Origin of the sequence: Myxococcus virescens (assembly GCF_900101905.1) — a bacterium.
GTDB lineage: Bacteria > Myxococcota > Myxococcia > Myxococcales > Myxococcaceae > Myxococcus > Myxococcus virescens.
Window position 1 is genome coordinate 1 of the sequence record NZ_FNAJ01000019.1, and the last position, 115343, is coordinate 115343.

At 67.7% G+C, this 115343-nt stretch carries 81 protein-coding genes and 1 pseudogene; 31 read left to right on the forward strand and 51 right to left on the reverse strand.

Annotated elements, in window-relative coordinates:
* Positions 1-383 precede the first annotated feature (383 nt).
* Positions 384-1229, reverse strand: a complete 846-nt coding sequence (locus tag BLU09_RS32735; protein WP_090494735.1) for a dienelactone hydrolase family protein — start codon at positions 1227-1229, stop codon at positions 384-386.
* Positions 1230-1303: 74 nt separating this feature from the next.
* Between BLU09_RS32735 and BLU09_RS32740 the strand changes: the two genes are divergently transcribed.
* A complete protein-coding gene (locus tag BLU09_RS32740) occupies positions 1304-2335 on the forward strand; it encodes a GlxA family transcriptional regulator (protein ID WP_244172217.1) in 1032 nt (343 codons plus the stop codon).
* 274 nt (positions 2336-2609) lie between these two features.
* On the forward strand, positions 2610-5963 hold the full coding sequence (locus BLU09_RS32745) for an Ig-like domain-containing protein (protein ID WP_244172218.1): 3354 nt from the start codon (positions 2610-2612) through the stop codon (positions 5961-5963).
* A gap of 148 nt (positions 5964-6111) precedes the next feature.
* On the opposite strand, the gene BLU09_RS32750 is transcribed toward BLU09_RS32745, so the two are convergent.
* Both BLU09_RS32750 and BLU09_RS32755 read right to left on the reverse strand, forming a co-directional pair.
* Positions 6112-6318 (reverse strand): hypothetical protein, encoded by a 207-nt coding sequence (locus BLU09_RS32750; RefSeq protein ID WP_090494560.1) that lies wholly within the window; start codon positions 6316-6318, stop codon positions 6112-6114.
* Positions 6319-6713: 395 nt separating this feature from the next.
* Positions 6714-8792, reverse strand: coding sequence for a sodium-translocating pyrophosphatase (locus tag BLU09_RS32755; RefSeq protein WP_090494562.1), 2079 nt, complete (start codon positions 8790-8792; stop codon positions 6714-6716).
* 414 nt (positions 8793-9206) lie between these two features.
* Here BLU09_RS32755 and BLU09_RS32760 point away from each other — a divergent pair, with 414 nt between their 5' ends.
* On the forward strand, positions 9207-9692 hold the full coding sequence (locus BLU09_RS32760; protein ID WP_167371209.1) for an outer membrane protein assembly factor BamB family protein: 486 nt from the start codon (positions 9207-9209) through the stop codon (positions 9690-9692).
* A 151-nt stretch (positions 9693-9843) separates the two neighbouring features.
* Here the strand turns inward: BLU09_RS32760 and BLU09_RS32765 are convergent, their stop codons facing one another.
* Positions 9844-10497, reverse strand: coding sequence for a TetR/AcrR family transcriptional regulator (locus tag BLU09_RS32765; RefSeq protein WP_090494565.1), 654 nt, complete (start codon positions 10495-10497; stop codon positions 9844-9846).
* A gap of 99 nt (positions 10498-10596) precedes the next feature.
* On the opposite strand from BLU09_RS32765, the gene BLU09_RS32770 reads away from it, so the two are divergent.
* Positions 10597-11970 carry a carotenoid oxygenase family protein gene (locus tag BLU09_RS32770; protein WP_090494567.1) on the forward strand — a complete coding sequence of 458 codons (1374 nt, stop codon included), beginning with the start codon at positions 10597-10599 and terminating at the stop codon, positions 11968-11970.
* A 188-nt stretch (positions 11971-12158) separates the two neighbouring features.
* On the opposite strand, the gene BLU09_RS32775 is transcribed toward BLU09_RS32770, so the two are convergent.
* The 5 genes from BLU09_RS32775 to BLU09_RS32795 form a co-directional block, all read right to left on the reverse strand.
* Positions 12159-12920 carry a hypothetical protein gene (locus BLU09_RS32775; protein ID WP_244172219.1) on the reverse strand — a complete coding sequence of 254 codons (762 nt, stop codon included), beginning with the start codon at positions 12918-12920 and terminating at the stop codon, positions 12159-12161.
* Between the two features lie 220 nt (positions 12921-13140).
* A complete protein-coding gene (locus tag BLU09_RS32780) occupies positions 13141-14682 on the reverse strand; it encodes a gliding motility protein (protein WP_090494571.1) in 1542 nt (513 codons plus the stop codon).
* Between the two features lie 111 nt (positions 14683-14793).
* Positions 14794-15759, reverse strand: a complete 966-nt coding sequence (locus tag BLU09_RS32785) for an NAD-dependent epimerase/dehydratase family protein (protein ID WP_244172220.1) — start codon at positions 15757-15759, stop codon at positions 14794-14796.
* The gene (locus BLU09_RS32790) at positions 15756-18362 is read right to left on the reverse strand and encodes an SDR family oxidoreductase (protein ID WP_090494575.1); all 2607 of its coding nucleotides are present in this window, start codon (positions 18360-18362) and stop codon (positions 15756-15758) included. Before BLU09_RS32790 ends, BLU09_RS32785 begins: the two co-directional genes overlap by 4 nt.
* Positions 18362-20257 (reverse strand): FAD-binding oxidoreductase, encoded by a 1896-nt coding sequence (locus tag BLU09_RS32795; protein WP_090494577.1) that lies wholly within the window; start codon positions 20255-20257, stop codon positions 18362-18364. The genes BLU09_RS32790 and BLU09_RS32795 overlap by 1 nt, the downstream gene beginning before the upstream one ends.
* Positions 20258-20429: 172 nt before the next feature.
* Between BLU09_RS32795 and BLU09_RS32800 the strand changes: the two genes are divergently transcribed.
* Both BLU09_RS32800 and BLU09_RS32805 read left to right on the forward strand, forming a co-directional pair.
* Positions 20430-20924, forward strand: coding sequence for a TetR/AcrR family transcriptional regulator (locus tag BLU09_RS32800; RefSeq protein WP_228557646.1), 495 nt, complete (start codon positions 20430-20432; stop codon positions 20922-20924).
* 200 nt (positions 20925-21124) lie between these two features.
* On the forward strand, positions 21125-22147 hold the full coding sequence (locus tag BLU09_RS32805; RefSeq protein ID WP_090494581.1) for a deoxyhypusine synthase family protein: 1023 nt from the start codon (positions 21125-21127) through the stop codon (positions 22145-22147).
* Between the two features lie 97 nt (positions 22148-22244).
* On the opposite strand, the gene BLU09_RS32810 is transcribed toward BLU09_RS32805, so the two are convergent.
* Together BLU09_RS32810 and BLU09_RS32815 are read right to left on the reverse strand one after the other, a co-directional pair.
* The gene (locus BLU09_RS32810; RefSeq protein ID WP_244172221.1) at positions 22245-23456 is read right to left on the reverse strand and encodes a sensor histidine kinase; all 1212 of its coding nucleotides are present in this window, start codon (positions 23454-23456) and stop codon (positions 22245-22247) included.
* Positions 23440-24114, reverse strand: a complete 675-nt coding sequence (locus tag BLU09_RS32815; protein ID WP_090494585.1) for a response regulator transcription factor — start codon at positions 24112-24114, stop codon at positions 23440-23442. Before BLU09_RS32815 ends, BLU09_RS32810 begins: the two co-directional genes overlap by 17 nt.
* Before the next feature lie 112 nt (positions 24115-24226).
* Here BLU09_RS32815 and BLU09_RS32820 point away from each other — a divergent pair, with 112 nt between their 5' ends.
* Complete coding sequence (locus tag BLU09_RS32820; RefSeq protein ID WP_090494586.1) at positions 24227-25024, forward strand: alpha/beta hydrolase; 798 nt, start codon at positions 24227-24229, stop codon at positions 25022-25024.
* 7 nt (positions 25025-25031) lie between these two features.
* Here the strand turns inward: BLU09_RS32820 and BLU09_RS32825 are convergent, their stop codons facing one another.
* Positions 25032-27275: a S9 family peptidase gene (locus tag BLU09_RS32825; protein ID WP_090494741.1), complete on the reverse strand. Its 2244-nt coding sequence runs from the start codon at positions 27273-27275 to the stop codon at positions 25032-25034.
* 76 nt (positions 27276-27351) lie between these two features.
* Between BLU09_RS32825 and BLU09_RS32830 the strand changes: the two genes are divergently transcribed.
* Complete coding sequence (locus tag BLU09_RS32830) at positions 27352-28257, forward strand: LysR family transcriptional regulator (RefSeq protein WP_090494588.1); 906 nt, start codon at positions 27352-27354, stop codon at positions 28255-28257.
* 59 nt (positions 28258-28316) lie between these two features.
* Here BLU09_RS32830 and BLU09_RS32835 read toward each other — a convergent pair whose 3' ends face one another.
* The 3 genes from BLU09_RS32835 to BLU09_RS32845 form a co-directional block, all read right to left on the reverse strand.
* The gene (locus BLU09_RS32835; RefSeq protein WP_090494590.1) at positions 28317-28904 is read right to left on the reverse strand and encodes a DUF1801 domain-containing protein; all 588 of its coding nucleotides are present in this window, start codon (positions 28902-28904) and stop codon (positions 28317-28319) included.
* 102 nt (positions 28905-29006) lie between these two features.
* Positions 29007-29423: a DUF1801 domain-containing protein gene (locus BLU09_RS32840; protein ID WP_090494592.1), complete on the reverse strand. Its 417-nt coding sequence runs from the start codon at positions 29421-29423 to the stop codon at positions 29007-29009.
* A 483-nt stretch (positions 29424-29906) separates the two neighbouring features.
* Positions 29907-30803, reverse strand: coding sequence for a GNAT family N-acetyltransferase (locus tag BLU09_RS32845; protein WP_090494594.1), 897 nt, complete (start codon positions 30801-30803; stop codon positions 29907-29909).
* 343 nt (positions 30804-31146) lie between these two features.
* On the opposite strand from BLU09_RS32845, the gene BLU09_RS32855 reads away from it, so the two are divergent.
* The 5 genes from BLU09_RS32855 (at position 31147) to BLU09_RS32875 (ending at position 37710) form a co-directional block, all read left to right on the forward strand.
* Entirely contained in the window at positions 31147-31770 is a 624-nt protein-coding gene (locus tag BLU09_RS32855; protein ID WP_090494598.1) for an outer membrane protein assembly factor BamB family protein, read from the forward strand.
* Positions 31771-32118: 348 nt separating this feature from the next.
* Entirely contained in the window at positions 32119-32499 is a 381-nt protein-coding gene (locus BLU09_RS39615) for a hypothetical protein (protein WP_244172222.1), read from the forward strand.
* A 170-nt stretch (positions 32500-32669) separates the two neighbouring features.
* The gene (gene mxcH / locus BLU09_RS32865; protein WP_090494743.1) at positions 32670-35279 is read left to right on the forward strand and encodes a TonB-dependent siderophore myxochelin receptor MxcH; all 2610 of its coding nucleotides are present in this window, start codon (positions 32670-32672) and stop codon (positions 35277-35279) included.
* A gap of 58 nt (positions 35280-35337) precedes the next feature.
* A complete protein-coding gene (locus BLU09_RS32870; protein ID WP_090494599.1) occupies positions 35338-36606 on the forward strand; it encodes a hypothetical protein in 1269 nt (422 codons plus the stop codon).
* A 78-nt stretch (positions 36607-36684) separates the two neighbouring features.
* Positions 36685-37710, forward strand: a complete 1026-nt coding sequence (locus tag BLU09_RS32875; protein ID WP_244172223.1) for an alpha/beta hydrolase — start codon at positions 36685-36687, stop codon at positions 37708-37710.
* A 122-nt stretch (positions 37711-37832) separates the two neighbouring features.
* Here the strand turns inward: BLU09_RS32875 and BLU09_RS32880 are convergent, their stop codons facing one another.
* The 7 genes from BLU09_RS32880 to BLU09_RS32915 form a co-directional block, all read right to left on the reverse strand.
* Complete coding sequence (locus tag BLU09_RS32880; protein WP_090494602.1) at positions 37833-38267, reverse strand: RidA family protein; 435 nt, start codon at positions 38265-38267, stop codon at positions 37833-37835.
* Between the two features lie 92 nt (positions 38268-38359).
* Positions 38360-39430: a hypothetical protein gene (locus BLU09_RS32885; RefSeq protein ID WP_090494604.1), complete on the reverse strand. Its 1071-nt coding sequence runs from the start codon at positions 39428-39430 to the stop codon at positions 38360-38362.
* A gap of 447 nt (positions 39431-39877) precedes the next feature.
* A complete protein-coding gene (locus BLU09_RS32895) occupies positions 39878-42337 on the reverse strand; it encodes an ABC transporter permease (protein ID WP_090494605.1) in 2460 nt (819 codons plus the stop codon).
* A 189-nt stretch (positions 42338-42526) separates the two neighbouring features.
* Positions 42527-44974 carry an Ig-like domain-containing protein gene (locus BLU09_RS32900; protein WP_244172224.1) on the reverse strand — a complete coding sequence of 816 codons (2448 nt, stop codon included), beginning with the start codon at positions 44972-44974 and terminating at the stop codon, positions 42527-42529.
* Between the two features lie 185 nt (positions 44975-45159).
* Entirely contained in the window at positions 45160-46167 is a 1008-nt protein-coding gene (locus BLU09_RS32905) for a ferritin-like domain-containing protein (RefSeq protein ID WP_090494607.1), read from the reverse strand.
* A gap of 281 nt (positions 46168-46448) precedes the next feature.
* Positions 46449-47267 carry an AadA family aminoglycoside 3''-O-nucleotidyltransferase gene (locus tag BLU09_RS32910; RefSeq protein ID WP_143043241.1) on the reverse strand — a complete coding sequence of 273 codons (819 nt, stop codon included), beginning with the start codon at positions 47265-47267 and terminating at the stop codon, positions 46449-46451.
* Positions 47268-47410: 143 nt separating this feature from the next.
* Positions 47411-48541, reverse strand: coding sequence for an alpha/beta fold hydrolase (locus BLU09_RS32915; protein WP_186817870.1), 1131 nt, complete (start codon positions 48539-48541; stop codon positions 47411-47413).
* 612 nt (positions 48542-49153) lie between these two features.
* Here BLU09_RS32915 and BLU09_RS32920 point away from each other — a divergent pair.
* From BLU09_RS32920 to BLU09_RS32930, 3 genes are all read left to right on the forward strand, one after another.
* On the forward strand, positions 49154-50578 hold the full coding sequence (locus BLU09_RS32920; protein ID WP_244172225.1) for a hypothetical protein: 1425 nt from the start codon (positions 49154-49156) through the stop codon (positions 50576-50578).
* A 506-nt stretch (positions 50579-51084) separates the two neighbouring features.
* Positions 51085-53307: an Ig-like domain-containing protein gene (locus tag BLU09_RS32925; protein ID WP_167371210.1), complete on the forward strand. Its 2223-nt coding sequence runs from the start codon at positions 51085-51087 to the stop codon at positions 53305-53307.
* A 59-nt stretch (positions 53308-53366) separates the two neighbouring features.
* On the forward strand, positions 53367-54023 hold the full coding sequence (locus BLU09_RS32930; protein WP_090494615.1) for a metallophosphatase domain-containing protein: 657 nt from the start codon (positions 53367-53369) through the stop codon (positions 54021-54023).
* 128 nt (positions 54024-54151) lie between these two features.
* Here BLU09_RS32930 and BLU09_RS32935 read toward each other — a convergent pair whose 3' ends face one another.
* The 3 genes from BLU09_RS32935 to BLU09_RS32945 form a co-directional block, all read right to left on the reverse strand.
* Positions 54152-55822 (reverse strand): transposase, encoded by a 1671-nt coding sequence (locus BLU09_RS32935; RefSeq protein WP_244172226.1) that lies wholly within the window; start codon positions 55820-55822, stop codon positions 54152-54154.
* Positions 55823-55893: 71 nt separating this feature from the next.
* Entirely contained in the window at positions 55894-57210 is a 1317-nt protein-coding gene (locus BLU09_RS32940; protein WP_244172227.1) for a Kelch repeat-containing protein, read from the reverse strand.
* Positions 57207-57854, reverse strand: a complete 648-nt coding sequence (locus BLU09_RS32945; RefSeq protein WP_244172228.1) for a hypothetical protein — start codon at positions 57852-57854, stop codon at positions 57207-57209. Before BLU09_RS32945 ends, BLU09_RS32940 begins: the two co-directional genes overlap by 4 nt.
* A 39-nt stretch (positions 57855-57893) precedes the next feature.
* Between BLU09_RS32945 and BLU09_RS39620 the strand changes: the two genes are divergently transcribed.
* On the forward strand, positions 57894-58184 hold the full coding sequence (locus BLU09_RS39620) for a hypothetical protein (RefSeq protein ID WP_244172229.1): 291 nt from the start codon (positions 57894-57896) through the stop codon (positions 58182-58184).
* A gap of 206 nt (positions 58185-58390) precedes the next feature.
* Here BLU09_RS39620 and BLU09_RS32950 read toward each other — a convergent pair whose 3' ends face one another.
* From BLU09_RS32950 to BLU09_RS32980, 6 genes are all read right to left on the reverse strand, one after another.
* Positions 58391-59284, reverse strand: coding sequence for an RNA polymerase subunit sigma-70 (locus BLU09_RS32950; RefSeq protein WP_090494620.1), 894 nt, complete (start codon positions 59282-59284; stop codon positions 58391-58393).
* Positions 59281-62427, reverse strand: coding sequence for a tetratricopeptide repeat protein (locus BLU09_RS32955; RefSeq protein WP_090494621.1), 3147 nt, complete (start codon positions 62425-62427; stop codon positions 59281-59283). Before BLU09_RS32955 ends, BLU09_RS32950 begins: the two co-directional genes overlap by 4 nt.
* 345 nt (positions 62428-62772) lie before the next feature.
* Entirely contained in the window at positions 62773-63867 is a 1095-nt protein-coding gene (locus BLU09_RS32960) for a trigger factor (RefSeq protein WP_090494623.1), read from the reverse strand.
* A 9-nt stretch (positions 63868-63876) separates the two neighbouring features.
* Complete coding sequence (locus BLU09_RS32965; protein WP_244172230.1) at positions 63877-64725, reverse strand: cell wall anchor protein; 849 nt, start codon at positions 64723-64725, stop codon at positions 63877-63879.
* A 623-nt stretch (positions 64726-65348) separates the two neighbouring features.
* On the reverse strand, positions 65349-65702 hold the full coding sequence (locus BLU09_RS32975; RefSeq protein ID WP_090494625.1) for a VOC family protein: 354 nt from the start codon (positions 65700-65702) through the stop codon (positions 65349-65351).
* Positions 65703-65760: 58 nt separating this feature from the next.
* Positions 65761-66585, reverse strand: a complete 825-nt coding sequence (locus BLU09_RS32980; RefSeq protein WP_244172231.1) for a helix-turn-helix domain-containing protein — start codon at positions 66583-66585, stop codon at positions 65761-65763.
* Positions 66586-66812: 227 nt separating this feature from the next.
* Between BLU09_RS32980 and BLU09_RS32985 the strand changes: the two genes are divergently transcribed.
* On the forward strand, positions 66813-67421 hold the full coding sequence (locus BLU09_RS32985; protein ID WP_090494628.1) for a hypothetical protein: 609 nt from the start codon (positions 66813-66815) through the stop codon (positions 67419-67421).
* Between the two features lie 629 nt (positions 67422-68050).
* Complete coding sequence (locus BLU09_RS32995; RefSeq protein ID WP_244172232.1) at positions 68051-68407, forward strand: hypothetical protein; 357 nt, start codon at positions 68051-68053, stop codon at positions 68405-68407.
* A 171-nt stretch (positions 68408-68578) separates the two neighbouring features.
* Here the strand turns inward: BLU09_RS32995 and BLU09_RS33000 are convergent, their stop codons facing one another.
* Positions 68579-69460, reverse strand: a complete 882-nt coding sequence (locus BLU09_RS33000) for a LysR family transcriptional regulator (RefSeq protein WP_090494632.1) — start codon at positions 69458-69460, stop codon at positions 68579-68581.
* A 531-nt stretch (positions 69461-69991) separates the two neighbouring features.
* Here BLU09_RS33000 and BLU09_RS33005 point away from each other — a divergent pair.
* Entirely contained in the window at positions 69992-71383 is a 1392-nt protein-coding gene (locus BLU09_RS33005; RefSeq protein ID WP_143043242.1) for a hypothetical protein, read from the forward strand.
* A gap of 104 nt (positions 71384-71487) precedes the next feature.
* Here the strand turns inward: BLU09_RS33005 and BLU09_RS33010 are convergent.
* Positions 71488-71652, reverse strand: a pseudogene (locus BLU09_RS33010) (M57 family metalloprotease); the annotation flags it as partial.
* A 309-nt stretch (positions 71653-71961) separates the two neighbouring features.
* On the opposite strand from BLU09_RS33010, the gene BLU09_RS33015 reads away from it, so the two are divergent.
* From BLU09_RS33015 to BLU09_RS33035, 4 genes are all read left to right on the forward strand, one after another.
* Positions 71962-72219 carry a YjhX family toxin gene (locus tag BLU09_RS33015; protein WP_090494638.1) on the forward strand — a complete coding sequence of 86 codons (258 nt, stop codon included), beginning with the start codon at positions 71962-71964 and terminating at the stop codon, positions 72217-72219.
* A 283-nt stretch (positions 72220-72502) separates the two neighbouring features.
* On the forward strand, positions 72503-74413 hold the full coding sequence (locus BLU09_RS33020; RefSeq protein WP_090494752.1) for a sensor histidine kinase: 1911 nt from the start codon (positions 72503-72505) through the stop codon (positions 74411-74413).
* On the forward strand, positions 74410-75024 hold the full coding sequence (locus BLU09_RS33025; protein ID WP_090494640.1) for a response regulator transcription factor: 615 nt from the start codon (positions 74410-74412) through the stop codon (positions 75022-75024). Before BLU09_RS33020 ends, BLU09_RS33025 begins: the two co-directional genes overlap by 4 nt.
* 406 nt (positions 75025-75430) lie before the next feature.
* Positions 75431-77788, forward strand: coding sequence for a hypothetical protein (locus tag BLU09_RS33035; protein ID WP_090494642.1), 2358 nt, complete (start codon positions 75431-75433; stop codon positions 77786-77788).
* Between the two features lie 104 nt (positions 77789-77892).
* On the opposite strand, the gene BLU09_RS33040 is transcribed toward BLU09_RS33035, so the two are convergent.
* Complete coding sequence (locus BLU09_RS33040; RefSeq protein ID WP_090494644.1) at positions 77893-80313, reverse strand: Ig-like domain-containing protein; 2421 nt, start codon at positions 80311-80313, stop codon at positions 77893-77895.
* Between the two features lie 579 nt (positions 80314-80892).
* Here BLU09_RS33040 and BLU09_RS33045 point away from each other — a divergent pair.
* Together BLU09_RS33045 and BLU09_RS33050 are read left to right on the forward strand one after the other, a co-directional pair.
* The gene (locus BLU09_RS33045; protein WP_090494645.1) at positions 80893-82341 is read left to right on the forward strand and encodes an Ig-like domain-containing protein; all 1449 of its coding nucleotides are present in this window, start codon (positions 80893-80895) and stop codon (positions 82339-82341) included.
* Positions 82342-83120: 779 nt separating this feature from the next.
* Positions 83121-84266, forward strand: a complete 1146-nt coding sequence (locus tag BLU09_RS33050) for an acyltransferase family protein (protein ID WP_244172234.1) — start codon at positions 83121-83123, stop codon at positions 84264-84266.
* A gap of 221 nt (positions 84267-84487) precedes the next feature.
* Here the strand turns inward: BLU09_RS33050 and BLU09_RS33055 are convergent, their stop codons facing one another.
* From BLU09_RS33055 to BLU09_RS33090, 8 genes are all read right to left on the reverse strand, one after another.
* On the reverse strand, positions 84488-85915 hold the full coding sequence (locus tag BLU09_RS33055; RefSeq protein ID WP_090494754.1) for a tetratricopeptide repeat protein: 1428 nt from the start codon (positions 85913-85915) through the stop codon (positions 84488-84490).
* A 162-nt stretch (positions 85916-86077) separates the two neighbouring features.
* Positions 86078-86293 (reverse strand): hypothetical protein, encoded by a 216-nt coding sequence (locus BLU09_RS33060; protein ID WP_244172235.1) that lies wholly within the window; start codon positions 86291-86293, stop codon positions 86078-86080.
* Positions 86293-86490, reverse strand: a complete 198-nt coding sequence (locus BLU09_RS33065) for a hypothetical protein (protein ID WP_244172236.1) — start codon at positions 86488-86490, stop codon at positions 86293-86295. The genes BLU09_RS33060 and BLU09_RS33065 overlap by 1 nt, the downstream gene beginning before the upstream one ends.
* 235 nt (positions 86491-86725) lie before the next feature.
* Positions 86726-88084 (reverse strand): M23 family metallopeptidase, encoded by a 1359-nt coding sequence (locus BLU09_RS33070; RefSeq protein WP_090494647.1) that lies wholly within the window; start codon positions 88082-88084, stop codon positions 86726-86728.
* Positions 88085-88883: 799 nt separating this feature from the next.
* Positions 88884-89414: a hypothetical protein gene (locus BLU09_RS33075; protein ID WP_090494649.1), complete on the reverse strand. Its 531-nt coding sequence runs from the start codon at positions 89412-89414 to the stop codon at positions 88884-88886.
* A gap of 150 nt (positions 89415-89564) precedes the next feature.
* Entirely contained in the window at positions 89565-90410 is an 846-nt protein-coding gene (locus tag BLU09_RS33080; RefSeq protein ID WP_090494651.1) for a fatty acid desaturase family protein, read from the reverse strand.
* A complete protein-coding gene (locus BLU09_RS33085; RefSeq protein WP_090494653.1) occupies positions 90407-91843 on the reverse strand; it encodes a cytochrome P450 in 1437 nt (478 codons plus the stop codon). Before BLU09_RS33085 ends, BLU09_RS33080 begins: the two co-directional genes overlap by 4 nt.
* Before the next feature lie 20 nt (positions 91844-91863).
* Positions 91864-93891 (reverse strand): lipoxygenase family protein, encoded by a 2028-nt coding sequence (locus tag BLU09_RS33090; RefSeq protein WP_090494657.1) that lies wholly within the window; start codon positions 93889-93891, stop codon positions 91864-91866.
* Positions 93892-94094: 203 nt separating this feature from the next.
* Between BLU09_RS33090 and BLU09_RS33095 the strand changes: the two genes are divergently transcribed.
* On the forward strand, positions 94095-96164 hold the full coding sequence (locus BLU09_RS33095) for a lipoxygenase family protein (protein WP_244172237.1): 2070 nt from the start codon (positions 94095-94097) through the stop codon (positions 96162-96164).
* A 157-nt stretch (positions 96165-96321) separates the two neighbouring features.
* Here the strand turns inward: BLU09_RS33095 and BLU09_RS38960 are convergent, their stop codons facing one another.
* The 7 genes from BLU09_RS38960 to BLU09_RS33135 form a co-directional block, all read right to left on the reverse strand.
* Positions 96322-101199, reverse strand: a complete 4878-nt coding sequence (locus BLU09_RS38960) for a cadherin-like domain-containing protein (RefSeq protein ID WP_167371211.1) — start codon at positions 101197-101199, stop codon at positions 96322-96324.
* Positions 101200-101766: 567 nt separating this feature from the next.
* Positions 101767-102831, reverse strand: coding sequence for a hypothetical protein (locus BLU09_RS33105; RefSeq protein ID WP_244172238.1), 1065 nt, complete (start codon positions 102829-102831; stop codon positions 101767-101769).
* Positions 102832-103167: 336 nt separating this feature from the next.
* Entirely contained in the window at positions 103168-103548 is a 381-nt protein-coding gene (locus tag BLU09_RS33110; protein WP_090494663.1) for an integrase core domain-containing protein, read from the reverse strand.
* A 251-nt stretch (positions 103549-103799) separates the two neighbouring features.
* Positions 103800-104429 carry a carboxypeptidase-like regulatory domain-containing protein gene (locus tag BLU09_RS33120; RefSeq protein WP_090494665.1) on the reverse strand — a complete coding sequence of 210 codons (630 nt, stop codon included), beginning with the start codon at positions 104427-104429 and terminating at the stop codon, positions 103800-103802.
* Positions 104429-106093: a caspase family protein gene (locus BLU09_RS33125; protein WP_306440801.1), complete on the reverse strand. Its 1665-nt coding sequence runs from the start codon at positions 106091-106093 to the stop codon at positions 104429-104431. Before BLU09_RS33125 ends, BLU09_RS33120 begins: the two co-directional genes overlap by 1 nt.
* 10 nt (positions 106094-106103) lie before the next feature.
* A complete protein-coding gene (locus tag BLU09_RS33130) occupies positions 106104-106883 on the reverse strand; it encodes a hypothetical protein (RefSeq protein ID WP_090494669.1) in 780 nt (259 codons plus the stop codon).
* A 3-nt stretch (positions 106884-106886) separates the two neighbouring features.
* On the reverse strand, positions 106887-107459 hold the full coding sequence (locus BLU09_RS33135; protein ID WP_090494671.1) for an RNA polymerase sigma factor: 573 nt from the start codon (positions 107457-107459) through the stop codon (positions 106887-106889).
* A gap of 369 nt (positions 107460-107828) precedes the next feature.
* Here BLU09_RS33135 and BLU09_RS33140 point away from each other — a divergent pair, with 369 nt between their 5' ends.
* Positions 107829-108587: a hypothetical protein gene (locus BLU09_RS33140; RefSeq protein WP_090494673.1), complete on the forward strand. Its 759-nt coding sequence runs from the start codon at positions 107829-107831 to the stop codon at positions 108585-108587.
* A gap of 495 nt (positions 108588-109082) precedes the next feature.
* On the opposite strand, the gene BLU09_RS33150 is transcribed toward BLU09_RS33140, so the two are convergent.
* On the reverse strand, positions 109083-109745 hold the full coding sequence (locus tag BLU09_RS33150; RefSeq protein ID WP_186817867.1) for a hypothetical protein: 663 nt from the start codon (positions 109743-109745) through the stop codon (positions 109083-109085).
* Positions 109746-110479: 734 nt separating this feature from the next.
* Complete coding sequence (locus BLU09_RS33155) at positions 110480-111865, reverse strand: DUF2079 domain-containing protein (RefSeq protein WP_090494679.1); 1386 nt, start codon at positions 111863-111865, stop codon at positions 110480-110482.
* A gap of 485 nt (positions 111866-112350) precedes the next feature.
* Between BLU09_RS33155 and BLU09_RS33160 the strand changes: the two genes are divergently transcribed.
* From BLU09_RS33160 to BLU09_RS33170, 3 genes are read left to right on the forward strand one after another with little or no spacing between them, the layout of a single operon-like run.
* Positions 112351-112902, forward strand: coding sequence for an RNA polymerase sigma factor (locus BLU09_RS33160; RefSeq protein ID WP_090494681.1), 552 nt, complete (start codon positions 112351-112353; stop codon positions 112900-112902).
* Entirely contained in the window at positions 112899-113669 is a 771-nt protein-coding gene (locus BLU09_RS33165; protein WP_090494683.1) for a hypothetical protein, read from the forward strand. Before BLU09_RS33160 ends, BLU09_RS33165 begins: the two co-directional genes overlap by 4 nt.
* Positions 113666-115261 carry a caspase family protein gene (locus BLU09_RS33170; RefSeq protein ID WP_090494684.1) on the forward strand — a complete coding sequence of 532 codons (1596 nt, stop codon included), beginning with the start codon at positions 113666-113668 and terminating at the stop codon, positions 115259-115261. The genes BLU09_RS33165 and BLU09_RS33170 overlap by 4 nt, the downstream gene beginning before the upstream one ends.
* Positions 115262-115343 lie beyond the last annotated feature (82 nt).

The window sequence follows — 115343 nt, forward strand, 5'->3', positions numbered from 1 at the left end:
CCCTCCGCCTCCCCCCGATGACAAGGTTGAGAGCGGAGGACACGAGAAGCCCGGTCTCATGCCCACAAACCGGACTTCTTCAACAGCCTGCTAGCGGCGCGGCGGCCTTCACGTACCTGGGGCCTTCCCCCTGGGCAGCGCGGCGGCGGGCGCCTTCGGTCTGGCCTGGGCGATTGGAGCCTTGGACGCGCCGGTGGTGGGCTGCGTCGCAGACCGCTTCGGGCCTGAGGCCGTCACTCGCCTGGGGCCGGGCTGACGGCGCGCTTCTTCGCCACTGGGTGGCGGTGACGGTGCTTGCGACGGCCGCGGCGCTGGCGGCCCTGCTGGTCCGCCTGGCGCCGCGAGCCCGCGTGGCTCATTGACGCGAGTGGCGCATGGGCGCATCACGCCGTGCTTTGTGCTCCCTCGCGTCCCAGCCGCTGAGCGAAGAAGGCGAGGATTTCGTCTCGCGCCGCGCGAGTGGGCTCGCCCTCCGCGTCGATGAGATGGGCAGTCACGACGCTGTGGGCGCACCCGACGACTTCCGCGAAGAAGGGGGGCGGCGTCGGGTTCGCGGCGGACGTGGGCAGCACTCGGGGAACGAAGCGCTTTCCGAGCGCGGCCGTATATGCCTGGAATCGCTGCGCCGTGCAGAATCGGTCTCCCTCGAACCGATAGGCGAGCACCGTCAGGTCGTCACGTTCGAGGCGCTCCTTCACGGCGGCAAGCTCGTCAGGCGCCAGTTGAATCGCGCCGGCGTCGCTCAGGGGCAGCGACGGCTGACACATGACGGGAGCGAGCATCGCGGATTCGAGCATCATCGAGAGCGCGAAGTTCCCCGTGAAGCACATCCCAATCGCGCCGACCCCCGGTCCGCCACACTCCTCATGGGCGAGGCGTGCCAGGGCACGCAGCCACTGCGTCACGGGGCTCGACTCATTCGCCGCGAACGCTCGGAACTCCGCGCTCACGCAGGCGCGTTGCATGATGGCACGCCCCTCCTCCGTGCGAGGGTAGGCACCGTCCCTGCCGAAGAGCGAAGGCATGTAGACAGTGAAGCCCGCGTCGCGGACCCAACGCGCGAAGCGGGCGACGTGCGGGCTGATGCCTGGCATCTCGGCCATGACGATGACGGCGGGGCCGTGGCCGGCGACGTAGACCGTTCGCATGGCGTCGTTGAGGGTGAGGGGCCGCCGGGCGAAGTCATCGAGAGGGTCGTCGGCCGTGGAGTCAGGTGTGGATGGACGCATGCCCGGACGATGCGGGAAGTCCATCCTCCGCGACCAGTGGCGAGATTGACAATGAACGGGCTATTCTTGCCACCGTGATTACGCATGTGGTGTTCGATGGCGTGGCAGAGGGCTCGCTGGGCGTGGGGCTCGATGTGGTCGACACGGCCGCACGACTCGTCGAGGCAGGGCTCGCCACGGTTCCCCGGGGTGCCCAGGTCTTGCGTCAGCGGGTGGTGTCGCTCGACGGTCAGCCGGTCCGCTCGAGCACGGGACGCACCGTCTCCGTGGACGGCGCGCTGAGCCTCCGAGGTGTGAAGGCGGGAGACGTGTTGCTGGTACCTGGGCTCTCCGCGGCGAGCGAGCGCGCCATCGAGCGGTTGCTCTCGCGTGCCGATGCGGCGCGTGGCATCACGTTGCTCGCGCGCGCGGCGGCGAAGGGCGCCAGGGTCGCGGCCTCGTGCTCCGCGACCTTCGTCCTCGCGGCGTCCGGCCTCCTCGCGGGGCGGAGCGCGACGACGACCTGGTGGCTCGTCCCCTCATTCGTGCGTCGCTTCCCCGAGGTCGCCCTCCAACCAGACCGGATGGTTGTCGAGAGCGACGGCGTCCTCACCGCGGGCTCGGCCTTCGCGCATGCGGACCTGGTGCTGGCCATCGTCGCGCGGGTCGCGAGCCCATCACTCGCGCACCTGGTGGCCCGCTACCTCGTGCTCGACGAGCGTGTCTCACAGGCCAGGTACATGGTGATGGAGCACCTCCGCGTCTCGGACCCGGCGCTTCGTGCCGTGGAGCAATTCGTCGCCGCGAATCTGGGCCGGCAGCTGACGCTCGATGAGCTCGCCCGTGCCGCTGCCACCTCCTCGCGCACGCTCGCGCGGCGGGTGCAGGCCGGGCTGGGCATGACGCCGCTCGAGTTCGTGCAGCGGGTGCGCGTGGCTCACGCCTCCCACCTGCTCGAGACGACCCATGCGTCGGTCGAAGATGTCGCTGCCCGGGTGGGGTATGCCGACACCGCTGCGTTCCGTCGCGTGTTCCGGCGGTACGTCGGAGAGACGCCACGAGGAAGGCACGGCAACTCACGCGCCCGGCGCTCACCGTTGAAAGGGCGCGATTCACCGGCGCCATGAGGGCTTTCACAGAGATGCCCTGCCTCCGTGCAGCGGGCTGGCAGCGCAAACGCAGACGCCCCTTTGGACTTCCCGTCATTGGTGCGGTAATAGCTGTTAGTCAATGAACTCAAGAATAAGCGGTATGACTGGGGTATGGGCAGCAGTGCTTGGCGCGCTCTTGCTCACGGGATGCACGAAGGATGGTGCGCCGGAAGCCGGCACGGGGACCGCGCTGCGGGCTGTGACCTCGCCGGTGACTGTGTCAGAGGCGGTGGCCATCACCAGCCAAGGCATGACGCAGAACGGTGCGGCGCATCGCAATCAGGCGCTGCTCGGGGTGTTCCAGACCGAGGACTATGAGGTCGAGGCCTTGTTGCGCTTCCCGCAGACGGGCGTGCCGGCTGGGGCGGTGGTTCAGAGTGCGACGCTGCGTTTCGCGGTGGAGACCTACACCAGCGACTTCTCGATTCGAGGCGCATACGTGCAGGCGCCCTGGAACCTGGGGGCCAACGGACTGGGATGGCAGTTCCGCGACGATGGGCTGGAGTGGGACCGGCTGGGGGCGGTCGGGCAGGGGACGGACCTGGTCGCCGGTTCGTCGTTCGAGGTCTCCACGTTTCCGGGCACGGTGAGCGTGCACGACGTGCCACTCGACGTGGCGGTGGTGCAGTCGTGGGTCGACGACCCGTCGACCAACCAGGGCGTGATGTTGGCGAACTCGAAGGTTGGGAAGGTGGCCAAGGTCTTCACCAGCCTGGCCACCCAGCCGGAGCGTCGGCCGCTCCTCACCATTGAGTACACCGCGCCTGCGCCGCGCAGCGATACCACGCCTCCGTCCGTTGCAATCACGGCGCCCGCGGCAGGCGCGACGGTGCAGGGCGTGGTCGGCATCACCGTGGACGCGAGCGACGACGTCGGCGTGGTCGGCGTGCAGCTGCGCATCGACGGCCGCAACCTCGACTCGACGCAGCTCGACACCCACCTGTTCCGCAATGGAAACCATGTGTTGACCGCGCACGCGCGCGACGCCGCTGGCAACCTCACCACCTCGGCGCCGATCCTCGTCACCATCGCCAACGTGGTTGTCGACACCACGCCTCCCGAGGTGCAGGTCACCGCGCCCGTCGCGGGAGAGGCCGTCAGTGGTCCCTTCACGGTGCGGATGAGCGCGAGCGACAACGTGGGCGTCACCCGGGTCCACGTCGAGCTCGACGGCGTTCAGGTCGGCGCGCCGGACGTGGCCGCCCCCTGGTCGGTGACGCTCGACACCGAGGCGCTCCAGCCCTATGGGCTCCGGCAGCTGACCGCGGTGGCTCGCGATGCCGCTGGCAATGTCACCGTCTCCGCGCCGGTATCCGTCAACGTGAGCGCGCCACCTCCCGACGTCACGCCGCCCCAGGTCCAGATCGTCGCGCCCGAGAGCGGCGTGACGGTGGGCGGTACCCTCCAAGTCAGGGTCGACGCCCATGACAATGTGAGGGTTGCGGGCGTGCAGTTGCAGGTGAACGGACAGGACTTCGGGCCCGAAGACCTCAGCTATCCCTATTGGATCAACGTCTCCACCACGCTGCTAGGGGACGGCACCTTCCCGATGACGGCGGTGGCGCGGGACCGCGCCGGCAACCAGACCACCTCGGCGCCCGTCATGTTGACCATCGCCAACGGGCCGCCCGTGGTGCTCGATATCCCGGTGGCGCATCCGCGGGTGTGGTTCACGGCGGACCGGCTGGCCCGGGCCCAGGCGTACTTCGCGCAGCACCCGTATACGCCCGTCGCGAACGTGCAAGCGCCCGAACAGGCCATCGATGCGGCAATGCACTCGCTGCTCACCGGCACCCCGGCCTCGTGCCGCGCCGCGATTGACTGGGCGGTGCGCACCGAGATTCCCATCTCCGAGAACACGGTGTCGAGCGATCCGGCCCGCTGGTACGGCGAGGCGGCCATCCTCACCTACGATTGGTGTTTCGCCCACCTGCTTCCGGCGGAGCGCACGCTCCTGATCAACCGCTGGAACTTCGCCATCGAGGCGCTCAACGCCAATCCGTGGGGCGGCATCGGCATGGAGGGCAACAACTACTACACGGGGTATTTCCGCAACGCGCTCCTGTGGGCCATTGCCAGCTGGCATGAAAACCAGCCGTTCGCCAACGAGCTCCTGCAGTACGCGATGAAGTCACGCTGGGCCTTCTCGCTGCGGCCCTATCTGGATGGGCCGGCGGCAGGCGGCGCGCCGCACGAGGGCTCGACCTACGGCCGCCGGACGTTCGGCTACATGACGGTGCCGTTCACCACGCTGGGCCTGTATGGCCACGACATGTGGAACCAGACCGACTACTTCATGGCGTCGGTCTTCTGGTCCATCTACTCGACCACGCCGGGGCCCACCCGGAGGGGCCAGTTCCAGCTGTTCGAGACCTTCCCATTCAATGACGACGAGCGCTGGCTGAACCGGTGGAATCCCAGCAACACCGCGCAGACGTCGCTGGGCAGCTACTTCGCCCCGCTCATCGAGGAGTGGTCGGACCAGCCCATCGCGGGTTATGCCAAGCGCTTCCTGGAACTCACCGGCCATCCGATTGACGACCGACTCATCCGGTACGTCTATAGCGACACGCTGGCGGCGGTGCCGTCTCGTGACCTCGCGGAGCTGCCGCTCGACTACCACGCACCCGGACTGGGCATGGTGTACGCCAAGACGGCGTGGGCGCCCGACGCGACCCTGGTCAACCTGCAGTTCGGTGTGACGGCCAACGCGGGTCATGAGCACCGCGACTCCGGCAACTTCCAGGTGTGGCGCGCGGGCGAGTTCCTGACCCGCGAGACGGTGGGCTACGCCAACTCCATCGTCGGATACGCCGGTGGCGCGGCGGTCGACTGCGCGTCGCCCGTGGGGCACAACACGCTCTTGTTCGAGGGGCGGGGCACGGTCGGCTACTACCACCACGCGCCGCAAATGCTGCGCCTGGAGTCGTCGTCCGTGGCGAGCTACGCCGCGGTCGACCTCACCGGCGTGTATGACTTGAACGCCGAGTGGGCCCACCGAGAGGCCGAGGTCGGCAACCCCCACGCGGGCCGGGTGGTGCGTGAGACCTTGCTCGTGCGTCCGCTCGACACCCTGATTGTGTTCGACCGGCTCGAAAGCGCACGGGATGACGCCACGGTTGCCAAGACCTTCTTGGTTCATTTCCCGGAGTCACCGGTGCTCATGGGCAACACCTGGTCCGCGAACAGCGGCGGGCAGCAGCTGCGGGTCAGCACCCTGGTTCCAGCCAATCCCGTTCGGCGAATCATCGACGAGCGCGGCCCGGTGCGCGGCGATGGCACCTACCCGTACCCGGTGGGCCAGTTCCGTGGAGAGATTGAGACCCGCGGGGAGGTGGTGAGTCACTTCCTTCACGTCGTGCAGGCCAAGGATGTGGCCGACAGCGCGGCGCTGCAGCTCACGCTCGACGAAACGGCGACCGCGTACAGCGTGACGTTGAGTCACCCAACCCGCGGAAGCGCGGTGGTCCGCTTCGAGAAGGGGATTGAGAGCACGGGCGGCAGCTTCGGCTACGCCGCCAGCGGCGCGGTCACTCCGGCGCCACTGCGCGCGGGGGTGCAAGCGATGACGGTCACCCCAAGCGGGCCGGTGTGGGGACCGTGACCGGCTGAACCCGGCCCGCGAGCGACGTCCGCGTTCGCGGTGCTCGAGGTCAGCCGGGGGACTGCCGCGCCGCCCGCGACCTCGGCCTGGAGCACCGCAGCCTCACGCTCCAGGCCGGCTGCATCATCGAGCAGCGTGGAAGCTGTATTCAGCCAGGAGACGCCCCTTCCTGGGCTCCTTGCATCAAGGCTTCCACCTGCTGCTGGATGCCCTGCAACTGGTCGAGCCTGCGCTTCAGTGCTTCGCGCAGGTCGCGCTCGTCGGTGTGAAGGACCTCGTCGTGTAACTCCGCGATGCTTTCAGACAGGCACACGTGGAGGAGGTGGATCTGCTGCTGGGAGAGCTCCAGGACCATGGGTCACCTCTCTGACACCGGAACAACGGAGACACGCCTCCCTCTCCCCGGAGGACACGGGTGCGAACGCGCGCACGTCAGGCCCCTGAGGCCGGTGCCGCCGCACCTGAGGCCTGTCGCGCAGGTGGTCGCGGTACACCATGAGTGTAGTGCGCGCCCGCCCGCTGCCCAGGGCACTCCCGGGCAGGCAAGGGTGGGGGTGTTCGGTTCGCTCCCCTCGAGGTCCGGGCCGCTGCCTGGAGGCGCGGTGCTGGCGGGGTGGGGACAGCAGGTGGCCAGGCTTGCCCTGGCTTCCCTCCGGCGCTCCGGAGCACCGCGCGGCTGATGGGGCCGCGCGGTGCGAGCTGCCGGGTGTGGCGCGGCGCCTCGGTATCCGAGGCGCTGCACCGGTGCGACTACCGCAGCGCGATGAGCGAGGCCACGAGCAGGGACACGACGCTCATGACCTTGATGAGGATGGCCACGCCAGGACCGGACGTGTCCTTGAACGGGTCACCGACCATGTCACCGACGACGGCGGCCTTGTGGACCGCCGAGCCCTTCGCGTGGCCCGGCAGCTTGCCCTTCTCGATGAACTTCTTGGCGTTGTCCCACGCGCCGCCCGCGTTGGCCATGTAGAGGGCCATCGTGGCGCCGACGACGAGCGAGCCGGCCAGCAGACCCGCCAGCGCACCAGGGCCCAACAGGTAGCCCACCAGGGGCGGGGCGACGACGGCGACGATGCCCGGGAAGATCATCTCGCGCAGGGCGCTCTTGGTGGCGATGTCGACGATCTTCTTGGGGTCCGGGTCCGCCTTGAGCTCCATCAGCCCCGGAATCTCGCGGAACTGACGGCCAATCTCCTCGACGATGGCACCGGCCGCGCGGCCCACGGCGAGCATCGTGGAGGCGCCCACCAGGAACGGGAGGATGGAGCCCAGCAGCAGACCGACGATGACGTTCGGGTTGGTCAGTTGCAGGCTCATCTCCGGCAGACCCGCGGCGATGCGCGTGTGGTTGACCTCGAGGTTGAAGGCGGAGAAGAGCGCGATGACGGTGAGCGTCGCCGAGCCGATGGCGAAGCCCTTGCCGATGGCCGCCGTGGTGTTGCCCACCGCGTCCAGCTCATCGGTGATGGCGCGGACCTCGGGGCCCAGGCCGGACATCTCGGAGATGCCACCGGCGTTGTCGGAGATGGGGCCGTAGGCATCCACGGTCATCACCACGGCGGTGCCGCCCAGCATGCCCACGGCCGCCAGCGCGATGCCGTACAGGCCCAGCGCCTGGTCGGCGATGTAGGCCACCAGGGCGATGGTGGCCATCGGGATGCCCACGCTCTCCATGCCGACGGCGAGGCCGCGGATGAGGTTGGTGCCCGCGCCCGTGACGGAGGCTTCCGCGATGCGCTGCACCGGCGTGGACGACGTGTAGTAGTCCGTGACGAGGCCGATGACGGCGCCGCCGAAGGCGCCCGCGGCCAACGCCACCGTGATGGCCTGGGACAGGCCGAACACCTGCATCATCACGAAGGACAGACCCACCAGGATGACCGGGGGCAGGATGAGGGCGCTGCGCAGCACCTGCGCGGGGTTCATGTGCTTGAGCGCGCGCGCGATGAAGATGCTCAGCAGGCTGACCACCAGGCCCACGGCGGACAGCACCAGGGGAATCACCACGCCCGCCACCTTCGCGCTCCCGGTCGCGGAGGGGTCCACCACGAGGCGGGAGAGGTCCGCCGCGCTGGCGGTCAGCGCGATGGCCATGGCGGCGACAATCGCGGCCACCATGGACTCGTAGATGTCGGCGCCCATGCCGGCCACGTCACCCACGTTGTCGCCCACGTTGTCGGCGATGACGCCCGGGTTGCGCGGGTCGTCCTCGGGGATGTTCTCAATGACCTTGCCGGCGATGTCGGAGCCGACGTCAGCGGCCTTGGTGTAGATGCCGCCGCCCACGCGGGCGAAGAGCGCGATGGAGCTGGCGCCCACGGCGAAGGAGTGGAGGACGGGGGACAGCTGCGGATGCCCCTGGAAGGCGTAGTAGACGCCGCCCATGCCGATGAGGCCCAGGCCGGCGACGGCGAGGCCCATGACCGCGCCACCGTCGAGCGCGACCAGCAGCGCGTTCGGCTTGGAGCCGGTGCGCGCGGCCTGCGCGGTGCGCACGTTCGCGAACGTCGCGGCCTTCATGCCGATGTAGCCGGCGAACAGTGAGAGGAACGCGCCGAGCACGAAGCTCCCGCTGGCGATCGGCCCCAGCGCCAGGCCGATGAGCACCGCGATGACCGCGCAGTACGCGGCGAGCACCTTGTACTCGCGGACGAGGAACGCCATCGCGCCTTCGCGGATGTAGCCCGCGATGCGGTTCATCGTCGCGTCACCCTCCGGGAGCGCCTTGACGCGGAAGTAGAAGACCGCAGCGAAGAGCAGCCCCACGGCGCCGACCACGCCCGGTGCGATTGCCCAGAAACTCGACTCGAGACTCGACAACTCCATCCAATCCTCCAGAGACGTCCCGGGAGCCTGACCTCGCCGACCGGGTCGCTCGTGTGCCGCGAAATTTGTACGGAGCGCGTATAGTTGATTTCAGCGCAATCTGGGAGTTTCCTAGGCGCGCCCCAGCAGGTTGGGAGTCCTACCAACGTTCTGGGCGGGTGCGTTACGGCCTCCAGCGCCGGGCCGGCGCTCATGCGGGGCCCGAGTCCGGATGACAGGCGGGGTGGGGGGCTGCATCACCAGGGCCCCAAGTGCCCGGACTCACTCGCGATTCTACGAAAGATAAGGGCCAGTACGTATCCAAGGCCCCGTGTCCAAGGGGGCGACGTCCATGGCGCGGCCTTCTCCCGGGGGCACCGTGGGCCTCGTGCGCTCAGGCCGGGGGCGGAGGCGGGTGTGGTAACGGAGCGCTGCATGAACGCACCGCACCCGCCCAGTCCGCTCCTCGTCACGGCTTTCAATGGCCTGGTCGCGGCCTATGACCGCATGAACGGCAGTACCGCATGGACGTTCCTCGTTCCTGGCAAATCGGTCCCAGGGATGCGCCCGCGTCCCACGCACGTGGAGGTGCGGGATGGGCGAGTGTTCGTGTTCGCGGGCGGCTCCGATGGCGTCTTGAAGAAGCGCGTCTTCCTCGATGTCCACGTGCTCGACTACGAGAGTGGGCGCCCGCTCTGGACGCAGCGCGTGGCGCCGGCTCATGCGCCGAACTTCACGTCCGCGTCGGTGCTGGTGGAAGACGGGCAGGTCATCGTCGCGTACCAAGACGTCCTCGTCGCGTTCGCGGCGGATTCCGGCCGGCCCCAATGGACGCGAAGCAGCGAACATGGGGATGGGGGCAGCTACTCGCTCCAACTGCAGATGGGGATCCATGGCGCGCGGGCACGCGTGGTGACCTGAGCCGGCGGGCCTGGCGGGAGCTGATGAAGAAGCAAGCGGCCTGATGACGACCCACCTGGTGTCTCGACAATCCGGTGCGGTACAGGGCGTCGTTCATGGCGCCGTGGTCTTCGCGGAGGAGAACGTCCTCATCAATCTTGGTGCCTGCGGCTCAACGCGTCCGCGAAGTCTTGCCCTTGCGTGTCGTGGCCGGGACGTCCTCACCGGTGATGGCGCGGGCAAGCCGCTCCGCGTCGGCTGTGGCGATTCCGAGCGAGTCGAACACGCCGCTGACGAACATGTTCGCCAACCCCTGCGCGAGCGCGCGACCTCGTAGTTGCTCCATCAATGGATGTGAGGTGGGGAGCGCGCTCCCGGACCGGACGAGTTTCGACAGCTCCGGCCAGAACGTGTCCATCGAGCCCTTGAGCGGCTCGGGGACTTCCTCGTCCGGATGCGGGCCCGCGTAGTCGATGTACGCCGGGTCGGTCGCGATGCGGTACAGGGCCGGGTTCTCCGCGGCCCACCGGACGTAGGCGACCCCTGAGCGCCGGAAGGCCTCGTGCGGGTCCGTTGTCCCTTCCGTCGCGGTGATGAGGGTCGCATTGAGCCGTCGGTTCCCCTCCGTCGCGAGCGCACGCAGCAGGGCCAGTCGGTCCGCGAAGTGCTTGTAGGGCGCGGCGGAGGACACCCCCACGCGGCGTCCGACCTCCGCGACGGTGAGCGCGTCGACGCCTTCCTCGCGGATGAGCTCGATGCTGGCTTCCAGCAGGGCGTGCTTGAGGTCCCCGTGGTGGTACGGGCGTGCTCGCGTCTTCGTGGCCATGCGTGGAGCCAGGGTAGATGGACGGGCCTTTGTTGCAAAGTAAGTAAGAGTCACTTACTTTGTGCCTCGGCACAGATTTCATCGCTCCAGGAGCAGCGGATGCGCAGCGCGAATTCCGTGAGTCCATTGTTGCGGTCCCTCTCCCGTCCCCATGGCTTCGAGCCGCTGCGGGTCGAAGGCCGGCTTCCCGAGTCCCTCCGGGGGACGTTGTTCCGCGCCGGACCGGGCCTCTTCGAGCGATTTGGCACGCGAATCGCGCATGCGTTCGAGGCGGATGGCGCCGTGACGGCGGTGCGCTTCGACGGCGGTGGTGCGCAGGGCGCGAGCCGCATCGTGGAGAGCGCCGGCTACCGTGCGGAGGAGCGCGCGGGGCGGTTTCTCTACACGTCATCCGCGTCGTGGCTCGATCGGATGCGGTCGGCGAGCAAGGACATGGCGAAGACCACGGGCAATACCTCGACCTTCCTGTGGAAGGACCGGCTCTTCGCGCTGATGGAGAACGGCCTGCTCCAGGAGATGGACCCCGCGACGTTGGAGACGCTCGACGCCACAGGATTGGGCGTGGTGACGGGGGCCTTCTCCGCACACCCTCATCGTGTCGCTTCGCTGCGGACGACGTTCAACTTCGGGGTCCGGTATGGCCGGAAGATGAACATCGACCTGTACGCGCTGCCGGACGACGGCGAGCCGTCGAAGCTCGGCACCGTGGAGGCGCCCTGGCAGAGCATGGTGCATGACTTCATGGCGACGGAGCGGCACCTCATCCTGTTCGTGGGGCCCGTGCAGTTGAATCTCCTGCGCGCCATGGTCGGCCTGGGAGATGTCACCCAGCTCTTTCGGTGGAGGCCTGAGCTGGGGGCGCGGCTCATCGTCGTCCCGCTCGATGCCATCCATTCACCCCGAACGTTCGAGCTCGCCCCCTTCTGGCTCTGGCATTTCTCGAACGCCTTCGAGGACGCGGACGGTCCATGTGTCGACTTCTGCCGCTACCCCGAGTTCTCGCTCGGGGAGATTGGAGAAATGGAATCGACCGGGCCCCTCCCGTTGCTGACGCGAGTGAAGCTCGACCTGAAGTCTGGCACGGCGCGTGAGACGAAGCTCTTCGACGTTCCCTGCGACTTTCCTCAGGTGCATCCGCGATTGCATGGCGCGCGGCACGGTACGGTGTTCGCGCAAACCGAGCGGAACGTCATGGACCGGAACATCCTGGGGGTGACGCGCATCGACCTCGACCGGGGCAGGAGCGCCGAGTGGGAACTCCCGGCCGGACATGTGCCGAGTGAGCCCGTGCTCGTGCCGCGCGAGGCGTCGCAGGACGCCACCTTCGTGCTCGACCTCGTGTTCGACTCGACGACCGACCACTCCTACGTCGCGGTGCTCGACGGCGAGCATCTCGAAGACGGTCCGCTGGCGACCGTTCACTTCGACCAGGCCATCCCCGTGACGTTTCACGGCAGTTTCGCCGCGATGTGATGTCCTTCGCTGCCTGGTGGCGCGAGGTCAGAACCTGCTTCAGCCCGAGGGAGCGCTGTGCCCGGCCGCTCTTCTGGACGAAGCGCTCATGGATGGCCTCCCGCTGGACAACTTCGCGCGAGAGGCCAATCCATGGCCATCAATGAGCAACGGCGACTGCCTGCCGCATCAAGCCGCGGCGTGGCGGACTACTCGGAGTACTCGTAGCTGTCGACGAGCTGCCAGTTGCGGTTGTAGACGTAGCGCCGGGTGAACCAGCCGCTGTGGCAGCTGCCCGTGTTGCTGGCCGTGTAGCCATAGACGAAGCCGTTGTGGATGCGGGCCTCGAGGGTCGGGTAGCCGGGGTTCTCACAGGGCTGGGTGACCCGGACGGCCTGGTAGGCGGCCTCGGCGTAGACCTGCTCCTGGCCCTCGAAGTCGTAGCGGGAGTGGACGCGCTCCGCGGTGAACGTGGCGAGCTGGCTGGCCTGCTGGGCGTAGGTCTGCGTGAGGAAGGACTGCAGGTGGGCCAGGGTGGTGGCCTCGGAGGTGAGCGTGCCGGTGAGGCGGTGCACGGCGCCATCCGTGTCGGAGAGCGCCGCGCGGATGGAGGCGATACCGGCCGGGCCCTGGTAGACGGTGGTGTCGCCCCAGGTGAAGCTGAGGGCGCCGCCAGCGCTGTAGGCATTGAGCGCGCAAGTGCCGTTGGCACCGGCCGTCTCGACGACGATGATCTTGCGGAGGCGGTGCTCGGGGTTCACGAGCGCGATGCACTCGTCGCCAGCGACACCGTCGTAGTTGGCGGCCGGGAGCACCGCCTCGACGATGTTGTGGACGCGGAACAAGGGGTCCGTGGCCTGCTGCTCGATGGACTGAACCGCATCCGTATCAGTGTCCGTCTCGGGACCGAGACAGCCAGCGGTGAGGGAAGAAGCGACGAGGAGGGACGCGAAGCTGAGGGAAGTGCGCATGGCGGCGGAAGATAGCACGCCAGATTTGCCCGTTTTAAAAGGTAATAAGTGTTCCGATACGGAATGGACAGATGTCCTGTTGGAGCACGCGAACGGACGCTACATGCCTCTGGGCATGTGAAAAAATTCAATGACTGCGTCCGGCTGTCTCCTGTGGATTGATACAAATTTGTTACGCAAAACAGCCGGATTGCGCGATGCGGGCATTCGGTGAATCACCCTAGAAGTCTCGAATCGAGTCCATCACCGACACCAGGGCCTCTCGATTGAGCGGCTCGGCGGGAGTCCCTTCCGTGGACCGGAGCCTTTCATCCACCGCGTCGAAGATGCCCAACAGCGCGAGATAAATCTGCTCACGCTCCTCGGTGAAGATGAAGGTGTTGCGGGCATCCAGCTTGTTGAAGCCATCGGTGTATGCCGTGACGATGGGGGTGAGCGCGGACACGAGGGCAGCGGGGGAGCGGTCCCCTTCGGAGACGGCCTTGAGCGCGGCCGACCGTGCCTGGCGGTACAGCGCCGCGGCCTTCTTCGCCTGGGCCGGGGTGATGTTGTCGGCCCCGTCCCAGACGCGAAAGGGGTTGTCCAGGTTCTCCGCCAGCCAGTCGGCCTTGCGCGGCTGTCGCACCGACAGGTCCAGGCCCTCGCGCGCGGCGGCCTTGTAGGCTTTCTTCACCTGGGCGGCGACGTCCGCGGGAATGCTCGTCAGCCAGAGCATTCCCAGGTGGGGGAGCTGCTCCGGGCCGGGGAACTCGTCGGGTGACATCCCGAACAGGTCGCTCAATGTCAGCATGGCCAGGGCCGGGAGCTTCGCCAGCTCCGCGGTGTTTCTCAGGTAGCCCGGGGCTCCCCAGATGCGCAGCTCCGTCAGGTTTGGAAAGCGCCGCACGATGCGCGACGCATCCACGTCGCGCGCGGCCCTCAGATGAAGGCTGTCCAGTGTGTCCAGACCGGACCAGGGCATGTCCGGAGCGCCCAGGGACAAGGTCAGCCAGCGCCCATCCGCCTCGCCGTGAATCTTCAGCGCCGGGTCGGGCTGGCCGACCAGGGACAGGTCCTCCAGGCCGTCGTTCAGATAGAGCTCGTGGACGCCCGTCACGTCGAGCGTGAGCCGGGACAGTTGGGCGCCCCGCAGGTCGACCCGGCGCTCACCATGCTTGAGCACCGCTGATTCATAGACAAAGGGGCGTCGCCGGATGAAGTCGAACAGGCCAGGGATGGGGGCGTCCGCATTGACAGACGTCAGAATCGGCAGCGCCTCGAACACCGACAGGTCAGACGCGGCGGCGAGGCGAGCCGTATCCAGCCGCTGCATCGAGCGGCGTACCTCCATGTCGCCGACCGTGAACAGCACCTGCTCGTCGCGTGCTGCGACCATCTGCTTGAAGGCGTCGCGCTGCGCCTGGGGGATGGCCTCCCAGCGGCGCTGACTGTAGAGGGCGCTGCCGGATGGCCAACCGCTGTAGCTGTTGACGTCCTCGACGACGAGGGGCGGCCGGTGGCCCACCCGGGTGAAGCCGCGAGGAACCTCGGCGGACGCCCAGACGTGGACGCAGTGGTCCTTCCAGAAGAAGAAGTTGAAGTGGGCGGGAGCCATGGCCGCCACTTCGGCGGCGTCGGGCAGGGAGGGGCCTACCCAATCCAACGCCAGCACACAGGCCAGCTCGTCCTTCCCCTCGACCTTCAGGGCGGTCACCTGGACCGCCGTGTAGGCATCAAGCCGAGGGGTGTGGACGACGAAGATGTCTCCTGGCGTGGGCTTCATGGTCGACCGGGTCCGTAAGAGGGTTGGTTCGGACCCAGTCTAGGCCATGTGCCGCATCGCTCCCGCGTTGTTTGAGGGGAGGGCCCGCGACGGAGCGCTGCCCCCCAGACTTCAGCCCGCCAGGGGCGTCTGCCGCGCCTGCGCCTCGCGCAGCCACGCCACCGTGTCGCTGAGTGTCTGCCGGTGGCTCCGCGGCCGGTAGTCGAGCTCCTCGTGGCTCCACAGCGTCTTGAACCCCCAGTGGCACGTCGACATCTCGAGCACCACGGGGTCCGGCAGCTTCTTGAGCGGCACGTGGGAGCCGAGCTTCGCGAGCCCGTCGACGACGAGCGTCGGCACGCCGGGACGGTTCACCCGGATGCCGGCGACCTCGCCCACGCGCTCGAAGAAGGTGCGCAGCGGCAGGGCGGTGCCGGGCAGGTGGTACGTGTCCCGCCAATCGGCCTTCTTCGCCAGCACCGCGAGCGCATGTGCCACGTCCCGCACGTCGGTGAAGGCGATGCCGCCCGTGGGGATGAAGGGGAGGCGCCCGTTCAGCACGCGGGCCACGTTGGTCGTCGAGCGGCCCAGGGTGTCCCCGGGGCCGAGGAGCACCGGAGGCCGCACCACCGTCATCTCCACGCCGAGCTGCTTCGCCAGCTTCCGCGACTGTTGCTCGGCGTGAATCTTCGACAGGTAGTAGGGCCACCGGCCCACGAGCGCCTCGGCGTAGAGGGAGTGCTCGTCCGCCTCGATGGTCGGATGGGAGAAGCAGCCCACCGTGCCTGACGTCGATACCAGCACCAGCCGGGCGTCGAGCGCCTTCGCGGCGCGCACCATGGCCAGCGAGCTGTCGATGTTGAAGCGCACCATCTCGTCGGCGTGCTGCCGGCTGTGGTGGACCATTCCCGCGGAGTGAATCAGCACCTTCACGCCCTGGGCCTGGGACAGCCACGCGTCAGGGTCGAGCGGCGTGCCCGACACCTGGGCCACCGGGCCCGGCAGCGGCGAGCGAACCAGCGCCACGGCGTCGTCGCCCAGCGTCTCCAGCAGGTTGCGTCCGAGGAACCCGCTGGCTCCCGTCACGAGTGTCTTCACGGCTGCACCCCGCGCCAGGCGCATGCCTCATGGAACTGCGAGAGCTCCGCCGCGTTCGGCCCCCACTCGAAGTTGTCACCCGCGGGCTTCACGATGTCGCGCGAGACCAGCGCCTGCACCACGCCATCGAGGTGCGGCCGGTGTGTCACCGCCACGGCCTTCAGCTCGTCGGGCGCGCGCACCTTCGTCGCCTCCTGGTAGTCACGCACGACAGGCTCGAAGAGCGCCTTCACCACGGCGTCGACGCGCGCGTCGCTCAGCTCGGCCAGCGGCGTGGCGCACCAACGGTAGCGCGACAGGTGGTCCTCCAGCGCGGGGTTGCCGGGCTGCCGGGCCAGCACATCACCGGCGAACCAGTGCTGCCACTGGTTCCGGAGCGAGTGTGCCAGCGCGGGGGACAGGGGGCTGGGGACGGGCAGGTCGCTGTCCAGCACGCGGCCTCCGCGGCGCTCGATGGCCTCGCGCAGCCACGCTTCATCCACGCCCGGAATCGGGTTCTCGGCGAGGAACGTGCGCAGATGGAAGCTGCTCACCGTGGTGTGGCGTTGCAGCTCCGCCATGAGCGCATGGCTCAGTGCGCGGACGTCGGTGTCCGGGTTGAGCGCCAGCGGCGCGCCACACGACAGATGCACACGGCCCAGCTGCACCTGGCCGCGCGTCAGCTTCGTGAGCCACGACAGCACGCCGGTGAGCGTCATCTTCGGGCGCGGCTTGCCGGACAGCTCCTCCGACAGGGACGCCTCCTCCGGAAGCCGGTCGTAGGAGATGGCGACGGGCAACACGACGAACTGGCGCTTCGTGTTCTGCAGCGCGCGCAACATCCCGCGCTTGGGCGGCAGCATCAGCCGCGCGCGGCTGCGCTGACCCTCGACGAAGAACATGAGCGAAGCGTTCTTCTCGGTGAGCCGGCGCAGCTCCTCGCCCAGCTCCGGCACCTCGCGGCCCACGCCGCGCTTGATGAAGAAGGCCTGCGAGTCCTTGAGAATCGGGCCCACCACGGGGATGCGGCCGAACTCCTCCGCGGCGGCGATGTGTGGCATCGAGATGCCCAGCTCCGGGTGCTGGAAGCACAGGTAGCTGGTCAGCAGGAAGTCGAAGTAGCTGCGGTGGGTGGGCGCCAGCACCACCAGCGTGCCGGGAGGCACCTGCGCCATCGCGCGCTCGAACGACGGCCGGTCGAACGTCACGTCGCTGGTGCAGTGGCGGAACGTCTTGCGCAGCGCATAGCCAAGCACCTTGTGCGTGGTGTTGCCCACGCCGCGCTCCTGGACCCACGCCCGGTCGCCGCGCGCGTCGTCGTGCTTCGGCCCGGCGAAGGACACCTGGCTCTCATCGCGCGACAGCAGGTGGCGGTACATGCCCTCGTTCACCACGCGCACGTACTCGAAGGGGTCGAAGCCGGGGACCTCCAGCGGCTCGCTGCGCACGAAGTCGAAGGTGTGGTGCGTGAAGTACGCGAAGCCCTCGTTGAGGTACTGCACCTTCTCGTCGGCGCGCACCAGCCGGCGGTGGGCCTTGGCCTGGCCGAAGAGCGCGAGCGCCGCCTTCTGCAATTGCACCGGCAGCTCCCGGCGCATCAAGTCGACCGCGTCGAAGCCGTGGTCCTTGCGGCCGACGAACATGTCGGGCGCCTTCACCACGCCGGGGCGGTGCTTGAACCACTCGATGGTCGACGCCGCGGCCATGTCGATGCGCAGCGCGCGCTGCACACCCATGGTGGCGTGAACGATGGGCACGGCCTGGCCGGGCTTCGGCATGGGGCCGAACACCGAACGGACGACTTCACTGGCGACCACGTCCACCGGCACCACGTCCAGGCGCACCGACGGGTCGGCGTTGAAGGCGCGCACCACGCCCAGGCCGCTGTACAGCAGGCAGCCCGCGAGCGCCGCCGGGCTGTCGAGCCAGGCCGGGAAGGGCGTGCGGTGGGCCGCCGAGACGATGCTGGGGCGCACGATGACGACGGGCACGTGGCCGCGGCGCTCGCAGATGAGGTGCTCGGCGACGCTCTTGGTGAGGGTGTACGTGTTGGGGTGGCCGGTGAGCTCCAGCCACTCGCGGCCGTCGCCCTGCGCCACCTGGAAGGCCTCGTAGAGCTCCGCGGCTGGCTTCGGCAGGTGCGCCAGCTTCTCTTCGATGGGGCCGGGCCGCCACACGCTGACGTAGGCCGTCGACACGTCGACCATGCCCACCACCTTGGGGCACGTGCGCGCGAGCTCCAGCACCGACAGCGCGCTCCGGATGTTGGCCGAGGTCGCCTGCGCCAGCGGCAGGTCGAACTCCACGCTGGCGGCGCAGTGCACGACGTGCGTGACGTGCTGGCGCACGGCGTCGGCGTCGGCAGGAGACAGGCCGCAAGCGGGCTGCTCGAGGTCGCCGCTCACCACCGCGACGCGCTCCGTCCAGCCGGGCTGGAGGCGCGAGAAGCACTCGGCCTGCGCCACCTTCGCGAAGCGCTCCGCCGCCGAATGCACGCGGCCCTGGCGGTCCTTCGACTCGCGCACCAGCACCGTGACGCGCTCGACGCCCTGCGCGAGCAGCGCCTCCAGCACCACCTTGCCAACGAAACCCGTGACGCCGGTGAGAAATACGTGGCGGGACATCAGTGCGCCTCCTCATCCGGGGTCAGGGCCACCGGGCCGTTGATTCCGCAGTTCGACGCGCCGAAGACGTTGTCGGGGTCGATGGCGGCCTTGACCTTGCGGTTGAGGGCCAGCGCGGCCTCCGAGTACACCTCGGGCAGGAAGTCGCGGCGAATCTTCCCGACGCCGTGGTGATGCGACAGCGAGCCGCCAGCGGCCAGGATCTCCTCACGCGCCGCATGCTCGAGCGCCGCGTAGGCGCCCACCGGGTCGCTGACGCCGCGCGCGTAGAAGCCCAGGTAGAAATAGATGACCACGCCCGTCTGGTAGACTTGCGTGAAGCGGCCGGTGAAGAAGACCTTGCCCGGAAGGCCCAGCGCGGCGTGCTCCTTCTCCACGCGGCGCTGCACGCGCTCGTAGAGGTCCATGGCACGGCTCCACGGCACGCTCGTCTCGAAGCTCTCGGCGATGGCCCAGTGCTCGAAGGTGAGGTCCCGGATGTACGCGATGCCGAAGGTCAGCTGGTAGCCGCGCTCACCGTTGGCGCCGCCGCCCTTCATGCCGCCGTGCTCGGAGGCGATGCGGTACACCGCCTTCTCCTGGAAGGCGACCTCCTCGCGCGAGCCCTCGAAGACGAGGGTGGCCACGGCGAGCTTGTACGGGTCGAAGCCCTTGAGCTTCGTCACCACGGCCTTCTCGACCTCGCTCTTCACCTTCGCGGCCAGCCCGTGCTTGGCAGGCTTGAGCGCCTGGCCGAAGTGGAACTGGGTGTTGTCCATCACCCGCACGCTGGCCGGCACCGCGCCCGACTGCTGGAGCGCGTAGAGGAACGAGAGGCCCGTTTCGAGGTCGGGGAAGATGACCGAGCCGTAGCGCTGCACTTCGGGAAGGGGGAACAGCTTCACCACCGCCGTAGTGACGATGCCGAAGTTGCCCTCGCTGCCGAACATGTACTGGCGCGGGTTGACGCCCACGCTCTCCCGGGGAGCCTGGCGCGGGCGCTCCACGATGCCCTGGGGCGTGACGACCTGCATGTCGAGCACCAGGTCCTCGATGTTGCCGTAGCGGTTCTTCTTCATGCCGCTGGCGTTCGTGGCAATCCACCCGCCGAGCGTGGAGAACTCGAGGCTGTCCGGCTCATGGCCCATGGTGAAGCCGAACTTCGCGAGCTCCTCCATCAGGTGGCGGCCCGTGGCGCCCGCCTCGATGCAGGCCATGCGGTTGACGGGGTCCACCCACAGAATCCGGTTCATCTGCCGCATGTCGACGGCGATGACCAGGCGCTCCTCGGAGAGCGGGATGCGCAGCGCCTCCGTCACATTGGTGCCGCCGCCAAAGGGGATGACACAGGCGCCGTGCTGGGTGGCGACCTCCACCAGTCGCACCACCTCATCGTGGCCGCGCGGAAAGACGACGAGGTCGGGCACCCGGTCCAGCTTCCCGTAGCGGATGGCCCAGATTTCACCGCCGGTGTGGCCATGGCCACGGCGCAGGCGCTGCTTGGGGTCGTCGGTGAGCTGCTCTTCCTTCAGGAACTCGCGCAGCGCCGCTATGAGCTTGTCGTTCTTCTTCGCCGCGGGAATCTCGGGCGGGTAGTGCGGCTCGTTGCGATTGTCGTACCCCAGCGGCGAGGCCAGCTTGCCGGCGAACCACGGCATCAAGTCTGGCAGCGCGACATTGCTGATGTTGTAGCGGGTGCCCGTGAGGACGGTGCTCCCGTCGGGCTTCACCACGAAACGCGTGTCGGCGAAGCCCCAGCCTTCGAGTGATTCTTCGTCCTTCGACGCGGCAGGCGTCGGCGGCGTGAAGCGCGTGTCTCCGGAGGAAGGCGTGGGTGACGGGCTGCCGAAGCGCTCGCTCACCTCATTCAGCGCCACATTCCCAAGACGGCGCAGCAAACCTGATTGTTTAGCCATGGTCACTCGCAGTCGTACACAGGGCCCTCTTCCCCGTCAACGCGCGCGGGTTACGCAGGTGCGCACTGCGTTACGCGATTTCGGAACCGCTGGTCTCGTAAGTGGGTTGTTTCCGAGACCCGAAGTCTCGTAAAGGCGAGTCATGCGGACGGGACGACCCAGGGACGAAAGAGTGCGCCTGGCCATTCTCACGGCGGCGCAGGAGCTGGTGCTGGAGAAGGGCTATGCGGCGGTGACGACCGCTGACGTGGCGGAGCGCGCGGGGGCCGGGAAGCAGACCATCTACCGTTGGTGGCCGGGCAAGGGCGCGCTGGTGCTCGACGCGTTCTCCGAGTGGGTGAGTCAGGCGCCCCGCATGAGCCGGCGCAAGCCTTCCCTGTCCTCGACGCTGGTGGAGTTCTGCCGGGGGGCCGCGGAGGCGGCGCCCGTGCTGCGAGCGCTGATGGCGGAAGCGCAATTCGACGAGGACCTCCACCGGCGGCTCATCGCCCAACTGGTGCGCCCGCGGGGGGACGAGCTCCGGGCGTGCCTCGCCGACCGCCGGCCCGCCGACCGGGAGCTCGTGGTCAACGTGCTCTCCGGCCTGGTGTGGCAGCGCCTCATGCTCAATGAGCCACTGGACGCACGTTTCGTGCGCTTCGCGCTGCGGGTGGTTCAGCGCATCTGAGGTGGGCGGCTCTGTTGGGGGGCAGCCGGGGAGGCGTGGAACGCGGTGGCGGGTCGCGGTCCTCCTGTGCTAGCTAGCCCGGAGCCACTTGACGCTCCGATGGCGGCCGCGACATCTCGTTGCGACCGTAGGGTGTCCTCGAGTGGCTCCGTCAGGCGTGTGCCTCTCGAGCATTCACCACGTTGTTGCTGGAGGCTCACATGTCCTCGTCCGAACTTCCCGTTCTCAAGTTCGTCCTCACGAACTACAAGAATTTCAACGCGCGCGCGACGCGTGATGCGCTCCTGTCCTACTGGGAGCATGTGTCGAACGGTGGCCGGATGTTCTGGAGCGTCGCGGGCGCGATGTCGTCGGCGCAGCTCGGCATCACGCTCGCACCGGCCATCCGGGCGGGGCTGATTCACGGTCTGTCGGTGACGGGCGCCAACATCGAGGAGTCGCTCTTCCGGCTCGTCGCGCACACGGGGTACAAGGACTTCCCCGAGTACCGCTACTTCACCAAGCAGGACGACACGCGAATCCTCGAGCAGCGGATGCGCCGGGTCACCGATACGAGCATTCCCGAGGACGAGGCGTTCCGCGCGGTGGAGAAGATTGCCGTTCCGATGTGGAAGGGCGCGACCGAGAAGGGTGAGCGCCGCTTCTGGCACGAGTACTTCTACGCGTTCATCCAGGCGATCGATCCCTCCGCATATGAGGGTGACCCGGAGGCCTGCTGGCTGCTCGAGGCGGCGCGGCACCGTCTGCCCATCGTCGTCCCTGGCTATGAGGACTCGACGTTCGGCAACATCTTCGCGTCCTACGTGAAGGCGGGCGAGTGCAACGCGAGCATCGTCAAGTCTGGCATTGAGTACATGGCCGACTTCTACGACCGCTACGAGGAAATGTCCGAGGGCCGGGGTGTCGGCTTCTTCCAGATTGGCGGCGGCATCGCCGGTGACTTCCCCATCTGCGTCGTTCCGTCGATCAAGTACGACCTGCAGAAGCCGGTGAAGCCGTGGGCCTACTTCTGCCAGATCAGCGACTCGACGACGTCCTACGGTTCGTACTCGGGCGCGACGCCCAATGAGAAGATCACCTGGGACAAGCTGACCGAGACGACGCCGATGTTCGTCATCGAGTCGGATGCCACCATTGTCGCGCCGCTGATTCTCAGCGCCCTGCTCGAGTGCAAGAGCAATCCGGAAGCGGCGAACGCGCTCATCGCCAAGCATCAGAAGTAGCGGTCGCGGTAGGCGGGACCGGCGGCAAACGTCACCGGTCCCCCGCGAGTTCCGTGCAGCGCATTCCCAAACCCGAGCTGTGAACGGAGCCGGATGGTCAGCCGGGCTCCACGGACGGCCAGGTGAGCCGCACCCTCGTCCCGTGTGGCTCCACGGCGCTGATGGCCACGTCGCAGTGGAACCGGCGTGCCAGCCGCTCCACGAGCGACAGGCCGATACCGAAGCCCGTGTGTCCGGGGCCGACCTGACCGAAGCCCACGCCTGTGTCGGAGATGCTCCAGCCCTCGGGCGCGATGTGGATGACGATGCGCCCCTGCTGCGTATAGGCGAGCGCGTTCTTGATGAGGTTGCCCAACATCACTCGCGCCACGGACCCCGGAAGCGGCGCGAGGACCTCCTCTTTCGCCTCGATGACGAGCGCCACGTCGCCGTGAGGGCGGTGTTTGCCGTACAGCGCGACCATTTCGCGGGTGATGCTCACCAGTCCGCACGATTCGTCGGAGCGGCCTGAGCGGGCCAGCCAGAGGATGCCCTCCGTCAGCAGGCCCATGTGGTGAACGGCCTGCCGCAGACGGCCGAAGGTCTCTGTGTCCGCGGGTGGGTCCAACTCCAGTATCTCCACCGCGCCCTGCGCCACGGCGAGGGGCGTACGCAGTTCATGGCTCGCGTCCCGGTTGAAGGCGCGCTCCCGCTCCAGCAGTTCCTGGATTCGGGCATCCCGGACACGCAGGGCTTGGGCCAGGGCCCGCACCTCGGTGACCCCGACGTCCTCTTCCCGCGCCGGAGTATCCGACTGGACGCGTGCCACGAGCTGTTCCAGCGGACGGCTGAGCCTCCGTGCGACGACAAGGGAGAGCCCGGCGGCGCCCAGCAGGGCCAGCAGCGCACTTGCCAGCAGCAGTCCGGACGTCTGGCGCAGGTGGCGGGTGGTGCTCGTCAGCGCCGTCGTGTCCAAGACCACGTAGCGCGTCGTGCCGGCCGATGCGTCCGGTCGCACCGCGACATGGAAGTGCCCACGGCCCTGGGCAAAGACTTCGTATTCGCCGCGAGGTGTGTCCAGGGGGAGCGCATCTCCGAGCCAGGACGGAAGGCCTTCGTGGCCGACATAGGCCGTCATTCCCAGTGGGATGGCCCCCGTGTCCTCCCTGCGTCCGTCCGCCGCGGTGGCGACGAACCGAGCGAAGATGGCGTCTTCGAGGTCGTAGCTGAAGAGCGTGAAGAACGTCCCCATCAGGACGAGCGCGAGCGCCGCGGACATGCCCATGGCGCCCAGGAGGAGACCTCGGACCGACCTAGTCCTCGCGCGCATCCAGGCGGTATCCCTTGTTGCGGAGGGTGGTGATGCAGTCGCTCATCCCCAGCTCGGCGAGTGCTCCGCGCAGGGCATAGACGTGGGTGCGCAAGGCACTGGATTCCGGCGCATCGTCCCCCCAGAGGTGGTGGGCCAGCGTGGCTGTCGAGACGGGCTCGGGCGCGGCCTCCATCAGCAGCCTCAGGAGGAGTGTCTCGGTCTTGTTGAGGTGGACGGTGCGCACGCCTCGCCGGGCCTGGCCCGTGTCTGGCTCCAGCGTCAGTGGCCCCACCGTCAGCCGTCGTCCGCTCGGAGGCACGGGGCGCCGCGCCAGGGCTTCGAGCCGCAGCCGCAGCTCCCTCAAGGAGAACGGCTTGACGAGGTAGTCATCCGCGCCCGCGCGGAAGCCTTCTTCCTTGTCATCGAGTGTGTCCCGAGCGGTCAGCATGAGGATGGGCACCAGCCGGGGCGCGAGCTGCCGGTAGCGTTGACACAGCTCGATGCCACTCATTCCCGGCAGCATCAGGTCCAGGACGATGACGTCGTATTCCTGGCCCAGCGAGAGCGTGAGCCCCTGGGGCCCGGTGGCGGCGAAGTCGAGCTGGAAGTCCTTCCCCAGAAACCTCTCGATGTTGGCCTGGAGGTCCAGGTTGTCCTCGACGACGAGCACTCGCATGGGTGGGCAGGTTATCAGCCGCCACGTCAACCGGAGGTCAACCGGGTGTTGACGCGTGGCTGACGCGGAGGGCGGCAAGGTGACCGGGCTTCTGACCTCTGGGAGAACCGCGATGACCCGCTTGCTGTCGCTGTGCCTGCTGCTTCTATCCGCTTCTGTGGCCCGTGCCGCCGCTCTGGAAACGTCGTTGGACGTTCGCGGCGCGGATGGAGAACGCATCCCCACGCGGGTGCTGGAGCCGGAAGGAGCTGCCGCGAATCCTCCCATCGCCGTCCTCCTGCACGGCCTGACGCGCCGCAAGGAGGACTGGTTGTCGAACGAGGGGCCAACCCACGGCGGTGTGCTGAAGGACGAACTGCTGCGGTCCGGCTACCGTGTCTATCTCCTCGATGCACGCCGGCACGGAGAGCGGGCGACGCCCGAGGCCAGGCCGGGAGCGCTCGCCAAGCGGGCCCATCAAGGGGACCCCTCAGGGTACGTGGCGATGATTGCCGACACCGTCCGCGATGCCCACGCGCTGCTGACCACCGTGCTCGCGAAAGGCCAGCCGCCTCGGGTGCTCGTCGCCGGGTACAGCATGGGCGCCCAGGTGGGAATCCTGCTGGCGGCGCGTGAGCCCCGCATCACCCACCTGGTCACGATGGTTCCACCCCACATCGACCCGTCGATGGAGGAGGTTGCCCCCTCGCGCCACATGGCGAGCGTCCACCAGGAATGGCTCCTGCTGACGGCGAACAAGGATGACTTCGCGCCTGTCGCGGACAGCCGCGCCCTGTTCGATGCCGCTCCGTCTCGTCGCAAGACACACAAGACCTTCGACAGCGGGCATGTCCTCCCACGGGAGTATCTGGAGGAGGTGCGCCGCTGGCTCCATGCGGACCGCCGAGCGCCTGCCCGCAAGGGCCCATGAGGCGCCCTTACCGTGGACCGCCCAGGGTCCGGAGGAAGAACAGGCCCACATCGTCCCGGTAGTAGCGGCTGGCGGCACCCCGAGGGGAGTGCGGCTGGCCGGGCATGATGAGCAATTCGAAGCGCTTGCCCGCGCGGATGAGCGCGTCCGCCATCCGCATCGTCACGGAGAGCGTGGCATTCACGTCGCTCGTGCCGTGCATCAGCTTCAGGTGGCCCTTCAGCCTGTCTGCAAGCGCGAGGTTGTCGCCCGCCGCGTACCCCTGGGGATTGACGCTTGGGAGGTTGAGATAGGGCTCGTTGATGATGGCCTCTTCCTCCAGCGCTCCGGGGGCTCCGGCGTAGCCCGCCTTGAAGAAGTCCGGCGCCGTCAGCATGCCGCGCAGCGTGAAATAGCCGCCCCACGAACCGCCGTGGATGCCGACCCGCTCCAGGTCCATCCAGGGGCGCGTGGACGCGGCCTGCTTCAGCCCCGCGACGTAGTCGGGAATCTCCGTCTGGCCCACGCGGCCGTAGTTCGCGTCCTGGAAGGACTTGCTCCGTCCGGGGCCACCCCGGGGGTCCAGCAACACCACGATGAAGCCCAACTGCGCCAGGCCGCTGGCGGTCAGCGAATCCGAAGTTCCCAGGAAGGTCCAGGGGACAACGGTGGTGAACGGACCCGCGTAGATGGCGGCGAGCACGGGGTAGCGCTTCGAGGCGTCGAAGTCGCGTGGCTTGTAGAGCACGCCGTGCAGGGGCGTGACGCCGTCGGCCGCCTTGACGAGCAGCGCCTCCGGCCGCGTGTCGCCGAGCGACTCGAACTCACTCGCGTCCGACGTGGTGAGCCGCACGCGCTTGCCGCCCTCCACAGATACCAGCTCCCTCAGCCGGGGCTGTGTCCGCGAGGACCATGTGTCCACGTAGTACTGGCCCGAGGGGGACGGCGTGATGCGGTGCATCCCCGAGCCCTGGGACAGCCGCTTCAACGCGCCTCCCTTCAGGCTTCCCCGGTAGAAGAGGTGCTCGTATGGCGCGCCGCTGCCGGCGGAGGCCAGCACGTAGAGGGCATCTCCCGTGGGGGCGACTCCCACCACTTCGTGCACGGGAAAGGCGCCTCGCGTGAGCTGCCGCACGCGCTTCCCCGAGCGGTCATACGCATACACGTGACGCCAGCCATCACGCTCGGACATCCAGAGGTAGCCGCGTCCTCCTGGCAGCGCCGTCACCTGTTTCGCCCAGCCACCCACCGCGAAGTCCAGGCCGGTGACGAAGGTCTCCGGGCGCTCCTCGCGCAGCACGTGCCGACGCTGGCCCGACGCGGGTTCCACGACGGTCAGGTCCAGTCGCTTGGCGTCACGCGAGAGGTGCAGACACAGCGCCTCAGTGCCCTCGGGATTCCAGCCGGCGAACCAGTCATACGTCTCGCCCTCGACGGGCGGAATGCGCGTCACGCGGCCCGTCGCCACTTCCACGACATGGAGCTCCGCGCGCGGCAGTGGCGTCCCTGACTTCGTGTAGGGCACCGTCGTCACCTTCTCCAGCGCGGAGGAGTAGTCCACGACGGGCACCTGGTGAACGGCGCGGAGGTCATCCCGCCACACCACCAGGAAGCGGCCATCCGGTGACCAGGGACGCTCCGGAATTCGCCAGTCGAGGTTCGCTTCTCCCGTGCGCTCGACCACGGTGGCTCCTTCCGCGTTCAGCACCGCGAAGCCGCCCTGGCGTTGCACGGCGAGCGCGCCGCCTTTCGGCGCGAGGAAGTGCTGGGGCGACAGCGTCAGCGCCGCCCGGTCCTCCGGCGACAGCAAGGTGACGTGGCCACCTGACAGGCCCAGGCCAAAGGTCTTCCCCTCCAGGCGGAACACGATGCCCTGCTCATCCGGCGCGAGCGCGACGTCGAAGAAGCGGGGCGCGGTGATGGGCTTGCCCAGCAGCGTCGAGAGCTGCTGCCTCAGTTGCTCACCGGACAGGAGGGGCTTCAGCTCCCCCGTCTTCGCGTGCGCCAGCACCCACGTCCCGCCGTCCTTGCCCTCACGAGACCAGAAGACCAACCGGTCGCCCTCACGCAGCCACCTGGGGGGAACCAGGCTGTCCCGCAGGAGTTCCGCCCGGCGGACGAACCGGTCCGCCAGGTCCAGCTTCGCCTGGGTCTGCGCATCCGGCGTGGCTCCGGAGGGGGCGAGGGGGAGGGGAGCGTCATCCAGTGCCAGGACGGGGGCTCCCGTCAGCGCTGTGAGCATCAGGCCGAGGGGAACGAAGGGGAATCGCATGCGCCGATGGTAGGAAGCCGCATTCTTCACGACCAATATATCTTTTGATGCGCATTGAGATGGATATCGTCTCGATATGGAATTCCGTCAGCTCCAGCTCTTCGTCGCCGTAGCGGAGGAGCTGCACTTCGGACGCGCCGCCGCGCGCATCGGCATGGCCCAGCCGCCGTTCAGCCAGCAGATTCGCCGGCTGGAGTCCGAGCTGGGAGTCGAACTGCTCACGCGCACGAGCCGCCGGGTGGCCCTCACCGCCGCCGGGAGCCGCTTGCTGGAGGATGCGCGCGCGTTGCTGGCCCGGCGCGCGGATGTCATCCATTCGGTGCAGCAGGCAGCGAGTGGAGAGACGGGCACGTTGCGTGTCGGCTTCGCCGCGTCGTCTGCCTTCGGCGTGCTGCCGGACATCGTGCTGCGCTTCCGCACGCGGTTTCCGAAGGTGAAGCTGGAGTTGGACGACAGCGAGACGCTGGATGTCGGCGCCGCGCTCGCCTCGGGTGAGCTGGACATCGCCATCATCCGGGCGCCCTTCCGTCACGAAGGACTCACCGTCGAGCGGCTGCTCCGGGAGCGCTTCGTGCTCGCCCTGCCAGCTCGACACCCGCGAGCCCGTCAACAGGTCGTCGCGCTGTCCTCATTGGCGAACGAGCCTTTCGTGCTCTTTCCGCGTCACTCCGCGCCGGGCCTGCACGACCTGGTGACGAGCATGTGCCTGGGCGCGGGTTTCTCTCCGAACATCCTCCAGGAAGCGAGTTCGTGGCCGTCCGTCGTTGGCATGGTGGAAGCGGGCCTGGGGCTGACCATCGCTCCCGCGTCCTCCCAGGCGCTGTGTCCCAAAGGGGTGGTGTTCCGCCCCCTGAGCGGCGCTCCCGGTTACGCGGAGCTGGTGGTGGCCTTTCCTGGCACGCGGCCCGCGCCCGCGGCGCAGCACTTCCGCGTCCTCGCGCATGAAGCCGTCTCCCGCTCTGGCAGGAGTGCTTCTGACTGAGCGGCACTCGCGCCACGAGGCCGTGGCACGATGTGCACGTCATGCGCGGAGGGCACGACTTACATCCGTTCGCCAGGCAATTGGCTGGCCTGCTTCACCCAGGCGGCGAACTGGGCCTCGTCGAGCGGCTCGTCCTCGCGGATATCGAGGTAGCGCGTGTCCTGGCTCTTGGAAGCACCGGGTGGGATGGGGCGCAGCGAGGTGCCGCGGAAGAAGGCCACCTTGATGTACTTCGTGAAGCAGTGGATGCTGAGGAACCATCCCTGGCCCTCGACGCCGTACATCGGCGAGTTCCATTTGACCGCCTTGCTCACGCCCGGGATGGTGCGCTCGATGAGCGCGTCGAGGCGGTGCCCGACGTCGCGTTTCCAGCCCGGCATGGCCTCGATGTAGGCCCGGATGGGGGCGTCGCCGTAGCCCTTCGCAATCTGCGGATTGCCGCCAGAGAGGAGGACCGGCTTGGTGGCCGCAGCGGGGCGCTTGCGTCTGGCCGCGGTGGCCTTGGGCGTTGCCGCCGATTTCTTCGCCGTGGCCTTCTTGGGCTTGGGGGCCGCTGACTTGGCGGCTGCCTTGCTCGGTGTGGCCGCCTTCGCCGTGCTCGGCTTGGCGGTGGTCTTCTTCGCGACCTTGGGCGACTTGACGGCCATGGTGTTCACTCCAGAAGGGCGGTGATTGGGACCGCCGGGGGCGGGGCGTCTCAACGTCTTATCGAGGACGAGTTGAGCGACCCGCGCCGCGGAGGTCAACCTTCACTTCGAGCGCTTCGTGGGCTTCTTTCCGCTCGACGTATTGAGCGCGACGGCCGCGCGGATGAGCGCCTTGAATGCCTTCGCGTCCAGCACCTCACCTTCGTGAATGTCGATGGCACGCCTGACGTTCCCGTCGAGGCTCGAGTTGAAGAGTCCGGCGGGATCTTCCAACGAAGCGCCCTTGAAGAAGGTCAGCTTCACGGCCTTCTTGTACGCCTCACCCGTACAGATGCCCCCGCCGTGGGACCAGACCGGCGTTCCCCGCCACTTCCACTCCTCCACGACCTCCGGGACGGCCTCCTTGATGAGGGCACGCACCCGCGCGAGCGTATCGCCTCGCCAGTCACCCAGTTCGGCAATCCTTTCGTTGATGAGTTCCGATGCCGACTCGCCATCTGTCTTGGCTTGACTCTTCATCTGCCTGCCTTCCCGTGGAGAGGCCGTGTCGCCCACGTTTCCTGCGTCCGATAGCACCCTGGTGGGGTGTAGGAAACAAGGGGGCATCCGGTGTCGGCCTCCGCACTCCTGGTGCAGTCGCGGCTGACCGCCAGTTTCAGTTGGCGCGTCGCGCCCCTTGGCGGTGGACGGCAGCACGAACGGGTACAGCCCGCTGAACAGGAGCCGCCCGCCGATGCCAAGAAGCGGCGAAGGTGGGTCCACGAGGTTCTCGAGGCGCAGGACGGACTCCCACTGCGGCTCCCGGTTCCCCGACACGTCCTCTCGCCGCCAGAGGGAATAAGTGCTCTGGACGCCGACGAACAAGGCTCCGTCTCACGCGCGGTCGCTCAGGCTGGGGTTCGTGAAGGCCGCATGTTCCCGAAGGCTCGCCGGTCGTGAACGGGCGTCATTCGTCCTCATTGCTGGCCCGGCCCCCGCCGCAAGTGCGGGTGAGACGGGCGTTCATGGGGACGCCAGGGTGTGGCCAATGTTGCGGTCCACCACGGTGAAGCCGACGGACTGATAGAGGGCGGGGGAGGCCGGGTTGTCCGCGAAGGCGTACACGATGGCCCGCCTGGCGCCCAGCATGTGCATGCGCCGGAGCCCTTCGTGTAGGAGCGCGCGCACCAGCCCGCGTCGCCTGTGCTCTGGGGCGCACGCCACCGGTTCGAATTCGCCCACCGCGTTCGCCTCGTCGAGCCAGCCCAGCGCGCAGGCCGCGAGGCTTCCGTCGGGCGCCTCGGCGACGAGGTCCAACGCAGGCTGGTAGCCCGGTGCCTCCATGAGCCGCGCGTACACCTCCGTTGTCACCCGCTCGGAGCCGAAGCCGCGCCGGTGTACGAGGGCTCGCGCGGCTGCCTCCTCGGGGCCCCGCACCGCGCGCACCCGGTAGCCCGCGGGCAGCGAAGGCGGCGGAGACGGCACCGCGTGTAGCGGCAGTGCGAGGTGCAGGTAGCACCCGCCCGTGGTGCGCCGCCAACCGCGCCGCTGCAGCGCCGCGAGCAGCGGACCGTTGCTCTCCAGTGCCCACACGGTGGCCGGCTGCGGGGTGCGCTCGTGGCGTGCGCGAACCCAGGGAAGCACATCCTCCGCGAAGGCGTCAGCGTGCACGAGCGGGTGGACGAGCAGGTCCACATCGCCGTTGCCGTAGGCCCACGCAAAGCCAGCGAGTTGGCCCGGCGCGTGTTCCCACAGGGTGATGTCCTCCCGCGGCCGTACCTGTGCATTGCGCAGCAGGCGCCAGGTCAGGTCTCCCACCGCGCATTCCACGTGGGGACCTCGCTCCGCCCAGGCCTGTGCCACGAGGCGAGCCATGGTGTTGAGGTCGGCCACATCGCGATAGGGGCGGAGGCAGAACATCTCTACTCAATACACCAGACAGGGCGTGATTCGCACTCGTGGATGGGTTGAGCCAATGGTGCGCATTGCCCTTGGCGCACCTGTGACGGCGACCGCACGTCGCGCCACCGTACGTCGAGCCCGTGCGTCCGTTCGGAGAAGGGCGGTAGGGAGAGGTTCCGCTCCTGGGGATGGAGACGCAGGTCGTAGTGCCCGGCATTCCCCCCACCGCCGCGGAGCACGGGGATGGCGTGCTGGTCCGAATCGATTGAGCCCCCCGAGCACCGGATCGCTTTCCGTGTGTCTTGAGCCTGCGCGCCGATGACATTCCTGGCGGGTCTGGTAGCCCACCTCGCGAGCGCACATGACGCCGAATCCATTCCTTCACTTCGTGGCGGACGCATGGACGCCGAATCGCGTGCCGCGTTACAACACCGCGATGAACGACCCCTTGCTGATCACGACCGTGCAGGGCTATGTCGCCGCAATCGACCGCGCCAGCGGCCGAGTTATGTGGCGGCACGATCTTCACGATGCGAGAGCGGACTCCAAGCTGCGCGGCGTGCGAACGACCGTGACGCTTGCCGTTGAGCCGCCCTTCGTCGCGATGCTTTCGGTGACCTGGGAGGAAATGAGCACGCACACGGGTGCGGTTGCCTCGTGGTGCGTGCGCGTCGTGTGCTGTGACTACGCCAGCGGCCGTGTGCTTTGGACGGTCTCCGAAGACGTGAAGGGATGGGGGCGGAAGCCAAGCATCGGCGCCATGGACCCTTGCTTGCGAATCCAACAAGGCCAGGTGTTGATGGGCCTTTCGACGGTGACCGCGTTCGACGCGGCGAGCGGACGGCAATTGTGGAGGACCTCGGTGGCGCCCGAGCCCGAGTCCACTCAGCCTACGGACGGCGGCTTCTTCAGCTCGCTCATGGGCTCCGCCGGCGCCGTGCGCGCAGAGTATTGGAACTGCAAAATCGCCCGCCAGCGAGACTGATGAGCGCGGGTCCGCGAAACACGCGACGGCCCCTCCGTAGTGACTGCAGTCACCGCCGGCTTCTCCCATCAACTCGAGGCAACTGCTGAACCTGGCTCCGGCGCCGCAGTCCTCCGGTTCCGGCGTCCCAAGCGCCAATGACAAGCTGCCGGCAGGGGACAACCGGTCGGCGGCGTAGCTCGTCGACGACACCCCCGGCTGAAGAAGCTGGGACGCCAGAAGGACATCAGGTCCGAGCAGGCGTGCAAGCAGACGGGCATCGACCCCAAGCTCGACCTGAAGGACGCGAAGCAGGTCCCCGACGCCGTCTTCCGGCTGGCCAAGGCGCTGGAGTTCATCGACAGCGCCTTGGCCGCCAATGGCGGGGACCGGTCGAACAAAGTCCTGAACGGCCAGGGAGACGGCAACATCGAGGGCATCACCCAGGGGGAGATGTGCGGCCCGGCACGGAGGCCGTTCGCCGAGAAGGGGGAATTCTTCCTGGGCGCTCACCCACTGCCGACCACGAATGACACCCACGTCAAGGCGGACGGGAGCAACAAGGACAACTTCCAGTGGTTCGCGGGCGAGGCGGGCAAGCACCTGTGGTTCCTTCCAGGCGTCAGCAACGTCCTGACAGGGATTGGCAACTCGGAGGGCGGCTTCAAAAGCGTCCTCGAGGGCGCCGCGGAGGGCGTCATCGGGGGCCCTCACGACGGGCCGGGCCAATCCGGCCTCCCTCCTCTTTGACGGCGCCATGGGCGCGCTGGGCAGCACCGAGGCTGCTCCGCAGCCGATGAATGACATCGCCAACCAATTGACCCCCACCGCCGCCACTGATAGGAGGTCGTTTTGTTGAGAATGAGTATCAATATCGACATCATCCTCGCGCCATTGAGCCCTGCCTGTACACCGTGAACATGCCCACACTTCGTCGCTGGCGGGGCGCCCCCGCGCCATCCTCTCTGGTCTCCACGCTCGCGCTCCTGTCCCTGCTGTCGAGTGGGGTCGCGCGAGCCCAGGATGCGAGCGAGACCCCGGCGTCGGCGACATCCGCTTCCCCCGCTGGCGCGACGCCGCACCTGCAGGCGCCGGAGGGTGAGGGCGGGCCTGCGCCATCCGGCGGGGTCGTCCCTCCGGTGCTGCTGGCCCAGCCAGAGGCTGTCTATCCGCCCGAGGCGCTCGCCGCGGGGCTTGAAGGCGCGGTGAAGCTCCTCCTGACGCTTGATGCGGAGGGCCGGGTCTCGCGCGCGGAGGTGGTCGAGGGACTTGGGCACGGACTCGACGAGGCGGCCGTGAGCGCGCTCGAGAACGCGCGCTTCTCCCCGGCGATGCAGGACGGCAACCCCGTCCCCTGTCAGTTCGAGTTCATCCACCACTTCGTCCTCGCCCGTCCTCCCGAGGCCGCGCCGCCAGGCGCCGAGGAGGTCGCCCAAGTCGCGCCCGACGCGCCCGCGGAAGAGGCGACCGCGCAGCCCTCCGAGGAGCCAGCGCCTCCCGCTGCCCCTGGCTTCACCTCGGTCGTCCGCGCCAGGTCGACCGAAGCCCGCGCCCTGGTGCGCGGCTCGGAGGCGGTGGACGTCGTCGAATTGGAGAAGGCCCATGAGCGCGCCGAGGACCTCGCGGAGGTGCTGACGCGCGCATCTGCCGTGCAGGTCCAGCGGACGGGCGGAATGGGGAGCCGGACCCAGCTCTCGCTCGGGGGGCTCTCCGGTGACCAGGTGCGAGTCCTCCTCGACGGCGTCCCCATCGAGTACTCGCCCTATGTCTATGGACTGGGAAGTGTTCCGGTCTCGCTCATCCGGCAGCTCGAGGTCTTCAACGGCGTCGTCCCGGTTCGCCTCGCGACGGACGCGCTGGGCGGTGCCATCCACCTGCGGTCCGATCTCGCGAAGCCCGAAACCGGTGCCTCCCTGTCGCTCCAGGGCGGGTCCTTCGGCAGCTACCGAGGGACTGGCAGGCTCACGTGGCGGGCCCACGAGCACGTCTTCGTGCGGGCCGCGGGGTTCCACGACCGCGCGCAGAACGACTACGTCATCACCGTCCCCGTGGATGACCTGGCGACGGGGCGCGTCTCACCGCGTGCCCTGCGCCGCAACCACGACGCCTACCGGGGCACCGGAGGCGATATCGAGGTGGGGTTCGAGTCACTGCCGGGCATCGACCGGCTCGTGCTCAATGGATACCTCGGCCGCTACGACAAGGAGGTCCCGCACGATCAGTTCATGATCCAGCCCTATGGCGCGGTCACCTCCGCGCAGGAGAGTTGGGGCCTCGGGCTTCGCTACGAGGTGTCGCCCCATGAGCGGCTGAAGGTGCTCGCCATCGCCGGGTACAACCAGCGTGTGGGCGAACTCCTCGACGCCTCCGACTGTCTTTACGACTGGTACGGCGCCTGCCGTGCGACGCGGGCGAGGGCCGGGGAGACTGGCTCGACGCCCCTGGAGAACACCCAGACGCGCCAGACGTTGTTCGGGCGCGTGCGGCTCCTCGGGACGCTGCTCGACCCCGAGGACCTCGAGGTCTCGCTCGGCGTCGACGACAGCGACCGAAGCGGCGAGAACGCCTATCTCACTCGTCTGCAGCAGGAAGACCCCCTCCGGGTGCCGCTCGCGCTCACGTCCGCCTTCGGCGGTCTCTCCCATCGTCAGCTTCTCTGGGACGGCCGGTTGGAGAACACCGTGTTCGTGAAGGGCTACTTGCAGCGCTTCGCCTCGGGAACGAGGCAGGAGGCCGCGGAGCGCCGGTGGGCCGGAGGCTTCGGTGACACCTTGCGCTTCAGTCTGAGGCGGGGGCTGCTCCTGAAGGCGTCCTATGAGCGGACCACGCGGATGCCGAGGGTGGACGAGATCTTCGGTGATGGGGGACTGCTCGTGGAGAACTCGGCGCTCGTCCCCGAGTCGAGTCACAACGCCAACCTGGGCGTGGAGCTCCTCCCCATCGTCACGTCCGTTGGCCGCTTCGGTGCCAACGCGGTCGCGGGCGTCCGGGACGTCGAGAACCTCATCCAGCTCTTCCCCGGCGACGCCACGCAGGCCTACGAGAACGTGGACCACGCTCGCTCCTTCTCTGCGCACGCGGGCGTGGACTGGGACTCACCCGGCGACTGGGTGGGGCTCACCGGCACCGTCACCTGGCTCGACTTCCGCAACCTCGCGCGGGAAGGCCAGTTCGCCCGCTTCCACGGGGACCGCATGCCCAACATTCCCTGGCTCCAGGCCTCGGCGACCGCGCGGTTCCAGAAGCGTCAGCTCTTGAGCGCCCAGGACGCGCTTGGCCTGGAGTGGACGACCCGTTTCGTCGAGTCGTTCTTCCGCTCCTGGGAGAGCGCCGGGCGGGGCGGCGACAAGGCGCGGGTGCCCACCCAGGTGCTGCACTTCGCCGCGCTCACCTACCGCTCCCGGTTCGAGAGACGCGCCTTCTCCTTCTCCTTCAACCTCCAGAATCTCACCGACGCTCCCGCCTTCGACATCGTCGGTGTCCAGAAGCCGGGCCGCGCGTTCTCCGTGCGCGCCACGGTTGATCTCTGAGCGCCCGATGAGGCGCTTCGAGTCTCCTCGCAGGAACCCTTCGCAAAAAGGAAGCCCGATGAAGCTGAAAGCCTCACTCCTCGCCCTCGCCGTGTCCGCCACCGCCTGCTCGGATTCGGACGGCCCCCAGGTGGTCCCCGACGCTGGAACCGACGAGCCCCTCTACGCCGCCATCACCCAGGTCGCCATCGCTGGTGGAAACACCCAGAGCTACTTGGTGACGTTGGACGACATCGAGAAGGCGCAGACTGTCGGGATTGGCGACGCAATCGAGCTTCCCGCGGACGCGTACATCGCCGCCGGCCTTCCGGGCACCGGCAAGTTCATCGTCAGCAGCTCGAAGCTGCCGACGGTGACCCCCTACACCCTCAACGCGGATGGCTCGATCGAGGCCGGAGATCCGCTTTCGTTCACCAGCCAGGGTGTCGCCGCGACCGGTGGCTATCAGTCCCAGCACTACTTCGTCAGCGAGACGAAGGCCTATTACTTCGACCACGTGAACTACAAGCTGGTCATCTGGAATCCCCAGGACCTCGCCATCATCACGTCGAAGGACCTGACGTCCCAGCTCAAGGACGGCGACTTCTCGTTCCGCTATTCGCAGAGCCTGGCCATCACCGCTGGCGACGACGTCATCATCGCCGGTGGCTGGCACGCCGCGGACGTGAAGACGGTTCCGGCGAAGACGGCGCTGGTCATCGTGGACACGAAGACCGACGAGGTGACCGTCAAGGTCGACAATCGTTGCGGCTGGGCGCGCGACGGCGTCAAGCACACGGATGGGAAGATTTATTACGCCACCGAGTCCCTGGGCAGCGGAGCGCACTTCGTGTCTCCCGGGACCACCGGCGCGCCCTGCATGGTCCGCTTCGATCCCGCGACTGGCGAGTTCGATGCGTGGTCCACCACGCTCGACTCCTTCATCAACCCGGGGACGGAGGGTGACATCGCCGCCATGCTCCTGCCTGGCGCTCCCGGCAAGGGCTACCTGCGGGTGATGAACAAGGCCGCCGCGCAGTCCGCCTGGGACGCCGCGGTGGCCGCCGAGCGGACGTTCAACGGGCAGAGCGCCGCCGTGGGCGCCTGGTGGAGCCTGTGGGAGGTCACCCTCGGCGACGCGCCGACCGCGACGCCCGTCGTCCGGGACGACCTCGTGCCCACCAACGGCCGCACCATCCCGCAGAATCCGGGTGAGCTCCTGGTGCTGCCGGAGTTCATCAATGACAATGCCCAGACGCGCTTCCGCCTCATGAGCCCCGAGACGGGCCTCGGGGACGCGAAGACGGTCGTCGAGGGCCAGGTGCGCGGCCTCCTCCGGATTCGCTAGCCACCCGCCTGTCGTTCGGAGCCCCCGCTGTGCGTGGGCGGGGGCTCCAATTCATCCGTCATCACCGGGTCTCCCGCCATGAGTCTCTTCATCCCCCTCGCGATGGCGCGCTCCCTTGGGCTGCGCTTGCTGAACCCGCTGCTCGCCGCACGCTTCCACGGGCTCCTCGCGGCGGGACTGTTGACCGCCAGTTGCGCCTCGGGGCCGGTGTCCCGCGCCGCGCCGGTGGCTCGGGTGGACGGGGCTCCGGTGACGCTCCAGGACACCTTCCAGTTCGATCTCGACTCGACCCACACCGGACGGACCCACCGGTTGTACGTGGCGGTCCCCGAAGGCCCCGCGCCCGCCGCCGGCCATCCGGTCATCTACCTGCTGGATGGCGGTGCGCACTTTCCCACCCTGGAGCGCCTCACACGCGCCCTCCCCAGGCTCGCGCGGGGCTTCGGCGTCGCGGCGGCAACGCCGGTCATCGTCGGGCTGACCTACCCGGGTGACCCGGCCCACAGCGACCAGGCACGCGGTGAGGACTACACGCCGCCCGCCCCGAATCTCTCGAACACGGGGGACCGGTTCTCGAAGAAGCAGGGTGGGGCGGATCGCTTCCTGGACTTCCTGAAGAAGGAGCTGGAGCCCGCGCTTGCTTCGAGATTGCCGATTGACGGCTCACGCACCGCGCTGATGGGCCACTCCTATGGCGGCCTCCTGGTGCTGCATGCGTTCTTCACGAGGCCCTCGTCCTTCGACACCTTCATCGCGGGGAGCCCGTCCATCTGGTGGAACGACCGCTACGTGCTCACCGAGAAGAATGCCTTCCTGGAGCGGTTCGCGCGGACCCCGGTGAAGGCGCGCGTGCTGCTCACGGTAGGAGGGCTGGAGCAGAAGCCGCGAAAGAGTGAGGGGACGCGGGGCATGTTCGCCGCCGAGCGGCGGATGGTCGACAATGCCCGTGAGCTCGCCGTGGAGCTCGAGGCGATGGGTGGCGGCGATTTCGCGGTCCAGTACCTGGAGTTTCCCGGCGATGACCACTACAGCGCATGGCTCCCCATGCTGAGCCGTGGGCTGCTCTTCTTCTCTGCCCCCTCGCTGCTTCCGGGCGCCGACTGAGCCCGCGCGGGGGCACCATTCGCCGTGCCCACACGCAGGTGCGCCTCGCCGAATGACCGACGGAAGAAGCCCTCACTCAACGCGATGCGGAGGGCGGATTCATCCCATGCGCCTACGCGCTGTCAGGCACGTAGGACAGCGACCGCTTCGACTTCGAAGAGCATCCCATCCAGCGCCAGCCGAGGGACGGGAATCAGCGTACAGGTCGGCTTCATGCCGCCGTTCCAGGCCGCGTCCAGCTCGGGGCCGATGATCCGGAGCTTCTCCTCCGTGTGGTCCACCACGAGCATCGTGAGCTTGGCGACATCGCCGACGCCAGCTCCCACGGACTCCAGGGCCGTGCGGATGTTCTGGAACGCCTGTCGCACCTGGAGACGGAAGTCGGGCTGGAGGGCCCCGGTCTCACTCTCCCCACCTTGCCCCGCCAGGTAGATGAGCCGGGTGCCCGGCGCCACCTGCGCCACGTGCGAGAAGCCGTAGGGCGCCGGGTCGAACAGTCCCTTGGGATTCGTCAGGACCAGCGGCGACGTCTTCGAGGGGTCTGCGGTCTGTCCCATGATTCACCTGTATGGATTCTGGAGGCTACGTTCGGACCCGAATATGCGAGCGAGCAACCGTCGTTCATGGCGCATGGCGCATGTGTGGCCAGCTACTTCGCGCGGCGCGAGTTCCGGCCGCTCAAGAGCGAGAGCGTCGAGAGAAGGCCCAGCACCGTCAGTCCGCCCCCGGCCTGGGTGCAGCCCTTCTTGGTGTCGACCGGCTCAGGGAGCGGGTCCTCGTTCACGATACCTCCGTCCTTCTCGGTCCCCCCGTCCATCTCGGTCCCCCCATCCGAGCATCCGCGCATCTGGCTCATTCCCACGTTCGCGGCCCGTGCCGCGCAGCTCAACTCGAAGTCCACGCTCACGGGGGGAAGCGTGATGTTCGCGTGCTCCAGCGTCGCCTTGAGCGTGGCCCGGTGTCGTCCGGGCGGGAGGCTGTCGATGGGCGGCCGGTGGTAGGCGTCAGCGCAGCTCACGTAGTCGCAGAATGTATGGAGGAAGAGCAACTGCCGGTTGTATTCGTAGCGACGCGGCTCGAGGTTCTCCTCACCGGTGGAGGTCAGCCCGCTGTGCTTCGCATACGACCAGGGCTCGCCGTCCACCTCCACCGTCCAATGCACCCACGGGAGGAACGGCACCAACTCTGGTGACGGCGTAAAGCGCAGCGTGGTGAAGTTTCCTTCCACCTGCCTGTCGCCGCAGCTCGAATCCCCGTACACGTTGAAGATACCCTGGCTCGGCGTGTCAACCGTCAGGGTGCCGGTGGTCGTGGGTAGCGGGAGTGCGGGGCCGGCGGCGAAGGTCACGGACTCGGTCTGGGTTGGCTGGAACTGACAGACACCCTTTGCCTCGATGCGGTACGTGGTGCCTGGCACCAGCGGTGCGTCCGGGACCAGGACCTGCGTCTGATGCGCGCCCGGCGTGACGGTCGCGGGCACCTGCGTTCCATCCGGCAACAGCAGCCGAACGGTGGAGGAATCCACGCTCTCCAGCAGCGGCGGCACTGTTACCAGTCCGGGGACGTTCGCGGGCACCACACCGCCATCCTCCGGGAGGGGAAATCGCACCCCCACCATGCAGTTGGGGGCGGCACAGGCGTGCGCCGACGTGGGAATGAGCGTTCCCATTCCCAGGAGGAACATCCCCACCGTGCTCCATTTCCACGTGTGTTCGCGCATGCCTCATTAGACACCGGAACCTGGGGATTGGGATATCACCCAGATGCGTTAGCAAACGCGTCATTTCATGCATCGTCTTGCAGAGGGGGCCCGAAGAATGGTGGGGCCTCAATGTCGAGCATGCGCGCGATAGGGGGGGCATCTGGAAGCCGCTCCGGACTACCGGATCCGGTTGCGCGGCGGGGGCCAGACGCTGCGATGGACCCGCATCGATTCCGACTGGGACCGCGCGGTCTTCGTTCGGGGAACGGCCACCGCTCCCCAAGTCCTGCCGCCGCTGTCCGCCCCCGAGGTCCGCGCCGTGGCGGACTCACCCGGCTCCGAGGCGTGGTGGGAGGCGGCACCCGGTTTCCCCCATGGAGTGGGGCTTTGGTCAGCCTCCGCTGCCACCGCACGCGCTGGCCGCCATGACGCGGTTCCTGTTCGCGTGGAATAGGCACAGGCGCTTCAGGCCTCCGAGCGAAGCACGGTCATCGGGTCCACGCGCGAAGCACGACGGGCTGGCAGCCAGCTCGCGAGCAGCGCCACGCCGAGCAGGAGGAGCGCCACCACGAGGAAGACGAGCGGGTCCGTGGTGCTCACTCCGTACACGAGCCCCGCGAGCACCTGACTGAGCCCCAGGGCCCCCAGCACGCCGAGCACGATTCCCAGCCCCGCGAGCCGCGCCGCCTGCCGGAGCACCATCCCCAGCACGTCTTCCGTCGTCGCGCCCAGCGCGAAGCGGATACCGAATTCCCGCGTGCGCTGCGCCACCGCGTAGGACACGACGGCCGCGAGGCCCGCCACCGAGAGCATCAGCGCCATCGCACCGAAGGCGCCCAGCAGCAGGAGACTGAAGCGTCTGGGGGCGAGTGAGCCCGCGAGCAATCCCTCCACCGTGGACAGGCGCGAGGGCAGCTCGGGGGCAAGCTCTCGCAGCACCGGCAGCGCCGCGGTGACCAGGGCCGCGGAGCCCATTGGCCCGTGCACGGCGAGGTGGAAGCGGGAGGAGGCCCGCAGACGCTGCCGGGAGCCGCCATAGAACATGGGCCTGGGCGCGTCATCCAGCCCTTGCTCCCGCACGTCCCCCACCACGCCGACAATGGTGAAGGGACGCAGGTTTCCGTCCATGTTGCCGAACTGAATGAGCTTGCCCAGCGGGTCCTCGTGGGGCCAGCGGGCCTTCGCGAGCGACTCGCTGATGACGGCCACGTGCGGCGCGTCGAAGGTGTCGCGCGCATCGAACAGACGCCCGCGCACGAGCGGGATGCCGAGCGCGGCGAAGTAGCCCTCGCTCGCCACGCGGAACTCGGCGGTGCCGGTGCGCTCGGGCTCGCGCGCCAGCCGCCCGAAGTCCTCGAAGTCCCCCACCTCGTCGGGGCGGTTGAGCACGATGAAGGTGCCATCCCCCGCTGGGCTTCCCTCGAGCGGGAAGTTGCTCACGGCGCCCACCGCGCGCACGCCGGGCAGCGCCGCCAGTCGTGAGAGGAGGTGCTCCTGCAACTGCACGTTTTGCCGCCCCTGCGCCTCGTCCTTGGCCGGAGGGAGCACGAGGCTGAGCACCGCGACGTCCTCGGTGCGATACCCCGGGTCCAGCGAGAGCAGCCCCATCAGGCTCCGCCCGAGCAGCGCCGCGCCCACCAGGAGGACCAATGCGAGCGCGAGCTGCCCCACGACGAGGGCTCGGCGCGTGCGCTCGGCGCTCCCTCCTCCGCTGTGCGTGCGCCCGGCGCCCGCCAGCGCGGCCCCCGGGGGCTGCCGCGCCGCGCGCAGCGCCGTCAGCAACCCCAGCCCCAGTGCGAGCAGCAGCGAGAGCCCGAGGGAGAAGAGGAGCACCGTGGCGTTCACCCCCACCTCGTCGACCCGTGGCAGGTGGCCCGGCTCGGCCGCGAGCAGCGCGCGCACGCCCCAGGCGGAAAGCACGGCCCCCAGTGCGCCTCCCGCCAGTGACAGCAGGAGCGACTCCATGAGGAACCGCCGGGTCAACGCTCCGGGCCCCGCGCCCAGGGCCACGTGAATGGCGAGCTCCCGGGCACGGGTGGCCGCGCGGGCGAGCAGCAGGTTCGTGACGTTGGCGCCCGCCACCAGCAGCAGGAAGGCCGCGGCGCCCGCAAGCAGGTAGAGCGTGGACCGCACGCGTCCCACCAGGCTCTCTTGCAAGGGCTCCACGGCGATGTCATGCATCCGCGTGTCCTGGCCGTACTGGGCTTCGAGCTCGCGGGCGATGTGGGTGAGCTCCACTCGCGCGGCCTGGAGGTCGACGCCGTCCGCCAGCCTTCCCACCACCCGCCAGTTGTGTGCGGTGCGGCTGGGCAGGGGAGGCACCTGCTCTCGCGGAGCCCACAGCTGCGTGCCCACCGGGTAGTCGAAGGACTCGGGCATCACGCCCACCACGGTGTACGCGCGCCCCTCGAAGGTGAGGGTGTCCGGCAGGGGCAGCGGCCGTGCGCCCAGGTAGCGCTTCCAGAAGGCGTGGCTCACCATCACCACGGGAGCACCTCCCGCCTGCTGCTCCTCCTCCGCGAAGAGGCGTCCCTGGACAGGCCGCACCGCGAAGGCGGGGAAGAAGTCGCGTGAGGCGAGCGCCAGCGTGGCGAAGGCCGGCTCGTCGGCGCCCGTGACGGCGACGCTCGCCGCTCCCGACACCTGGGCCAGCGCGGAGACGGTGCGAGCGCGCGTCCGCACATCCTCGAAGTTGGGGTCCGAGAACCGCATCGGATGGCCGTCCGCCGCGCGCTGGGAGAGCTCCACGAGGCGCTCGGGGCGCGGATAGGGCAGGGGACGCAGCAGAACGCCTTCCACCACGCTGAAGAGCGCGGTGCTCGCTCCGATGCCCACCGCCAGCATCAGGACACACCCCAGCGTGAAGCCGGGGCTGCGGCCCAGCGAGCGCAGGCTTTGACGCAGTCCACCCAGAACGGAACCCATCGCGGCGTCTCCTGAAGCCGGTCGGCGGCTTCAGGAGCGGCTACGTTCGGGCCGGCGGACGATTGCGTGTCCCCTGCTCAGCCACCAGGCCCCTGGTCGTCACGAACAGGGGCATCCAGCGCGGGTTGGCGTCTCCGGCCTGAACGGGCCCGGGCGAGCGTCATTCTCCCGCCCTGGGCCACGCCGCGCTCAGGGCGCCACGTATACGCGCGCCACCACCTCGGTCGTGTTGCCCGCGGCGTCCGTGGCCCGGACGTGGACGAGCGACCAGTCGCGGTGCACCAGGTCCACCGTGTGCCGCAGCACGTTGCTGCCCGCGGGCACGTCCTCCGTCACGAACCCCTGGGTCACCACCGTAGCGGGGCTGGCGTCCTGCTGCTGGATGACCATCGTGACGACCGGGTCGGGGTTGGTCTCCTGCTCGGTGGGCGACAGGATGACGAGCACCGGCGGCGTGAAGTCCGCGGACACCGTCTGCTCGCGCCACGTCACGTGCCCCAGCGCGTCCACGACGCTCAGCCGGACCACGTGTGTCCCCTCCGTGAGGTGAAGCTGGGTGGAGACGTAGCCGCCGCCCGCGTCGGGCATGACGGGGATGGGCGCGCCGCCATCCACGGTGAAGTACGCGGAGACGATGCCCGTGCTGCTGCCACCCGCGGTGGCCCAGCCGCACGCCTTGAGAGAGGTCCCGTTCGTGTAGCGGGGCAGACCGCACATCGTGAGCTCCGACGCCCAGCCGAGCACCACCTGGGCGCTGTCGGTGGCGGTCGCGGTGCCGTCATGGGTGGTCAGCGACACGGTGACGGTGCCGGCCCCGTCACACTGGATGCTCGAGACCGGGGCTGAAGGCGACCCGAAGGTGCAGTGCACGCCCGGGGGCGCCACATAGCTCCAGGCATAGGTGAGCGGGTCACCATCCGGGTCCGAGGCCGAGCCCCGCAGCGTCAACTGCTGGGAGGCCATGCCCTCCAGGTCGGGCCCGGCATCCACGATGGGCGGGGCATTGGGCTTCGTCCAGGTCACCTGCACCTGGTCGGTCACCGAGCCGATGCTCGCGGTCACCACATCCTCGCCGGGTGCGGTGCCCTCGAAGCAGAACTCGGCCTGCCCGTCGGCGGTGGTGTTCACGGAGGCCACGGCGGAGTTCACTCCGGACGCAGCGAAGTCCACTCGCACGCCCGCGAGCGGCCGGTCCGCGGCGTCCCGGACCGTGGCCGTCACGCAGTAGAGGTCCCCGACGACGGCGATCCCCTCTCTGGGCGACAGCGTGAGCTTGCTCACCTCCGCCACGGGCGCCAGGGCCATTCCTCCCGGGTAGCCATAGGAGTCGTAGGCATCGAACCCATAGAGCATGACGCCGAAGGGCTGCGGCGCGGACAGGTGGTGCGCCCCCAGCGCGACGGGGAGCTGGGCCCCCGAGAAGCCGCTGGCCCCGATGGCCTGGAACTGGCTCGCCGGGATGAGCGCTCCGTCCAGCATCACCTCGGCCACGACGCCGTTGGGAACCACGATGTTGGCGAAGTTGCTGCGGAACCCCGAGCTCGGCGTGGTGACGGTGTACTGGGCGGCGAACTGCTCGAAGGGCGGCACCAACATCATGAACGGGTCGGACGGGATGCCATCGAAGCCCGAGCCATTGGAGTACTGCGTCACGAGGATGGGCTCGTTGGCGGTGATGCTCGCCGAGCCCTGGATGTTCGTCTGGAACACCTGGCCGCGCTGGAGCTGCGCCACCACCGCGCCGTTGAGGCTCACCTGCGTGCCGTCCCTGGCGGCCGCGAAGCGGAAGGTGTCCCCGCCGAGGCGTGTGGCCAGCGGCACGGTCACGAAGCGCCGCCCCCACGTCGAGGTCGGGGGGAGCTGCTCCACCAGGTAGTCACAGGCGATGGTGGTGCCATCCGGGATGTTGGCGCACTGATGCCCGCCGAAGACCGCCACCGGGCGCGTGGCGTGAACGAGCGTTCCGGAGACGTCCGAGGGCGCGGCCGCCGTGCTGCGAAGCTGGTACGCCTGCCCCTTGTTCAGCGCCACCTGGAAGGGCACTCCCGCGGCGTGGTTGCCCACCCCACTCGCGGGAGTGATGGTCACCTCTGTCGCGTCCTCCGTGGCCACGACAGAGAACTGCGAGCCGTTGAGGACGTTGACGTTCGGATAGGCCTGCACCACGTAGTCCGTGCCCAGGCTCGCGGTGGGCAGGCCCAGGAACGCATCCGTCGTTTGCAGGAGCCGGTTGAGCCCATACACGGAGATGTCCGCGCCCGCGGTGACGTGGATGCCCTTGGGCTCCACGCCATCCACGGCCACCTGTGCCACCGAGGAGGGCAGCGCCACCGCCGTCACCTGCCCCGGCGTCACCGAGAAGTCGAAGGACAGCCCCTGGCCCGGAACGCGAACCTGCCCCGTCGTCGCCGTGTCACCGGCGATGAACAACGTGAGCACCGCAGTGGCCTGGTAGTTCCCCGGGAAGGCCAGCCAGAACTCGCGGCCCCGACTGGTCGCCTTGCTCAGTTCGTGCACGCGGGCATCGTCCTTGCTCGCGAGCCCTTCTGGAGCCTGTTCCCGAGAGGACTCCTCCACACACCCCATCATCAAACCGCTGACCGCAGCCACCAGGGCCAGACCGGCCTTCATCCGCATGAGCACACAACCCCCTCTGTTCTTCTTGATGAAACGGCTGTTCATTTCTGTTCAGGTATGTCGAAAGACAAAACCTGGGACAGGCACAGCGAGCCTATTCCTGCCGCGTCAAGACACGCGACGCGGCGAAACAGGGAGCGGGCCCTTTCCAACGTTCAGCTCAGCCCTGACTTTGTAAGGGATGATTAGAACTGCGGCACTCCGCCCGCGGACCACACGGACACGATCTGATTGGGAAGAGCCCACATGCTACCGAGGTCGAGTTCGTCGTCCCCGGCATAGCCCTTCTCCAAGGCGGTCAAGAGGCTCGTGAATCCGGCGGTGAGCTGCTGCTGCGCGGCCGCGAGCCCACTGCCCCCAGTGGCGGGATAGGTCTCCAGCGGGCCGCCGAACTTCAGCATTGCCTGCACCATCCGGAATCGCGCGAAATGGCTGAACTGATCCTCCAGGTCGTTGGCATCCTCGGGGCGGAGCTCTGCGTCGATGATGGGGCCCAGGTTGCCCTCGCCCTGCCCGACGATGGCCTGGAGCACCTCATTCGCCTGTTTCAGCGCGGTGCGGCTGTCACCGCCGATGGTGCTGCTGAACCTGGTGTAGTCGTCTCTTATGTATTGCGGGTTGGCGAATTCGCTCTTCTGCCGGTGGTCCGCGTCGGGCTGGTAGAGGTCGTTCCAGCGCTGATGGATGCCCTGCTCGATGGCCTTGTAGAACTGACCGATGGAATCGTAGACATCTTGCGGCCCGTTCGGCGCGCCATCGGACTTTGGCTCGGGGGTCTCGATGGCGGCCAGGAGGGACATCTGCTCAGGGTTCACCGGCCCGAGCTTCACGGGCTTGTTGACCGCGATCCAGGACGGGAACCGGTCATACCGCGGCGCCCAGTCGCCCGTGAACTTCGGCGAGTATCCCTTGGGCGCGAACAGCGCATTGAAGAGGTTGCTGGCCAGCTCGAGGTGCAGCATCTCCTGCACGACGACCGAGTAGATGTTGTTGAAGGCGAGCTGCTCCCGGCTTCGATTGGGGTTCTTCTTTCCGCGAACGGTCACCTGCTTGGGTGGGGTATCAGCGTCCGTGCCGGGAACCTGCAAGGAATAGGCGGCCGTCAGATAGAGGGGGATGGTCCACAGCTCCAGGTAGACGGCTTTCTGGAGATGATCGAGGAGGGCTGCGTCGGTCCAGGTCTTGTTTTGCACAGGGAGCTCTGAGGTTGATATGAGGTGCCGTGGATGGATGCGCAGGCGACGAGAGCAATGTTCGCGCCAGGGCCTGCGGAGGAACGGCTCCAGTCATTTCAACTCTTTGCGGTGAAGCCAGTCTCCGAGTGTCAGGGGAATCCCGTGTCACTGACACGTCAGTGACGGAGGCTGACGTGTCCGACCACTTTGCGCTGGGCGTGGAGCTCGTACTCGCCCGCCGCGCTCACTCGCCTTGGCGCGCTCAGGACGCAGCGACCGGATTTTGGGTAGGCACAGGTTCAGCGAGCTGCCGGATTGTCGGGCTGCAATTCCAAATACAATCGCTCGATGGTCGCCTTGGCACAGTGTACGAACGCGTCGACTTCCGGGCCTCTCCTGGCCAGGTCGTCCTGCGTCTCTCCAAGGTAAGACGTCCGCGCACTGCGCACGACACCCTGATGTTCATTCGGCAGGCGTTCAATGACCCACTGGGCCGCAACGTCCTTGGGGGCGATTCCCCCCGTCGACAGGCTGAACCAGATGCGAGCCAGCGCAAGCACCACGGTCCTTTCGTCCCCGCGCCAGTCCGCAGGTTCGTTCCATTGGAGAACGGTGTCGTAGAACGCTCTCGCCAGATCGGTTCGGGGCACGGGGTCGAAAATGTCGGTTGCTGGCGCGCCCAACAGGCAGATGCTGTGCCTCCTTGCCTTCGCCAGCAAGATTGCCAGGTCGGGGTCCACGATGGCCGGCTGGACACGGCCTGCTTCCAGTTCTCCGCGCAACCATTCCCCGAATTGAAGTTCGCGCGACGGCGGGTAGCGCCAAGGGACGACCGCATCCCGGACGACAACGGTCACTTCGAGAGGGCGGAGCGATTCATGCGTCACTGGCCATGCCGAGACCGACAACAACTCCTTGCTCAGCGCGTGTCGAACGGCTTCAGTCAATGGGGCGCTGACGGTGACCAGCAAATCGATGTCGCTGTGGGGTTTCAGCCCCCCATCAACTGTTGAGCCGAAGAGGTGGATGGCCTGCAGCGAACTGGCGAGGTGACGGCCAATCACTGCGCAGGCGCTTGAAACCTGGTGCGTGATTTCAGTCGGTACGGATGCGCTCATGTTGGCCACCACGGGTAGGGTCCTCGGCTCTACAGTCGTAGTTCGGAAGATGCCCCATGCGCTCCCTGGTTGAAAGAACAGGGGACGAGGCTTCCCCTGTCGTCAACACTCAAGGCAGCCTCTCTTCCTCGCTGTGGCCTGCGCTATTGGGTGCTGGCGGGCGCGACATCGCCGGCGCGCTCGGCGATCGGACGGGCATGGCGGACGAGTGAGAGCAGCACCTTGCCCGGCTCCTCGGCCATCATTTCGTGCGCAGACTGCTCGAACCAGACGAGCCGCTTCGACGGCGCCTTGACGCCCGCGAACCATTCGGCGGCAACCGTCGCCGAGACATTGCGGTCGTGGCGTCCGAGGAACAGGAGCAGCGGCGTCTTCAGCCGCTTCACATGCGACAGGTCTGCTGTCAGTACCGCGGCAAGGAGCCTCTCGACCGAGGAATCCTGCGCCTTCCAGACCTGGCGTACCTCCTCGTCGGTGTATTCGGGCGACAGATTCACCGCTGCGGCCTCGAAGCTCGCATCGGGACGCCGATAGGCGGCACCCCCGAAGAAATTGAGCCAGCGGCGCTGGAGCAGGATGTCCTTCAACGCTACCGGCTTCTTGCCAACGGCATAGGGCGCGATCGATTCGAGGTCGCGGATCGCCTCTGCGTTCTTCGCCGCGCGCGCCTGTTCCATCGCCCAGGCCCAGCCGCGCCGCTCGCTCTCCCGTGCATCGATGCCCTGGGCGGCGCCGATATAGGCGTGGAGCCATTCGGGGTGCCTCTCCGCGAGGGTGAGCCCGAGGAGGCTCCCCCAACTATGGCCGAGGACGAAGATCTTCTCCTTGCCGAAGGTTTTGCGCACCCATTTGACGAGCTCCTCGACATCGGCGTGCACCTGCTCGATTGTGAGCGTCGGGGCGACCATGGCGGGATCGTTCGCGACATACGTCTTGCCCGAGCCGCGCTGGTCCCAATGGATGACGGTGAAGAACTCGTCCCAGCCGTGCGAGACATACCAGCTCGTCGGCATCGTCACCCAGCCGGGGCCGCCATGGAGCACGAGCAGCACCGGATTGCGCAGGTCGCGGCTGCGGACCGAGACCCATTGGTCGATGCCCCCGATGCGGAGCTTCTCGGTGCGCTCCATCCCCTCGGGCGCCACGATCTTGCGGAGCTCCGCGATGATCTCGACAGCCTCGGCCCGGTTACGTGGGCCTGGCGCCTCCTGCGCCTGTGCCTGAAGACTCCCCAGAAGGAGCGCCGCCAACGGTAGCCACCATTCCTTGCGCATCACTCCCCCCTCGATTCTGCTCGGGATTCCCGTGGATAGCACACGCCCGAATACGGAGCCACCGCCTGGCCGCTCATGAAGCTCTGGCTCCGCCACCGGCGAGCGTCAAGGCAAGGGTAGATGTCGCGTGAAAGGGTTCAACCCATCATGCCCCAGCGTGGATGCGGAACTCCGAAACGATCGCCCTCTTGGCGAAGCTTCTTGCACTTGTATCTGGCGGAGTCCGCGGGAAGTGCGCAGAGGAATCGACAGCCGCGAATCCCCCCGCAGCTGGCGCGGTGGCGGCAGGCCGGACGCCTCGAGTTTCGCTCGCATCTCGTCTTCCGAAACGAGGCTCGTTGCGTCCGTTCAATCGCGTGAGACGAACCCAAGACGCGGCGACCGAATTGGGGGCCCACGGCTTCCATGGCCGGCCCCATCTGGACGTGCTGAGCGCATCGCCTCCCGCGCTCCAGATGCTACGCCAGGTCACCACCGTGAACCCTGTGCGTGCTCATTTCCATCGTCCATCGGGCGATGTCAATATGGCCTACGCGCCCAAGCGTTTCAGCGGTTGACGCGGCAAGGAGGCCCGAAACCCGCCTCCAGGACCTGTGGCTCATGGAGGTAGCGATGCGACGGTTTGCACTGGTGCTGGGGCTCTTGGGGGGCGTGGGGTGCGCCACCGGCATGCGAGGTATCGCCACCCAGTACAATCCGGAGACGGGGCAGTACGAGACGCCCACGCACGAGGTCGTCTATCAGGTGCCCGCCGAGGACGCGATGATGACGGCTCGGTTCATCCTGGAGAAGAGCCGCTATTCCGTGATGGAGAAGGAGGGGGGACTGGAGATGTTCTCCTCCTTCATTCCGGACGTCATTCCCCCCGAGCGTTACTACATCCAGGGGAAGCGGCTCGGGCCCCGGCAGGCACTCGTTCGAGTCTTTCGCATCAGGTACACGCAGGAAGGGGGCGGCTACACCGCGGAGGCATCCGGTCGGTCGGGCGGGCATCTCTCCGTGCCGGGAGCCTTCTCCGATATCCCTGGGCTGGAGGGCTACCGGCCGGCGCACGGCTACCGCGACCTGGGTATCGAGCAGAAGCTGCTGGAGCGGCTGGAGATGGCTCCCGCGCTGGAGCTGGTGGGCGGCAATTCCCCTGTTCCCATTCGCTCAGTGGTGATGGAGAACTGGGGCGAGAAGGGTGGGACCACCGCCACCTCCGCCGCTCCCGCGTGTGGTGCTCCCTTGGCGGGGGCCTCGTCCCTGTTCTCCGCGGGAGGCGTCCTGCTCGTGGCGGACCCCCTGGGCACGCAGGAGGTGCCGTCCGCGGTGCTGCGGATGTTGTGCGAGGCCTCGGCGCAGGAGCTGCCGGTGACGCTGGCGCTGTCCATTCCCGTCTCCGAGCAGCCGCTCCTCGATCGCTACCTGACCAGCGACGGCGATTCAGCGGCCGTTCAGGAGCTCCTCTCGGGGAGCGCTTTCTGGCGCCGGGCATACCAGGACGGGCGCAGCAGCCGCGCCATGCTGTGGCTCGTCGAGCAGGTCCGCCGCATGCGCGTCTCCGGAAAGGACGTGGACGTGGCCGCCATCGACTCCGACAAGGCCCACGGCAATGAGCGCGAGGCACAGATGGCCCAGCATCTGCTGAACGCCCAGTCGAAGCGCCCCCAGGCCTGGACGCTGGTGCTCACGGGCAGCGTCCACGCGCGCACCACGGAGGTGAGCTGGGATGACGACTTCGAGCCCATGGGCTCTCGCGTGGTGCGCGCCCTGCCCGCGGTGCGTGCCCTGGATGTGGGCTTCCAGCGAGGCACCCAGTTCGTCTGCCGCTACAGCGTCTGGGACGAGGAGGTGGAGTGCAACGTCTTCGGCATCAGCCCGACGCTCGAGGCACGGCAGTCCTCCAAGCAGGCCGCTGGCCTGGAGCTCTTCACCACCCAGCAGCCCCTCGGCTTCCACGGCCGGCTCTACCTGGGCGCGCTGAGCGCATCGCCTCCCGCGCTCCAGGCGCCACGCCAGGACAGCACTGTCGACCCCGTGCCCACCACGAAGTGACTCGCGGTCTTCCGTGAGAAGCGCCCATCCAGGAGGGGAGGGGGCCTCCGTGCCCTCATTCAGGCAAGGAGGCGGCAACGAATGGCGCGTGCAGAGCACGGCATTTCGGGCCGCCTCCACCGCTGCAATCATTGCCTCGACAGGCGCGGAGACGTGGCCGCCGGCCCCGTCGTCGAACACTGCGTTGCCGTCTTCGACGACGATTGCGAAGCTGCCGTGCAGTCGCTGCCGAGGCCTTGACGCACTGCCCGAGCCGGAGACCCACCCGGTTTCTTGCCGCCTCACTCCTCATGCTAGATGGGGCCGCCTGGAAGAGGATTCTCATGTTGAAAGAGCGTATGGGACGGGGAGCGATGTCGAAGCGGCTCGTGGGCGCTGTCGTGAGTGGATGGCTCTTGGTTGCTTGTGGGGGGAATGGCTCCGAAGTGCCCGACGGCTCGACTCCGATGGATTCTGGGACGCACACCGAGCGGGACTCCGGCACACCAGGGCAGGAGGATGCTGGCTTGGCGGATGCGGGCCTCGCGGACGCAGGACCTCCGGCGGACACCACGCCTCCCGACGCGCCGATGCTCATCGGGACCGCGCCCACCTCTCCTGCCAATGACAACATGCCCGTCCTCCATGTCGCTACCGAGCCGGGGGCCTCGGTGCGCTTCTTTGCTGGCACGGCGTGTCTTGGAGGAGCGCTCGCCTCGCGTACCGCCGACAGTCAGGGGCAGGTCGCTTTGTCGCTCTCCGTAGCCGACAACAGCACCTCTCCCTACGTGGCCCAGGCAACGGACGCGGCGGGGAACGTCTCGGCCTGCTCCGAGGCGCTGACGTTCGTCGAGGACAGCACGGCGCCCTCCGAGCTGGCCGCCACGGTGATGGACGGCCTTGCCGGTCCGGAGCTCGAATATCAAAACAGCAACACGCGCGTAGCGGCTCGCTGGTCCGGCTTCAACGACTCCGTGGGCATCCGGCGCCATGAACTCGCCTTGACGTCCATTGCGGCGTGCCCCGGCGATGCGAGCAGCATCCAGGATGTCGGCGCCACTTCGTCCGTGGAGCTCACGGTGCTCACCTTGGCCGAGCAGCGCTACTACACTTGCGTGCGTGCCGTGGATGACGCTGGAAACACCTCGGGCTGGAAGATGTCGAATGGCTTCATCGTGGACGTCACGCCGCCGCGCTGGGTGTCTGTCACGCCTGACGCGTCCTCGGTCACGGCCTCGCCCTGGACTGCCATCGAGGTGTCGTTCAGCGAGACGACCCTCGACACCGCCAGTGTGACGCCGGCCTCGTTCCACGCCACGGCGGACGGCATGCCCTTGTCCGGAGGCGCGGTGTCCTGCGCGGCGGGCAGGTGTACGCTCGAGCTGAAGCAGATGCCGGCATTCGGTGCGCAGGTGCGCGTCGCCATCGACGGCGTGAAGGACCTCGCTGGCAACGCGATGACCTCCTCCCACGCCTGGGACTACTCGGTCCGTGCGCCCCAGTGGGGGGCCCCACTGCTCATCTCGAACGGCTCACGCCTCAGTACACCTGCCCACGGGGTTGCCATGGACTCCTCTGGCGTTGCGACGGTCCTGTATGTCGACGAGGGGCTCCGGGCGCGGCGCCACAAACCAGGCGCCGCCTGGGAGGCGGAGCAGCACGTGGGGGAGGGGACCTTCGGCCCTTTTCCCAGACCGGCTTCGCTCACGACGCTGTCTGACGGCACGCCCCTTGCCATGGTGGAGTCGTGGCCGGCGGGGGATTACAGCGCCAAAAAGGCCTATGGCATCCTCGCCACGGGCTCCGACAGCGGCGTCCAGCGCTGGGGTGTGCCACAGCTGCTCGGCGAGAATACGGGGCTGAATGTGACGGCCCTCCGCGTGGTGGCAGCTCCCGACAATGGGGCCCTCGCTGCCTGGGTGGAGAAGAGTTCCACGCAGACCTTCCTGCAGGTTCAGCCGTACGCCGGGAGTTCGGGGTGGGGCACGCCGGTCCGCGTGCGCACCATCGACGACGCGAACTGGGACTCCTCGTGGCACGGCTATGACGTCGGATTGGATTCGCGCGGTAACGGGGTGTTGGTATGGGCCGAGCGCAACAGCCCTCTCCAATACTCGCGCCAGGGCGCCGAAGGTTGGAGCGAGCCGGCGCATGGCGAAAGCACCGAAGGCCGCTATCCGCAGGTCGCCCTGAACGCGGATGGGACCGGCATTGCCGTTTGGATTCGACGGTATCTCGACAGCGATCGGGTGTACGCGAAGCCCTTCAATCTCGCTTCTGGCTTTGGCGGCCAGGAGGTGCCTCTCCACACGCAGGGAAGTGTTGGTGGCGAGGTGCGGATAGGCGCAGACGCAAACGGAAACGTGTTTGTTATTTGGGACCAGATTGGCGGCGGCCCCGAGGGGGGACTGTGGTCTGCTCGTTACGTGAGGGGCTCGGGCTGGCAGCCGGCTCAGCAACTCGCGACGGACTACGCCGGGAGCAAGGCCCTCCACGTTTCACCCTCGGGCACGGCCATGGTCGTCTATAGCCGCACGGAGAGAGCGGGAGCGCCTGCTCTCGTTTGGGCTCGACGTTTCGTGCCCGGTACGGGCTGGTCCGCTGCCACCCGCCTCGACTTCGCCACTGTGAATGGGGGGCTCTATACTCTTGAGGTGGTGACCAGCCCGTTCGGGAACGCCGCCGCGACCTGGTCTCGCCGGGACGCGGACACGGGCATCGATTCCCTGGTCTCGGCCTTCTTCGAGTAGGCCCTCAGGACGCAGCGACCGAGTTTGGGGAGGCGGCGGCGGCGAGGCATGATGCGAGGATGCGCATCGTCGCCGTCTCGGACACGCACCTCTTCCACGACGAGCTCGTGATGCCCCCGGGCGACATCTTCGTCCACGCCGGCGACATGTGCCGCGCGGGGGACCTGGACGAACTCGCCCGGGCGGCGTCGTGGATTCGTGGCCTGCCCTACCGTCACAAGGTCATCGTCGCGGGCAACCACGACTGGGCCTTCGCCGACTCGCCCGGAGAGGCCCGGGCGCTTCTGGGCGAGGACGTCGTCTACCTGCAGGACGGCGAGGCCACCGTGGCGGGCCTGCGCTTCTGGGGGAGCCCCTGGCAGCCGGCCTACAACGACTGGGCCTTCAACCTGCCCCGGGGCGCCGCCCTCGCCAGCAAGTGGGCGGCCATCCCCGAGGGACTGGATGTGCTCATCACCCACGGGCCTCCGGCGGGCTTCGGGGACCGCTCCTCGGTGGGGGGACGCGGCGGCTGTACGGACCTGCGCGAGCGCGTGCTCGCCGTGCGTCCCCGGCTACACCTGTTCGGCCACATCCACGACGACGGCGGGCTGTGGCGCGAAGGGGACACGTGCTTCGCCAACGTCACCACGTGGGAGTGCGAGCGCGCGCCCACCGTCCTCCAACTCGACGCCCGAGGCGTGACGGAGGTGAGCATCCCTCCCGCCCGGCGCTGACTCGCGGTCCTTGTCAACCACCCCTGGGGGCAGTGGTTTCGAGGAACTTCCCGTTGGAGGGGAACGAGGCGCTCGAGGGCCGACACACGACCGAGCACGGGGCGCGCGGCTCACACTGCACTGTCGCGCTAATTGGCACTCAACAGGCGGAGCCGTTCGAGGATGGCGTCATAGCCCAGTTCGAACTGCTGCTCTGTCTGGGTGTTCCAATCCTTGCCGCCCGAGATGTCCCTCCCATTGGCATCCTTGCGATTGTCGAAGTTCTGGAGCCCCGCCGAGGCTTTATCCTTCACGGCGGCGGAGATCTCGCGGAGCTGCTCCGTCCAGGACGTGTCCTTGCTGGAGAGCACGTCCGTGATGAAGTTCTTCAGCGCGACTTTCCCGACCTCGCCCGCAGGCCCCAAGGGCGCCAACGCCACACCCGCGATGGTCTCCGCCAGGTCTTTCTTGAACTGCCCTGCGTCCTCGGTGCGTTTGATCTCCAGTCCATACGCTCCCACCATGGCTCCCGTGAGACTCCCCAGCGTGCGCGCGTAATGGTCATTGACGGGGGGCTTTCCACCCGCGGTTGCGGGGTTGAGCGCCCCTGCGCGGAGTTGCTTGGGCAAGTCCTCTTTGACGAACTTCGCGAACCCCGGGTCCTTGCCTGAGCCGTTGACGATCGAATCGCGCAAGAACTTCGGAAGCGCCTGGAGCGTGTCGTCGTAGGCGCTGTTGGGTCCACCCGAATTGTTCGTCAATTCATTGATGATGCCCGAGGGGTCCGAGCGGAAAATCTTCTTGAGCCCTTCCAGTTGGGCCGCACGGGCGGGGTCGGTCTTGTCCCCCAACGAGTTGGCTCCCACGCGGAAGATGTTCGCACGGAGGTCCGAATACGCCGGCCCCTTGAACAGGTCTGGCACTTGCCCAAGTATCTTGACCGCGCCGTCCGACCTGGTGGGCTCTCGGCCCGAGAAGCTGTTGTTGTGCGGTGGCTGTTGCAGTCCCTTTTCGAGGATTGCGACGAACTTGTCTCTCCCCAGCTCTGCATTGTAATTCTGGATGAGCTTGGGGTCTGAATTGAGTACGTCCGCGAAGTTCTGCGCCTGGATGGTGTTCTTGTCCGCGGTCTTGCCGGATTCATTCAAGAACGTGCGACGAACGGACTCTGGGGTCTCCGGCTGCTTGAGCACTGAGACCATGGCGTCTGGCACCTGGCTCTTGGCCGCTTCGCGTGCCAGCTCGTTTACCACGCTGGGCGGCGCGGAGCCCGTGCTCTTGGCAAGCGCCTTCAATGCCGCCGTCTGCTCCGCATCTGTTTTGTAGAGCCCCTTCTGGTCATGGGCGATCTGCGCGGATGCGCTGGAAATCAACTCCTTGCTGTCCTTGTCTCCCAACGTTGCGTAGAGTTGTTTGAGATACTCCGGGTCGTTCTGGTGCTGCTGGATGAGCTCGGTGAACTCGCGGGTCCGCTCGTTCCGCCCCGCGCCACCGATGTATCGGTCCTTGTCCTGAAGACGCTGTGCCGCTTCCTTCCCCGTGGGAGCCTTCTTCGGCTCCGTGGCGTCTGTCTCCTCCTTCGGAGGTGTCGCCGGCTTTTTCTCCGGAGGCTTGACGGGCGGAGGCGAAGGCGGGTCCTGGGGGCGAGGGCTCGGCGTGGGCGCCCCCAGTTGCGAGAAGTCCTTGGGAGCCTTACCAAAGCTAGACGTGTCTGTGTGCCCGGAGGCAGTAGGCCGCTGCGCCTGGGTCTGGGGGCTCCGCGGTTTGCTCTCCGGGGGCCTGGTTGTGGTTTGCGGCTTGGGGGCTGTGATTTTGGCCATGGGATGACTCCGGGGAAGCGGGTTCTTTGCAGCTCACTGCGCAGCGACCGAATACGAGACAGGCACAGGCGTCAGGGGACATACCGCTCGGCGGTGTTCAGTACGGCAGCGCCGTCGCTCCCCCCGATGATGAGCACACTCCCTGATTCCAACCATGTGGCCGTGTGATTGACGCGCGCCGACGACATGGGGGCGATGAACTCCCAGGAGCCATCTCGCCGGAATATCTCCGCGGAGGCACGTGGCATCGCGTGGGGGCTGGAATACCCGCCTGCAATCAGCACCTCGCCTGAGGGCAATGCGGTCGCCGTGTGAAAGAAGCGGGCTTCCAGCATTTCTGCCTCGTACGTCCACGATGTGCTGCTCCAATGAAAGATCTCTGCTGCCTTGAGGACCCTCCCAGGTGAGCCCTCGAGGGAGCCGGTAACCAGAATTCTTCCGGAAGGCAGCAGCGTGGAGGCGTGCCCGTGGCGCCCATGTTCCATCTGCGCCAGGAGGGGGATCCATCCCGCCTCGGGTTGATTCGAGGCGTAGACCTCGGCCGTCGTCTCCGCTCCAGCAGCATTGAAGCCACCAATGGCCACCACCACGCCCCCTTCCAGGAGGGTGAGTGTCAGTACGTTGCGTTTGACATTCATGCTCCCAGCATCTGTCCAGGAGTCGGTTTTCAGATGATAGAGCGCGGAGGTGTTCAGCCCGTCGAGATGCGAGTTCCCGCCACCCGCCACCAGCACTTCCCCCGAGGGAAGCAGGACGGCGGCATGGCTGGCGCGTGCTCCAAGTGGGATGGGACTGGCAGGAATCCACTCATTCGCATTCACATCGTAGATTTCGGCACTGTTCAGCGCATCACCACCGGGGCCCCGGCCACCGACCACCAATACTTTTCCATTCGGTAAAAGGGTGGCGGTGTGGTCCATGCGTGCCGTCCCGAGGTCTGGCCCAGGACTCCAACTGTTTGATGCGACGGTGTAGAGCTCCGTGGTGTTCGTGGGGGTGTTGCCTGAGCTACTCCCACCAACGACGAGCACTCGACCATTTTTCAGTGCCGTGGCCGTATGCCCTGTGCGCCGCGTCTGCATCGGTGCCACCGACTTCCACCCCGGCGGTTCGCGCCCGGCATCCGGAGGTCCCCCGTCAGTGCCTGCGTCCGAACCGCCGTCCCCTCCGCCGTGCGGCCCACCGTCCTCGCCGTCCGGCCCACCTCCATCGTTACCTCCATCCAGGCTGCCATTGCCATCAGGTCCCGCATCCGATGTGTCATCCAGGCATGCGCCAGGTTGACTGTTGCAGAATTGGTCCACCGCCTCGTCGACGTCGAGGCACGCAGCGAGATGGACGCTGAGCACCAGCAATCCAAGGGCTGTCGAGCGACGCAGGGGCTTCATGGCCACCTTCCAGACACGAACGCGGACGTTCCATCCAGCCCGACTTGTAGGGAGCCTTGCTCCTCTGGCGCCCCCAGCAGGTACATTCCCGTGGCGGCGCCCAGCCCCACCAGACCTCCCACCAGCAGCCCCACGGAGACTGTCTGCAGCCCGCGCGCGCTGCTGGCCACGTTCCTGGCCTCGGCCTGTGAGCCGATGTGCTGCGCCTTGTGCGTCAGCTTCGACTTCTTTCCCTCCGCCAATCCCCAGAAGACGCCCGCTGTGACGACGAGGGCCCCTCCCGCCACCGCGGGGATGAGCGCTCGGTCTCGTAATGAGGAGTACGAGCCGGACACCTCCGGCACTGGAGACGATGAAGACGCCGGGAGCCCCGAGGCCACTGCGGGAAGCGGCTCTCGTGGCGTCTGAACCCGCTGCGCCTCTGTGGGGGCCTCCATCTTCAGGGGCTCACGATCGACTCCTCGCGTGGCCAGCTCGCTCAGGACATCCTGGCGCACCGATTCGAAGTGTCGCTTCAGCTTGGGTGAGACAAGCAGCGGCAACTTCGCAGCGGGGTTCAAGAAGAGGGCCGCCTTGAAGGTGGCTTCGGCGTCGCTCAACCGCCCACTCAACTCCACCATGATGACGCCCTCGTAGAGCGACATCACGACCTGATCCTCAGGCTTCTTCGATATCGCCTTGCCGTGGAGAACCTGCTCCAGGGCTTGCTCGTACTCGAGGCTCCCTATCAATTGGTGGATGGCTACCGCACAGCGGTGCACGTCTGGGGAGACGTCGCCTCGGGCGCTCAGGGGGAGAAGGGAGAGCCCGAGGCACAAAAGCCAGACGCAGGTGCCATGTCGCGACAGGCCGCTCGACAAGACGACTCTGGCATCGTCGTGGATGGAAGGATGCATGACGTCCTCTGGCGCATGGCGTCCGACTTCGTTTGTTGCTTCGACGTCACCGGGGATGTGATTGGACGCCGGGCATGAGGCATGCCCGACGTGCGTACGTCCTGCGCGAGTCGATGCGTGTCTGCCCCATTAATCGAAGAGAAAGAGGGAGGTGGCCCACCGCCGTCCCAAAAAATCTCCGGAGACGACGCTGACGGCGGCGTTGCCCTGGCAATCCGACAGGGCGCCGGCGCGTCAGGAGTGCCAGCAGTCGGGCGCCCGACGGAAGATGGGCGCCAAGGGCTTCAGTCCAGCAATCCCAGGAGGCTGATATCCAGTCGGCTGCTGACCAGTCCCAGGAGGCTCTCCAGGGCGAGTTGGTCCTGCTTCATCCTTGGCGCGAGCTCCATGCGAACGCGCTCGAGCAGCTGTTCGCGGGCATCGGCGACCTTGCGCGCGACGCCGGAGCGCGAGCCGCCGTACATGAGCGTCAGCCGGTCCATCGTGAACCCATGGAAATGATGCAAGCGCAGCAGGGTCCGCTCCTGCTCGGAGAGCACCGCCACCGCTTTTCGGAGCGACTCGACGAGGAGCTGGCGCGCGTCCTCGCGCAGCAGCGCGTACTCGGGGTCGCTCGGGGCCAGCATCCGCGCGAGTTCCTCGGGAGGCTCCGCGACGAGCTGATGGCGCTCGTCCTGGCCCATCAACTCCGAGGCGATGCGCGCGGCGATGATGCTCACCCAGGTCCGCAGGGGCCCTCGCCCTCCATAGCTCGCAATCCTCGGTGGCGTGTTGCTGCTGCCCACCAGCAGCCGTTCGCGCAGCATCTGCAGCACTTCCTCCACCAGGGGCGGCGACACCTTCCCGAGCCGGGCGGGGACGTGTCGGAGGATGTGTTGTTCGAAGGCCTTGAGGGCCGCCGGGTCCCCGGAGGTGCAGGCGCACGCGAGATACAGGTCGGGACCTTGGAGGATGCGCATCACCTCCGCGGCTTTTCCCTCAGGCAGGTGCCGGGCCAGGTGCCGCACGAAGGTCTCTGCCGGGAGTGAGAACGTGGGCCACTGGGTTCGTGCTGCCTCGACGTGTTTGTCCAGCAGCGCCTCGAATCCCTCCTCGGCCTCCAGCTCCGCTCGCTGCGCCGGAGACACGGACGCCCGCAGCAGCGCCGCCAGGGAGCCTGTTCGCTGTTCGTCGCTCATCGTTTCGTCTCACGCCGTTGCCAGGCCAGCACCGTCTGGAGCTCCGGCTGGCCCCGGACCCCTACGGACTCCAGCCGCGTCCGGGCCTCCTCGGCCAGCGCGAGCGCCCGGGCCCGCTCCGGGGAAGCGCGCTTTTCGATGAGCGCCCGGGCCAAAAGGAAGGCGGTCTTGCCGGCGACCCGCGGATCTTTGACTTCGCCCCATTGGGTTTGGATGCGCCGGGCGCGCTCGAGCAGGGGGACCGCCTCCGCCGAGGTGCCCAGCGCCAGATGCGCCTCCCCTGCGCAGGCAAGGGCGCTGGCGCCGTCCGGGGACTCCGCGCCCCCCGCCTTCTCGGTGACCTTCCTCGCCCGCTCGCAGTACGCGAGCGCCTCCTTCGGAGCCCGGGTCGCCAGGGCAAGCTCGGCGAGGGGAAGCAGCACCGTCACCGTCTTCCCGCCCTCCGGGCCGTGTTCCTTCTCGAGCCGCTGGAGCGCGTCCAGCAGGTCGCGTCGTGCCTCGCTATAGCGGCCCGCCTTCAGGTACACCTGTCCCCGGACTGTCAGTGGCAGGGCGGCGCGTGGTGTGTCCGGGCCCAGTGAACGCTGGATGCGCTCCAGGGCCTCGGTGGCGAGGCCCAGCGCCTCGTCGCCCTGGCCCGCCTCACTGGCGATATCTGCCAACGCTGAGAGCGCGAAGATGACGGTGACGTGGTTGGGGCCCCGGGCCCGCTCGAAGATGGCGCGCGCCCGCTCAGCCATGGAGCGTGCCTCCTCCAGTCGACCCGCGACGCGCGAGACCACGGCGAGGTTCAGCAGAATCGTCCCCTTGGGGGTGGTCTCTGGGTTGGAGGATGCCTCCTGAAGGGCCAGGGCCTTGCGCCAGGCGCTGACGGCCTCGGTGTACCGGCCCACCTCCAGCGAGGCAGTGGCGACCCGGTTGTAGGAAGTCACGAGGGCCGGATTGTCAGCGCCAAGGATGCGCTCGCGCAGCTCCAGGGCCTCGCGGTGGAGCTTCAGCGCGTCTTCATGGCGGCCTTGGCCGAAGCGGATGCGTCCCAACTGATGGATGAGGTTGGGCGTGCGGAGGCTGTCCGGGGGATTCCTCCTCCGCGAGAACTCCAGTCCCTGGAGCGCCTCCTGCTCCGCCTCGGCGAGCTGGCCGTACGCCTCTCGCAGCGACGACAGGCGCGTGTGCAGTTCCGTCGTGATGTCCGGGAAGCGCTCCCGCCCCAGTCGCTCGACGGCGGCCCGGGCGTGCCGGATGAGCTTCTCCGCTTCGTCGGGGCGGGACTGCTCCTCGCCCACCGCCCAGATGAGCTCCAGCCAGGCCCGTGCCACCGTTTCGTCGTCACGCGCGGCCTCGGCTGCCCACAGGGCCTGGTAGAAGAACGCCTCCGCTTCCTTCGGCTTGTTGAGGCCCCCGAGGACGGTGCCGTGGGCCAGGAATACCTCCGCCTCCAACGGCTTGTAGCCGAGCCCCTTCTGCTCTTCGAGCAGGGCTGACGTCACCGCGAGGCCGTCGGTGAACCGGTGCGACACGAGGTGGGCCTGGACCTGCGCCAGCTTTTGCCGCGCCGCATGCACGCGGGAGCGGAGGTTGTCGGGCGGTTGGGGGCGGCTGGTGAGTCCGGGGGTATCGCGGCATCCGACGAGGCCCTCGAGGGATGCCGCCAGTGCGCGCGCGTTCTGCACCGTCTGCGCGTCCGCCTGTTCCAACACCTCCGTGACGGCGGCGATCTGCCAGAGCCGCGCATCGAGGCACGCGGCGGTCTGCCTGGCCTGGTCCGCGGTGTCGCCCGTTGCGGCCAGGCAGGCCTCCGTGCGAAGCGTCTGCCATTGAGCGGTGTGGGCGTCCATCACCGTCGAGAACTGCTTCCAGGCCTGGGCTGCGTAGGTCATGCCGGTGGCGAGGAAGGCTGTGCGGATCCGTTCGCGCCGCGCGGGGCTCCATGCCACCGCGAGCTTCTCCGCTTCCCGCGCACAGCTGTCATCGCGCCGCTGCGCCGTCGTCCCGTAGGCCGCGAGGATGCCCATCGTTCCGGCCACGGTCGTCGTGACGAGAAGCGGCACAAGTCTCCGGTGCGGCGGTGGAACGAGGGCCGCCAGCAGCGCCTGCATGTTGGGGAAGCGATCCTCGGGCTTCGGGCTGAGCCCCCGGACGATGGCGCGTCGAATCCGGGTCGGGACCTTCACCTCGCGCTTCGGAGGGCTCATCCTCCCTTGCTGCGCGGCCAGGACCAGCTCCTGCATCGTCTCGCCTTGAAAAGGGCGCGCCCCAAAGAGGGCCTCGTGGAGCGCCACGCAGAAGCTGAACTCGTCGGAGCGGGCATCCGCGCGCTGACCTCGCACCAGCTCCGGGGCGATGTAGGCGGGCGTACCCAGCACCTGGCCCGTCCGGGTGAGCTGACCCGCGGGACTGACGGGGGCCTCCATGTGCTCCTGGTGCGACGCGCCCTCTTCCTGGTGGAGGAGCCGGGCGATGCCGAAGTCCGTCACGAAGACCCGCCCGTCCTTCCCAAGGAGGGTGTTGGCGGGCTTGAAGTCGCGGTGCACCAGGCCCGCGGCGTGCGCGGCGGCCAGCCCCTTGCCGGCTTCAAGGAAGACCCGGAGCACCTCCTTCCACGGACGCGGCTCCTTCATCCACTCCGCCAGGGTGGTGCCCTCCACCAGCTCCATGGTCAGGAAGACACCGTCTCCGTAGGCGCCCACGTCATAGAGGGTGACGACATTGGGGTGTGAGAGCCGGGCCAGCGCCTGGGCTTCGCGCAGCAGCCGCTGCTGCAGCTCCTCTCGCTGGCTCCCCTTGGGGCGCAACACCTTGAGGGCCACCCGGCGACCGAGCTCCAGGTCATCCGCCGCGTACACGACGCCCATGGCGCCGGCGCCGAGGCACTCTCGCACCACATACCGGGAGAGCCTGGCGCCAAGCAGCAGTGGCTGGGAATTCGCCTCCCCAGGGGCTGTCGGAGCGCTGGATGACGCTTGAGTGCCCACTCCCGCTGCCAGTGTCCACCGACAGTCGGCACAGGTCTCGACGTGTGCAAGGACTTGGGCCCGGTGAGCTTCGGAAAGCAGCCCGGCAACCAAGTCCGTCAGCGTCGTTTCCTGGGGGCACGACTGCATGGGTGAAGACTCCGCAACGCGTTCCGGCTTCCCGAACATAGCAGAGCTCGGGAGCCCGGTTGTGCGTGCAGGCAGGTCTCCAGGAAATTTTGGGACGCAGGTTGCCCCAATCCCTCTGTGCCCTCGATGGCGCGGGCAGGACTGCGTTGACTCGCGACGGCGCGGAGATGGACCTCACTCAATTCTTGATTCCCAAGAGAGGCTCTCGACGCTCCGTGAGTCCAGCGTGGTCGAATTCCTGCCTTGTCGCTGCGTTCTTCAGTGTGTTCGGCAAAGGACAATCAAGTTTGCCTTTGCAGGTTGTCGCTCGGCATGGATGGATCTGCCCTCCTTTCTTCGAGCCGAGCGCCTTCTCCCTACGAACGCAGGCCCATGGCCTTGCCATTACCCCCGCGAAACGTCGGCCTTGGACAGGATGTGGCTGACGACCGCCGTGTGCATCGCCAGCGTGTCGAACCTCCGGCCGAGGTTCTTGTCGGACTGGAGCAGGCGCCCCAGCTCACCACGGCTCAGTTGGGTTTTCTCCGCGAGGCTGCTGAACAGCTCCTTCGCGGACTCCCGATCGGACTGGACGTGGTCTCTTTCGGCGATGGCCCGAAGCCCAAGTGCCAGCCGCAGCCGGTACTCCACTTCGCTCCGGGTGGCGTCGTCGAGCAGCCAGCCATCAAGTCCCTCCCGGACCCGCTCGTTCGGTAGGCCCAGGCTCACCAGGATGGGATATTCGGCCTCGGCCCACCGCTGAAGGATTTCTTCGTCGATGAGGCTCCGTGGCACCTCGACATGCGTGCGCCGAGCCACCTCCCTCATCACGTGGTCCTGGAAGTCCCACAGGTATCGCGCGTCCCGCTCGGCGATGAGTTCCCCGGCGATGTACTCCATGACCTCGTCGAGCGTGCCTCCGCGTCCCAGCGCGGCGAAGAGTTCTGGAGTTGACTCTCCCAGAAGCGTTACCTGGTAGGCCGCCTTCATCTTCACGTCGAAGCGAGCAGGGACGCCACGGAGGGACTCCACCGCGTAGTCATCGGGCAGGACGAGGTCCACCGCTACGGACTCGCCAACCCGGGCCCGCACCAGGGCTTCGAAGAAGCCGGGGAGCAGCGGGTCGGGTGTGGCTTCCGTCCGCCATCCCGTGCGGGCGGAGAACGGGATGAGCCTTCCGTTGGCAAAGCCGATGACGTCCAGGAGCACGTCGTCTCCGGAGTCAACGGCTTCGCCCGGCTCGCGCTCCCTGCGCGGCGCCACCGCGCGGCACAGCGTGGCGAAGTGATCGAGGATGGCCTCGGGCGAAACTCCCCCGAGCTCCGGCATCTTCACCCGGAGTTCCTCCAGCGAAGGGGCCTCGCGGAGGAGCGGAAGTCGAGGGCTCGCCGCATTGCGGAAGGCCATCGCTCCGGGCGCCTGGTTCAACAGCCCCATGCCCTGCAACTCCCCAATCGAGAGCGGCTGGCTTGGGTTGGACTTGTCAGGAGGCGTGTGCATGGAGGGCTCCTAGAAGAAGCTTCCAACGAGGTCGGAGACAGTGGAGAAGGCCGCGCCGACCTGACTCACCACCGGGATGTTCGTGGCTGCGAGCACAGAGCCTGCGGCGGTTGTCCACGCCGTTATCTTCTTGCCTGGGCTGGCGTCCTTGGAGTTGGACGTCGCGATGGCTGTGGCGATGTCGAAGCCGGCGATGGCGACGTTCGCGCCGGGAACGAAGCGTCCGGCGAACTTGGCCAGCTTTCCGCCTGCGGCCTTGGCACCCTTGTCGATGGCCGCGTCGAACGCGCTGTCCGCGGTCTTCTCGGCGCCTGTCTTGACCCCCTGGTTGAGCCGCCTCTGCGCCTTGTTGTTGCTTTCGCCGTGCGCCTTGGCGGCGATGTCCGTCGTGGAGGACCGACTGGCCTTCTTGAGCGCGTCGAACTTCTCAGCGGTGCCCACATCCCCGGCGTCCGCATGGTTGAACGCCTTCATGGAGAGGTTGTGAGCAATCTTGAGCCGTCCCTTGAGGCTCAGGTCCGGGGCGGCGGCCTTGAGGGACAAGTTGGCAGCCCGGGCCGCGCTCCCGTACTTCTCGAGGTCTCGTGCCGTCTCGAGCCCCGCCTTCAGGGTCTCGGTTGAGGTCTTGCCCGCACCGGCAAGCGCATCCAGGGCGTCGCTGCGCTCCTCGGGATTGCTGCTCGACAACCCCCCGGTGGAGACGGCCTTGTAGGCATCACTCACCTCCCCATTGATGAGGGCGGAGGCGCCGATGCCGCCCTTGAGGGCCGTGTTGGCCTTGCCCAGCCTTCCTAGACCATTGTCCAGATCCTTTGGGTTCTTGCCGCCCTCGATGGACTTGGCGAAGTTGTCCTTCACGCCCTCCTTCATTGTCTTCGCAAGACCGTGTCCCGCGCTTCGGTTGTCCTTCCAGGTCTGGACTCGGTCCTTGCCATCCTGGAGCTGCTGGCGGGCTGTTACCGTCGTGTCCAACGCTTTGGGATACGTCTCCCAGTTCTCGAGCCCCTTCGACTCCTGCTCCTCTTTCCTTGGGGCCGCGGGAGCTGGCTGTGTCTGGGGCTTGTCGTTCTTGGGTTCATGCCCGGGGACGTAGGGCCCCATTTGCACCCGCGGGGGCGTCGTCCCGGGGCTCGTAGCCTTGAAGGAGTCCTTGGGCGGCTGTGTCGCCGCCGGGACGGGCCTCTGTGCGGCCGGCGCGCGCTTCGACTTGGGCGGCTGTAGGGGCGCGGGCGGAGGCTTGACGGGAGGCGGCTTCGGCGGGTCTCGGCGGACAGGGGGCGGCGGCATGTGGAGGTTCCTCTCTTTGCATCGCGATGGGCGTGGACGGCGTCGCGCCATCCGCCAGCCGGCGAATGGCTGCCCATGTGTTCGAGGAAAAAGAGGGGAGGTGCCTGCCGGCGTCCCAAAAATGCCGGCTCAGGAGGCTCTCCAGCCGCCGTGCTCGTCGCCGGCACCGCGTGCGGCTCGAAGCCCCGCCCGGCTCAACGGTGATGGGTGAGCAGGTTCACCAGCTTTCCGAAGGGGTCGCGCACGAAGAATCTGCGCACGCCCCAAGGCTCGTCAGCCGGTCCATACTCTATCGGGATTCTCGCCTTCTTCACCCGAGTGAGGGCCGCATCGAGGTCGTCGACCTCGATGGAAATGTCTGGCACGGGTGCGCCTGAGCCCCCTTGCGACATGAAGCTAATTTGCACAGTCATCGTTTCGCTTGAGCCGTAGGTTTCAATCCACCCCATGTCCATCAGGACGTCGAGCCCGAGGACGTCCCGGTAAAATCGCTTGGCGGCGGCTGGCGTCGTCGCGCCCACATTGGTGACGATACGTAGGACCTTCACGACTGCTCCTCCTTCTTGCCGTACGGTTGGTCCTCAAGGGGAAGCGGTTGGACTTCGGTCAGGGTTTCGTTTGGGGACATTGGCGCAATGTGCCCCGGGGCGGCCCGCCTCGTATTGAAGGAAATTGCCGCTCGTCGAGAGGTACGTGGTTGCGGGCCTCATCCGACCGAGGGCGATACGCGACGGGAGTGGCTCCCGAGAATGCCCTGAACTCGCGGACCAGATGTGCCTGGTCCGAAAACCCGTGCTCACCGGCCAAGGTGGCCCAGGTCAGCTCCCCTCCAGCCGATTCGAGCACGCGCTGGAACCTGGCGATGCGCGCGAAGAGCTTGGGCTTGATGCCGACATGCCCTTGAAACCGCTCAATGAGCCGGCGCGGCGAAAGGCCGAGTCGAACTCCTACGGCCCGGACGCTCGCGCCGCCCATCAACAGCGAGCACGCGACCGCCGCTGCTTCGTCGCGAGGCTTGGACGCGCGTGCCCGTGCGAGCAGCGCCGCCTCGAGCACGTCGAGCCGGGCCGCGGGAGTGGGGGCTTGTAGCAGGCGCTCACGAAGGATGGTGCCGTCACGCCCCCAGATTTCGTAGAGGTCGACGAGCTTCCCGGTAAGCTCCGAGGCCGGCATGCCCAGAAACGGTGACGCACTCGCGGGGGCGAAGCTCACCCCGCAGATGGAGCGCTGGGAGGCAGTGTCGACGACTCTCGGTGCGGTGTGGGCGCCCTGAATCGCTACACCCCGAGTCTCGTGTGCAAGGCGGCCGTCGAGCCTGTAGTCCCGGAACGCGTCCTCATGAAGATTGACCAGGAGCTGCATTCGGCCAGACGGCAGCATGCGCTCGAAGCCGTGGGCGAGCTGCCCGTCGTATGTCCAGAGGGATTCCACGAGAGGAGCCAGAGTGGGGCTCCGAGGCTGGCGCGCGAGAATCATGGCCGCGCGACGGTAACAGAGCCGGGGGCACCTACTGCGACTCACGCTCGCCGGACGAGCCTGTCCGGCTCTTCGGGGGGGACACCCATGTTGGTCGATTTCACGCAACGGTGTCGCACGGCCTGTCTCTCCCAGTCAGAGGGGGGGCATGGGGGCTCTCCGAGGACTCCTGGGAGGACGACATGAAGGTGGCGACACGGTACCTGGTGCTTCTGTCCATGCTGGTGGTGGGCTGTGGCGACTCGAGCGAAGGGGAGGGGGACGGAGGCGGCGGCGGAGGCGGAGGAGGCGGCGGCGGCTCGGACTCCGCGCTCAAGTGTGACACCGTGAGTTGGTGCAGCACGTGGGATTCGGACGGCGCAGAGGTGATGGATGCTCCTCCGCTGAATGGGGGGAAGCTGAGCGACGGCCTTTATCGAAGGGAGCGCGGTTCCAGCTATCCGTTTGCCATGCTCATCAAGGGGAAGTCCGTCCTCCTGATTGAGGCGGACTTGAGGAACGATCTGGGGACTTGGAAGGTGGAGAACGACCGTCTGGTCATGACCATGACGAGCCGCTGCTCAAACACCGAGAATGAAACCGCGAACGAATCCTGGACCTGGGAACACGCTTTCGCGGTCAAGAACGGCGTTCTCTATACGAAGGATTTGACCTGGCCCAGGCCCGTCGTCGCCTGGCGCAAGGTCGAGTCGCTGTGTGAGGAGTCCGCCTCGTTCAAGTGCATGGTGAGCAACTGCGCCTGTGAGTTCAAGACGAACACGTCCCTCCTGGGTCAGAAGAGTTGCTTCTGAGCGCGGACATCACGGGCCTGGCGTGAGGGGAGCGCCCCCCATCACGGCGGGGCTCCGCCATGGGGCCTCCTGAAGCACGTGGTCCGTTGTCGTGAGGTTCAGTTCCCTGGCGCCCGCCGTGAGGAGGGCATCACCGGCGGGCCCTTGGGGATTGGAGCGACTCCGCCATCGTCCTGCGGTTGGACGCGTCGCTGCCCAGGCGGATGAAGCCCGTTGACCGCGCGCCTCACTCACTCGCATTGGCGCGCTGCTGAAGGTGGCCTCGTGGAACCCATGATGCAGCGGGCTTCGAAGTCGCCGCCGAAGTAGCGGAGCGCGTCGTTGTCCTCGCGCACGGAAAATGCGGAAGACAGCACGTTATTGGCAATACACCCGACTGGAGAGGGAGCCCACGCCCCAGTGGACGCGCATGCGTGGAGACGCCTTCGCCGAGAATGCTGGGATATGACGCAGCGGTCGAAAAACTCCAACGCAAGGCGTCAGGAGTAGGCGCCTATTGAATTGTCAGAAAAAGGTCGCTCCAGAAGCCGCCAAGACTTCGGGTGCATTGGCAGGAGTTAAAGCCTGTCTTAAGCTTTCATAGCCGGATTAGCCGGCTTTGTATGTGCGCCCCCAATTGGAGTACACCCATGCGTTTGATTGCATCCATGCTCGCTGCGACTGCCCTTCTCGTTGGCTGTGGAGGCGAGGAGCAAGCTCCGGAGGCCCTGGAGGAGGTGCCAGTGGCGACCGCGCCGCAGAAGGATGGCGAGGGCTCGGTGACCGCGATGGCGGGCCCGTACTACTACGCGCAGACGTGGGACAACGGGAAGCGGCTCACGGTCTGTGCCAACGACCTGACGGTGCACCGCCCCAACGGCTCGACCTGTACGCTGACTCGTGGGCAGACCTTCACCGTGTATAGCGGTGGCAGCGAGTGGGTTCCCGGCCACGCCTGGGGCAACTGTGGCGTGGACGGCCAGGTGCAGAACGGCTGGTTCTGCTGAGACCTGTCGTCCCGGGGGCCGCGTGTGGCACTTCGCCTTGCGCGGGCCTCGGTCCCTATCAGAATCCACGCGCACGACGGCGGCCTTCACCCTGTCCCGAGGAATCGCGCGCACGCGCTCGGTCGATGTCGCCAGCCATGCCCAGCAGTGTGGTTCCCGTTCACCACGTCTTCAAGCACGAACCGCAGCTCCTGCGCGCTGGGTGCAAAGGTCGGACAGCTCGTCGCGCAGGGTGCGGCCGACGGCGCCGAGATTCGAACGGGCGTAGAGGGCAAGCTCGAGCCCGTCTACGGCAGGAAAGCCATCCTTCTCGCCCAGCACGCGATGGCCGGACTGCACGCTACTCGCAGGTAACAGACTGACGCCGAGCCCAGCGCTCACCGCCGCGCAGAGGCTCGCGAGGCTTGAACTCGAGTAGCCAATCCGCCACGCCCGCCCGCGGCTCTCCAACGCGTGGATCATGTCCTGCCGATAGAGCGCCCCCACGGGGAACGCCACGAGCGGCAGCGCATCCGTGCCACCCTCGCATCGCGCCGTCACCGGCTGCGTCGCGCTGTCGACCCAGCACAGGGACTCCGTCCAGCGCGCATGGGAATCGCTGTCGGCGCCCCACTGCTTGACCAGCAGCAGATCGAGCTCGCCGTTGCGGTAGAGGCGCAAGAGGTGGTGGCTCAACCCACACTCGACCTCCAGACGTAGGCGCGGTCGCTCGGTTGCGAAGCGCGTCAGCAGCGGCATCAGCGCTTCGCCCCCGAGATCCTCGGGCACGCCTAATCGCAACACACCGCCGCTGCCGCCGGGGTTCAGCTCAACGGTCGCCTCCTCGGCCAGGCGAAGGATGCGCTGCGCATAGCCAAGCAGGCGCTCCCCCTCTTCCGTGGGCACTACGTGACGCTGGCTGCGGTTCAGCAGCCGGCAACCCAGGCTCTGCTCAAGGCGGATGAGCTGCTGGCTGACGGTCGATTGGGTCAGGTGCAGGCGCTCGCCGGCCCGGGTGAAATTTCCCGTTTCGACGACCGCGACGAAGCTTCGCAGCAAGAAGAGATCGAGCATGCGGGTGTCTCCACGAGGAGCTCTCGGTCAAACTATTCAGGACTCCACTATGAGTCATTCTGGTATTTCGTTTTCGCATGAAACGGCACTGAGCTGCTCCCCAATTTTCGGACCCGTTGAAGTGTGAAAGCGTCCTCGCGGCCAGGAGGCAGGTCGGTCGTGAGGAGCCGCGTGCTGACCGAGGAGCAGATGGTCCGCACTCTGCGGGAGGCGGAGACCCCTGGTTCCAGCGTGGTGGGGGCGGCGCTCAATGCGACGCGCCGATGACCTCGCCCGCCTTGTCGCAAGGCCGGATGCAGATTCGATGCTCCCATGACGCAGCGACCGGATTTGGGGCAGGGGCAGCGGGCCCCAGCGGATGTCCAACAACTTGAGCGGTGCGCGCCAGGGCCCGCTCCGGCATCGCTCGCCGCGTCATGCATGCGTCTTGGAGTGAATCCCAATGCTCGCAACAAAGCACTGCCACCTGCGGTCCATTGCAAAACGTCTCCATGACCTGTCTGTTTGAACGCTCTCCCAAAGGAGAAGGTCATGGCAAACCGAGGGTTCGGCCTGGAAGTCTGCTGCTGTATCGCGCTGTTGGGATGGGGATGTGGCGGAGTGCCTCCAGGCACGGACGAGCCGCCCAGCGAGACGCGGGCGGAAACACGTCTCCAGGAAGCCTTGGAGGAGGAGTCCACCCCTGGGTCGAGCGTGGAGCTGCGGCAGTTCCAGGCCTATCCGATTTCCATCGAGCATGGCCGGGACGGCAAGCGGGTCCTCTTGGCCTACCTCACTGGAACCGCCGATTTCGGAGCCGGTCCCGTCTCCGTGCCGGGGGGCGGCCGTGGCATCGCGCTGGTGGGCTACAAATCCAATGGCGCCGTCAAATGGGCTCGGGCCTTCGTGACCAGCAGCGCGTCAGTGATTGGCCCGTCCCTCGACAAGCGAGGGAACCTTGCCTTGGTGGTGGGAAAGTCGTTCGGGCCAGACATCGACTTTGGCGGAGGCCCCATCTCCGCCACACGTTTCATCGTCGGTCTGGACCGGTCCGGCGGTTTCCGCTGGGTTCGCCCCATCACTGGCCAGGGCTTCTTCCAGCCCTACCAGATTGTCGCCAGCCGCTCCGGCGACATCACCATCGCGGGGGTCTACAACGGCGTCGTGGATTTCGGGCAGGGCCCGCTCGCCTCACCTCTGGACACGGCCTTCATCGCCCAGTTTTCCGCCGATGGTACGCCCCGCTGGAGCCATATCTTTCCTGACGTGAAAGGCAGTGAGGCACCCGGGCTGGCGGTGGATGACGACGGGACCTTGTATCTGGGTGGAACCATCACCACCGCCTTCAGCGGAGACGGCAGCTACTACGGCGACTTCTTTCTCAAGCGGTTCACTCCCGGAGGCACCCTCGTCTGGACCCGGCGTGTCCTGGGCCCCCTGGGCAACGTGAGGCGTCTGGCCATGCATGGCAACCGGGTGGCGCTGACAGGCTTCTTCCGCGAGCCCTTCTCCTTCGCGGGGCAGACCGTGACGAACTCGAGCGGGTGGGGCGCCTTCGTCTTGGCCTACTCGACTTCAGGCGCGGAGTCCTGGGGGCGGGGCTTCGCGAACAACGGCCGGTCCATCGACGTGTCGTCAAAGGGCGAGGTGGTGGTGGTCGGTGAGTACGTGACGGGAGACTCGATCGCCGGAGTCCCGCTCCCACCGGTGCCGCCGGGCGGGGACAGCCGGAGCATCTTCACCGCCAGCTTCGAGCGTTCGAATGGACGACTCCGCTGGGCGCGAGGGTTTCCCTCCACCGGCAGCTGGGTCGCCGATATCGACATCGACAAGCAGGGCCTGAGCCGGGTCGTGGGGTACTTCTCGGGAGCCACGGACTTTGGAGATGGGCCGGTGACTCCCGTGCCCCCATCGACCGGGTTCGTGCTGGGACTTGCGCGCTGAGGTGAGGCGTTCGTCAGGGAGCGTGCGCGAGAGACGGAAGCGATTGTCTCCCGCGCCATGAGGATGCCAAGAAGTTGGGGCGGGAGCCGAACTTCAAAAAATCCTCACGCTTGTCCGTACAGCGTGGTCAGGGCCGTGATGTCGCTCGAGGTGAACTCGCCGGTCGTCCCCACGGGGAAGCAGGAGTTCATGAGCGAGCCACCTGCTGTGGTCGTGGTTGGCGTCCCGGGAACATGAATGGCACCCACTCCTGCTGGGCCTTCGTTGCTCGAGGAGTTGTTTAAGGGTATTCGCCCTTGGCGTCAGTCGATGCGGTGGTGTCGGGACGGTCCTCACCGGCGGGGCTCGCAGCCTCCCGTGCCTCAACTGAAGTATTCGCCAGGGCCGCGGGCCCTGTCACTTGACAACCCACAATCCCCTCGTTACCACAAGGCAAACCGCTGACGTTCGAGGTTGATGCGCAGGAGGCCTAGATCACCCTGAGGCCCCGCCCACACACTGGGCGGACATCGGCTGTTGAAACAGCCGAAGGGGGCGTCGTGTGCCCCTCTCCCGCATCAAATTGGTAGGATTCCTCCGTGAACGTCTCACGCAAGGAGCTGCGCGTCCTGAACGTGCTGGCTCAGGGCGGGCGTATTCTGAAGCACAAGGATGAGAACGGTAAGTTGACCCATGTGGCGTGTGTCACGCCAGAGGGCTGGCAGTTGTCGCTCTGCACGCTGGAGGTCTTCCAGCAGTTGAAGCGGCGAAAGCTCATCTCCTCGATGAAGGGCGGCCCGTACCTCATCACCCGACTGGGGCTTCATGCGCTCTGCGGAAGTTCAAAGACACGCTAGCGATGCGCTCAGAATTGCCTCAAGAGGATGAGGATGCACCTGAGTAACCGTTCAGGAGGGGCGGCCTTCGTCGCGTGTCATGGGCCGCCCCGTTGGATCAGGATTCGCGATTCGTTTTGCCGACCTGGATGCGGTCCATTGCCCCGGACCCTGACCGTTGTTACGGCGTGAGGACCCAGCGGCTCATCGTGCGCATCGCTCGCCCTCCATGACGCGCGTCATGTCGCAGCGACCGAATTTTGGGGAGGCACAACGGTGGGTTCTTACGGTCAAAGTGTCCACCATGTCCTGGCGCATCGTCTTTGTCTTCTGCATCCTTTCGTTGCTGTCCCCCCTGGCGGTGGCCCAGGAGGTGCGTCCGGCTCACAAGTCCGTGCTCCTGCTCATTCCCGAGGATACGGCGCTGCCCGCCATGGCGACGCTCGTCGCCAGTCTCCGCTCCTCCTTGTGGGAGGCCCAGGGCGGCCCAATCACTCTGGATGTCGAGAGCCTGGATCTGGGGTGGGCCCGGGGGGATGCCTACACACACGCCCTGCACACCTGGTATCTGGCCAAATACCAGGAGCGCCGGCCGGATGCCCTCATTGCCTTCCGCTCCGACGCCATCCAGTTGGCCCAGCAGCTGCGCCGGGAGCTGTGGCCGGATATCCCGATGATTGTCCTCTCCGAGGACGAGCGGCTCTGGGAACAGCAGCCTCGCCTGGAGCGGGTGGCGGGCCTCTGGCTGCGTTATGACATGCGGGCCACCGCGGAGCTGGCCCTGCAGCTGCTGCCCGGCACTCGGAGGCTGGCGTTCGTCAACGGCTCCAGTCCCTGGGAGCGCGCGCAGCAGGAGCAGATGGTGCGAGAGCTGCAACCGTTGCTGGCGCAGCGGGGGCTGGAGTTCATCGACCTGAGCAACCTGCCGCTGTCCGAGTTGCTCCAGCGCGCGAGGACCCTGCCGGACGACACCACGGTCCTCACCTTCAGCTTCATGACCGATCCCAGCGGGAGACCCTTCGTGGGGCGCGAGATTGCACGCATGTTTCTCTCCGCCAGCAACCGGCCCTGCTTCGCCCTCCACGAGACCGTCCTGGGGCTGGGGTTTGTCGGCGGAGCGCTCGTCAGCTACGAGGCCGTGGGCCAACAGCTGAGCATGCTCACCTCCCGCGTGTTGGGCGGAGCGCAGGAGGAATTCCTCGCGCCCCTGAAGCCGGCATCCGTGGACACGCTGACGGTCGATGCCCGCGCGCTGCGGCGCTGGGGCATCCCCCGTGAGCGGGTGCCTCCCGGGGTGCGGCTCGCCTTCGACGAGCCCACGCTCTGGGAGCGCTACCGCTGGTGGGGGCTGGGGGCGCTGACGTTCAGCGGCCTGCAGGCGCTGGTGGCCGGGGGGCTCGTGGTGGAGCGCCGCCGCCGCATGCGTGCCCAGGCCAAGCTCCTCGAGCGCCAACGCCTGGAGAAGCTCGCGGAGATGGAGGCACGTCGAACCTTGGATCAGCTGGCCCACGTGAGCCGGGTGGCCGCCCTGGGCGAGCTGGCCGCCTCGCTGGCCCATGAGCTCAACCAGCCCCTGGCCGCAATTCTCAGCAACGCCCAGGCCGCACGGCGCCTGCTGAATGCCACCCCCGCGGAGCTGGATGAGATGCGCGAAGCCCTCGGGGACATCATCTCCGACGGCAAGCGCGCGGGCGAAGTCATCCACCGCATGCGTGTGCTGCTCAAGCGGGGGGAGCCAAGGCAGGAGCTCCACTCACTCAATGACCTGGTGTGCGAGGTGGCGCGCCTGCTGGTCAACGACATGCACCTGCGCGGCGCGGACCTGCACCTGGCGCTGGCCCCGTCGCTGCCCGCCGTTCAGGGGGACGGAATCCAGCTCCAGCAGGTGGTGCTCAACCTGCTCATCAACGCCATGGATGCCATGGCCGATGTCCCCGCGGGCCAACGCCAGGTGCAGGTCCGCACCGCCTCGCCAGTCCCGGGGCAGGTGGAGCTGAGCGTGCAGGACTCGGGAAGTGGCATCGAGCCGTCGCGGCTGGCCCTCATCTTCGAACCCTTCTACTCCACCAAGGAACACGGGCTGGGCATGGGGCTGTCCATCAGCCGCTCCATCGTCGAGGCACACGGCGGATGCCTGGAAGCCGAGAGCCCTCCCGGGCAGGGAGCTCTGTTACGGTGTGTGCTTCCAGCGGCTCACACGGAGTCCTCGTCATGATACAAGCCCCCGCCACCATCTTCCTCGTGGACGACGATGCGTCCGTGCTGCGGGGGGTGGGGCGGCTGCTGCGGGCCGCCGGCCATGCCACGAAGCCCTTCGCCTCGCCCTCCGAGTTTCTCGCACAGCTGTCCGGGGACCTTCCGGGCTGCGCCGTACTGGACCTGCGGATGCCGGGGCTGAACGGGCTGGAGTTGCAGCAGGCCATGGAGTCCAAGGGCTGCCACCTCCCTGTCATCTTCATCTCTGGCCACGGGGATGTGCCGGCAAGCGTCAGGGCCATGAAGGCCGGCGCCGTGGACTTCCTCCTCAAGCCCTTTGATGAGCAACAACTGCTGGGCGCCATCTCCCAGGCCTTGACGAAGGACGCGGCGGCCCGCGCCGGCCGGGCCGAGACGGCCGCGCTGCATGCGCGTCATGCCGTCCTCACGCCCCGCGAGCGCGAGGTCTGCGCGCTGGTCGCTCAGGGGCTGACCAACAAGCAGGTCGCCCAGCGGCTGGGCACCACCGAGAAGACCATCAAGGTGCACCGCGCCCGCGTCATCCAGAAGCTGGACGTGGACTCGGTGGCGGAGTTGGTGCGGTTCGTGGACCGGCTGGGCCAGGGCTGAGCCCGCGCAGTGGAAGCACCCGGTTCAATCTCCATGCGCTGACCTTCGCATCAGTGGGACGGCCGAGCTCGCGCACCTGATGCCTGGCATCTCACGGCCCGATGACCTGCGCCCCTCCTGCGGCTGGAGACCATCACCGTCCATGCGCTCCCAGCCAGCGAGCCCTCCCTGGGCGCCGAGGGTTCATGCGCCCGGGACGAGGAGGGCGGGGTGGGCGTCCTGTGTGTCGGTCATCATCCGCTGGAGGTGAATACCGACAACGTGGCCGGTGATGTCGCGGCTGTGCGGCGCCTCCACACCAAGGCTCCGTAGCGCGCTCCTACCTCGGGGACCCTCCTGTCCGATGCGTGGCTCGGAGCGGACACAATGCCGGGTTCTTCCGCCTCGCTGTAGTAGGTTTGCGTGAATGGTAAGCACTTCAAGGCTGGTGTTGCTCGGATTCTTCATCCTCGCCTCTGCCGGGGCCTCCGCCGCGTCCGCCCAGGCTGGTGCCGCGAGGTCCATCGGGGAGGCATCGAAGCGAGTGGAGCGTGCGCGCGCCGACCTCGCGACGGCAGTGCAGCGGATCGAAGTGGAGCCGCCGCGCAACGCCGACCTCGACGCCGCCCTCGCGGCGGTGGAGGCGCTGAAGGTCGCGCTCGACGCCGGAGCGAGTTTCGAGACGGAGGACCTCGAGTACGCGAAGCTGGTCCTGGCGGCGCGCAAGCAGCTCCGGACGCAGCGGGAGTACGTCGACGAGCGCCGGGCCAAGGTCCACATCCACGAGTACCGCCGACGCATCGACGGCGCGCTCGCGCCCCTGAACGAGCGCATGGCGAAGCTCGGCCAGGGGGACCCGGGCTCCAAGGCGATGGACGAGGCCCGCGCCGCGGTGGACGCGCTCGTGAAGCTGGCGGAGGAGGGCCGGCCTCTCAAGAGCCAGGACCCGAAGTTCTCCACGTACCTCACCGAGGTCGAGGCGACCCTCGCCCGTCACCGGAAGACGCTCGATGAGCGGTGGCTGCAGCTGTCGGCGCAGAAGCAGCGGGGCCTTCTGGATGAGAGCCGCAAGTCCCTGGCGAGCTCGCTCACCGAGGTGGGCAAGGCCTGGTCGGACGAGAAGTTCGCCGCCACCGACAAGGCGGTGGCCGCGCTGCAGAAGCAGCTCGAGGAGGGCAGGCCGCTCGAGGCGCAGGACAAGGCCTATCGCGCGGAGGCGGAGAAGGCCCGCGCCGAGGTCACCCAGGCCAGGCGCCGGATGGATGAGCTCGTGGCGCAGGCGGGTGTCTCGCGGGTCAAGGTGGAGCTGGAGCCTGCCCATGAAGAGCTCCGTGCGTCCGCCAAGGCGCTCCGGGTGAAGCGGCCCGCGCCCGAGCAGCTCTCCGAGGCCAAGACCGCGGCGTTCGTCGTCCGGAAGCTGGTGGACAAGTACGAGCCGCAGGCGGCGAGGAGCCAGGCCATTGGCCAGTACCTCGCCGAGGTGAAGAACACGCTCGTCGAGGTGGAGGTGGCGCTCCAGGTCCGCACCCTCGACGCGGCGCGCGCCGAGGTCGTCCAGGCGCTGCGGAACGTCGAGAAGCGGTCCGTGACCGCCGAGCAGTTCGAGGAGGCGAAGACGGCGATGGTCGTCCTGGAGAAGACGCTCGAGACGGTCCACGTGAAGAACCCCGCCATCAGCCCGGTCGCCGCCGACGCGCGTCAGCTCCTCAAGGACGGGCGGGCGACGATGGAGCGGCGCCGGTACGAGGTCGACCTGCAGCAGCAGCGCGCGAAGGTGGACGAGGCCCGGAAGAACGCGGTGGCGCTGGTCACCCAGGTCCAGAAGGAGACGCCCTCGGAGGCGCAGCTCCAGGCGGCGGAGAACGCGGTCAAGCAGATTGGCGTGGTGCTGGAGGCGGGTGCCGCCCTCGTCAAGAAGGACCGTGACTACGCGCTGTACGCCAAGGAGTCGAAGGAGCGGATGGCGGAGCTGAACGACCGCATCACCCGGCGGAAGATTGTCCTGGCCGCGGCGGATGCCCGGGTCCAGCTCGCGTCCCGGCTGGCCGCCACGAAGGAGCAGCTCGAGGTCGCCAAGGCCATCTCGGCGACCGACGCCGAGGTCGAGACCGCTTCGAAGAGCGTGGACGCGATCATGCAGATGTTCGAGACGCACGCGGCGCTGGAGCGGCAGGACGCGGGCTACGCGGCGTCCGCTGAGCGGTCCCGCGCCGACTGGCTGAAGATGGTCGAGGCGCTCGAGTTCGCGAAGCAGGCGAGGGCGCTGCGCCGGCTAACGGGTGAGGCGCTGGACGTCGCCGGCAAGGCGGCGGCATCCGCCGCGTCCTCCGCGGACCTGCGCAAGCGCAGGGCCCTGTACACGAGCGCGGCGGAGAAGCTCAAGGCCTGCCAGGAGGAGGGCGCCCGGATGGTGAAGGAGAACGCCAGCCTCGCGGCGGTCGACGTGCTCGTGGACGGGGTCCGCACCCAGCCCCAGGACGTGATGGCCCAGTGTGCCCAGAAGGCAGAGGCCCTGCAGGCGCCCCTGAAGCGCGTCGACGTGGAGCTCCGGTTCCAGGAGGGCCAGCGGAAGGCCTACGACGCGGCGAAGGCCCACCTCTCCAAGGGGCGCAAGAACGAGGCGCTCGCGCAGCTCAACGATTGCATCGCGGAGGGGCGCATCCTCGAGAACCGATACCCCGACTTCAAGGCGCAGAAGTTCGACATCGGCGGCGCCAGCATGAGCATGCTGGAGCTGGTCCAGGTCTGCGCGAAGGAGCGCAAGGCGCTGCAGCCTTCTCCTTGAGCCTCCGGTCCAGGGGCCTTCGCTCAGCGTTGAAGGCCGCATGGGCCACCTGGATGCGCGCCTTCCCTACGACCTGGAAGGCGCGCATCAGGGCGCCCGTGGATTCAGTACACCACCACTGAGGCGTAGACACTGGTGCCGTTCGTGTAGGCCACCAGGGCACCGCCGTTCGAGGGGAGCGCCGCGACTGCTGGCGCGGCGCCCGGCCCTACTGTCCTGGCATCCGTGGCCAGAATCATGGCGGCCCCCACGAGCATCCGGTCCAACTGGATGTCGCCCGTCCCCCGCTGGGACACGATGTAGCCGTTGCCGAGCGCGTCCGCGTCAATCGCCCGGAAGGGAGCGGGACCGATGTCCGTGGGGAGGCCCGGCACCTGGGTGCTTGTCCCCGGCGCGGACATCGGGATGACGTCCACGTTGTCGTCCCCGAAGGAGCCCGTGACGTAGATGAAGCCGTTGGAGCCCGTCCAGTCCGAGAAGAACGCCTGCCCCGGTGGGGAGCTCTGTGGGCCGAAGGTGGTCCCCTGGTCGCTGCTGCGGCGGATGCGGAAGGAGGGGTCGTCGCTCACCGAGAAGACGTCTCCGCTGATCTTGTCCACGATGACGTCGAAGAAGGCATTGTTCTGGTCTACATCCGTCACGGTGAAGTCATTCGCGCCTCGCGCGAAGTTCTGGAGGACGCTCACCCCCGTGGAGCCTCGCGAGACGGAGATGTAGAGGGCGTTGCCCCGGGAATCCAGACTGACGGTAGGGTTGGCCGCCGGGCTGAGGACCCGCGGCGCCTCCCAGCTTGCTCCCGCGTCAATGGTCCGGGTGAATACCAGCGTGCCCGCGCTGGTGGCCGCGACGTAGGCAATTCCAGTGGGGCCGCCTTCAATCGCGACTTCCGCCGCGTTGGTGATGCCCAGGGGCGTGGGGCCCACCCAGGTGTGGCCACGGTCCACGCTCACGCTGACATGGACCGCGCCACCGCAGCTCATGACGACGTAGAAGCGCCCCAGTGCATCCACCGCCGCCTTACGGCCCGGGTTCGAGTTGGCCGTGGTGCAGTTCAATGCCCCGCTGATGAGCGTGGGGGGCACATTCGAAAAGGCATCCAGTTGGCACGCGGCGTCGCAGCCATCCCCGGGAGTCGTACCGCCATCGTCGCACTGCTCTCCCGTCACACTGTCGACCAGTCCGTCGCCGCATACCTCCACGCCATGGCAGTCCGCTCGGCAGCCGTCTCCCGCGACGCGGTTGCCGTCGTCACACACCTCACCCGAATCGATGTAGCCGTCGCCGCAGACAGGCGGGCCCCTGACGGTGATGACGACTGTGGCGGTATGGGAGGTCAGCGCGCCATCGTTGGCCGTGAAGGTGAACACGTCCTCCCCCTGGAAGTCCGCGGCCGGCGTGTAGAGCAATTGGCCGCCCGTCCCGGACAGGGTGCCGTGAGCGGGAGCCGACACGGTGAACGCGAGCGCATCCCCATCCACGTCCGTGGCCTCCAACGTGATGGGCGTCGGCGTGTTGTAGCCCACCGTCACAGCGGCCGAGGCAGCCACGGGCGCGTCGTTGACCGGAGTCACTGTGACCGAGACGGTGGCCGTTGCCTGCTTCTTGCCGTCGGAGACCGTGACCTGGAAGGTGTCCTCTCCGGCGAAGTTCGCGTTCGGGGTGTACGTCACCGATGCTCCCGTGCCCGTGAGCATTCCATGGCCGGGCAGGGTGAAGGAGAAGTCGAGCACGTCGCCATCCGGGTCCACCGCGGGGATGGTGATGTCCACCGGGATGTCCTCGGAGGTGACCGCGTGGACGTCCTCGACCGCGGGTGCTGAGTTGTTGTCGCAAACGCTTGGCTGCCCCGTGCAGGTGTAGCCCGGCTCCACCTCACAGACACTGTTACAGCCGTCTCCCGAGAGCTGATTGCCGTCGTCACACTTTTCGAACCCGCCCAGCACCCCATCACCACAGAAGGCCCGTAGCGACGTCTCCACCGCGTCCACCAGGTAGAGCGCGAGCACTGCGCCCCTCAGTCGCACGTAGCGATAGGGCACGTTCCCCGGGTACGTCGCCACCGCCACATGCGTCCCCAGGCCCAACTCCACCAGATGCAACGAGCTGGAGCCGATGAAGGTCCCGTCCGCCCTCAGGAAGTCCACCTGCGCCACCAGCGCCAACGACAGACCCTGGTAATACACGCGCAGGTCGCCGGTGCCTTCCTCTCCCTGGCCCAGGTCCAGCACCAGCGCCGTGTTGAGCAAGCCCAGCAGTGTCGCGGCCTGCCCGTCCGGAGCGCCCAGCGCTGCGCTCGCGTTGAGCACCGTCGCCGTGGTGCCTGATGCCACCGCGTCCGCATACGGGTCCCACGTCGACGAAGCTTCCGGACGCTCACGCGTCAACGCCCCGCTGTCCTCTTGCGACACCCCATTCTCCAGAGGAAGTCCCTTCTCCTCCAGGGACTCCACACCACATGCGCCCAGTGACAAGGCCAGCGTCACGCCCAGTCCCCATGACCGCAGCACACCAGAACGGCTTCGCATCGACTGTCTCCCCCCGAGGAGCACGATGAAGCCCGGAATGGGCCGTCCCCCTCATGGAATGCACGACGCCACTTCACGCGCTCGGCTGCTCGGCGCGCAAGACGCGGATGGCCAACGTCGTCCCGACATCCGCCGTCAGGCACTTGCGTTCCATGGACACAAAGTTCCTGGCATGTATCGCCCGCCTCCGCGAATCGACGGGGCCGTGAGGGGGGAAGGGCAGCGCTATCACTCACCTTTCCAGGCGAGTGGATCGCGCCCAGTTCATGATTCTGCGCCTCTATGAGACAGGGCCAGGCGCCGCGCCGGGGCATCCGGCTGCTGGCCTCCGAGTTCGGCGGCTGGGTCAGGGCTGACAGCCCGCGCTGTGTAAGCACCTGGTCCAATATCCATGCGCTGGCATTCAGAGTAGAGGTGGCCGCGCTGACGCGACCCTGTATCTGCCCGGCATGACTCCAGAGCCGCTTCGCACGAAAAATCTACCCCTCCCATTTCTTGTCTTTTGAAGGTTGCATCGAACCCACAACCCGGCGCTTCATGTTGACAGCGCCCATGTCGGGCTCCCCACGAGGAACGTTCATGTCATATTTGCTTTCACGATGGCTCACAGTGCCAGCCGCCGCATTGCGCGCTGGATTGGTGATGGGACTGGCCGCCAGCACGCTCGGCGCCTGTCGCGACAATGACCCGCCGCCCAACGTACCGCCGGTAGCCCGCAACGTTGCCCTCGAGACGGTGGAAGACACGCCCCTCGAGGTGAGCCTGCCGGCCAGCGGCAACGGGGCACTTGCTTTCACCATCGTCGACGCACCGGACCACGGCACATTGAGTGAGATCAGCGCCAATGGCTCCGTCACCTACACCCCCGGCGCCGACTACAATGGCGAAGATGCGCTCATCTTTCGCGCCACCAACCGCCAGGGCCAAAGTGCCGAGGCCACGGTGACCATCACCATCACCCCAGTGAATGACACGCCCACGCTCTCCCCAGTGGCCGACCAGCGCATCACTGCTGGCAGCTCGACCGGCGACCTGGGCTTCACCGTGGGCGATGTGGAGACCGCTGCCGACAACCTCACGGTCATCGCCACGTCCTCCAACACCGACCTGGTGCCCAACGAACCCAGCAATCTCGTTCTCGGCGGCTCCGGCTCCAGCCGCACCCTCTCCGTCGTCCCCGTCGCCAGCGCCAGTGGCTCGACCACCATCACCCTCTCGGTGAGTGACGGCTCCGACACCACCTCCACCACCTTCACGGTCGACGTCACCGGTCTTGCGAGCCTCTACTGGGTGACTGCTGCCGGCTCGCTGTGGAGGGTTGACGTGAACGGCACGAATGCCATTGAGCTCGAGACGGGCATCAGCGGGGCATCTTCCATCGCAACCGACCCGGTAACCCGTACCCTCTTCTACACGCGCGACAGCGCAATCGTTCGAGCGGACAGTGATGGGGCGAACCCGGTCGATATCGTGGCGAACGGAGGCCTCCCCAGCGGGCTGGCAGTCGATTCGACGAACCGCAAGCTGTACTGGTCCGATTTCAACGGAGGTCGGGTCATGCGCGCCGAGCTGGACGGAAACAATCCCACGCAGATCGCTGGTGGCATCGATAGCCCGTCTGCCATCGAGGTCGATGTTCCGAACGGCAAGGTGTATGTTATTACCTATAACAACACCAAGCTCATACGATTCAATCTGGATGGTACCAACCTGGAGACCCTCGCCTCAGGCCTGGGCGGGCTGGGCGTGGGCCTGGCGGTCGATTCGAGCGGCGGGAAGGTGTACTACTCGACCCGCGGCAACAGCATCTATGTCGCCAACCTGGACGGCACCGACGTCACCCCCCTGGTGACCAACCAGACCACCGCTCATGGGATTGCCATTGATGTCACGGCCGGGCGGCTGTACTGGGCGGATTGGCTGGGGGGGGTGATCCGGAGCGCCGATCTGGCCGACGGAAGCGATATCCAGGACCTGAACTCGGGCAGCGTCAGGAACTTGGGTCTGGCCTGGATGCCTGCGCCGTAGCCAGGAGCAGGTGGCTGTACCTCGCCGGATCGTAGAGACACTGGGTTGGTGGTAGTTCGGCCGCCTGCCTCTGCATCAACGCTCGCCGGGCTTGTCTCGGCGAGCGGAAGTCGTGATTCTCCAGCAGCCAATGCTCGTTGTACCGGGGGGCCACTCCAGCAGGGGCCGTCGGCGTTCCTCTGCGGTGGCGAAGGCGCGCCCAGCGCAGCCGTTAGAGGTGTGCCCGATGAGCGGTGACGCACGAGGCCCGCGTTCTGGCGTGGTTGACGCGGACCGGCACCTCGCTCGTTCTGTCACATACACGATTGTGGTTTCTCCCCGCACCTGGATGCCTCGCGGCGCGTCGCTCATGCTCGTACCGTGATGGACGCCGTCCACCATGTGCTGCCTGGTTCCGGGGGGAACCGTGATGACTCGAAACGGAGTGATGCGGTCAATTGGCATGGCGCAGGCGCCCGTCGCTCTCCTGTGCGGCTGTGGCGCCGAGGGCCGCCCGGGCTTGCTTCGCCAAGAGGACATGGCGCCCTACTCGATGGCAGTGAAGCCTGACGGCACTGTCTGGGAATGCGTCGCCACGCCTTCATCCACGAACCACTCATAGTCGACTCCATGGTCACGGGCGGCCAAGGCGTCGCCGACTGCCAGCATGGAGCCAGCCGAGCCGCTGTTCGGATCCGGAGCAAAGTGGGATGCCACGAGGAATCCCCGGGAGCGAACGGTCAATCATGGAGGCATCGCCGGCCCCGCGCCTGTGTGAAAGACAATGCGAGGCGCCCTTCATGCCCCCTCCTCACCCGCAGACGTCAGACGCGGGAGTCCTGGACTCAGGGCGCGCACGCAAGGACGGCCTGGACGTGCTCCGGGCTTTGGCCATCGTTTCGGTGCTCTGTTTCCACGCCCCGGAGTCCGTGCGGCGGGCCCTGCCGGAGGTGCTCCGTGCCAGCTTTGAAGTGGGCTGGGTGGGCGTGGACCTGTTCTTCGTCCTCTCCGGCTACCTCATTGGTCGGCAGGTGTTCGCGATGGAGGACTCAGCGCCTCTGGGACTTCAGCTCCGCACGTTCTGGCTCAAGCGGTGGATGCGAACGCTTCCGCTCTACTTTGTCGTGCTCGCCTTCTATGCACTGAAGCCATGGTTGTTCGGGACACCCTTCGTGGGCGGAGGTTGGCACTACCTCGTCTTCCTCCAGAACTACGTCGGCGTGCGCGACTTCGTACAGAGTTGGTCGCTCTGTGTCGAAGAACACTTCTACGTGGTCTTGCCGCTGCTCGCCTTCGGCCTGCGCGCCCGCTCCGCCCCCGCATGGGCATGGCTGATGCCCTTGCTCCTGAGCTTGGGGGCCCGGGCCTGGGAGGTATACACCGCCACGCCGGGCCTGCTGCCCGCGGAACAGTGGGTGCGATTGCAGTGGCGCACCCACCTCCACCTGGATGGACTCGCGGTGGGTGTCTTTCTCGCGAAGGCTGCGCCGCGCTGGCAACGGTGGCCTCAGGCCTGGCGGAGGGCCTGCGGCGCGATGGGCGCCCTGTTGCTCGGGGTGTCCTTGGCTGTGTGCGTGCCTCACCTGCCGGACTGGGGAGGCGTGTGGATTTTCGCGGGGCTCGCGGTGGGATTTGGCGGGCTGCTCGTGGCCACGGAAGCGGTTGCGCTGCCCGTACCGCTGAGAGGTCTCGTGTACCAGGCCGCGGTCCTCTCCTATGGCACCTATCTCTGGTTCTGGGTCGTGGCACGCGTGTTCGAGCGGCGAAACCTGACCTTGGGTGTGTGGGGATTGGATCTGCTCGCCTTCATCACGGTGACGCATGGGGTCGCATGGGTGACCCACGTCGCGGTGGAGAGACCTGCCCTGCGGCTCCGGGACAGGCTGCTCGCGTGGCAGGCCTCGCGGGCGGAGGCGCGTGTCGGGGTGGTGGCACCCGGACGCTAACCGCTCGGCAGTACAGACATGGGCGCAGGACCCTTCGGGGCACCACCCACTCGGCCCTCTGGTTGGCGCAGGTCGAAACGCAGGCCACCGCTGCCGAGCGAGCCTGTCTCGCCAAGCACGCCGCGGGACGGCGGCGACTCGTGGTTCCGAGGCACGGCGGGGCCTCCTCCTCGCGTCATTCGAAGACCGAGCGCGTGCGTCCCGGCAGGCCATTCAGGCAGTCATTTCGAGCCCTGCTCGAGCTTCCGCAATTCTCGCTCCGCGTACTTGCGTTGAGCCGCGGTGACCTTGCGCTGGAGGAAGGACCGATAGGCCTTGATGGCCTCAGGTCTCTTTCCCATGTCCCGAAACAGGTCTCCCCGATTCAGGTTGAGCACGTTGCGCTCGTGGCCCGTTGCGGTGAGCAGCGCCATGCATTCGTCGAAGACAGCCTCGGCCTGGGACCACTCCTTGTGGGACCACAGTGCGAAGCCGAGGTTGTTGAGGATCTCCGCCTGGAGGTCGATGGTCGCCTCCAATTGCTGGTTCAGTTGTTCCCGCAGGGTTGCGTTCTCGACGGTGAACTCGTCCCGGGTTCCCCCAGCCATGGGCCGGCCGTTCTCAAGCCATGTTCGGTACAGCGTGGTCCACGCGCTGAGTGCCGCCTTCTGGTTCCCCGTTCTCCACTGAGTGAGCGCATCCTCGTTCGCGGCGAGCAGGCCTTGATGGGTGCGACGGAGGTCCTCCAACTCCTTCAGGTTTTCGACCCTGTTCTTCTCCGTCAGCCGCCCGTCCTCTTGCATCTCCTCGAGCTCCGGAAGGGAGTATTGGCGACCCATGTACGCTTCGCACGTGACGCCTGCCTCACCCGTCTGCGCGAACGTGCAATCACAGGACGGAAGCGCGGTGCCCTCACCCATCCTGCTCATGGTGTACGCAGTCTGGGGCAGCCGGATATACAGGTCGTCGGCGGAAACGGTCCCCTCGAGACACTCGCAGATCTCCCGTGTCATGGCCTTGCTGGCCGTGGCGTTCACCTCAGGGTTGATGCTGTCGATGACCCACAGGGCGCACTCATCCTGGGACGCGGCGAGCAGCCAGCGAGAGTTGGGCTGGTAGGACCAATTGAGCTCGCGAGCCCCTCCGTCCCTGGGGCCGAGTGCCTTCTCCAGGGCGGCAGCTGCCTCTGGAAAGGCCTCCGCGGGGGAGCGTGCCTCATCCGGGAAGAGGGAAACGGCCCATGCCTCCTTCGTGCGTTGGAGCCGGACCAGACACCGCTGAGGCGCATTTCCGAAGCCGATCGCGGCGGAGGTCTTGCTCTCGGGCTCGGGGATGAGCCGCGCCACCTCGCCCATCGGCGGACAGCCATTGAGCGGCAGTCTCGTTCGTGCCAGGGCCGGGGCAACGAGCTGCCCCGTACGTGGGTCCACCACGAAGAAGGCGTCATGGAAAGGGAGCTTGTCCGCGTACTGGCGGGTCCATCGGCTGGGGACGACGAAGTAGCCCACGTGAAGTCCGACCTCCGGGAGGTTGACCCAGCGCTCCTCGAAGACGAATCGTCCGCCGCGCCAGTCCTGGAAGGCGGGTGTCTTCTTGAGGTTCGCCGACGAAATCTCCAGGGAGGGCGCGGGCGCGACGGCGACCAGGAGTGGCAGGAGGAGTGGGAGCATGAGCGGTTCGTGAATGTATTCCTGGCGCGGCCTTCGCGTGAAGTCCGCGACCCAGTGGAGTTGCCCACGTTCATTCATGGGCGGAGCGGGAGACTCTTCAGGGGGACTCGACCGCCCGCATTCACGGCAGAGGCCTGCCTGCCCTCTGCGCTGTCGCTCGCCTCACGGTTTCGACCTCGACGCGGGAGCTACCGCGCCAGGCAGCGCGACTTCCGACGGGGGCAGCTTCGAGAAGACGGAGCCCGCGGAGCGGAGGGAGATGCGCTGAGAGCGCGCATAGGTTTCCACGAGCGCCGTGCGCATGGCCTTGGGCTCCGTGGGCCCATGGCGCGCCACGGTGCTGGCCAGCGCCTCCAGCAGATAGGCTTCGGGTACCATCAGCGTTCCTTGGCAGCCCACTCGAGTGCGCCCTTGGCCTGCGAGGACTCCCCGAGCGACGTTGCGGCCTCGAGGCTCTTCTTGGCGACGTCCGGGTTGCTCCTGGCGGCTTCAAGCAACTGCGGGTCGTTGAGCTGCTTCGCTGCTGCCTCGTCGGCGGCGAACTCATCCGGGTATTTCACCCGGAATTGCTGCACGGACTGCTGCTTCTGCTCACGGTGGAAACACCGGCCGAAGAGACACCACCTGTGACGCGCGTCGCCATGCTCATGCTCCAGGGTTCACGGACATGGAGTTGGAGTCCGGTCCTGGAGTATTTGAAAGCGCGGTCCAAAGTTGCTTGGCGATGTGAAAGAAGCATCGTCGGACCGAACCCTGGACCGGGCAGCGCGGGCGTGTGGGGCGCCCTCGTCCGAGGAAGTGAGGCGCGTCTCAGAGCGTCAGGCCGACCAACGGGGCCGAGGCGACGTCCGGGACGAGGCTGAGCCGCCGTCCCGGGTTCGTCGTCTGTCCAGTCGGCACGCACATCCAGCCCGACGAGGTGCCCCAGACGTGGGTGATGGCCCCGTTGTGATTCGCGACCAACTGCGGCCAGCCATAGGCGGCGCGGCCAGCGATGGGCGTCCCAGTCGGCAGGGACGCCGTGGTCGGTATCCGGTTCCACCTCCCGTTTGCCCCGAAGATGTGATGCACCCGGCTGAACTCCAGTGACAGGCCTTGCAGGCTTCCATCCGGCTGAATCACGGCGACCAGGTCGGCGCCGGGCTGCATGTCCACCTGGGTGTCACCCTTGTGCCAGCCGGAACCGTCAGCCCAGACATGGAACAGCCGGCCGTTGTCGTTGAACAGGCCATGAAGGTCCGTTCCATTGGCCGTCATCGAGAAGGTGCAGTTGCCCGACACCGTCACGGACGACGGGAACTTCTTCCAGCCATTGCCGTCGAAGGTGTGCCAGAGCCGTCCGTCCTCGAGCGTAAAGATCTGGGCCGAGGCATTGGCCGGGGTCCGCAGCACGTTGAGCGGCGCCCCCGGGTCCATCGCCAGGCCACTGCTCATCGTGGTCCAGCCGTTGCTGCCGGCGTAGACCAGCATCATCACGCCGTCGATGTTCGCCATGGCACGCGGTGACTGCCCAGGGCCCGGCGAGAACGCCCCGTAGGTCGTGTTGCCCGGCAGCACGAGGTTGCTGAGCATGTGGGCCCAGCCTCCCGCGGTGCCGAGATGACCGAGGCGCCGGTCCTCCAGCGGCAGACCGCCCCCGGTGCCGCCGCTGCCGGCGCCGACGTAGTCGAGCGGGTTCACCCGGGTGCCGCCGGCGGTCACCAGATGCCAGTGCAGATGCGGCCCCGTCGAGGACCCGGAGCCGGGTGCACCCGCAGCGCCCCCGGAGTACCCGACGATTTCTCCCTGTTGGACGTAGCGCTCGCCGCCGTTGAAGCCGGACAGGTGGAGGTATTGGCTCCTCATGCCGTTGGCCATCACGACGGTCGCGGTGTAGCCGCCCGTCCCGTTGTTCCAGTCGATCAGGAGCTGACCCGACGCGCAGGCCGGGAGCGGCGTACCAACGCCCATCACGTAGTCGATGCCGCCCAGGGAGCCGCGGTTGACGTGGTCCCACCACCCATCCGAGATGGAGTAGCCCGCGAATGGGTTGATGATTGTCTCTGCGGCGTGGGCGGTGCCAATCAGCAGGCCAGACCCGCCAAAGGCGGCGAAGCCTGCCGCGACACTGCCGGCACGCAGAAGGGAGCGCCGGGAGAATTGGTGCGGGTTGCGGGACTCGGGAGACATCAAAAACTCCAGTGGGGATGGGGAGAGGGCGTGAAGACTGTGGCTCGCTTTGTCACGGTCTGTGGCCCGCCCAGGCAGTCAGTGGAACCGCCGTGAGTTATTGGCGCTCAGGGGCGCGACAATCGCTTTATCGAATTGAGACATTACAGATATGCGAGAAATGGCGAGTGTCCTTGCTGGCGTCGCTCAAGCACCCGGTGACTGGCAAGGGACCCACGCGCATCTGGAAGAATTATCTCAGCCGATATCGTTTTGTTTCCGCCCAGCATGCTTGTTGGCGTTGTACCTGATGATGTGCGAGCCCGCGTCGAGGGGGCGACTGACCGGGCTGGTTGAATAATTCCGGCGGACTGGGACGCGTGTCCGAATCAGCCCCCATTACCGGGAGTTGGGTATCTCCCGCACTCCAATGGCCGAGACGCTCGACGCCCGCTCCGGTCCGGGCACCGCCAAGGCGCCTCCATCCGCACCGAGGGCTCACGATGAAGCCACCCCGCGAGTTCCGCACTGCGAAGTCTCAACCCTGAGCTGTCCGATTTGACGGGGGCAACTCCATGTGCCCCCTCCGCCTGACGATGCGTGCTGAGAGACGCGGTCACCTGCCCGAAGCGCTTCGTTTCGGAGCGGGGACATTCTCGCTGGGCGCAGGTGTAGGGGGCAGTAGCGTGTCGCCAGCAATGCGAAAGACCCGGTGGAGAGAGAGCAGGTATCCGGCTTTCGTCCCCTGCCCACTCAGGGTCCACACGGTGCGCCGGTTGGCACTGTTGAGCACCCGTGCCAGGACGGTGCGCGCGGGCTCCTAGGTGACAGCATCCACGGTAATGGGTGTCTCCAACTGGAGTCCGGGCGTGCCTCCCAGTTCGACGCGTGTCCCGCTCTGTCGGGTGACTTCGGCGCAGAGGGCCCGGAGGACCTCTCCCAGGGAACGCTCCTGACGAGACATTGTGATGGGAGTGTCCAGGGGAGAGCCCTTCACGGGCGTGATGTGCCAGAGCCCCCCGGCACGCACCAGGCGGAAGCGTGGGGCATCCTTTCCCGCCTGTTGGGCAAGGAGTCGCGTCAGCACCTCCTCCTGAAGCGTCACGTCCGCTCGGGTCGCCTCCGTCACGGTGTAGGTCAGGTCGAGGGGGCTCGCTGCCGGAAGAGCTCCCAGCGGTTCTTCGTAGGTGATGCCCCAACCCTCTCGCGTCTCCAGCCGCTTCGCGGCGGTGGCGAGCGGCTGGGGCGAGTCCTTGATCGTGAGTCGGACTTCCTCGCTCCAGGCAGTCCCCCCGGAAAGAAAGACAGTCAACAGCGTGGCGGCACGAATCCCAGATTGCGTCATGGACATGGCATGGCGCCTTTGGTGGGAAAGCGCATGGCAAGTGTCATGCCGTGGGGAAGCCCGTGGAGTTCCTGGCAGGCGCGGTGCCGTTCCCATGGGAGCCGCGACAGTTTGTCGCTCGCTCGCACCTCGTCCACTGCGTCCGGCGTCAGCCTATCACTGGGTGATGGCGCCGAACTCCGCCTCGGTCGGCTCGATTTTCGCCTCCGGGTTGGTCCACACGAAGGGGATGCCCGGCTGCCGGTAGTGCGTGGCCGGAATGTCCTGGGCGAGCTGCGCGTGAAGCTCGGGCAGGTGAGACCAGTGCAGCCCGTGCTTCGCGTGGTGTGCGGTGTGGTAGCCCAGGTTGCCGGTCATCAGGTTGTAGCCCTTGTGCAGGATGTTGTACGAGGCGTGGGTGTGCTCTGTCGCCTCCAGCCCCACGTGGTGGAAGTAGGTGGCCCAGACGGTGACGTAGAGCGACGCCACCATGGGCAGCAGGAAGACCCAGAGGGCGTTGTACCAGTCGTGCCAGAACAGCACGCCGAGCAGTGCGACCTGGAGCGCGCCCATGGCCAGGAAGACGCGCATCACCTTGGGATACGAGCGGCCCACGCGGAAGGCGCGGGGATAGGCGACGAGCGCGTTGAAGACGGAGTACTCCACCTCGCCCATGGTGGACCCATCGCGGCGCTTCCATGCCGATTCGTCCTGGGTCTGGTCCAGGTAGTTGCGGTGGTGGCCCAGCACGTGGTGCAGGAACCACGCATGGGACGTCACGCCCGTCTGGAAGCCGAAGATGACCTCCAGGAGTCGGTTGGGCAGCGCATGCCGGAACATGGGCACATGCTGGTGGTGGTGGTTCCACGCGCTGATCCACCCCTTGGGAATCACTCCCAGGGCGAGCCAGAGGATGGGGAACCACCAGCTTCGCGCCGTGAAGAAGACCGTCAGGTCCAGGGCGAACACCAGGGTGAACAGCAGGACGGGGATGCGGTCTCGGGGATGTCGGAACAAGGTCATGCGGATTCCACTGCAGGGGGAGGAGGGGCTCCCGTGGGAGGGTGAAGGGTCTGCTGCTGGCGTGGGACGAGCTTGCCCGTGACACCCTGGGGCCGCACCACGCCGAAGAAGAAGCCCTCCTCGAAGGGCTCCGTCGAGTCGACGTGGATGCGCGCGCGGGCGGAGACGGTGGCCAGGGCCGTGCGCAGGTACACCATGGCGAAGTCCCCGGCCACGCAGGCGCGAGGACCCCGGCCGAAGGGGAAGAAGTGGCCGCTGCCGTGCGGATTCCGGGCCGCGCCCCCGTCGAGCCAGCGCTCCGGGGCGAACGTCTCCGGGTCCGTCCAGTGGCTGGGGTCCCGGTGCAGGTGCTGGTTGGAAATCATGAGCGTCGTGCCCGGCGGCAGCGTGACTTCCGCCAGCCGCGTCGGCGTGGGCGGCGTGCGGCGCAGGAAGATGCGCACCGCGGGCAGGATTCTCAGGGCCTCGTAGGCCACGGCCTCGCCCCAGGGCGCGTCCTTCAGGCGCTCCAGGGTGAGCGGCCCCTGTGCCAGCGCGGCGGACTCCAGCGCCAGCCGCTCCTCGGTGGCGGGGTACTTGTTCAGCTGATGGAAGGCGCCCACCAGGGTGGTGCTCGAGGAGAACACGCCGCCGAAGAAGAACCCGCCGAGCAGGTGCGCGTGCACCCCGTCATCGAGTTGGGGCATCTCGCGCAGAGTCCACGACATCAGGTCCACGCGGTGCGGCGCCGGGTTCTTCCGCGCCGCGCGAACCTTGTCCAGGAACAGGCCGTAGAAGCGCTCCTTCGCATCCGCGAAACCCTTGGGCGGTGAGACGAACTTCAACGGCAGCTTGGCCTGGATGCGCGCGTCGGCCGCCGCCGCCAGGAGCATGAAGTCGTCGTACACGGACGTGGGCAGCTTCTCGCCCACCGTCGCCACGCAGAACGCGTCGAACGTCAGCTTGCGCAGCGTGGGCGTCAGGTCGATGGAGGGCTGCTGGAGCAGCGCCTCCACCGATTCGAGGATGGCCGCGCGCAGGGGCTCCACCTGGGCCGCCTGCCAGGTGGGCGTCCACGGCTGGGCGAGCGGATCCATGGCGTGCTTGCGAGCCCAGTCCTCGCCCTGCTGGGCGATGAAGGGCGTGTCGTCCGTGACGGAGTGGCGAATCTGGTCGCCGATGTTGCCCTTCTCGAACTCCAACCGGCGCGTCTCCAACACCTCGTGGATGAGGGTGGGGTCATTGAGCACCAGCGCCGGGCTGGGCCCCAGCCAGGTGACGGCGACGGGGCCGTAGGTGCGCGCGTAGCGGGCGCAGACGTCCCACGGTTGGGCGCCGAGGAAGTCGCCAATGTTGCCCAGAATCCCCGGCGGGGGGCCGGGCAGGCTGGCCAGGGGCTTGCGCCGGCCACCGAAGAACAGGCTGAAGAGACCTCGAGAGAGCAGGTTGGGCATGAGCGTGTGTCTCCAAGGGCTCAGACGGTGATGCCGCAGGGAATCCGGTCGGGACGCAGGACGGTGTAGGGCACCTCGGCGCCCGCGTTGCGCGCCTCCACCGCCTCGCGCTGGGCGCGCAGGCGCTCCTGGAATCGCTGGCGGATGGCCACCAGCTCTGGCTCGTGGAAGTACTCCTCGCGCCAGCCGCCCTCGTGCAGCAGGTACTCCTCGTCGTCTCCGAAGCTGGAGAGCGCCCGGCCGATGGCGACCTGCCAGAGCATCTGGGACTTGGTGGGAATCATCTCGGGGATGTCCTCGGCACGCAGCGTCCCCTTCTGCCGGGGGGGCTCCCGGCGCATGCTCAGGGGCGCATTCGGTACGAAGGCGTAGTGCTCGTATTGCAGGTAGTTCACCGCCGCGTGCTGCACGCTGACCGTGAAGAGGACGGTGGTGAGGATGTCGATCAGGTCGTCGACGCGGCGCAGCTCCTGGCAGGGGAGCTTGTCCACGGGCAGCCCGTGCTCGGTGAGGTCCTTCCACCATTGCTGCATCTCGGTGTCGGCCTCGAGTTCGGCATCGGTCCGGTAGAAGTGCCTGAGGACGCCGCCGACGTACTCCTCGAACGCGTCCCACAAGGGCAGGGCGTCGTCCCGGTACGGGTAGTTGGGGAGCACGGCCGGGTCCAGCACGCCCCGCCGCTCGAGGTCCTGACGGGGCTTGTTGTCCGCCAGCGTCCAGCGCTGGAAGCCCTTCTTGCCCAACTGGAGGTGGCCCTTGTCGGGGCCGCCCGTCGCGATGAAGTCGTCGAACACCCCGCCCGTGTCGAGCAGGCCCTTGCGTGCGCCCTCGTTGATGGCGAGCGTGTAGCGGAAGTGCCGCCGCAGCAGCTTGTAGACGGGGTGCGGGTCCGGCAGGTTGCGCATCGTCGCCATGACGAACGGCTCCGCCACGAAGTGTGTGCGCAGCGCGTGCGTCACCATCTGGTGCGCGTTGCCCTCGCTGCACCGGAGGTAGATTTTCGCGGCGAGCCAGTCGTACGCGTCGTCGTTCGGCGTAAAGACGGGGTCCTTCTGGGCGTCGCGCCCGAGCTGGATGGCCAGCGGCCGCAGCTGACGCTGGTCATCCAGGTACAGCAGGCAGCGCGCCGCGGGAGCCCAGCGTCGCTCCTCGACGCCGTCCTCGCCGACCTTCCGGTACATCCTGATGTCGTCGAGGATTTCGAAGTCGAGCAGGAAGATGCGCTTGGCGTCGAGCGCCCTGGCCAGCGTGGTGCCGGGCGACAAGAGGCCCCGGACGTCGTCGTCGGTGAGCGGCATGCCCTGCGGCAGACTGGGGACGAGCGTGATGTGGAGCGGGGCGATGCCCTGGATGGCCTGCCGAGCGAACTCGAGGTCGTCTTTCCAGCGCTGGGCGAGCTGGGGCACCTCCAGGTGTTTGAAGAAGTCGAAGATGTCCACCAGCCCGTTCCAGGCGCGGGTCAGCATGGGCAGGTTCAGCTTGATGGCCGCCAGCGTCTTGGCGATGACCACTTCGTAGCTGCCCTCCGTCAGGCCCCGGTAGAGCTCGTCCTTCGGCAGGGACCTCCCCTCGCTGAGGTCGAGCGCGCCGGGAAGCCCCTCGGTCATCTCAGGCGCGCGCCACGGGTACATCCGCTGGCGGGCCTCGAGCAGCTCGCGCCGCGCCGTGGACTCGCGCTCGCTGCCTGCCTGGCGAGCGAGCTTCGCGGTCCCCTCGAGCACGTCGACCGTGGCGCCACCCAGCACCCACCGGTAGAAAGGGAAGCGCCACTGCTTCTCTCCGGCCGTGACGGTTGCCCAGTCGAGCAGCCAATCGGCCGCCACGCCGCCCGCGTTGCTGAAGCGCAACAGGACCAGGTCACCGAGGTCCTCGGAGGCGAGGGCGTATTCGTCCTCCGCGCCCGCCTCGAAGTCGTTGTGGAAGTGCTTGTCCAGCAAGCAGGGGGCGCTCTGTCCTCGCGTGCCCACGAGGACGATGGAGATGTTCGCATCCGTCCCCGCGCCGAGCTTCGTGCCCGTCCGAATCGTGAGTTTGTACTCGACAGTCATGGAACCCTCTGTGTAGCGGGCGCAGACCGTAGAACGAGAAAAGTAGGACCTCAAGCCATGGTATCCTCCCCAGGGAATGAAGCCGGCGTCGCTGAGCGCAGGAACGCATTGAACTAGCGTCTGACGTGAGCGCGAGTGTGACCCGGAGAGGTGGAGCTGATGACAGACGTTGGGACGGGCGCGCCCGCGGCATGGGGACGGGGATGATGTTCGCAGGGCTGCGCCGATGGATGGGCGCTCTCGGGGGCAAAGGACGCGAGAGCGGAAGCAACGAGGTGCTCGACGCGGAGGAGCTGTCCAGGTGGTACTCGGGGCTCGCGCTCGAGGAGCGTCTGGCCATCAGCCGCGAGCTCGCACCGCGCGTCCGGGCTGTCCGTCCCGCGAGGGAGCCCAGCACGCTGCCAGCCGTCGCGGTCGGGCGGCTGGTCTTCGAGCAGGACGGGCCCCAGGGCCCCATTCCCCTGCATCACATCAAGGTGGAGCTGTGGGACCGGGACTTCGGCACGCCGGATGACTTCCTGGGGGAGGGCTTCACAGACTCGGATGGATGTTTTTCCATTCGCTATGACCCGGCCGACGCGGGCGTGAATGACCTGCCCGACCTGGAGGTGCGCTTCTTCGAGCCCCAGCACAGCTTCCGCCCGGATGGGCGGGTGGTGGAGGCATGGCGCCGCATCGGCTCCGAGAAGGGGCCGGATGACCATGGTGGGCTCCACTACGACTTCGGCACGCTGCGGCTGCCTTACTGGGAGTACGACCCCACGACGCCGCTGGCCCGGTTGCTCGTCACGGAGGAGGGGACTCCGCCCACGGCCTACGCGCCGGGGCGCGCGCTGGCGATGCTGAAGTCGGTGGCGCCCATCGAGCTCGTCAAGCGCCGCCACCTGCTCCAGGGACGGCTGGGGCAGGCGCCGAGCCTGGACAGGATTCAGGCGGACTATCCGGAGGCGATGACGGTGCGGATGGAGCGCGAGTCGCCGGGCTCCACGCGCACCGACGCCTTCTTCGGAGAGCGGCTGCTCAACGGCATGTTCTCCACCCTCATGGATGGAGACCCGGAGGCCCCCGGCGATCCGGAGGCGTTCCGGCTCTACTTCCCGTGGAACGCTTACGAGCAGGACGGTGTCCACTGCCTGCCGGACGTGGACGTGCGGCTGCGGCTGGTGGAGGGGCGGCTGTTGCCGGTGCGCATCATCCTGGGCATGCGCGAGCCGGGCGCGACGGCGCCAGGCTCTCCCGTGACGCGGCGGAGCTACACGCCCGCGGACGGCGAGGCCTGGGAGGCCGCCAAGCGGATGGCGCGGGTGAGCGCGACGCTGGAGACGGAGCTGGGCAACCACCTGGGGCAGTGCCACTTCAACGTGGAGCAGTACGCCATCGCCGCGCACCGCAATCTGCGCCGCAGTCCGCTGCGCTGGCTGCTCATGCCGCACCTGCGGGAGGTGGTCCTCATCAACCACTCCGCCAACGGCTTCCTCGTCGGCCCCACCGGCTACATCACCCGCGCCAGCGCGCTCACCGAGCGCAGCGTGGAGACGCGGCTGTTGCACCTGATGGGCAGCTACGACTGGAAGGGCTTCGCGCCCGCGCCGCCCATCTGCGAGTCGCACCGCTACGCACGCGCGGCGGGCCTGTTCTGGCGGCTGGTCGGGGAGCACGTGGATGCCTTCTTCGCGGAGCACGGCGCGGCGTTGGAGGCGCAGTGGTGCGAGGTGCGGCGCTTCTCGGACGACCTGGTGGCGCACTCGGCGCCCGCCTTCGTGTGCCGCTACCTGCGCGCGACGGTGCCGGGAAAGGCCGCGCCGTGGTTCGTGCGCTCCGAGCGCATGGACCTGGACGCGAAGGTCGCCGCGACCCACGCCAAGGCCGTCAGCGCGGTGACCCAGACGGACGCGCCCCAGCCCGGAGAGATGGAGGCGCTCAAGCAGTTGTGCCGGTACGTCATCTACTTCGCGACCTTCCGCCATGCCTGGGCCAACAACCTCCAATGGGACGACGCGGGCGAGGTGCTCTATGCGTGCCTGGGCCTGCGCTGGGGCAAGGCGGGCGCGCTGTCGACGGAGGCGGACCATGACGTCGCGCCGCCTCCGGAGGAGGCCACGGAGATGCTGTGGATTTCGTGGATGCTCTCGAAGACGAGCTACGGCTTCCTGCTGGCGAACGAGGAGGCGGACGTGCACCCCCGCTTCGTGGAGTGCCTGCGCGCCCACGCCGCCGAGTTCTCCGCGTTGGGGATGGACATCCGCACCGTCAGCTCCCGCATCAACATCTAACCTCGCGGCCAGGAGGGAGGTCGGTCGTGAGGCGCCATCTCGGCTCGCTGCTTCGTGTGGGCGAAGGGACCCACGTGGTCGAGAGAGTCAAGTGTCGCCTGCGCTGAGACGCATGAAAGGCGGCTCACGCGCCTCCGCCTTCAACCCGCCACGTCGCTCAGCTCCGGCTCGGGAGAAGAGAGGACGGGACTCGCGCAGCGCGGGCGCCGCGACGCGTGAGCCATCGCAGGAGCGCGAGGGCGAACGGAGCCGAGGCGCTCCCCGAGGTGGCCCCACAGCCACACCCCGAAGCTGGCGGCGCCTCGGGGTCGCCTCCAGGCGAATCAACGGGAGGCGGGACACGGGCCACCACGGTGAAGGCGCGCTCGGGCGCCATGTCGCTGGAGCCTCCCTGGCCATCCACTGCCCGGACCCGCCAGGAGTAGCGGCCCACCGCGAGCCGCTCATCCTCCCCCACGAGCTCCCGTGACGTGGCCCCGGGAAGTGCGAAGGTCCAGACGACGCGCCCCTCCTGGAGGAACTCCAGCACGTAGTCCAGCGGGTCTCCGTCGACGTCCACGGACGCCTCCCACTGGAACGTGGCGAGGCCCCCTTCCACCACCGCTCCGTCGGCGGGAGCGAGGAGCCGGGGAACGGAAGGCACATCGTTGATGGACGCCACCTGGAGGGTCACCGTGGCGGGCTCGGACCACGTCTCGCCGTTGTAGACGCGGAAGGTGAAGTGGTCCTCGCCATGGAAGTCCGCCGCGGGCGTGTAGTTGCGATACTCGCTCGCGCCCCCCAGGGTGCCGTGCTCCGGCAGAGACTCGATGCTGAACATGAGCATGCGGCCCATGGGGTCATGGCCCTCGAGCACGAAGTCGACGCGTGTCTCCTCCCGCGTGACCACCGTTCTTGGCGTGGCCGAGGGCGGCAAGGCGGACTTCGGAGTCACGGTGAGGGACCGTTCCACGGAGGGGGCGCTGGCGGCCCCCCACGCGTCGCGCGCGCTCACTCGCCAGCGCCAGTCACCTGGGGCCAGCCCTCCCTCGACGACGAGCTCACGCGCCGCTGGCTCCATGACATGGCGATGGATGACGGCACCCGCCTGGAGCAACTCCACGACGTAGTCCACGGCGTCCGACTCGACATCCGTGGAAGGCGCCCACTGGAGCGCAACCCGCGCTCCCTCCACGAGGACCACCCCGTTCTCGGGAGCCAACAGCCCTGGGACGGTCGGCGCGTCGTTGATGGACATGACCTGGATGGACACCGTCGCCGGAGCGGATGACTGCGCGCCGTCGGAGACCGTGAAGACGAGACTGTCGGTGCCGTGGAAGTTCTCGCGAGGCATGTATGTCAACGCAGCCCCCTGTCCTGTCAGGACGCCATTCGTTGGGGGCGTCGTCACCGTGAAGGTGAGGGGCTGTCCTTCTGGGTCCTGCCCCTGGAGGAGGAGGGGCAGCGCGGTGTCCTCATTCGTGGAGGCGGTCTGGCCGCTCGCGGTCGGCGGCAGGTTCTCCCGTGGCAGGGAGACGAGGACACGCTCCGAGGAGGGCGCGCTCGAGGCATTCCCGGCATCCACGGCCCGCACTCGCCAGGAGTACCGCCCCTCGGGAAGGGCCTCCGCCAGGGTCAGCGTGTACGTGGTCGACGAAGCGACGTGCGTCCGCGACACCACGCCCTCCCGGAGGAACTCCAGGTGATAGCTCACGGCGTCCCCTTCAATGTCCGTGGAGGCGCTCCAGCGGAAGGTGGAGAGCCCGCCCTCGGACTCGGAGCCATCCGTCGGCGCCAGCGGCTCCGGCACCGACGGCGCATCATTGACGGGCGTCACCTGGAACGAGACGGTCGCGGGTGCGGAGAGCAGCTCTCCATCCGAGACCTGGAAGGTGAAGCTGTCGGAGCCATGGAAGTGGGACGTAGGCGTGTAGCGGTAGTCCGCGCCCGTGCCAGTGAGCGTGCCACGCGATGGCGCGGGCCCCAGGACATAGGAGAGCCCCAGCCCTTCGGGGTCCGTGCCTTGGAGGGTGAAGGGGAGTGAGGAGTCCTCGGGGAGCAGGAGGCCCTGGTCCATGGCGGCGGGCGGCTCGTTATCGTTGAAGGAGACGAATCGCCCCCGGACTCGCCGGCTCATGAAGGACGGCGAGTCGTCATAGCGCTCGTAGACGACGAACGCGGACCGGCGCAGCGGGGATGAGACGATGGCGGGCATCGCCTCAACCGACGCGGATACGGAGATGGCGAGCCCTGCGGGCTCGCGCACAAGCCCCGCCCCCGTCACCCGGGCCCCATAGATGTCACCCTTGAAACGGTCGGTGGACGTGTCCGGGGACTCGTTCCGGAAGTCCCGCCAGACGACGAGGTACTCCGTCCCCAGGGAGGCCACGCGCGCGGAAGTGAGTCCCCTGGGGGACTGGGCAACGAGGATACCGAAGGGGTCCAGGCTCGTTCCCTCGTGTGTCACGCGCGCCGCACGGACGGCGTTACCGGCGCGCCAGACCACCAGGGCGTCCTTCCCATTCGAGGCCAGTCGCAGGTCGCTCGGCTCAGCGGGGATGGCGGCGAGTCGCCGGCCTGGAGGGTCCACCACCACGCCCGCGCTCGTCACGCGTACTCCATGGACTTCCCATTCGCCGGGAGTGAGGGTCCGCTTGTTCAGCCAGACGACGAAGTAGTGCTCCCCGTTGAAGGTGACCGCCGGCCACGCGTGCTCCCGGGCTCTGGCCAGCACCAGGAATGGACTGTCGAGCACGTCGCCCTCGCGCGTCACCCGAACCCCGAGAACGGCGCTGCTGCCGAGGTCGTAACTCTCCCAGACGACGAGGTAGTCCGTCCCGTTCGAGGCCACGGCCGCGCTCCCTGCCACGTACCACGCCCCGGAGGGGAAGCTCAGCGGGGTGGGGCTCAACACCTGTCCGGCCCCGGCCACCAGCGCGCCCTTGATAACGGAACGGGTCGAAACGTTTGGGTCACGGGTGTCCCACAAGACGAGATAGTCCGAGCCATTGGAGGCAATGGAGGGCGTTCGCTGATCGAATTCGGCGGCGGCAATGGCGATGCCCTGTGGATCCAGGAGCTCGCCAGAGAGGGACACTCGCGCGCCGATGATGTCCGACGCTCCACCGCGAAAGTCATTCCACACGGCGAGATAGGTCGTGCCATTGGTCGCCACCGCTGGCGCGCTTTGAGTGTTGCTCGCGGCGGTGACGAGCAGCGGCGAGGGCGCATCCACCACCGTCCCCGCTCCTGTCACCCGGGTCCCCTGAATCGTGGAGGAGAAGAAGTTCGTGGTCACATTCCACGTCTCCCAGACGGCGAAGAAGTCCGTACCATTCGACGCTACGTCGGGAGTGTCGTGCCTCAAGAGAGAGGTATTCGCGCTCAGCACCTGCTGGGGCCCGAGCATCCCTTCGGGGGGGACGACGACGCCGTGGACGCCATCAGCCTGTTCCCAGACGACGAGGTAGTCCACGTCATTGCCCGCCACGCGCAGCCTGGCGTCGAAGCTGGTGGGGAGCTGCGAGGAGATGCGCAGGCCCGTCGTGTCCAGCACGTCGCCCGCGGAGGAGAGGCGCGCGCAGTAGCTGCCTCTCGCGTCGCCTTCCTGCCGGTCCACCCATGCGACGAGGAACCCTGCGCCATTGGATGCCACCGCCGGGCTTGTCGGCAGTCCCTGGGGATTGCCGGCGATGACGCGGCGGGACTCCGGCACCACCTCTCCCTGCGGTGAGACACGCGCTCCGAGAAGCGCCTGCTCTCCCGTGGTGCGTAGCTCGAGCCAGGCGACGAGGTACTCCGTGCCATTGGATGCCACCGAGGGCGTGAGGTGGTCACGCTCCGGGTCCGACAGATTCAAGGTCACGGGGTCGAGCCGCTGGCCCGCGCTCGTTACGCGCGTCGCCACGATGCTCCGCTCCGCGCCGCCGTAACGCCACCGCTCCCAGACGACGAGGTAGTCCGGGCCCACCGAGGCAACGCTCGGCATGCGTTCGGCATGGTTGTCGGGCGATAGGAGGATGCTCGGTGTGTCCTCCACGTGTCCGCCGCTCGTCACTCGGGCGGCCCGGATGTCTTCCCTCCGCTCATTTTCTACGGAGTCGGTGGACGCCCAGACGACCAGGTAGTCGGCGCCGTTCGACGCCACCGTCGCCGATAGCCGGTCGCCACGTTCCGAGGAGATGCTGATGCCAGCGGGGTCCAGCACCACCCCTGTGCTCGAGACCCGCGCGCCGAAGAGATTGGGTGCAGTGCCGTCGCGCAAGTCGAACCAGACGACGAGGTAGTCGGTGCCATTGGAGCCCACCGCGACGCCGTGCATCCAGTTCCCCCAGGCGGGCCCCTGGATGGGCAGGTCCACTCCCTGCTCGGGAGTGATGACCACCGAGAGGGTGATTGGGAAGGCGGAGGACTTCAGGAGCACCTCCGGCACGGTGACTCCGATGGTGTCATTCGCATACCCGGAAGGAAGCTCCGTGCGCCGGCCCTCGCCATCCACCCAGGCGGCATGGCCATAGCGGAACCCGAGAGCCGACCGAGGCGTCGCGAAGTGGAGCCCATCGGCCGTGCTCCCCGCGAAGGAGAGCCCGCAGACCGGTATGTCCATCCGGAGGTCTCCGTCTCCCGGCGGCGCGTGGTCGAGCCGCCATGACTGGGTGACGCCATCCTCGGCGTTGCTCAGATGCTCCGTGAGCCCCTCACGCTCCAGAAGGAGGCGCCCCTCCGCGTCCACGCTTCCTTTCGTCTTCCCCGTCGTCAGTCGAACGCCTCCCCGCTGAATCCGCGCCTGCCCCAGCCGCAGTGGCTCGCTCTTCGGCGCGCCCTCCCGGGGCAGGACAGGCGTCAGGGCCAGCCCCTCTACCGAGGCCCGGACGTCATACGTCGAGTGGCCACCGCTCCACTCCTCCCCCGAGGGACGATAGGCGAAGTGGACCTGCCTCATGACGGCGGCGACGTCGAAGGGCGCGGTGACGGTCGTGCTCGCGGACGTGGCGACGGGCTCGGCAGGAGGAGGCTGCGAGCGGCAGCCCAGCCAGACCAGGAGGACCAACGACACGCAGAGGCACGGATATCCTGAAGGGGCGGGACGCGGGGGAGCGGTGAGCATGGGAGTGTGGGCGGAAGCGATGTCGTTCAACCCGTCTCCCATTTGCACGACATGGGCCATGGCGGGGCAGAGCGAGGATATCGTTCTATAGCCGCCGGATTGTGCAAGGGCTTGCACAGCACCACGACAGGTCTTGCACGATGGCGAGAGCGGTATCCCCTTCGGCCAGCGTCCTGTCGAGCCGGCCGCGCCAGGTTGTCGCTGCCCCAAATCGCGGCTGCATGTTGCGTGGCCCAGCCTTCTCGGACCACGGACCGAGGCGCGCAGGGCCTCGAACTGGCCGCTGTCCCGCATCTCGGGCAGCGTCGCGATGAGCATCTTCCCCAAGCGCTCCTCGAGTTTCGCGTGTGCCTCGGGCGTGCCCCAGGTCCCATCCTCGCGGGCCGCGAGCTTCGCGCCATCGAGGTCCACCAGGGACGGCCTGTGCTCCTTTACGTCGGCTCAGCGAGGGACGACAGAAGTGCATCTCCTCACGAACTCAACAGCCTCGCCCCCAACCTCACTCCCTGAAGCTCATTAGGGTTGAGGCGCCGGGGAGCGAGCCTTGGGAGCCTGGAGAACCAGGTCTCCTGGTCGGGGCCCCTTGTTGGCGCGCCAGCCGGGGGCCAACTCCAGCACCCAGCCCTCGCCTTCCCAGCGTGCGTCTTGGGGGCCCGACGGGGGGGCGTTCACCGTGGCCGTCTTCCAGTCCGAGGAGAGGAGCACGTCCGAGGTCGCAGTGAGCGAGCCCCACGCATCGACGATGCGGGCGCCGGGATACACAGTGCCGTGCTCGGCGAGCGGGATGAGCTCACCGGGGTTGAATTGGATACGCATGCGCACCAGGGGGAGGTGTAGCACGGGGCCCTCCACCAACTTCTTGCGCAGCGCCTCGGCCCGGGCCTGGGCGAGGCGGGCCCGCTCGCGTTCGGTCTCTCGCAGAGCGGCGCCTCCGTAGCGCGCTTCGCGCTCGGGTGAGGGCTCGGGCGTGCCCAGCCGCAGTGCGTCCTGAATCAGCGTTCCCAGGTCCGCCCCGGCGAGCGCTCGGGCACGCCACCCCTGGGCGCGGGGGCCGGCCTCGTCCAGCAGGAGGCCATAGGCGGGTCCTGATGCATATGCGAAGGAGCGCACGAAGGAGCTTCTCTTGACGGCATCGTCGAGGTTCTCCAGCGCCAGGGCTCGCCTTCCACGTGCGTCGGCCACCGCCAGCGCCACACCCGTGTATTCGGCGAGGCCTTCGTGCTCCTCGAGGAGCCCTTCCGCGACCGCCGCTTCAGGGAAGCGCGTTCGGCGCTCGCGACGGAACACGAGTGCGTCCTCGACGGCGCGGGTGCGGACTGAAGGGGTCGTCGTGCGCAGGGCGGCCGCGAGGGCACGCCACTCGAGTTGCAGCAGCGTGCGGCCCTCGATGCCATCAAGGTGGGCATTGTCCTTCTCCCGCCCTGGGTGGCCCAAGGTGGTGCGGAGCCGATGAAAGGCCTCGTGGGCAAGCAGGGCACGGCGACGCGCGGGGGCATCGGGCAACGGAGCTTGGAGCTGGACCCAGGTGGTTCCCGCCCAAGTCAGCGCAGTGTTGGCGATGGTGAGTTCCGAGGGGAACACTCCCACCCAGGGCCCTGTTCCCGATCCGCTCGGCCAAGTGCTCGCGACGAAGACGCGCGTGACGGGATGGACGACGAGGAGAGGGGCACACAGCGATTTTCCCCACAGTCGCTGTCCCGAGGCGTCACACGTTCGTTGGAATTCCTCGAACGTCGAGGTGAGTGCCCCTACCTCCAGAACGTCGGGCACTGTCGTCACCTCGGGTTCGGCCACGGCCGAACCGAAACTTGAGAAGCCAATCGCCACCACAGCCACCTGCGCGAGCCTCACCTGTCGAAGGAATCTCATCGAGCCGTTGTACCGCACCGGATTGTTGAGACACCAGGTTGGTTGTAATCAGGCCGCCTGCTTCGACTGCATCAGTTCCCGCCGGGCCTGACTCGGCGTGAGAGCGTTGTGACACTCCTGCAGCCAGTGCTCGTTGTACCGGTAGGCCCACTGCAGCAGGGCCAGCCGGAGTTCTTCCTCGGTGGCGAAGGTGCGTACCCAGAGCCGTTGCTTTTTGAGCGTGCGGATGAAGCGCTCGGCGCAGCCGTTGCCTTCGGGGCTGCGGACGAAGGACGGGCGGGACTCGGCTCCCAGGAAGCGCAGCTTGTCCTGGAAGGCTTCGGAGGCGTACTGCTGGTCGTTGTCGTGGCGGATGGCCGGCCTTCTGGCTGCTGTGGATGGAGGCGTTGTCCAGGATGCGGTGGATTCGTGGGGCGCCGCGGTACTCACCGGAGATGCGCCAAAGCAGTTGGATGAAGCGTGAGCTGGCCTTCGACTTGCCGTCCACCCAGGTGAGGCGGCCCGTCTTCGAGTTCAGGGCGCGGGCCAGGTATCGCTTCTTTACGACGCCGTCCCGCCCGGTAGCGATTGACCGCGGAGATGACTGCGGAGGTGACGCACGCCAGGGCACGCGCTACCTGCCTGCGCGATTCGCCGCGCGACACTCCCACCACCGGTGCAGTCGTGCTTCAGTCGCCTGTCTATTCGTCCCCGCCGTTGTCAGCCGAGCCGCCGTCGTCATCTCCTCCGTGGTCATCGTTGCCCAAGACGACCTCGCGCACCAGCTCCTCCCCTTCACGGACGCAGACGTCTTCGTCCGTCTCGTCGTGCTCGTCACCCTCGACCTCCAGCGTGTAGCAGCCCGCAGGCAAAGGACCGATGCGCACCTCGCCGCTCGATGCGTCCACCTCCAGATCATCGAACACGGTTTCGTCCACCTCCACCTTGGCGCGCGGCGGGATGCCGCCCTGGCTGTCCCGCACGCGCACGGTGATGAAGCCTCCCAGGGGCGCGTCGATAGTGCCCACGTCGATGATGCGAGCTCCCTCTGCCAGCACCTTCGTGCGGGCAGCCCGAGTTCGCGAGGCAACCAGGAACAACTCCACGGAGGTGGCGGGGACGTCCCTCAATTCGAAGCGCCCGTCTGGGGACACGCTCGCGCGTAGGTCGGGCTTACCGAACACGCTCACCACCGCCACGTCGGACTCGACTTCGAGGATTCGCCCGCGCACGGTGCCCGCCTCCAACGGCCCGTTGTTGAATCCGCCACAGGCTCCCGCGACGGCCAGCGCCGCCAATGCCAGGAACGACGGATGTCTCGACGCACGCATCAGAAGCGATACCCCCCACTCAGCAACAGGCCACCGAAGCCCACCACGCGGGTGCGGCCGTCCACCGGGACATAGGCCCAGAGCAGCTGCCCCTTCGCCTCCAGCACCAGCCGGGCTCCCACGCGCCATGACACTCCCCCCATCCAGCCAGGCCACACCGTGAGGTAGCGCTCGTCCTGGCTCAATAGGTCCAACTGGAAGGAGCGCTCCAACCACAAAGCGGCCACACGCGGCCCCGTGGACACCCCCAGCCGGCCCCACTCCCACGAGGGGCCCACCGTCACACCCAGCATCACCGCGCGGTGGCGCACCGGTACCGTGCCTCCCACGTCGAGCCTCAGTGACTGACGCCCCTCTCCCATCACCAGCTCCACTCCGACGTCCAGTCGCTGCTCCAGCAGCACACCGCCCAGCCGCAGGCCCACTCCCGCCATCACCGTGGGAGGCAGCACCTCGCGGCGGCTGCGCCCATCGAGGAATCCCAGCGCGCCCACCTCCAGGGAGGCGGTGCGACGGTGGCCCTCCGCCAGCTCGCTCAGCAGCGAGTCCAGCGCGCGCCGCTCACCAAGTTGGAGCGCCACGGTGTCCTCCCACAACAGCTCGCCGCCCTTGTGGAGCCCCAGCTTGCGCTTACCCTCTGGGAGCGCCACGCCGCCGGGCAGTTCGCCCGCGTCCACGCCATCCACCTTGAGCGTGAAGCCCTCCAGGCGCGGGCTGTAGGAGAAGACCTCCGGCTGTCCAGGCCGCGTCAGCGTGCCGGAGAGCAGCACCGGGTCCGCGCCCACTTCCATCATCCGCGCGCTCGGGCGCTGGCGGCCCTGGGTATAGGTCCACGTGTGGCGGCGCGCCCAGTCGTGCGCTTCGGTGGCGCTCACCGCGCCATCCCGGTTGCGGTCTCCACGGCCGTCGAGCGCCTGGATGAAGAAGTGCGTGTAGATGTCGTTGGCGAGCGCGTCGTCCTCGCGCGCCGCCTCGCCCCAATCACTGGCGGACAGGACGAGCGAGGCGCGACTGTCCTCTTCGAGCGGACGCGGAATGAAAGCGGCCTTGGTGCGCTCCAGTTCGTCGAGCACCGCCGGGGGCAGCAGCGACTTGCCCGTCCCGCTGTGACACGTGGCCAGCACCAGCACCCGCCTGCGCGAGGCCAGCCGCTCCAACTCCCGCTCCAGTGCCGCCATCTCCAAGCCCGTGCCCTGCACGTCCCGGAAGCGGGTGTCACGCATCACCAGGTAGCGCTGGAGGTCTCCTCGCGCGTCGCGCGCGAGCGTGCCGTGGCCCGAGACATAGACCACCACCACGTCCTTCGGCCGCCAGGGACGCGCCGCCAGGGCCCGCAGCGCCTCCAGCACCGCCGCGCGCGTGGTCTGTTCGGGGCGGCTCAGCACCGTCACCGAGTGGAAGCCCCCGCGACTCGGGTCCGCCAACGCGCGCCCCAGGTCCTCCGCGTCCTTGCCCGGGTAACGCAGGTCGTTCCAGGACTCGTCGTCGTAGTGGTTGACGCCGATGAGAAGCGCGTGCCGCTCACCCTCGTGCGCCGACGCGAGCTCCGCCAAATCCAGGCGCACTCGCACTGCCCGCCCCTTCTCCCCCGTGCTGACGGCAGCACAGGCGGAGAGCGACAGGAGGGTGAGCCACAGGACGACGTGGAGGCCGGGACGGTTCACGCACGCACGCTCAGGGGACAACATACCCCGGGTCCACACGCAAGCGGAGCCGGGCCTGGGTCGCTTCCTCGGGCACCTGCCGCTGGGCCAGAGCCGCGCCTCGCGCGCCCTCGGAGTAAGGGCTACGTGGCCACGCGGCCAGCACCAGCGCCCTGGGCCCCTGCTCACCTTCCAAGGAGACGCCCGCCAGCTCGCCCTCTTCGCTCAGGTCATGCGTGCCCACCTGCAGCGTGTATACGCCCAGCATCTGCGCGGGCCCGTCTGGAGACTCCAACACGAGCAGCGCGTCGGCGACCTCGCTGGAGCGGTAGCGCACGAGCACCACCGCGCCCGAGGGGAGCACGGCGTCCTCCGTCACCGCGCGCAGGCTCCCATCCGGCAGTTGCGCGACCGCTGTCAGCTCCAGCGACATCACCGCGCCGCCCTTCAGTCGCTGCGACGGTCCTGTGCGCGAACCCGTCAGCAGCTCCGGGTGGACCGCGAAGGTGACCACGGCCGCGACGGCCACGGCCACGGCACCGGAGAGCCACACGCGGCGGGGGGCGAACAAGCGACGGCGCAGCCGTGCCCAGCCCAGCGCGTCCTCGCGCGCGGGCGTGAGCGCCCCGAGTGCCTCATCCGCCATCGCGTCCAAGCCGAACACGGGCTCCGCGTCCGCCCCCTCGAGGAACGCCTCGCACACCTCGCAGGGCCTCGACAGGTGGTCGGCGAAGTACGCCACCTCGTCGGGTGACTTGTCTCGCAAGGCCCGCAAGTTGCGCGCATCCAGGTGTCTGCCCGCGTCGCTCATGGCTCATCCCACTCCCGCGGCCAACAGCCGCGCCAGCAACTCACGCTTCACCCGCGCGCGAAAGCGCTCCAGGCGCATCGTCACCGCGCTCTTGCCCAACCCCAGGCGCTCGGCGATCTCCCGCGCGCTCAGTTCCCCCTCCAGATAGAAGAGACGGACCGTCTCCTTCTCGGGCCCCTCCGGCAGCGCTTCGATGAGCTCGCGCACCACCGCCACGCGCCGCTCCAGCTCCAGGAACGGAGGATGCGCGGGCGTCGTCGTCTCCAACTCCAGCGCCAAGTCCTCCACCGCGCGACCTCGGACCTGCGCGCCCCGACTGAGCGCCTGCGCATGGTGCCGCGCAATCGTCACCAGCCAGCTTCCAAAGGCGCGCGGGTGCTGGAGCCGTGGCAGCTCCCGGAAGGCACGAACGAAGGTCTCCTGAACCACGTCCTCCACTTCCGCGGGACCCAGCGCGGAGTAACCCAGCGCGGCGCGACGCACGGACCCATGGAATCGCTGGTACAGCTCCCGGTGGGCATCCTGCGCGCCCCGGGTCGCCCGCTGGATGCAGGTGGAGAGTTCCTCCTCCGTCACGAGATGTCCCCCTCGCCCATACCACGAGACGCCCCTCGCCCTCCGTGGAGGTTCCACATGGACACGACGTGGTTGCCTGCTCCACATGCGTGCGCCATGGCCCACACGCGGGATGCTCCGGTCCACCGGACGCACTCCACTCTCCATGCACGCACACAAGACATGTCTCCCAGTCAGTACCCCGCCTTCAAGGAAGGAGTCACGAGCTGACTGTCGGCCACACCCCGCCCCACTCGCACGAGCACGACGCGTCGCGATGTGGCCGATAAGAGCCTCGGTGCTCCTTCCTTTTCAGACCGGGGATTTTCGGGCGGCTCCAGGCCGGAGGCGTCGCGCGCCAGCTCCCCTCGACACCAGGAGATGAAAGGTATGCGATTCATCGGCTTGTTCACGTCCCTCATGTTGTTCTCGGCGTGCGGCAGTGAGGAGAGCGTCAAGGTCGGATTGAGCGCCCGCGTGGGCGCCTCGAGCGGGGCCCAAGCGGTTCCCGGCAAGGTCGCCCAGCAACTCGAGGCGTCCACCGGCATCACCATCGACCGTGTCCGCCTCTCTGTTCGCGAGCTGGAACTGGAGCATGAGGGCGACGACCGCGATGACGGGCAGCAGGGTGGACTGGATGAAGACCGTCCGGACTCGCGCGACGACGACTCCGAGCAGGAGATTGGCCCGTTCCTCATCGACCTGTCGGAGGAGGACCTCAACGGCAGGGTCATCCGCGTGGGCAACCTCCATGTGGAGCCCGGCATCTTCGATGAAATCGAGTTCGACATCGGCAAGGTGTCCACCACGGAGGCCGGTGAAGACTCGGCGCTCAAGGAGCTCGCACAGCTCGGCGCGTCCGTAGTCATCGACGGCTCCATCGATGGCCAGCCCTTCAGCTTCGTCTCCAGCATCCGCGTGGAGCAGGAGCGCGAGGCCCACTTCGAGGTGAAGCAGGGCGAGGAGCCGAACATCACCATCAACATCGACCCCACTGGCTGGTTCGTCGATGCCGAGGGGCAGCGGTTGGATCCTCGCAATGAGTCTGCGCGCTCCATGATTGAGAACAACCTCCGCCGCTCCATCGACGCCTTCGACGACGACGACATGGATAGCAACGAGGATGACGATGACAATCAAGATGATTGAGTCCGACTGAGTGGAAGCGGCCCGCCCCTCAATTGCGTGAGGAGCGGGCCGTGTCCTTGTGGCTCTCAGCCGCGAATGTTGCAGGTCTGAGCCTGCTCCGACTCCGTAGACACCTGAGCTGTGGTGGGGTGCACTCAATCCCTGAGGGCGCGGGCTCCGGGGCCGGGGGCGCCGACCACCGCCACAGCGTCGCGGAGACGCTCGGATGCAACTTCGGAGGCGCGGCAGTGGGGGACGAAGGCGGGGCCGCAGCCAGTCCCACACTGGAGTTCAGCACCACGGCGAGCACCGTGATGACGCCCGAAGACAGCCGCTTGGCACGCCGCCCACCCGTTCTCTGGAGTCGCCGCGGGACATCGCCGGCATTTCACGCAGCCCCAGCAAATCGCTCGGCCGTCACGAGGGCGCTGGGGTGCGTGAAGTGTCTGGGATTGGAAGCTTGGGCGTCACGGAGGGCTCGCAGTGGGCGGCGCCCCCATGCCATCGCCGCTTGCCTCAGCGGACGCGTCCGTTGCCATCAGCGATGCCTGCGCTCTGCAGCGTGGAGAGCAGCGAGGAGTTCTTCTCGGCGAGGACGACGGGAACGTCCTGGTCCCCGAATCGGACGGTGCCCCGTCCAGCCGCGCCCGCGGTCTGCTGCGCGCCCTCCAGCCCCATCAGCGTGTTGAAGCTGGCCTGGGACGTCACCACCATTCCCTTGAGGTTTCCCTGGAGGGGAACCTTCTCCCAATGCAGCTGCTCATTGTTCTCCTTGACGGACGTGTCTTTCACGGTTTCGTTGAAGGCGCCGTTACGGCCCGACTCGGTCTGCTTGCCCCACAGCTGCTTCGTCCGCTTGAGCGGATCCCCTTGAGGGAGGCCGACCTGGTCCTTTTTGGCCGCACCGGGCACCAGGCCCCCGTTGTCCGTGGAGGACGCCCGCCACCCATGGTTGGGGGTCTGCAACACATTGGGGCTAAGGATCAGTTGCACCTTGCTGTCATTGCTCCCCACGCCATAGCCCTTGGAAGGCCAGTCGGCCTGCTGCGTTCCCACGGCGCGCGTGTAGACAGCCAGCGCGCCACCGCCGTGCTTGTCCGCCGGCCGCGAATAGCGGCCCGCCTTTCCCTCCCGGCTGTAGGCGGAGTTGAGTTGGCCCTGCTGGAGGGCACTCTTCACGTGCTCTGGGGCCATGCCATGGGTCAGGCATGAGGCATTGTCCAGGTTGAGGGCAGGCGGGGGGCGGCCGGCGATAGGAGGGGCCAGCGGGGGGCAGGGGCCCTGCGGATGGTTGACGCGCGTGGTGGAACTGCCTGCGGCCTGCGTGGAGGTGGTCGCCGGAGTGCTGAAGGTGCTGATGCCTTGATGGGATTGGAGGGCTGTTTGGGTGGGATTGGCGGGGACCGGCCTGGGGAGCCTGCTCTGGTTGACGACGTTCGAGCGGTCGGGGAGCGTCGTCGCGCGGTTCGGAGTGGGACGCAGTCCTTCCTGGCGAGCGTTGGCGCGAGAGCGGGTAGGCGTGCTGACAGGCTTGGGGATTCGGGACATGGCTTTGATGCTCCAGTTTCCGAGCGGCGCCGGAGGGTGTTTGGAAATTCAGCCACAGTCTTACCACCCGCGCCAGCGGAGGTGCTGCCAATCGCCCGCCCGTGCCCGACACGACGCCTGATTGCCAATCCAAGGCCCACTATCTCCTTTCGGACAGTGCTTCGCCCTGGAGGCTCAGTATTCGATTGGTTCGAGACGTTCACCGCCGCCTTGGTCCCGCGCACGCGAACGCGCGGGCCCGTCCTTCTCGTGGTGTTCCGATAGCAAACCCCGAAGGGCAGCCAGTCACGCTGCTTGCGCGCGTCATCAGTCCAAAAACGTGACTGGTAATGCGGATGCTGGTCTGCCGCGGACTCAGTGTAGGGTCAGCGGTACGCAGTAAAGCGCCCTCGCGCCATGAAAACGTTCTCGTCATCGATAATGACTTGCGTGCTTGCATCTGTGCGCCAGACATCGATGAGTTCCAGCACTCGCGTGGAGGTGAGGGGCCAGACGTCACCATGCGGAGGCTTCTCGACGAGCACCCATTCATGGGCGCGCCCCTCGTCCGGCTGTGGGCCACCCACGGCGTATATCTCGCTGCGGTCCGCCAGCAAGGCGACAAGGTTGCTGCTCAGCAGCGCCGAGCCCTCGCTGCGCTGGGTGAGCATGTCCACGCCCCGAGAGAGGCTCGCCAGTCGCTCCGGTGTCCTGGGACAATGACGCGGGGAGGTCTGGGGAGAGACAAGCGTGCTCGTGAGCTTCCGCAGGTTCGGCTCGTTGCTGGCGAGGAGCACCACGCTGGTGGAGGCGATGACCCACCAGGGAGGGCTCCGGGTGCGGAGGACAGGCAGGAAGCCCATGAGCGCCGCGGCGACAACCGGTACGCCATAGTGAAACCGCCAGGCCATGCCGAGGAAGCGGATGCCCAGCATCGGGAGCAGGACCAGCAGCCAGGTCCAGTCGGGCCGCAGCCGTTCACGCCATGCCCAGACTCCCAGTGGGACGAACAGCAGCGTCAGGGTGCCGATGCGCGACACATGAGGCGGAGCCAGACGGAGCGAGAGATAGTGGAACCAGCCTCCCTCCATCCCCTGTCTGAGGCGGAAGGTGTAGTCCACGGTGGGGCCCAGGAGCCAAGGGCGCAGCCCGTAGACCCATGCGAGCCAGGCGAGCGACAGCGCCCCCACGAATGTCGCGAGGCGTCGCTCCCCCCGGAGGACCAGCGCGAGGGTCAGCATGACGCCTCCGAAAGCGAACTCCTCCTTGCAGGCAAACAGGAGGACCAGCGACGCCAGGAGCAATCCTTGGCGGCGCAGATGGAAGGCCAATCCCGTCAGCACCCAGGGCAGCACGGACCACGTCGTCGGGTGGACGGGGAACTTCATGGCCTCCACCATGCTGGGACTCAGCAGCAGGAGTGCCGCGAGCAGAACCAAGGCATTGCGGCTCAGCAACCCCTTCAAGTGGAGCCAGAGCAGGGGGGCCACGGTGAGCAGCACGAAGAGTGCCTCGACGGCCAACGCGGCCCACATGGGTGGGATTATCCACGCCAGAGGATGTGCCACCCAGAGGATGGGGTCGAAGTGGTCGTTGAAGATGAAGACCTGCCGCGCGCTGATCCACGGGTTGGGCTCCGCCAACGACAAGCGCGCCACTGCCTGGGAATAGATACCCAGGTCGAAGTTCGGGAAGCATCCCTGCGCGGCCTGAAGCCAGACAGGGACTACGACGAACACCCCCCAGATGAGGACCACGAGAAGCAGGGCCATGGCCCCCAACCCGTGCCGCACGCGTCCGGGGCTCGAATCACTGGTGGAAGGAACCATGGCGCCAAGTCGAGGCGATGTTGGCAACGGTCGTGGGCTCGTGCCGACTATCGCTCTCCTACGGTGTCAGGTCCCACAGGCAGTGTCACGGCGTTGGACGAAGGGGACCGCCGGAACAGAGCCATGCGTCCTTGTCAAACTGCGTCGGGACGTGGTTGAGCAACAGCAGAACCCGGACTGGGCCTTTGGCGACTCCTCGGTGCGTGCAGTGACAGTCAATTATCACCCTGGCTGTAATAGCGCGTCCATCCCGCCCGGACGCCGGGAACGAGGCGTCGGCTTCCCGTCAATCCGAGAGCAGAGCGCCCGGGAAATGTCCCACGGAATGAGGGCCATGCGTCTCGCTTTGGGGGACGAGCCTCCCCCAACGCCCGTACCGGGCGAGACTGACGATGGGGCGGGTATCGGCCCAGGGGTGAGGTCCGTCCGTGCGCAAGCCGGTGAACGAGGTCGAGCAGACCGAGGGCTACTACCGTCGCTACGGTGAGGCCGTGCATCGGCGTTGCCTGCGCCTGCTCGGCGACGAGGCGCTGGCCTGGGATTCGACGCAGGAGGTGTTCCTGCGCGTCCACGCGAACTTGAAGCCGCTTCGCGCCGCAGGCTCTCCGTTGTCGTGGCTGCTCACCGTGACGGACCGACAGTGCTTCTCGGTGCTGCGCCGCCGGCGCACCGAGGCCTCCCTCGCGCTGACGCGACTGGCGCCGCTTCCGGAGGCCATCGCTTCCCCAGAGGCCGCGCTGGAGCGGCTGCTGGTGGATGCGGACCTGGTGAGGCGCGTCCTCGCCCACTGCCCGGAAGACGTCCAGCGCGTCGTGGCCCACCGCTTCATCGATGAGCTGGAGCAGGAGCAGATCGCCGCGCTGCTCGACGTCTCGCGCAAGACGGTGCAGCGCAAGTTGCAGACCTTCTTCGACACCGCGCGGCGGCTCCTGGACGTCGCCCCCCGTCTTGAGCCGAGAAAGGGAACGGCCCCCGCATGAGCCCCTCCTCCATTCCTCGCTTCCCAGGCGTACCGGACCTCATGCTGGAGCGCTACCTGTGTGACGAACTCTCCGCGGAAGAGGCCCGGCGCGTGGAGGAGGCGGTGCGCGTTTCGCCCGCGCTGTCGGCGTACCTGCGCGAGCGACGGGCCGAGAAGGCCGCATTCTCCCTCGTGCGTCCCTTCGGTCCGATGCGGGCGCGGCTGGAGGCGCCGCGTCCGAGCCGCTGGCGCAGGCTCTGGCGCTGGAGCCAGCCCGTGCTGGTGCTTGGCGTGGTGCTCGCGGCGGTGCTGCCACGGCTCGTCACGTTCGAGGAGGTGGAGCGGGTGCGCGTGCGCGGCGGCCTCACCGCGCGGGTGCTCGTCAAGCGAGGCGAGGCCGTCTTCGAGCAGGGGCCCGGCGTGGTGCTGCGCTCCGGCGACCGCGTCCGTGTGGAGGTGGAGGACGCGGAGGGCGGCGCGCTCTATGTGCTGGCGCTGAGTGAGCGAGGCCGCGTCACGCCACTCCAGGGTTTTCCGACCACGGGCGGGGCGCTGACCCTGGGGCCGGGGCGGTGGGTGTTGCCCGGGAGCCTGGAACTGGACGATGCCCCCGAGCAGGAGGCGTTGGTGATGGTGCTTGCGGCCGACGCCAGGGATGCACCTTCGCCCGAGGCCGTCCAACGCTGGCTGGAGCAGGCGGCGCGGGAAGTCGATTTCCCGCCGACACTCACGCCGCTCCCCGGCACCCGCCATGCCTTGCGTGCGCTGCCCAAGGAGCTGCCGTGAGTGCCCGAGACTCGCGCGTGCTCGGCGCGCTGCTCGTCCTGCTCTCCGTTTCGGCCGCGAGCGCGGAGAGCCGGTTCTCCATCAGCGTGGGACACAACCTGGGCCTGGACTCGGATGAGCCCCTGCGCTGGGCTCAGCAGGATGCCGAGCGCATGGACGCGGTCTTCGGCCAGCTTGGCGGCGTGCCCGAGGACCGCCGCCTGCTCCTGCGCGGTGAGTCGGTCTCGAATCTCCGGCTGGGACTGGCGCGGATGCGAGGCCGCCTCGAGGAGGCGCGGCGCGCCGGAGAGCGCACGCTGCTGTTCTTCTTCTTCTCGGGGCACGGCGACGAGGCCTCGCTGCGCCTGGGAGGCGAGGCCCTCCCGCTCGCGGAGCTGCAGCGGCTGCTGGCCGAGGTCCCGGCCACCGTCACCGTCGCCATTCTAGACGCCTGTCACAGTGGCGCGCTCGTGCGCGGCCGGTCCAAGGGGCTCAAGTCCGCGCCCGCCTTCGATGTCTCCTTCCTCCGGCAGGTGGGGCCGGAGGGCCGCGTGTTCATCGCCTCCGCCGGGGCACACGAGGTGGCGCAGGAGTCGGACAGCCTCCGGGGCTCGTTCTTCACGCACCACCTGATTTCGGGCCTGCGGGGCGCGGCGGATGTGGACGGCGATGGCCGCGTCTCGCTCACGGAAGCGTATGCCCACGTCTATCATCGCACGCTCGCGGGCTCGCATGCCTCCACGGCGGCGGTGCAGCACCCGGAGCTGTCCAGTCAGCTCGCGGGAGAAGGGGACCTGTTCCTCACCACGCTCTCGCGGGCCCATGCGCGGCTCGAGCTCCCCGCCGCGGTGGGGGACAGCGTCGTGCTCGTGGACGAGCGCACGCTGCACGTGATGGCGGAGGTGGCGCCCCGGGCCGAGGACCCGGTGAGCGTCGCACTGCCCTCGGGCCGCTACCGCGTGCAGGTGCGGCGCGGCCCCCAGGTTCTCTATGGCAAGGTGTACCTGCCCTGGGGCGAGAAGCAGCGCTTGAATCCCGAGTCCCTGGAGGTTCGCACGTTGGCCCTGCACCAGCGGAAGGGCGCGCTCCTGGACGCCAGCACCTGGCGACTTCAAGCGGCGCTGGGCGCTGGGCGCTCCTCGACGCAACTGGGAGGCTGGGGACCGCAGGTGGGCGTGCTGCTCGCGCGCGAGGGCCCTGGAGGACGGGGGTTGTCCTTCCTCGGGGGCCTCACGCTGGGCGCCACCCGGGGCTCCACGGCCGCGCAGAAGCTCGAGCAAGTCGAGATTGGGCTGTGGAGTGGCCTGGGCCTGGCCGGCTCGGTGGGGCGCGTCTGGGCGGGCGCCCACGCGGGCGTCGGCGTGCTGGGGCTGGTCCAGCGCGCGACGAGCCCGGATGCGGAGCGGCGCCGGGAGGTGGGGTTGCCCGCGTCGCGGACGCGCGCGGGCGCGGGAGCCGCCATCCTCGCCACGCTCTCCGCCGAGGTGCCGGTGAGCGCGAGCACGGGCCTCTTCGCCCGGCTGGGCGGCCATGTCGCGTTGATGCGCGAGGACGACGAGCTCAGGACGCAACTCGCACCACAACTGATGCTCGGTTGCACCTGGGGACTGTGACGTCTGGAGCCATGTCCCACGGCGCGCTGTTCGCGCGTCTCCTTGCTCGCATCGACCCGGTGGCCCGAGCGCTTCCGAAGCA

What these genes read in the sequence shown, in the direction of transcription:
- BLU09_RS32735 (WP_090494735.1), bottom strand. Translation starts at nt 1,229, where the DNA reads ATGCGTCCATCCACACCTGACTCCACGGCCGACGACCCTCTCGATGAC.
- BLU09_RS32745 (WP_244172218.1), top strand. Translation starts at nt 2,610, where the DNA reads ATGACGCAGAACGGTGCGGCGCATCGCAATCAGGCGCTGCTCGGGGTG.
- BLU09_RS32750 (WP_090494560.1), bottom strand. Translation starts at nt 6,318, where the DNA reads ATGGTCCTGGAGCTCTCCCAGCAGCAGATCCACCTCCTCCACGTGTGC.
- BLU09_RS32755 (WP_090494562.1), bottom strand. Translation starts at nt 8,792, where the DNA reads ATGGAGTTGTCGAGTCTCGAGTCGAGTTTCTGGGCAATCGCACCGGGC.
- BLU09_RS32760 (WP_167371209.1), top strand. Translation starts at nt 9,207, where the DNA reads ATGAACGCACCGCACCCGCCCAGTCCGCTCCTCGTCACGGCTTTCAAT.
- BLU09_RS32765 (WP_090494565.1), bottom strand. Translation starts at nt 10,497, where the DNA reads ATGGCCACGAAGACGCGAGCACGCCCGTACCACCACGGGGACCTCAAG.
- BLU09_RS32770 (WP_090494567.1), top strand. Translation starts at nt 10,597, where the DNA reads ATGCGCAGCGCGAATTCCGTGAGTCCATTGTTGCGGTCCCTCTCCCGT.
- BLU09_RS32775 (WP_244172219.1), bottom strand. Translation starts at nt 12,920, where the DNA reads ATGCGCACTTCCCTCAGCTTCGCGTCCCTCCTCGTCGCTTCTTCCCTC.
- BLU09_RS32780 (WP_090494571.1), bottom strand. Translation starts at nt 14,682, where the DNA reads ATGAAGCCCACGCCAGGAGACATCTTCGTCGTCCACACCCCTCGGCTT.
- BLU09_RS32790 (WP_090494575.1), bottom strand. Translation starts at nt 18,362, where the DNA reads ATGTCCCGCCACGTATTTCTCACCGGCGTCACGGGTTTCGTTGGCAAG.
- BLU09_RS32795 (WP_090494577.1), bottom strand. Translation starts at nt 20,257, where the DNA reads ATGGCTAAACAATCAGGTTTGCTGCGCCGTCTTGGGAATGTGGCGCTG.
- BLU09_RS32805 (WP_090494581.1), top strand. Translation starts at nt 21,125, where the DNA reads ATGTCCTCGTCCGAACTTCCCGTTCTCAAGTTCGTCCTCACGAACTAC.
- BLU09_RS32810 (WP_244172221.1), bottom strand. Translation starts at nt 23,456, where the DNA reads ATGCGCGCGAGGACTAGGTCGGTCCGAGGTCTCCTCCTGGGCGCCATG.
- BLU09_RS32815 (WP_090494585.1), bottom strand. Translation starts at nt 24,114, where the DNA reads ATGCGAGTGCTCGTCGTCGAGGACAACCTGGACCTCCAGGCCAACATC.
- BLU09_RS32820 (WP_090494586.1), top strand. Translation starts at nt 24,227, where the DNA reads ATGACCCGCTTGCTGTCGCTGTGCCTGCTGCTTCTATCCGCTTCTGTG.
- BLU09_RS32825 (WP_090494741.1), bottom strand. Translation starts at nt 27,275, where the DNA reads ATGCGATTCCCCTTCGTTCCCCTCGGCCTGATGCTCACAGCGCTGACG.
- BLU09_RS32830 (WP_090494588.1), top strand. Translation starts at nt 27,352, where the DNA reads ATGGAATTCCGTCAGCTCCAGCTCTTCGTCGCCGTAGCGGAGGAGCTG.
- BLU09_RS32835 (WP_090494590.1), bottom strand. Translation starts at nt 28,904, where the DNA reads ATGGCCGTCAAGTCGCCCAAGGTCGCGAAGAAGACCACCGCCAAGCCG.
- BLU09_RS32840 (WP_090494592.1), bottom strand. Translation starts at nt 29,423, where the DNA reads ATGAAGAGTCAAGCCAAGACAGATGGCGAGTCGGCATCGGAACTCATC.
- BLU09_RS32845 (WP_090494594.1), bottom strand. Translation starts at nt 30,803, where the DNA reads ATGTTCTGCCTCCGCCCCTATCGCGATGTGGCCGACCTCAACACCATG.
- BLU09_RS32855 (WP_090494598.1), top strand. Translation starts at nt 31,147, where the DNA reads ATGACGCCGAATCCATTCCTTCACTTCGTGGCGGACGCATGGACGCCG.
- mxcH (WP_090494743.1), top strand. Translation starts at nt 32,670, where the DNA reads ATGCCCACACTTCGTCGCTGGCGGGGCGCCCCCGCGCCATCCTCTCTG.
- BLU09_RS32870 (WP_090494599.1), top strand. Translation starts at nt 35,338, where the DNA reads ATGAAGCTGAAAGCCTCACTCCTCGCCCTCGCCGTGTCCGCCACCGCC.
- BLU09_RS32875 (WP_244172223.1), top strand. Translation starts at nt 36,685, where the DNA reads ATGAGTCTCTTCATCCCCCTCGCGATGGCGCGCTCCCTTGGGCTGCGC.
- BLU09_RS32880 (WP_090494602.1), bottom strand. Translation starts at nt 38,267, where the DNA reads ATGGGACAGACCGCAGACCCCTCGAAGACGTCGCCGCTGGTCCTGACG.
- BLU09_RS32885 (WP_090494604.1), bottom strand. Translation starts at nt 39,430, where the DNA reads ATGCGCGAACACACGTGGAAATGGAGCACGGTGGGGATGTTCCTCCTG.
- BLU09_RS32895 (WP_090494605.1), bottom strand. Translation starts at nt 42,337, where the DNA reads ATGGGTTCCGTTCTGGGTGGACTGCGTCAAAGCCTGCGCTCGCTGGGC.
- BLU09_RS32900 (WP_244172224.1), bottom strand. Translation starts at nt 44,974, where the DNA reads ATGCGGATGAAGGCCGGTCTGGCCCTGGTGGCTGCGGTCAGCGGTTTG.
- BLU09_RS32910 (WP_143043241.1), bottom strand. Translation starts at nt 47,267, where the DNA reads ATGAGCGCATCCGTACCGACTGAAATCACGCACCAGGTTTCAAGCGCC.
- BLU09_RS32915 (WP_186817870.1), bottom strand. Translation starts at nt 48,541, where the DNA reads ATGCGCAAGGAATGGTGGCTACCGTTGGCGGCGCTCCTTCTGGGGAGT.
- BLU09_RS32920 (WP_244172225.1), top strand. Translation starts at nt 49,154, where the DNA reads ATGCGACGGTTTGCACTGGTGCTGGGGCTCTTGGGGGGCGTGGGGTGC.
- BLU09_RS32930 (WP_090494615.1), top strand. Translation starts at nt 53,367, where the DNA reads ATGCGCATCGTCGCCGTCTCGGACACGCACCTCTTCCACGACGAGCTC.
- BLU09_RS32935 (WP_244172226.1), bottom strand. Translation starts at nt 55,822, where the DNA reads ATGGCCAAAATCACAGCCCCCAAGCCGCAAACCACAACCAGGCCCCCG.
- BLU09_RS32940 (WP_244172227.1), bottom strand. Translation starts at nt 57,210, where the DNA reads ATGAAGCCCCTGCGTCGCTCGACAGCCCTTGGATTGCTGGTGCTCAGC.
- BLU09_RS32945 (WP_244172228.1), bottom strand. Translation starts at nt 57,854, where the DNA reads ATGTCGCTCTACGAGGGCGTCATCATGGTGGAGTTGAGTGGGCGGTTG.
- BLU09_RS32950 (WP_090494620.1), bottom strand. Translation starts at nt 59,284, where the DNA reads ATGAGCGACGAACAGCGAACAGGCTCCCTGGCGGCGCTGCTGCGGGCG.
- BLU09_RS32955 (WP_090494621.1), bottom strand. Translation starts at nt 62,427, where the DNA reads ATGTTCGGGAAGCCGGAACGCGTTGCGGAGTCTTCACCCATGCAGTCG.
- BLU09_RS32960 (WP_090494623.1), bottom strand. Translation starts at nt 63,867, where the DNA reads ATGCACACGCCTCCTGACAAGTCCAACCCAAGCCAGCCGCTCTCGATT.
- BLU09_RS32985 (WP_090494628.1), top strand. Translation starts at nt 66,813, where the DNA reads ATGAAGGTGGCGACACGGTACCTGGTGCTTCTGTCCATGCTGGTGGTG.
- BLU09_RS32995 (WP_244172232.1), top strand. Translation starts at nt 68,051, where the DNA reads ATGCGTTTGATTGCATCCATGCTCGCTGCGACTGCCCTTCTCGTTGGC.
- BLU09_RS33000 (WP_090494632.1), bottom strand. Translation starts at nt 69,460, where the DNA reads ATGCTCGATCTCTTCTTGCTGCGAAGCTTCGTCGCGGTCGTCGAAACG.
- BLU09_RS33005 (WP_143043242.1), top strand. Translation starts at nt 69,992, where the DNA reads ATGGCAAACCGAGGGTTCGGCCTGGAAGTCTGCTGCTGTATCGCGCTG.
- BLU09_RS33020 (WP_090494752.1), top strand. Translation starts at nt 72,503, where the DNA reads ATGTCCTGGCGCATCGTCTTTGTCTTCTGCATCCTTTCGTTGCTGTCC.
- BLU09_RS33025 (WP_090494640.1), top strand. Translation starts at nt 74,410, where the DNA reads ATGATACAAGCCCCCGCCACCATCTTCCTCGTGGACGACGATGCGTCC.
- BLU09_RS33035 (WP_090494642.1), top strand. Translation starts at nt 75,431, where the DNA reads ATGGTAAGCACTTCAAGGCTGGTGTTGCTCGGATTCTTCATCCTCGCC.
- BLU09_RS33040 (WP_090494644.1), bottom strand. Translation starts at nt 80,313, where the DNA reads ATGCGAAGCCGTTCTGGTGTGCTGCGGTCATGGGGACTGGGCGTGACG.
- BLU09_RS33045 (WP_090494645.1), top strand. Translation starts at nt 80,893, where the DNA reads ATGTCATATTTGCTTTCACGATGGCTCACAGTGCCAGCCGCCGCATTG.
- BLU09_RS33050 (WP_244172234.1), top strand. Translation starts at nt 83,121, where the DNA reads ATGCCCCCTCCTCACCCGCAGACGTCAGACGCGGGAGTCCTGGACTCA.
- BLU09_RS33055 (WP_090494754.1), bottom strand. Translation starts at nt 85,915, where the DNA reads ATGCTCCCACTCCTCCTGCCACTCCTGGTCGCCGTCGCGCCCGCGCCC.
- BLU09_RS33060 (WP_244172235.1), bottom strand. Translation starts at nt 86,293, where the DNA reads ATGGTACCCGAAGCCTATCTGCTGGAGGCGCTGGCCAGCACCGTGGCG.
- BLU09_RS33070 (WP_090494647.1), bottom strand. Translation starts at nt 88,084, where the DNA reads ATGTCTCCCGAGTCCCGCAACCCGCACCAATTCTCCCGGCGCTCCCTT.
- BLU09_RS33075 (WP_090494649.1), bottom strand. Translation starts at nt 89,414, where the DNA reads ATGTCCATGACGCAATCTGGGATTCGTGCCGCCACGCTGTTGACTGTC.
- BLU09_RS33080 (WP_090494651.1), bottom strand. Translation starts at nt 90,410, where the DNA reads ATGACCTTGTTCCGACATCCCCGAGACCGCATCCCCGTCCTGCTGTTC.
- BLU09_RS33085 (WP_090494653.1), bottom strand. Translation starts at nt 91,843, where the DNA reads ATGCCCAACCTGCTCTCTCGAGGTCTCTTCAGCCTGTTCTTCGGTGGC.
- BLU09_RS33090 (WP_090494657.1), bottom strand. Translation starts at nt 93,891, where the DNA reads ATGACTGTCGAGTACAAACTCACGATTCGGACGGGCACGAAGCTCGGC.
- BLU09_RS33095 (WP_244172237.1), top strand. Translation starts at nt 94,095, where the DNA reads ATGATGTTCGCAGGGCTGCGCCGATGGATGGGCGCTCTCGGGGGCAAA.
- BLU09_RS33120 (WP_090494665.1), bottom strand. Translation starts at nt 104,429, where the DNA reads ATGCGTGCGTCGAGACATCCGTCGTTCCTGGCATTGGCGGCGCTGGCC.
- BLU09_RS33130 (WP_090494669.1), bottom strand. Translation starts at nt 106,883, where the DNA reads ATGAGCGACGCGGGCAGACACCTGGATGCGCGCAACTTGCGGGCCTTG.
- BLU09_RS33140 (WP_090494673.1), top strand. Translation starts at nt 107,829, where the DNA reads ATGCGATTCATCGGCTTGTTCACGTCCCTCATGTTGTTCTCGGCGTGC.
- BLU09_RS33155 (WP_090494679.1), bottom strand. Translation starts at nt 111,865, where the DNA reads ATGGCCCTGCTTCTCGTGGTCCTCATCTGGGGGGTGTTCGTCGTAGTC.
- BLU09_RS33165 (WP_090494683.1), top strand. Translation starts at nt 112,899, where the DNA reads ATGAGCCCCTCCTCCATTCCTCGCTTCCCAGGCGTACCGGACCTCATG.